Annotated in this window: 115 protein-coding genes and 1 pseudogene; 70 read left to right on the top strand and 46 right to left on the bottom strand. The window is 58.1% G+C overall.

The window, feature by feature from the left end; all coding sequences use genetic code 11:
- From gcvT to glyA, 6 genes and pseudogenes are all read right to left on the bottom strand, one after another.
- Positions 1–128 (bottom strand): annotated as a pseudogene (gene gcvT / locus AC2FLJ_RS20520) (glycine cleavage system aminomethyltransferase GcvT); the annotation flags it as partial.
- Between the two features lie 16 nt (positions 129–144).
- Positions 145–567, bottom strand: coding sequence for a universal stress protein (locus tag AC2FLJ_RS20515; RefSeq protein ID WP_282169884.1), 423 nt, complete (start codon positions 565–567; stop codon positions 145–147).
- Positions 568–645: 78 nt separating this feature from the next.
- Complete coding sequence (locus AC2FLJ_RS20510; protein WP_108860658.1) at positions 646–2,016, bottom strand: alanine/glycine:cation symporter family protein; 1,371 nt, start codon at positions 2,014–2,016, stop codon at positions 646–648.
- A gap of 25 nt (positions 2,017–2,041) precedes the next feature.
- Positions 2,042–2,986: a lipoyl synthase gene (gene lipA, locus AC2FLJ_RS20505; protein WP_496707395.1), complete on the bottom strand. Its 945-nt coding sequence runs from the start codon at positions 2,984–2,986 to the stop codon at positions 2,042–2,044.
- Positions 2,987–3,000: 14 nt separating this feature from the next.
- Positions 3,001–4,383 carry a dihydrolipoyl dehydrogenase gene (lpdA, locus tag AC2FLJ_RS20500; protein WP_496698613.1) on the bottom strand — a complete coding sequence of 461 codons (1,383 nt, stop codon included), beginning with the start codon at positions 4,381–4,383 and terminating at the stop codon, positions 3,001–3,003.
- 11 nt (positions 4,384–4,394) lie between these two features.
- The gene (gene glyA / locus AC2FLJ_RS20495) at positions 4,395–5,648 is read right to left on the bottom strand and encodes a serine hydroxymethyltransferase (RefSeq protein ID WP_496707393.1); all 1,254 of its coding nucleotides are present in this window, start codon (positions 5,646–5,648) and stop codon (positions 4,395–4,397) included.
- 147 nt (positions 5,649–5,795) lie between these two features.
- Here glyA and AC2FLJ_RS20490 point away from each other — a divergent pair, with 147 nt between their 5' ends.
- Positions 5,796–6,398, top strand: a complete 603-nt coding sequence (locus tag AC2FLJ_RS20490) for a helix-turn-helix domain-containing protein (RefSeq protein WP_058273647.1) — start codon at positions 5,796–5,798, stop codon at positions 6,396–6,398.
- Between the two features lie 71 nt (positions 6,399–6,469).
- Here AC2FLJ_RS20490 and AC2FLJ_RS20485 read toward each other — a convergent pair whose 3' ends face one another.
- The 3 genes from AC2FLJ_RS20485 to AC2FLJ_RS20475 form a co-directional block, all read right to left on the bottom strand.
- Positions 6,470–6,853 carry a carboxymuconolactone decarboxylase family protein gene (locus AC2FLJ_RS20485; RefSeq protein ID WP_282169880.1) on the bottom strand — a complete coding sequence of 128 codons (384 nt, stop codon included), beginning with the start codon at positions 6,851–6,853 and terminating at the stop codon, positions 6,470–6,472.
- Between the two features lie 120 nt (positions 6,854–6,973).
- The gene (locus AC2FLJ_RS20480; RefSeq protein ID WP_496707391.1) at positions 6,974–8,062 is read right to left on the bottom strand and encodes an aromatic ring-hydroxylating oxygenase subunit alpha; all 1,089 of its coding nucleotides are present in this window, start codon (positions 8,060–8,062) and stop codon (positions 6,974–6,976) included.
- Positions 8,059–8,946, bottom strand: a complete 888-nt coding sequence (locus AC2FLJ_RS20475; protein ID WP_496707389.1) for a MurR/RpiR family transcriptional regulator — start codon at positions 8,944–8,946, stop codon at positions 8,059–8,061. Before AC2FLJ_RS20475 ends, AC2FLJ_RS20480 begins: the two co-directional genes overlap by 4 nt.
- 68 nt (positions 8,947–9,014) lie before the next feature.
- Between AC2FLJ_RS20475 and AC2FLJ_RS20470 the strand changes: the two genes are divergently transcribed.
- The 7 genes from AC2FLJ_RS20470 (at position 9,015) to AC2FLJ_RS20440 (ending at position 16,980) form a co-directional block, all read left to right on the top strand.
- Positions 9,015–11,468, top strand: coding sequence for an FAD-dependent oxidoreductase (locus tag AC2FLJ_RS20470; protein WP_496707387.1), 2,454 nt, complete (start codon positions 9,015–9,017; stop codon positions 11,466–11,468).
- Positions 11,468–12,550, top strand: a complete 1,083-nt coding sequence (locus tag AC2FLJ_RS20465; RefSeq protein WP_496707385.1) for an alcohol dehydrogenase family protein — start codon at positions 11,468–11,470, stop codon at positions 12,548–12,550. The genes AC2FLJ_RS20470 and AC2FLJ_RS20465 overlap by 1 nt, the downstream gene beginning before the upstream one ends.
- A complete protein-coding gene (locus tag AC2FLJ_RS20460; RefSeq protein WP_496698625.1) occupies positions 12,547–13,125 on the top strand; it encodes a dimethylsulfonioproprionate lyase family protein in 579 nt (192 codons plus the stop codon). The genes AC2FLJ_RS20465 and AC2FLJ_RS20460 overlap by 4 nt, the downstream gene beginning before the upstream one ends.
- A gap of 88 nt (positions 13,126–13,213) precedes the next feature.
- Complete coding sequence (locus AC2FLJ_RS20455; protein ID WP_496698627.1) at positions 13,214–13,498, top strand: cupin domain-containing protein; 285 nt, start codon at positions 13,214–13,216, stop codon at positions 13,496–13,498.
- The gene (locus AC2FLJ_RS20450; protein WP_496707383.1) at positions 13,495–14,601 is read left to right on the top strand and encodes a mandelate racemase/muconate lactonizing enzyme family protein; all 1,107 of its coding nucleotides are present in this window, start codon (positions 13,495–13,497) and stop codon (positions 14,599–14,601) included. The genes AC2FLJ_RS20455 and AC2FLJ_RS20450 overlap by 4 nt, the downstream gene beginning before the upstream one ends.
- The gene (locus AC2FLJ_RS20445; protein WP_496698631.1) at positions 14,598–15,701 is read left to right on the top strand and encodes a mandelate racemase/muconate lactonizing enzyme family protein; all 1,104 of its coding nucleotides are present in this window, start codon (positions 14,598–14,600) and stop codon (positions 15,699–15,701) included. Before AC2FLJ_RS20450 ends, AC2FLJ_RS20445 begins: the two co-directional genes overlap by 4 nt.
- A 1-nt stretch (position 15,702) precedes the next feature.
- Positions 15,703–16,980 carry an aspartate aminotransferase family protein gene (locus AC2FLJ_RS20440; protein ID WP_496698633.1) on the top strand — a complete coding sequence of 426 codons (1,278 nt, stop codon included), beginning with the start codon at positions 15,703–15,705 and terminating at the stop codon, positions 16,978–16,980.
- Between the two features lie 229 nt (positions 16,981–17,209).
- Here AC2FLJ_RS20440 and hemC read toward each other — a convergent pair whose 3' ends face one another.
- Positions 17,210–18,169: a hydroxymethylbilane synthase gene (gene hemC, locus AC2FLJ_RS20435; RefSeq protein WP_496698635.1), complete on the bottom strand. Its 960-nt coding sequence runs from the start codon at positions 18,167–18,169 to the stop codon at positions 17,210–17,212.
- Positions 18,170–18,277: 108 nt separating this feature from the next.
- On the opposite strand from hemC, the gene hemE reads away from it, so the two are divergent.
- Complete coding sequence (gene hemE, locus AC2FLJ_RS20430) at positions 18,278–19,321, top strand: uroporphyrinogen decarboxylase (RefSeq protein WP_282169871.1); 1,044 nt, start codon at positions 18,278–18,280, stop codon at positions 19,319–19,321.
- A 47-nt stretch (positions 19,322–19,368) separates the two neighbouring features.
- Here the strand turns inward: hemE and AC2FLJ_RS20425 are convergent, their stop codons facing one another.
- Entirely contained in the window at positions 19,369–20,478 is a 1,110-nt protein-coding gene (locus AC2FLJ_RS20425) for a CaiB/BaiF CoA transferase family protein (RefSeq protein ID WP_496698638.1), read from the bottom strand.
- A gap of 123 nt (positions 20,479–20,601) precedes the next feature.
- Here AC2FLJ_RS20425 and AC2FLJ_RS20420 point away from each other — a divergent pair, with 123 nt between their 5' ends.
- From AC2FLJ_RS20420 to uvrC, 7 genes are all read left to right on the top strand, one after another.
- The gene (locus AC2FLJ_RS20420; RefSeq protein ID WP_496707379.1) at positions 20,602–21,867 is read left to right on the top strand and encodes a TAXI family TRAP transporter solute-binding subunit; all 1,266 of its coding nucleotides are present in this window, start codon (positions 20,602–20,604) and stop codon (positions 21,865–21,867) included.
- Positions 21,868–21,968: 101 nt separating this feature from the next.
- Complete coding sequence (locus tag AC2FLJ_RS20415; protein ID WP_058273632.1) at positions 21,969–22,898, top strand: ABC transporter ATP-binding protein; 930 nt, start codon at positions 21,969–21,971, stop codon at positions 22,896–22,898.
- Entirely contained in the window at positions 22,895–23,656 is a 762-nt protein-coding gene (locus AC2FLJ_RS20410) for an ABC transporter permease (protein WP_058273631.1), read from the top strand. The genes AC2FLJ_RS20415 and AC2FLJ_RS20410 overlap by 4 nt, the downstream gene beginning before the upstream one ends.
- Before the next feature lie 104 nt (positions 23,657–23,760).
- Positions 23,761–24,558 carry a S49 family peptidase gene (locus AC2FLJ_RS20405; RefSeq protein WP_472722779.1) on the top strand — a complete coding sequence of 266 codons (798 nt, stop codon included), beginning with the start codon at positions 23,761–23,763 and terminating at the stop codon, positions 24,556–24,558.
- Between the two features lie 168 nt (positions 24,559–24,726).
- Entirely contained in the window at positions 24,727–25,689 is a 963-nt protein-coding gene (locus AC2FLJ_RS20400; RefSeq protein WP_058273628.1) for a calcium/sodium antiporter, read from the top strand.
- Between the two features lie 21 nt (positions 25,690–25,710).
- A complete protein-coding gene (locus AC2FLJ_RS20395; protein ID WP_496707376.1) occupies positions 25,711–26,490 on the top strand; it encodes an SDR family oxidoreductase in 780 nt (259 codons plus the stop codon).
- Positions 26,491–26,780: 290 nt separating this feature from the next.
- A complete protein-coding gene (gene uvrC / locus AC2FLJ_RS20390; RefSeq protein ID WP_496707398.1) occupies positions 26,781–28,655 on the top strand; it encodes an excinuclease ABC subunit UvrC in 1,875 nt (624 codons plus the stop codon).
- Here the strand turns inward: uvrC and AC2FLJ_RS20385 are convergent.
- Positions 28,652–29,536, bottom strand: coding sequence for a DMT family transporter (locus AC2FLJ_RS20385; protein WP_496707374.1), 885 nt, complete (start codon positions 29,534–29,536; stop codon positions 28,652–28,654). The genes uvrC and AC2FLJ_RS20385 overlap by 4 nt on opposite strands.
- A 178-nt stretch (positions 29,537–29,714) precedes the next feature.
- Between AC2FLJ_RS20385 and pgsA the strand changes: the two genes are divergently transcribed.
- From pgsA to AC2FLJ_RS20370, 3 genes are read left to right on the top strand one after another with little or no spacing between them, the layout of a single operon-like run.
- Positions 29,715–30,383, top strand: a complete 669-nt coding sequence (pgsA, locus tag AC2FLJ_RS20380) for a CDP-diacylglycerol--glycerol-3-phosphate 3-phosphatidyltransferase (RefSeq protein WP_282152548.1) — start codon at positions 29,715–29,717, stop codon at positions 30,381–30,383.
- Between the two features lie 3 nt (positions 30,384–30,386).
- A complete protein-coding gene (moaD, locus tag AC2FLJ_RS20375; protein ID WP_058278869.1) occupies positions 30,387–30,632 on the top strand; it encodes a molybdopterin converting factor subunit 1 in 246 nt (81 codons plus the stop codon).
- A gap of 4 nt (positions 30,633–30,636) precedes the next feature.
- Positions 30,637–31,080: a molybdenum cofactor biosynthesis protein MoaE gene (locus AC2FLJ_RS20370; RefSeq protein WP_496707371.1), complete on the top strand. Its 444-nt coding sequence runs from the start codon at positions 30,637–30,639 to the stop codon at positions 31,078–31,080.
- 49 nt (positions 31,081–31,129) lie between these two features.
- Here the strand turns inward: AC2FLJ_RS20370 and AC2FLJ_RS20365 are convergent, their stop codons facing one another.
- From AC2FLJ_RS20365 to ubiA, 4 genes are all read right to left on the bottom strand, one after another.
- The gene (locus AC2FLJ_RS20365) at positions 31,130–31,660 is read right to left on the bottom strand and encodes a hypothetical protein (protein ID WP_058278867.1); all 531 of its coding nucleotides are present in this window, start codon (positions 31,658–31,660) and stop codon (positions 31,130–31,132) included.
- 172 nt (positions 31,661–31,832) lie between these two features.
- A complete protein-coding gene (locus AC2FLJ_RS20360; protein WP_058278866.1) occupies positions 31,833–32,153 on the bottom strand; it encodes a hypothetical protein in 321 nt (106 codons plus the stop codon).
- A 1-nt stretch (position 32,154) separates the two neighbouring features.
- Positions 32,155–34,089: an OmpA family protein gene (locus AC2FLJ_RS20355; RefSeq protein WP_496707369.1), complete on the bottom strand. Its 1,935-nt coding sequence runs from the start codon at positions 34,087–34,089 to the stop codon at positions 32,155–32,157.
- 65 nt (positions 34,090–34,154) lie between these two features.
- A complete protein-coding gene (gene ubiA / locus AC2FLJ_RS20350) occupies positions 34,155–35,117 on the bottom strand; it encodes a 4-hydroxybenzoate octaprenyltransferase (protein ID WP_109312973.1) in 963 nt (320 codons plus the stop codon).
- Positions 35,118–35,129: 12 nt separating this feature from the next.
- Here ubiA and AC2FLJ_RS20345 point away from each other — a divergent pair, with 12 nt between their 5' ends.
- From AC2FLJ_RS20345 to AC2FLJ_RS20290, 12 genes are all read left to right on the top strand, one after another.
- Entirely contained in the window at positions 35,130–35,855 is a 726-nt protein-coding gene (locus AC2FLJ_RS20345) for a 16S rRNA (uracil(1498)-N(3))-methyltransferase (RefSeq protein WP_109312972.1), read from the top strand.
- Positions 35,852–36,700, top strand: a complete 849-nt coding sequence (locus AC2FLJ_RS20340) for a GNAT family N-acetyltransferase (protein WP_496698654.1) — start codon at positions 35,852–35,854, stop codon at positions 36,698–36,700. The genes AC2FLJ_RS20345 and AC2FLJ_RS20340 overlap by 4 nt, the downstream gene beginning before the upstream one ends.
- Positions 36,697–37,224, top strand: a complete 528-nt coding sequence (locus AC2FLJ_RS20335; RefSeq protein WP_058273616.1) for a hypothetical protein — start codon at positions 36,697–36,699, stop codon at positions 37,222–37,224. The genes AC2FLJ_RS20340 and AC2FLJ_RS20335 overlap by 4 nt, the downstream gene beginning before the upstream one ends.
- 64 nt (positions 37,225–37,288) lie before the next feature.
- Positions 37,289–38,659: a glutamate--cysteine ligase gene (locus tag AC2FLJ_RS20330; protein ID WP_058273615.1), complete on the top strand. Its 1,371-nt coding sequence runs from the start codon at positions 37,289–37,291 to the stop codon at positions 38,657–38,659.
- A gap of 118 nt (positions 38,660–38,777) precedes the next feature.
- Positions 38,778–39,845 carry a Hint domain-containing protein gene (locus AC2FLJ_RS20325; protein WP_496707366.1) on the top strand — a complete coding sequence of 356 codons (1,068 nt, stop codon included), beginning with the start codon at positions 38,778–38,780 and terminating at the stop codon, positions 39,843–39,845.
- 65 nt (positions 39,846–39,910) lie between these two features.
- Positions 39,911–40,984 carry a phenylalanine--tRNA ligase subunit alpha gene (gene pheS, locus AC2FLJ_RS20320; RefSeq protein ID WP_058273613.1) on the top strand — a complete coding sequence of 358 codons (1,074 nt, stop codon included), beginning with the start codon at positions 39,911–39,913 and terminating at the stop codon, positions 40,982–40,984.
- Positions 40,985–40,992: 8 nt separating this feature from the next.
- Positions 40,993–41,304, top strand: a complete 312-nt coding sequence (locus AC2FLJ_RS20315) for a hypothetical protein (RefSeq protein ID WP_496698659.1) — start codon at positions 40,993–40,995, stop codon at positions 41,302–41,304.
- 370 nt (positions 41,305–41,674) lie between these two features.
- Positions 41,675–42,469, top strand: coding sequence for a CE1 family esterase (locus AC2FLJ_RS20310; protein ID WP_496698660.1), 795 nt, complete (start codon positions 41,675–41,677; stop codon positions 42,467–42,469).
- Positions 42,470–42,534: 65 nt separating this feature from the next.
- Positions 42,535–42,942: a cupin domain-containing protein gene (locus AC2FLJ_RS20305; protein WP_496707363.1), complete on the top strand. Its 408-nt coding sequence runs from the start codon at positions 42,535–42,537 to the stop codon at positions 42,940–42,942.
- An 88-nt stretch (positions 42,943–43,030) separates the two neighbouring features.
- Positions 43,031–45,427 (top strand): phenylalanine--tRNA ligase subunit beta, encoded by a 2,397-nt coding sequence (gene pheT / locus AC2FLJ_RS20300; protein WP_496707361.1) that lies wholly within the window; start codon positions 43,031–43,033, stop codon positions 45,425–45,427.
- Positions 45,428–45,508: 81 nt separating this feature from the next.
- Complete coding sequence (locus AC2FLJ_RS20295; protein ID WP_496698665.1) at positions 45,509–45,955, top strand: YtoQ family protein; 447 nt, start codon at positions 45,509–45,511, stop codon at positions 45,953–45,955.
- A 73-nt stretch (positions 45,956–46,028) separates the two neighbouring features.
- Positions 46,029–47,636 carry a GMC family oxidoreductase gene (locus AC2FLJ_RS20290; protein WP_496698667.1) on the top strand — a complete coding sequence of 536 codons (1,608 nt, stop codon included), beginning with the start codon at positions 46,029–46,031 and terminating at the stop codon, positions 47,634–47,636.
- Here AC2FLJ_RS20290 and AC2FLJ_RS20285 read toward each other — a convergent pair.
- Positions 47,617–48,315: a glutathione S-transferase family protein gene (locus AC2FLJ_RS20285; protein WP_496707358.1), complete on the bottom strand. Its 699-nt coding sequence runs from the start codon at positions 48,313–48,315 to the stop codon at positions 47,617–47,619. The two genes, AC2FLJ_RS20290 and AC2FLJ_RS20285, sit on opposite strands and share 20 nt — an antisense overlap.
- Positions 48,316–48,532: 217 nt before the next feature.
- Here AC2FLJ_RS20285 and AC2FLJ_RS20280 point away from each other — a divergent pair, with 217 nt between their 5' ends.
- Positions 48,533–49,339, top strand: a complete 807-nt coding sequence (locus AC2FLJ_RS20280) for a mechanosensitive ion channel family protein (RefSeq protein ID WP_058273694.1) — start codon at positions 48,533–48,535, stop codon at positions 49,337–49,339.
- Positions 49,340–49,532: 193 nt separating this feature from the next.
- Here the strand turns inward: AC2FLJ_RS20280 and ald are convergent, their stop codons facing one another.
- On the bottom strand, positions 49,533–50,651 hold the full coding sequence (gene ald / locus AC2FLJ_RS20275; protein ID WP_108860695.1) for an alanine dehydrogenase: 1,119 nt from the start codon (positions 50,649–50,651) through the stop codon (positions 49,533–49,535).
- 138 nt (positions 50,652–50,789) lie between these two features.
- Here ald and AC2FLJ_RS20270 point away from each other — a divergent pair, with 138 nt between their 5' ends.
- Positions 50,790–51,248 carry an Lrp/AsnC family transcriptional regulator gene (locus AC2FLJ_RS20270; protein ID WP_058278916.1) on the top strand — a complete coding sequence of 153 codons (459 nt, stop codon included), beginning with the start codon at positions 50,790–50,792 and terminating at the stop codon, positions 51,246–51,248.
- 3 nt (positions 51,249–51,251) lie between these two features.
- Here AC2FLJ_RS20270 and AC2FLJ_RS20265 read toward each other — a convergent pair whose 3' ends face one another.
- Complete coding sequence (locus AC2FLJ_RS20265; protein WP_496707355.1) at positions 51,252–52,091, bottom strand: CPBP family intramembrane glutamic endopeptidase; 840 nt, start codon at positions 52,089–52,091, stop codon at positions 51,252–51,254.
- 289 nt (positions 52,092–52,380) lie between these two features.
- Here AC2FLJ_RS20265 and ppk2 point away from each other — a divergent pair, with 289 nt between their 5' ends.
- The gene (ppk2, locus tag AC2FLJ_RS20260; protein WP_058273692.1) at positions 52,381–53,298 is read left to right on the top strand and encodes a polyphosphate kinase 2; all 918 of its coding nucleotides are present in this window, start codon (positions 52,381–52,383) and stop codon (positions 53,296–53,298) included.
- A gap of 60 nt (positions 53,299–53,358) precedes the next feature.
- Here the strand turns inward: ppk2 and AC2FLJ_RS20255 are convergent, their stop codons facing one another.
- Positions 53,359–54,450 (bottom strand): CAP domain-containing protein, encoded by a 1,092-nt coding sequence (locus AC2FLJ_RS20255; protein WP_496707353.1) that lies wholly within the window; start codon positions 54,448–54,450, stop codon positions 53,359–53,361.
- A gap of 293 nt (positions 54,451–54,743) precedes the next feature.
- Positions 54,744–54,950, bottom strand: coding sequence for a 30S ribosomal protein S21 (gene rpsU, locus AC2FLJ_RS20250; RefSeq protein ID WP_005614280.1), 207 nt, complete (start codon positions 54,948–54,950; stop codon positions 54,744–54,746).
- A 111-nt stretch (positions 54,951–55,061) separates the two neighbouring features.
- On the opposite strand from rpsU, the gene AC2FLJ_RS20245 reads away from it, so the two are divergent.
- Positions 55,062–55,754: a COQ9 family protein gene (locus AC2FLJ_RS20245; RefSeq protein WP_496707351.1), complete on the top strand. Its 693-nt coding sequence runs from the start codon at positions 55,062–55,064 to the stop codon at positions 55,752–55,754.
- A 55-nt stretch (positions 55,755–55,809) separates the two neighbouring features.
- Positions 55,810–56,796, top strand: a complete 987-nt coding sequence (locus AC2FLJ_RS20240) for an NAD(P)H-quinone oxidoreductase (protein ID WP_496707349.1) — start codon at positions 55,810–55,812, stop codon at positions 56,794–56,796.
- Between the two features lie 35 nt (positions 56,797–56,831).
- Here the strand turns inward: AC2FLJ_RS20240 and AC2FLJ_RS20235 are convergent, their stop codons facing one another.
- Positions 56,832–57,689 carry a DUF2189 domain-containing protein gene (locus AC2FLJ_RS20235; protein ID WP_496707347.1) on the bottom strand — a complete coding sequence of 286 codons (858 nt, stop codon included), beginning with the start codon at positions 57,687–57,689 and terminating at the stop codon, positions 56,832–56,834.
- 191 nt (positions 57,690–57,880) lie between these two features.
- Between AC2FLJ_RS20235 and AC2FLJ_RS20230 the strand changes: the two genes are divergently transcribed.
- Positions 57,881–58,864 carry a quinone oxidoreductase family protein gene (locus tag AC2FLJ_RS20230; protein WP_496698680.1) on the top strand — a complete coding sequence of 328 codons (984 nt, stop codon included), beginning with the start codon at positions 57,881–57,883 and terminating at the stop codon, positions 58,862–58,864.
- A gap of 82 nt (positions 58,865–58,946) precedes the next feature.
- Here the strand turns inward: AC2FLJ_RS20230 and AC2FLJ_RS20225 are convergent, their stop codons facing one another.
- The 8 genes from AC2FLJ_RS20225 to AC2FLJ_RS20190 form a co-directional block, all read right to left on the bottom strand.
- Positions 58,947–59,420: a YHS domain-containing (seleno)protein gene (locus AC2FLJ_RS20225; protein WP_058273690.1), complete on the bottom strand. Its 474-nt coding sequence runs from the start codon at positions 59,418–59,420 to the stop codon at positions 58,947–58,949.
- A 195-nt stretch (positions 59,421–59,615) separates the two neighbouring features.
- A complete protein-coding gene (locus tag AC2FLJ_RS20220) occupies positions 59,616–59,882 on the bottom strand; it encodes a hypothetical protein (RefSeq protein ID WP_282169849.1) in 267 nt (88 codons plus the stop codon).
- Positions 59,879–60,484, bottom strand: a complete 606-nt coding sequence (plsY, locus tag AC2FLJ_RS20215; protein ID WP_282169848.1) for a glycerol-3-phosphate 1-O-acyltransferase PlsY — start codon at positions 60,482–60,484, stop codon at positions 59,879–59,881. Before plsY ends, AC2FLJ_RS20220 begins: the two co-directional genes overlap by 4 nt.
- Entirely contained in the window at positions 60,484–61,764 is a 1,281-nt protein-coding gene (gene pyrC, locus AC2FLJ_RS20210; protein ID WP_496698684.1) for a dihydroorotase, read from the bottom strand. The genes plsY and pyrC overlap by 1 nt, the downstream gene beginning before the upstream one ends.
- Positions 61,761–62,228, bottom strand: coding sequence for a hypothetical protein (locus AC2FLJ_RS20205; protein WP_496698686.1), 468 nt, complete (start codon positions 62,226–62,228; stop codon positions 61,761–61,763). Before AC2FLJ_RS20205 ends, pyrC begins: the two co-directional genes overlap by 4 nt.
- Positions 62,225–62,611, bottom strand: coding sequence for a hypothetical protein (locus AC2FLJ_RS20200; RefSeq protein ID WP_496698688.1), 387 nt, complete (start codon positions 62,609–62,611; stop codon positions 62,225–62,227). Before AC2FLJ_RS20200 ends, AC2FLJ_RS20205 begins: the two co-directional genes overlap by 4 nt.
- Complete coding sequence (locus AC2FLJ_RS20195) at positions 62,596–63,114, bottom strand: hypothetical protein (RefSeq protein WP_496707344.1); 519 nt, start codon at positions 63,112–63,114, stop codon at positions 62,596–62,598. The genes AC2FLJ_RS20200 and AC2FLJ_RS20195 overlap by 16 nt, the downstream gene beginning before the upstream one ends.
- Entirely contained in the window at positions 63,111–64,046 is a 936-nt protein-coding gene (locus AC2FLJ_RS20190; protein ID WP_058273594.1) for an aspartate carbamoyltransferase catalytic subunit, read from the bottom strand. Before AC2FLJ_RS20190 ends, AC2FLJ_RS20195 begins: the two co-directional genes overlap by 4 nt.
- A 509-nt stretch (positions 64,047–64,555) precedes the next feature.
- Between AC2FLJ_RS20190 and AC2FLJ_RS20185 the strand changes: the two genes are divergently transcribed.
- The 7 genes from AC2FLJ_RS20185 (at position 64,556) to AC2FLJ_RS20155 (ending at position 72,300) form a co-directional block, all read left to right on the top strand.
- On the top strand, positions 64,556–64,795 hold the full coding sequence (locus tag AC2FLJ_RS20185) for a hypothetical protein (RefSeq protein ID WP_160116550.1): 240 nt from the start codon (positions 64,556–64,558) through the stop codon (positions 64,793–64,795).
- 10 nt (positions 64,796–64,805) lie between these two features.
- Positions 64,806–65,573 carry a uracil-DNA glycosylase gene (locus AC2FLJ_RS20180; protein WP_496707341.1) on the top strand — a complete coding sequence of 256 codons (768 nt, stop codon included), beginning with the start codon at positions 64,806–64,808 and terminating at the stop codon, positions 65,571–65,573.
- Entirely contained in the window at positions 65,570–66,169 is a 600-nt protein-coding gene (locus AC2FLJ_RS20175; protein WP_496707340.1) for a metallophosphoesterase family protein, read from the top strand. Before AC2FLJ_RS20180 ends, AC2FLJ_RS20175 begins: the two co-directional genes overlap by 4 nt.
- Positions 66,166–66,786 carry a LysE family translocator gene (locus AC2FLJ_RS20170; RefSeq protein ID WP_496707338.1) on the top strand — a complete coding sequence of 207 codons (621 nt, stop codon included), beginning with the start codon at positions 66,166–66,168 and terminating at the stop codon, positions 66,784–66,786. The genes AC2FLJ_RS20175 and AC2FLJ_RS20170 overlap by 4 nt, the downstream gene beginning before the upstream one ends.
- Positions 66,787–66,792: 6 nt before the next feature.
- Complete coding sequence (gene moaB / locus AC2FLJ_RS20165) at positions 66,793–67,335, top strand: molybdenum cofactor biosynthesis protein B (protein WP_496707337.1); 543 nt, start codon at positions 66,793–66,795, stop codon at positions 67,333–67,335.
- 106 nt (positions 67,336–67,441) lie between these two features.
- Positions 67,442–68,896: an efflux RND transporter periplasmic adaptor subunit gene (locus tag AC2FLJ_RS20160; protein ID WP_496707335.1), complete on the top strand. Its 1,455-nt coding sequence runs from the start codon at positions 67,442–67,444 to the stop codon at positions 68,894–68,896.
- A gap of 5 nt (positions 68,897–68,901) precedes the next feature.
- Positions 68,902–72,300 (top strand): efflux RND transporter permease subunit, encoded by a 3,399-nt coding sequence (locus AC2FLJ_RS20155; RefSeq protein ID WP_496707333.1) that lies wholly within the window; start codon positions 68,902–68,904, stop codon positions 72,298–72,300.
- Here AC2FLJ_RS20155 and AC2FLJ_RS20150 read toward each other — a convergent pair.
- The gene (locus AC2FLJ_RS20150; protein WP_496707332.1) at positions 72,297–72,716 is read right to left on the bottom strand and encodes an NUDIX hydrolase; all 420 of its coding nucleotides are present in this window, start codon (positions 72,714–72,716) and stop codon (positions 72,297–72,299) included. The genes AC2FLJ_RS20155 and AC2FLJ_RS20150 overlap by 4 nt on opposite strands.
- Positions 72,717–72,729: 13 nt before the next feature.
- Positions 72,730–73,536, bottom strand: a complete 807-nt coding sequence (locus AC2FLJ_RS20145; protein ID WP_058273586.1) for a protein-disulfide reductase DsbD domain-containing protein — start codon at positions 73,534–73,536, stop codon at positions 72,730–72,732.
- A 145-nt stretch (positions 73,537–73,681) separates the two neighbouring features.
- Between AC2FLJ_RS20145 and AC2FLJ_RS20140 the strand changes: the two genes are divergently transcribed.
- Positions 73,682–74,236: a YqgE/AlgH family protein gene (locus AC2FLJ_RS20140; protein WP_109312945.1), complete on the top strand. Its 555-nt coding sequence runs from the start codon at positions 73,682–73,684 to the stop codon at positions 74,234–74,236.
- Here AC2FLJ_RS20140 and AC2FLJ_RS20135 read toward each other — a convergent pair whose 3' ends face one another.
- Positions 74,237–75,187 (bottom strand): L-threonylcarbamoyladenylate synthase, encoded by a 951-nt coding sequence (locus AC2FLJ_RS20135; protein WP_496698702.1) that lies wholly within the window; start codon positions 75,185–75,187, stop codon positions 74,237–74,239.
- Between the two features lie 137 nt (positions 75,188–75,324).
- On the opposite strand from AC2FLJ_RS20135, the gene AC2FLJ_RS20130 reads away from it, so the two are divergent.
- The 7 genes from AC2FLJ_RS20130 to AC2FLJ_RS20100 all read left to right on the top strand — a co-directional run bounded on the left by AC2FLJ_RS20130 (position 75,325) and on the right by AC2FLJ_RS20100 (position 81,835).
- The gene (locus tag AC2FLJ_RS20130; RefSeq protein ID WP_496698704.1) at positions 75,325–77,028 is read left to right on the top strand and encodes an acyl-CoA dehydrogenase family protein; all 1,704 of its coding nucleotides are present in this window, start codon (positions 75,325–75,327) and stop codon (positions 77,026–77,028) included.
- Positions 77,028–78,074 carry an MBL fold metallo-hydrolase gene (locus AC2FLJ_RS20125; protein WP_496707329.1) on the top strand — a complete coding sequence of 349 codons (1,047 nt, stop codon included), beginning with the start codon at positions 77,028–77,030 and terminating at the stop codon, positions 78,072–78,074. The genes AC2FLJ_RS20130 and AC2FLJ_RS20125 overlap by 1 nt, the downstream gene beginning before the upstream one ends.
- A gap of 4 nt (positions 78,075–78,078) precedes the next feature.
- Complete coding sequence (locus AC2FLJ_RS20120) at positions 78,079–78,531, top strand: DUF6173 family protein (RefSeq protein ID WP_058273581.1); 453 nt, start codon at positions 78,079–78,081, stop codon at positions 78,529–78,531.
- Positions 78,532–78,595: 64 nt separating this feature from the next.
- Positions 78,596–80,434 (top strand): glycerophosphodiester phosphodiesterase, encoded by a 1,839-nt coding sequence (locus AC2FLJ_RS20115; protein WP_496707327.1) that lies wholly within the window; start codon positions 78,596–78,598, stop codon positions 80,432–80,434.
- Positions 80,421–80,981, top strand: a complete 561-nt coding sequence (locus AC2FLJ_RS20110; RefSeq protein WP_496698710.1) for a hypothetical protein — start codon at positions 80,421–80,423, stop codon at positions 80,979–80,981. The genes AC2FLJ_RS20115 and AC2FLJ_RS20110 overlap by 14 nt, the downstream gene beginning before the upstream one ends.
- 68 nt (positions 80,982–81,049) lie before the next feature.
- Complete coding sequence (locus AC2FLJ_RS20105; protein WP_058273578.1) at positions 81,050–81,184, top strand: aa3-type cytochrome c oxidase subunit IV; 135 nt, start codon at positions 81,050–81,052, stop codon at positions 81,182–81,184.
- 18 nt (positions 81,185–81,202) lie between these two features.
- The gene (locus AC2FLJ_RS20100; protein WP_282169832.1) at positions 81,203–81,835 is read left to right on the top strand and encodes a hypothetical protein; all 633 of its coding nucleotides are present in this window, start codon (positions 81,203–81,205) and stop codon (positions 81,833–81,835) included.
- Here the strand turns inward: AC2FLJ_RS20100 and AC2FLJ_RS20095 are convergent.
- Both AC2FLJ_RS20095 and AC2FLJ_RS20090 read right to left on the bottom strand, forming a co-directional pair.
- Complete coding sequence (locus tag AC2FLJ_RS20095; protein WP_058273577.1) at positions 81,824–82,156, bottom strand: AzlD domain-containing protein; 333 nt, start codon at positions 82,154–82,156, stop codon at positions 81,824–81,826. The genes AC2FLJ_RS20100 and AC2FLJ_RS20095 overlap by 12 nt on opposite strands.
- The gene (locus AC2FLJ_RS20090; RefSeq protein ID WP_496707324.1) at positions 82,153–82,869 is read right to left on the bottom strand and encodes an AzlC family ABC transporter permease; all 717 of its coding nucleotides are present in this window, start codon (positions 82,867–82,869) and stop codon (positions 82,153–82,155) included. Before AC2FLJ_RS20090 ends, AC2FLJ_RS20095 begins: the two co-directional genes overlap by 4 nt.
- Here AC2FLJ_RS20090 and AC2FLJ_RS20085 point away from each other — a divergent pair.
- The 5 genes from AC2FLJ_RS20085 (at position 82,868) to AC2FLJ_RS20065 (ending at position 87,328) form a co-directional block, all read left to right on the top strand.
- Complete coding sequence (locus AC2FLJ_RS20085; RefSeq protein WP_432653524.1) at positions 82,868–83,809, top strand: formate dehydrogenase accessory sulfurtransferase FdhD; 942 nt, start codon at positions 82,868–82,870, stop codon at positions 83,807–83,809. The genes AC2FLJ_RS20090 and AC2FLJ_RS20085 overlap by 2 nt on opposite strands.
- Before the next feature lie 111 nt (positions 83,810–83,920).
- On the top strand, positions 83,921–84,874 hold the full coding sequence (locus tag AC2FLJ_RS20080; RefSeq protein WP_058278827.1) for an AEC family transporter: 954 nt from the start codon (positions 83,921–83,923) through the stop codon (positions 84,872–84,874).
- A gap of 59 nt (positions 84,875–84,933) precedes the next feature.
- Positions 84,934–85,578, top strand: a complete 645-nt coding sequence (gene mobA / locus AC2FLJ_RS20075) for a molybdenum cofactor guanylyltransferase MobA (protein ID WP_496707322.1) — start codon at positions 84,934–84,936, stop codon at positions 85,576–85,578.
- Positions 85,575–86,066, top strand: a complete 492-nt coding sequence (gene mobB, locus AC2FLJ_RS20070; RefSeq protein ID WP_496707320.1) for a molybdopterin-guanine dinucleotide biosynthesis protein B — start codon at positions 85,575–85,577, stop codon at positions 86,064–86,066. Before mobA ends, mobB begins: the two co-directional genes overlap by 4 nt.
- Positions 86,063–87,328 carry a molybdopterin-binding protein gene (locus tag AC2FLJ_RS20065; RefSeq protein WP_496707318.1) on the top strand — a complete coding sequence of 422 codons (1,266 nt, stop codon included), beginning with the start codon at positions 86,063–86,065 and terminating at the stop codon, positions 87,326–87,328. Before mobB ends, AC2FLJ_RS20065 begins: the two co-directional genes overlap by 4 nt.
- On the opposite strand, the gene AC2FLJ_RS20060 is transcribed toward AC2FLJ_RS20065, so the two are convergent.
- From AC2FLJ_RS20060 to AC2FLJ_RS20050, 3 genes are all read right to left on the bottom strand, one after another.
- Positions 87,329–88,321 carry a hypothetical protein gene (locus AC2FLJ_RS20060; RefSeq protein WP_496698718.1) on the bottom strand — a complete coding sequence of 331 codons (993 nt, stop codon included), beginning with the start codon at positions 88,319–88,321 and terminating at the stop codon, positions 87,329–87,331.
- Between the two features lie 14 nt (positions 88,322–88,335).
- Positions 88,336–88,806: a transcription elongation factor GreA gene (gene greA / locus AC2FLJ_RS20055; RefSeq protein ID WP_058278909.1), complete on the bottom strand. Its 471-nt coding sequence runs from the start codon at positions 88,804–88,806 to the stop codon at positions 88,336–88,338.
- A 241-nt stretch (positions 88,807–89,047) separates the two neighbouring features.
- Positions 89,048–89,428, bottom strand: a complete 381-nt coding sequence (locus tag AC2FLJ_RS20050) for a VOC family protein (RefSeq protein WP_058273569.1) — start codon at positions 89,426–89,428, stop codon at positions 89,048–89,050.
- 88 nt (positions 89,429–89,516) lie between these two features.
- On the opposite strand from AC2FLJ_RS20050, the gene soxR reads away from it, so the two are divergent.
- From soxR to AC2FLJ_RS20030, 4 genes are all read left to right on the top strand, one after another.
- A complete protein-coding gene (gene soxR, locus AC2FLJ_RS20045) occupies positions 89,517–89,972 on the top strand; it encodes a redox-sensitive transcriptional activator SoxR (protein ID WP_058278822.1) in 456 nt (151 codons plus the stop codon).
- A gap of 135 nt (positions 89,973–90,107) precedes the next feature.
- The gene (locus AC2FLJ_RS20040) at positions 90,108–91,754 is read left to right on the top strand and encodes an electron transfer flavoprotein-ubiquinone oxidoreductase (RefSeq protein WP_496698722.1); all 1,647 of its coding nucleotides are present in this window, start codon (positions 90,108–90,110) and stop codon (positions 91,752–91,754) included.
- Positions 91,755–91,858: 104 nt separating this feature from the next.
- Complete coding sequence (locus tag AC2FLJ_RS20035) at positions 91,859–93,571, top strand: tetratricopeptide repeat protein (RefSeq protein WP_496698724.1); 1,713 nt, start codon at positions 91,859–91,861, stop codon at positions 93,569–93,571.
- Positions 93,561–94,382 (top strand): 4-(cytidine 5'-diphospho)-2-C-methyl-D-erythritol kinase, encoded by an 822-nt coding sequence (locus tag AC2FLJ_RS20030; RefSeq protein WP_496707316.1) that lies wholly within the window; start codon positions 93,561–93,563, stop codon positions 94,380–94,382. Before AC2FLJ_RS20035 ends, AC2FLJ_RS20030 begins: the two co-directional genes overlap by 11 nt.
- On the opposite strand, the gene AC2FLJ_RS20025 is transcribed toward AC2FLJ_RS20030, so the two are convergent.
- On the bottom strand, positions 94,375–95,373 hold the full coding sequence (locus AC2FLJ_RS20025) for a polyprenyl synthetase family protein (protein ID WP_496707314.1): 999 nt from the start codon (positions 95,371–95,373) through the stop codon (positions 94,375–94,377). The genes AC2FLJ_RS20030 and AC2FLJ_RS20025 overlap by 8 nt on opposite strands.
- 56 nt (positions 95,374–95,429) lie before the next feature.
- Here AC2FLJ_RS20025 and AC2FLJ_RS20020 point away from each other — a divergent pair, with 56 nt between their 5' ends.
- The 3 genes from AC2FLJ_RS20020 (at position 95,430) to AC2FLJ_RS20010 (ending at position 96,701) form a co-directional block, all read left to right on the top strand.
- Positions 95,430–95,645 (top strand): putative signal transducing protein, encoded by a 216-nt coding sequence (locus AC2FLJ_RS20020; RefSeq protein WP_037316655.1) that lies wholly within the window; start codon positions 95,430–95,432, stop codon positions 95,643–95,645.
- Complete coding sequence (locus AC2FLJ_RS20015; RefSeq protein ID WP_496707312.1) at positions 95,642–96,415, top strand: tRNA1(Val) (adenine(37)-N6)-methyltransferase; 774 nt, start codon at positions 95,642–95,644, stop codon at positions 96,413–96,415. The genes AC2FLJ_RS20020 and AC2FLJ_RS20015 overlap by 4 nt, the downstream gene beginning before the upstream one ends.
- Positions 96,416–96,536: 121 nt before the next feature.
- The gene (locus AC2FLJ_RS20010; RefSeq protein ID WP_082649277.1) at positions 96,537–96,701 is read left to right on the top strand and encodes a YdcH family protein; all 165 of its coding nucleotides are present in this window, start codon (positions 96,537–96,539) and stop codon (positions 96,699–96,701) included.
- Here AC2FLJ_RS20010 and yddG read toward each other — a convergent pair.
- The 4 genes from yddG to AC2FLJ_RS19990 all read right to left on the bottom strand — a co-directional run bounded on the left by yddG (position 96,698) and on the right by AC2FLJ_RS19990 (position 100,508).
- Positions 96,698–97,564, bottom strand: coding sequence for an aromatic amino acid exporter YddG (yddG, locus tag AC2FLJ_RS20005; protein WP_058273561.1), 867 nt, complete (start codon positions 97,562–97,564; stop codon positions 96,698–96,700). The genes AC2FLJ_RS20010 and yddG overlap by 4 nt on opposite strands.
- On the bottom strand, positions 97,561–98,508 hold the full coding sequence (locus AC2FLJ_RS20000; RefSeq protein ID WP_496707309.1) for a transcriptional regulator GcvA: 948 nt from the start codon (positions 98,506–98,508) through the stop codon (positions 97,561–97,563). Before AC2FLJ_RS20000 ends, yddG begins: the two co-directional genes overlap by 4 nt.
- A gap of 388 nt (positions 98,509–98,896) precedes the next feature.
- A complete protein-coding gene (locus AC2FLJ_RS19995; protein WP_496707307.1) occupies positions 98,897–99,976 on the bottom strand; it encodes a tyrosine-type recombinase/integrase in 1,080 nt (359 codons plus the stop codon).
- Positions 99,969–100,508 carry a hypothetical protein gene (locus tag AC2FLJ_RS19990; protein WP_496707305.1) on the bottom strand — a complete coding sequence of 180 codons (540 nt, stop codon included), beginning with the start codon at positions 100,506–100,508 and terminating at the stop codon, positions 99,969–99,971. The genes AC2FLJ_RS19995 and AC2FLJ_RS19990 overlap by 8 nt, the downstream gene beginning before the upstream one ends.
- 112 nt (positions 100,509–100,620) lie before the next feature.
- Here AC2FLJ_RS19990 and AC2FLJ_RS19985 point away from each other — a divergent pair, with 112 nt between their 5' ends.
- From AC2FLJ_RS19985 to AC2FLJ_RS19975, 3 genes are all read left to right on the top strand, one after another.
- Positions 100,621–100,830, top strand: a complete 210-nt coding sequence (locus AC2FLJ_RS19985; RefSeq protein ID WP_170469047.1) for a helix-turn-helix domain-containing protein — start codon at positions 100,621–100,623, stop codon at positions 100,828–100,830.
- Positions 100,827–101,027 (top strand): hypothetical protein, encoded by a 201-nt coding sequence (locus AC2FLJ_RS19980; RefSeq protein WP_496707304.1) that lies wholly within the window; start codon positions 100,827–100,829, stop codon positions 101,025–101,027. The genes AC2FLJ_RS19985 and AC2FLJ_RS19980 overlap by 4 nt, the downstream gene beginning before the upstream one ends.
- 1,517 nt (positions 101,028–102,544) lie before the next feature.
- Positions 102,545–103,822 carry a DUF5906 domain-containing protein gene (locus AC2FLJ_RS19975; protein ID WP_496707302.1) on the top strand — a complete coding sequence of 426 codons (1,278 nt, stop codon included), beginning with the start codon at positions 102,545–102,547 and terminating at the stop codon, positions 103,820–103,822.
- Between the two features lie 216 nt (positions 103,823–104,038).
- Here AC2FLJ_RS19975 and AC2FLJ_RS19970 read toward each other — a convergent pair whose 3' ends face one another.
- Together AC2FLJ_RS19970 and AC2FLJ_RS19965 are read right to left on the bottom strand one after the other, a co-directional pair.
- Entirely contained in the window at positions 104,039–104,236 is a 198-nt protein-coding gene (locus AC2FLJ_RS19970; RefSeq protein WP_170469038.1) for a hypothetical protein, read from the bottom strand.
- 43 nt (positions 104,237–104,279) lie between these two features.
- Positions 104,280–104,612, bottom strand: a complete 333-nt coding sequence (locus AC2FLJ_RS19965) for a DUF2441 domain-containing protein (protein ID WP_496707300.1) — start codon at positions 104,610–104,612, stop codon at positions 104,280–104,282.
- A gap of 579 nt (positions 104,613–105,191) precedes the next feature.
- Here AC2FLJ_RS19965 and AC2FLJ_RS19960 point away from each other — a divergent pair.
- The 3 genes from AC2FLJ_RS19960 (at position 105,192) to AC2FLJ_RS19950 (ending at position 107,459) form a co-directional block, all read left to right on the top strand.
- The gene (locus AC2FLJ_RS19960) at positions 105,192–106,043 is read left to right on the top strand and encodes a hypothetical protein (protein ID WP_496707299.1); all 852 of its coding nucleotides are present in this window, start codon (positions 105,192–105,194) and stop codon (positions 106,041–106,043) included.
- A 145-nt stretch (positions 106,044–106,188) separates the two neighbouring features.
- Positions 106,189–106,566 (top strand): hypothetical protein, encoded by a 378-nt coding sequence (locus AC2FLJ_RS19955; protein ID WP_496707297.1) that lies wholly within the window; start codon positions 106,189–106,191, stop codon positions 106,564–106,566.
- Between the two features lie 206 nt (positions 106,567–106,772).
- Positions 106,773–107,459, top strand: a complete 687-nt coding sequence (locus AC2FLJ_RS19950; protein ID WP_496707295.1) for a thermonuclease family protein — start codon at positions 106,773–106,775, stop codon at positions 107,457–107,459.
- Between the two features lie 335 nt (positions 107,460–107,794).
- Here AC2FLJ_RS19950 and AC2FLJ_RS19945 read toward each other — a convergent pair.
- Positions 107,795–108,229, bottom strand: a 435-nt coding sequence (locus AC2FLJ_RS19945) for a calcium-binding protein (protein ID WP_496707293.1), incomplete at its 5' end; no start/stop codon positions are given.

Here is a 108,229-nt window from a genome sequence, read left to right as displayed (position 1 = left end):
CACTGCTTATGCTCCCCCATAATCCCCAAAGGATACTGAACAGGCATCTCCCAACCAGCAAAATCAACCAACTTACCCCCCAACTCAACGTGCAAAGAATGCAATGGGGTGCGTTTTAATTCGGTCATATCTCTAGCCTTTCGATCAGCGAGACTGGTCACGAACGACCATGACGGTGCAATGCGCGTTGCGCACGACACGGGCCAGGTTTGGGCCAATCTCATAATTCGGGAAATCGCCTTTGGTTGACGCCATGACGATCAGATCAAAGCCGTCCTTGTAGGCCAGCTTCAGGATTTCGCGGTAGACGCTGCCTTCTTCGATATGCACTTGCACGTCAGAGGCGTTGCCGTGATCCAGTATGGCCTGAACCGCATTGCGCACGTGGTCTTTGGCACCAGCGCCGTAGTTGGCAGGCAGGTTCGGTAATTGGATGATCTCGGGGATGACGGCAACCGCATGCAGTTCGGCACCGTAGAACTTCGCCTGTTCCAGTGCGACCGGCAGGGCCAGTTTCCACGAGCGGTCGTCGGTATGGTCAATAGGCAGCAGGATTTTCGTGGCCATCACGTCTCTCCTCGAGATATGGAATTCTATTTCAAAGGCGGGGGGCCGGAATGGCCCCCCGTATTCTTCAGGGCCGGATTATTCGGCAGGCGTGCCGCCCGGCTCTTCGGATTTGCCGCCCGAGGCAAAGAACTCTTTCGTCAGTTTGAAGACGATCGGGCTCAGAAGGGCCAGGGCGATCAGGTTCGGAATGGCCATCATGGCGTTCAGCGTATCCGCCAGCAGCCAGACAAAGCCCAGATCCGCGGTTGCGCCGAAGTAGATCGCGACAATCCACAGAACGCGGTACGGCATCAGGGATTTAACACCCAGAAGGAACTCGACGCATTTTTCGCCGTAGAACGACCAGCCGAGGATGGTTGTGAAGGCGAAGATCGACAGAGCGATTGCGATCAGAGCACCGCCACCCGGCAGCGACGTGGCGAATGCCAGCGAGGTCAAGGCCGCACCGGATTCACCGGAGGTCCATGCACCTGTGGAGATGATCGCCAGACCGGTGATCGAGCACACGATGATTGTGTCGATGAACGTACCCAGCATCGCGATCAGGCCCTGGTTGACCGGACCTTTGGTCTCGGCTGCCGCGTGAGCAATCGGAGCCGAACCCAGACCGGCTTCGTTCGAGAACACACCACGTGCCACACCAAAACGGATGGCGGCCCAAACGGCTGCACCTGCAAAGCCACCTTCGGCGGCGGACGGCGTGAAGGCGTAGGTGAAGACCAGTGACAGCGCGTTGCCGATCTCGCCGATATTGATGATTAGAACCAAAAGGCCTGCAACAATGTATGCAATTGCCATGGCCGGAACCAGTTTACCAGCAACCGCACCGATGCGGGTGATGCCGCCCAGAATAACGGCTGCGGTCAGGACCATCAGAACAACGCCGGTGACCGAAGTGTTCACGCCGAAGTTCGATTCCAGAACCTGCGCCACGCCGTTGGCCTGCACGCCGTTTCCGATGCCAAAGGCTGCAACTGCGCCGAACAGGGCAAATGCAACGCCCAGCCAGGCCCATTTCGCGCCGAGGCCGTTTTTGATGTAGTACATCGGGCCGCCGACAAAATTGCCCAGCTCGTCTTTTTCACGGTATTTAACCGCCAGAACAGCTTCGGCATATTTGGTGGCCATGCCCACCAGGGCGGTCATCCACATCCAGAACAAAGCGCCCGGACCGCCCAGGAAGACAGCAGTGGCCACACCGGCGATGTTGCCGGTACCAATGGTTGCCGACAGCGACGTCATCAGCGCGTTGAACGGGCTGATCTGACCATCACCTTGGCCTTCGCGGCCAGCAAACAGCAGCTTGAAGCCGGTGCCGATTTTCAGGATCGGCATGAATTTCAGCCCGACCTGCAGGAAGAAGCCGACGCCAAGGATGAGGACCAGCATCAGCGGCCCCCATACGACGCCATTGATGGCTCCTACGATTGAATTTAACGCTTCCATGGTTTCCCTCCCATTTGCGTTTGGTTTATGCCCCGTTGGCGATGGCCCGCTGGCGGGCCTGCTTGAGGGCGGCAAAATCTTCGTCGGCGTGGAACGAGGAACGTGTCAGCGGCGTCGCCGACACATGCAAAAAGCCCTTGGACCTTGCGATCTGTTCCAGTTGGGCGAACTCCTCAGGTGACCAGAACCGGTCAATTGGATGGTGTTTTGGGGTCGGCTGCAGGTATTGACCCACGGTCAGAAAATCGACCTGAGCCGCGCGCAGATCGTCCATGACCTGACGCACGTCATTCAGGCTCTCGCCCAGGCCAACCATCAAGCCGGATTTCGTAAAGATTTCTGGGTTTGCGCGCTTGGCATCATCCAGAAGTCGCAGTGAAGTATAGTAGCGTGCACCGGGGCGAACGGTCGGGTACAGGTGCGGAACGGTTTCCAGATTGTGGTTGAACACGTCCGGGGCAGCATCGAACACCACATCCGCCGCATCGCCTTTGCCCAGAAAATCGGGGGTTAGCACCTCGACCGTGGTGCCGGGGTTCTGATGACGCACGGCACGGATGGTTTGCGCGATATGCTCGGCCCCGCCGTCTGCCAGATCATCGCGATCGACCGAGGTGATCACTACGTGGCGCAAGCCTAGTTTCATAACCGCTGCAGCAACACGGCCCGGCTCGAACAGGTCCAGTGAATCAGGGCGTCCTGTTGAGACGTTGCAGAAGGAACAGCCGCGGGTGCAGACCTCGCCCATGATCATCATGGTGGCGTGGCGCTTGGACCAGCATTCGCCAATGTTGGGGCATGCAGCCTCTTCACAAACCGTCGTCAGATTGTGGTCGCGCATCAGGCGGCGGGTCTCGTAATACTCGGGCCCGTCGACCTTTTTCTTGCGAATCCACTTGGGTTTTCGCGGGATGACGCTGTCAGCCTTTTTGGCTTTTTCCGGATGGCGGGTGCGAAGCTGGATGGTCATCTGGCTGTTTCCTCTCAGGCGTGAATTGCGCGGCCCATGGCGTCGAGGCAGGCTTCCTTGACGGCCTCGCCCATTGCCGGATGCGCATGACAGGTTGAGGCGACTTCGGCGACGGTTGCGCCCTTGGTCATGGCCAGAACCAGTTCGGCGATTAGGTCACCGCCATGTGCGCCGCAGATATGCGCGCCCAGGATTTTGCCATTTGGGTCGGCCAGTACTTTGACGGCTCCGTCTGTCTCGCCAGTCGAACGCGCGCGTGAGTTGGCCATGAAGGCAAACTTGCCGACAGCGTATTCGGACCCGGCTTCTTTCAGCGCTTCCTCGGTCAAACCGACCGAAGCGACCTCGGGGTCCGTATACACAACGCCAGGAACGGTATTGTAGTCCACATGCCCGGCTTCACCTGCCAGCATCTCGACACAGGCGACGCCGTCTTCTTCGGCTTTGTGGGCAAGCATCGGGCCGGGGACACAGTCGCCAATCGCATAGATGCCGGGAACCGAGGTGCGGAACGACGTGTCCACCTGAATGAAGCCGCGCGGGTCAAGGGCTATCCCCAGATCTTCCAACCCAAGCCCGCGCGATACGGGGCGGCGTCCGACGGCGATCAGAACCTTGTCGGCTTCGATCACCTCTTCCTTGTCTTTGCCGACCCGGTCCAATGTCAGCGTCAGCCCAACGTTGGTTTTGTCGATGGTTTTCAGTGCGCGCCCCAGCTGAAACTTCAAGCCACGCTTTGACAGGGCGCGCTGTGCGAGTTTTGCTATCTCGCCGTCGATTCCGGGCAGAATGCGGTCAAGATACTCAACAACCGTGACCTTCGCGCCCAATCGGGACCAGACCTGTCCAAGTTCCAGGCCGATCACGCCAGCACCGACGACCACCAGATGTTCGGGAACAGCATCCAGCGCGATCGCTCCGGTCGAGCTTAGGATATCCTGCTCGTCAATCTCGATCCCGTTTAGCGGGGTTGGCTCGGAACCGGTGGCGATCAGGATGTTTTTGGCTTCATAAACATCGTCGCCAACTTTGACCTGCCCGTCAGAGGGGATACTGGCCCAGCCCTCAACCAGATCGACGCCGTTTTTCTTGAACAGAAACGCAATGCCCTTGGTCAGATCGCCGACGATCTTGTCCTTGCGACCCATCATCGAGCTCAGGTCGATGCTGGCCCCCTCGACAGCAATGCCATGGGAGGAGAGATGTGCAAGCTCGGCATACTTAGCCGAGGAGGTCAGCAACGCTTTGGAGGGTATGCACCCCACATTCAGACAGGTTCCGCCAAGCGAACCGCGGCCTTCAACGCAGGCGACTTTCATGCCCAGTTGTGCTGCGCGGATTGCTGCAACATATCCGCCGGGTCCGCCCCCGATGACGATTAGGTCGTAGATACTCATTGAACGGTCTTTCAGTAGATCGGGCGGCTGGCGCAGAGTGCGCGGACTTTTTCGCGGGTTTCGGCTTCGATCTTCGCGTCGCCCTCGGGGGATTGGGCCAAGGCCTCGAGCACGTCGCCGATCAGGTGACCGATCTGTTTGAACTCTTCCGGTCCAAACCCGCGGCTGCAGCCTGCTGCGGTACCCAGCCGGATACCGCTGGTCACGGTAGGTTTTTGCGGATCGCCCGGCACGCTGTTCTTGTTGCAGGTGAAACCGGCACGCTCCAGCGCGGCTTCTGCGTCTTTGCCGGTCACGCCCAGCGGGCGCAGATCGACCAGCATCAGGTGGTTTTCCGTGCCGCCCGAAACGATGTCACATCCACGCGCCATCATGACATTTGCCAGCGCCGATGCGCTATCCACAACGCGTTGCATGTAGTCCTTGAATTCGGGCTTTAGCGCCTCGCCAAACGCGACAGCCTTACCGGCAATCACATGCATCAGGGGGCCACCCTGAAGGCCGGGGAATACGGCCGAATTCATCTTTTTTGCCAGCGCCTCGTCATTCGTCAGAATGATCCCGCCGCGCGGACCGCGCAGGGTTTTATGTGTGGTCGAGGTAACCACATGCGCGTGGCCGATAGGCGAGGGGTGCAGCCCGGTTGCGACCAGACCGGCGATATGTGCCATATCCGCCAGCAGCCAAGCGCCGACCTCATCCGCAATGGCGCGGAAGCGGGCGAAATCGATCTTTTGCGAATAGGCGGATGCGCCAGCGATGATCAGTTGCGGCTTTTCGGCTTTCGCCAGTTCTTCGACCTGATCATAGTCAATCAGACCGGCATCGGTCAGGCCGTACTGAACCGGGCGGAACCACTTGCCGGATTGTGCTGGTTTGGCACCGTGCGTCAGGTGGCCACCCGCATCCAGTGACATGCCCAGGATTGTGTCGCCGGGGCTGAGCAGGGCCAATTTAACAGCGCCGTTTGCCTGCGCGCCCGAATGGGGTTGAACGTTGGCGTATTCGCAGCCGAACAACTGTTTCAGACGGTCGATGGCCTCGGATTCAACTTCGTCTACAAATTCGCAGCCGCCATAGTAGCGACGGCCAGGGTACCCTTCGGCGTATTTGTTGGTCAGGACTGACCCTTGCGCGTCGATCACAGCTTGCGAGACAATATTCTCGGACGCGATCAATTCGATCTGTTCAGCCTGACGTTTGCCTTCTCGCGCAATTGACGCAGCGACAACCGGATCTGCTTCGGTAAGCGACGTTTTGAACATGGTTTCCTCCTCAGGCACCGAATCCTCAGTACGAAATTTTGTTTCCTATAGTGGAATTCGTGCAGCTAAAGCAACATATTTCTCACATTTGTGAAGTTGTGTGGTTTGAGGGAATTCTGTAACCTCCGGTAAAACAGGGAGATATTTATGGGCGACGAGACTCGCGGTGATGTTTCCTCACCGGAAGATCAGGACGAAGGTGAGGTTCTGGGGCGTTCCATCCGCGATGCACGACGTGCAAAAGGCTGGACTTTGGAGGAAGCCGGACGCGCGGCGGGAATCGGTCGGTCCACCCTGTCGAAGATCGAGAACAACCAGACGCGGCCAAGTTTCGACATCGTGCGCAGGCTGACACAGGCGCTGGATATGAGCACCCCTCAGCTGTTTCTGCAGTCCGGGCAATCGGGGATTTCGGGAAGGCGCGACTTTACCCCGAAAGGTGAAGGCGAGATAAAAAGCACACCGACCTATTTGCACGAGCTGCTGTGTCCCGAGCTGACCAGCAAGCGGATGCTGCCCTATATCGCGACAATCAAAGCCCGCGACCTGTCAGAGTTCGAAAACTGGATCCGGCATACGGGTGAAGAGTTCATGTATGTCATCAGCGGCGAGCTGATCTTTGTATCAGAGCATTATCGCCCCCTGCCGATGAAGGCTGGTGACTCGCTTTATTATGACAGCGGGATGGGGCACGGGTGCATTTCAACCAGTGAGGAAGATGCGAAAGTGCTGTGGGTGTCACTCGAATAAGCGCGACGCACAAGGCATGAATTAAAGCGGTCCCAGCGGCCGCTTTTTTGTAGGATAAGACGGTCTCTGGGTCAGGTGTGGCCCAGCACCTTGCGGGCAACGCGGAAACACTCCAGCGCTTGCGGGACGCCACAGTAGATGCCAATCACGTGGATGATGGCTCGGATTTCCTCGGGCGAGACGCCGTTGTTGATCGCGCCCTTGCAGTGAATTTCCCATTCATGCATTTTGCCCAACGCGCCGATCATGGACAGGTTCATCATCGATCGCGTCTTAGGGTCGATCACGTCATCGCCCCAACCAAACCCCCAGCACCACGCCGTCATCGCTTCTTGAAACGGGCGGGTAAAGTCATCGGCCGCCGCCAGGTTCTTTTCCACATATTCCGCACCAAGCGTGTTCTTCCGCTGCTCCAGGCCTTTCAGGAACAGGTCTTCGTCAAAAATATCTGCCATGTATGGTCTCCGGTTCTTCATCGCTTTGCGCGGTGTTCGTAAATGCGATCATAATGTGGGTTCGTCCTGAACTGTACCCGTTCGATCCGATCCTGCAGGTCACTTTTGGGCGCGCGCAGATTATTCCACCGCCTCGCGCATCCATTGTTGCAACCGGGCAATTGAGTGTTCCGACATCACCCCACAACTGGGGTCCAGCACGAGCGGACCGGGGCGATACCCGCGGGATTTCAGGCCGCGATGGACGCTTTCGACCAGATGGATGTCTTCCTCGACTGTGGTCTCCCGGTCCTGCACGGCCAGTTGTCGGATCACCGCGCTTTCGGAGCCACCCTCGGTGTACCAGCCGCGCCAGACGGTGCAGTGATCGGCATCAATGGCGCGCCAGTGATAGGTGTTCAGCACATTGCCCGGGTAACACTGGAACGAGAACATCGGCCAAAGGAACCATGACTGGTAGTCGCCCGCATGCGGCACCGACAGGTCGATCGGGTAGGTCATCTTGTCGAGACTTTGGCATTCGGTCGTATGACGCAGCACGTAACCGCCGCCTGCATCGGGCTGGATGTCATAGGTCTCGGGCTTGACCACACCCTCGGCAAAGGTCGGGTGGTTGGTCGGGCAGTGATAGCACTCCGAATAATTCTCGATACTGACTTTCCAGTTGCAGTTTTCCGGGATTTCGACCCACTCTAGCGGTTCCAGATCGTCGATATGCGGAACGAACGCGCGGATTTCCTCGCGCACGCCGGGATACCAGTCGTCCATCGGGGCTGCATCGTCGTCGAGATTGACGAAGATGAATCCGTTGAATACCTCGGTCCGAACCGAGGTCAGGCAGATGGCGCTGCGATCAAAACCCGGAACGGACTTGATGTTGGGTCCAGCGCGTAATTGGCCTGACAGCTCATAGGTCCACGCGTGATAGGGGCAGACCACGACGCGGGTGTTGCCTGCGCCTGTTACCATCTCATGTGCGCGATGCTGGCACACGTTATAGAACGTGCGAATTTCGCCGTCTCGGCCCCGAATGCAGAACAGGTTTTGCCCGGCGATTTCAAAAGCAAAGTAATCGCCCGATTCCCGGACCTGCGCCACGTGCCCGGCAAACTGCCACGTGCGGGCCAAAAGCCCCTGCATCTCCTGCTCGAAAATGGCGGGGTCGGTATAATACCGCGCATCGAGCGAATGCGTCAGAGGGGCGTTCATTCGGGTTCCTCCGCGTAGAGGCCAAGCTGGTGGCGGCGAAGATGAAACTGTTCTACCCGCTCGACGATCTCATCGCTGGACACGGCGATCACAAAGGAAAGCAGCGTTTCCAGCAAGGCGATGGTCGAAACCGAGGACGGAAAGAATTGTGGTGTGTCGGCGGCAACGACAAAACCGTGCTGTGCATTTAGGATCACTGGGCTGGCCGGGCTGTCGGAAATGCCAATGACGGTCATTCCCTGTTGCCGCGCCAGTTTGATAGCGTCGATGACTTCAGTGCGGTAGGGATGGCAGGTGATCGCGATCAGTACGTCCTGCTCATCCGCCCATGCCAGATCATCCACCGGAGTGGAACCGGGACGCGGGATAGCGTGGAACTGTTTCATGCCGGTTGAAGCCAGATAGGTGAAATTGCGTGCGTTCGAATTGTTGACGCCCACACCCAGTGTGAAAATCTGGCGACAATTCCAGATGTCCTCAGCGGCGGCCTTCAGCTTTGCGGCGTCGATCCCGGCAAAGGTTTCTTCAATATTGCGGATCGCGGCGCCGATCATATCGGCGTAGAGGCCGCCCAGTTCCCCTGACTTGCCGATGTCCTGCAACCAGCGGGCGCGGTCCGGAAATGACACACGTCCCTGCCGGATCGCATCCCGGAACGGGGCACGAAAATCTTCGTAGCCTTCGAACCCCACCTGCTGGGCCATCCGCACGAAGGTGTTCGGTTTTACTCTGGCGGCCTCGGCAATCTCGCGCACGGTTGAAACCCCAACGTCCGTTGGGTTTTCCAGCACGTAACGCGCGGCCTTCTGCGCCTCGGGCGTCAAGGCGTCCCATTCCTCGGACAGGCGATCCAGAACAGTTGATGATACACTTGTGTCATTCATGATTGACGATGGTACATTTGTGGAATTAGCCTGTCGAGCAGAAACGCGACTCGGGAAGAGGAAAAATCATGTCCGAGAAGAATCTGCCGTCACACGCCCATGTGGTGATTGTCGGTGGCGGCGTCATGGGGGTCGGTCTGGCCTATCATCTGGCGCATGAAGGTTGGGGCGGTGATACCGTCCTGCTTGAAAAAGCCGAGCTGACCAGCGGCAGCACCTGGCACGCGGCGGGGCAGATCACGCATTCGACCTCGAGTTTCGGGTTGGGTAAATGCGTCGACTACAATATCGACCTCTACTCATGCGCGCTGGAGGCTGAGACCGGCCAGCCGGTGACGTGGCATGGCTGCGGGTCGTTTCGGTTGGCCTATACCGAGGATGAGATGGACTGGCTGCGGCATACGCTCTCGGTGGGCCGGTCGTTGGGCTTCAACATCGAACTGGTCGGGCCCGAGAAGGTGGCCGAGCTGCACCCGTTCTATAATCTGGATGGAGTACTAGGCGCGCTGCACACGCCTGAGGACGGCCATGTTGACCCGACCAACGTGACCATGGCAATGGCTACAGGGGCACGCCAGAAAGGCGTGCAAATCTTTCGGAATTGCCGCGCGACCAACATCACGCAGGCAGGCAATGGCGAGTGGGTGGTTGAAACCGAGATGGGCGCCATCACCTGTGAGCATGTGGTGAACGCGGGCGGCACCTATGCCCGCCAAATGGGTGAGTGGTCTGGGTTGCAACTGCCCATGACCTCGATGACCCACCACTATTTCGTGACCGAGCCAGTGCCCGAGTTCCAGCATCTGGACAAAGAGCTGCCGGTGATCCGCGATGACCGCAAGGTTTCGGGCTATATCCGGATGGAGCAACAGCGCGGGCTGATCGGGATTTACGAGAAAGAGAACCCGAACTCGGTCTGGCATGATCATTGCCCCTGGGAATACGAGAACTGGCTGTTCGATGCCGATTACGACCGGGTGATGCCGTGGCTTGAAGAAAGCCTGAACCGCATGCCGATCTTTGCCGAGTTGGGCATTCAGCGCGATGTGCATGGGGCGATTTCGCATCCGCCCGATGGCAACCCTCTGATCGGGCCGGCGCCAGGTGTGCGGAACTATTGGTGCTGTTGTGGGACGCAGATCGGCATCGGCTGGGGGCCGGGTCTGACCCGCGAGTTGGCACGCTGGATGGTGCATGGCGCGGCCGATATCTCGATGCGTGAGTTCGATCCACGCAGGTTCGGAAGCTATGCGAACAAGGATTGGCAGGTGATCAAGGCTGAGGAAGACTACTGCCTGCGCCACGAGATCCCGTTCCCGCATTTCAACCGTTTGGAAGGGCGTCCGATCAAGCCGTCGCCTCTCTATGATCTGTTGAATTCCAAGGGTGCTGTACATGAAGAGGTTTATGGCTTTGAGCGCCCCCGTTGGTTCGCGCGGGATGAGGTCGAGCAGCGCGATCACTACTCCTTCCGCCGGACCCCTGCGGATCACATGGTCGCGGCTGAGGTCAAAGCGGTGCGCGAACGCGTGGGCATCATGGACGTGACCGCCTTCACCAAGGTCGAAGTCTCGGGCCCTGAAGCCTACGCGCTGTTGGACCGGCTGATCGCTAACCGGATGCCGCAAAAGGTTGGCTCGATCACTCTGACGCATATGCTGAACCGCCGTGGCCGGATCGAGTTGGAGACCACGATTGTCCGAATGGCTGAGGATCGGTTCTATCTGGTCTGCGCTGCCTTCTTTGAGCAGCGTCTGCTGGATCATCTGACACAACAGCGCGCGGACGAGGATGTTCAGATAACCGCGCTGTCCACCAATTGGTCCGCCCTGTCGTTGAACGGTCCGAGGGCGCGTGACGTGCTGGGACAGTGTGCAGATGCCGATCTGACCAATGCTGGCTTTCGCTGGTTGTCGGCACAAGAAATCACCGTCGCGGGTCACAAAGTATGGGCCTTCCGCATGTCCTATGCCGGTGAGTTAGGGTGGGAGCTGCACATGCCCAATGCCGCCTGCCTCGATGTCTACAATGCGCTTTGGGCTGCGGGTGAGCCGCACGGCATCACCGACTATGGCAGCTTTGCCATGAACGTGATGCGGATGGAGAAGGGCTTCAAAGGCGCGAGCGAACTGACCAACGAAGTCACGCTGGCCGAGGCTGATGTGCTGCGCTTTGCGCGCTCGGACAAAGAGTATCTGGGCAAAGACAAAACCCTGAACACTGACTTGCCGTGGGTCTGCGCGTATCTGCAGATCGAGCCGGATGGTGAAATTGACGGCCACGGTGGAGAAGCGGTGATGCTGGATGGACGTGTCGTGGGTTCAACAGCCTCGGTCGTCTATGGGCACACGGTCGGCAAGATCCTGGCCTTTGCGTACATCAAGCCCGAGGCTTCCGACCCCGGCATCGAATTGGAGGTCGTCATCCACGGCCAGCCCCGCGCGGCCCGTGTTCTGGGCGAACCTGCTTATGATCCGCAAAGCCTGCTGCCCCGCACCGACGCTATTCTGGAGACTGCATAATGAGCTTGCCTGACAAAATGAAGGCCATGGTCACGATGGGCCATGGCGGCTTGGAACAAATGGTGCTTCACAAAAACTGGCCGCGCCCGGAACCCGCGGCCGGCGAGGTGTTGATCAAAGTCGCTGCCTGCGGGCTAAACAACACGGACGTCAATACGCGGTCCGGCTGGTACTCAAAAACCGTGACCGATGCGACGACGGGCAGCGCGTTCGAGGAAATCAGTGACGAGGATCCGACATGGGGCGGCGCGCCCATCACCTTTCCCCGAATCCAAGGGGCTGATATCTGCGGGGAAATCGTCGCCGTGGGTGGCGGTGTCGATCCCGGGCTGATCGGTCAACGCGTTATCACCGATGGCTGGCTGCGCGACCCGTCTGATCCGGGTAATAAGGACAAAACCGGCTATTTCGGTTCGGAACGGGACGGTGGATTCGCCGAATACGCCACGACCTTGGCGGTTAACGCGGTGCCGATCCGGTCCGACCTGTCGGATGCCGAACTGGCCACGTTCTCGTGTTCCTATTCGACTGCCGAAGGCATGCTGACCCGCGCAAATGTTACTGACACTGACACGGTTCTGGTGCCCGGAGCCTCGGGCGGGGTTGGCGGTGCCTTGGTGCAACTTGCCAAACGCCGGGGTGCACGGGTGATCGCGATGGCGTCGGACGCAAAACACGCAGACGTTGCCGAACTGGGTGCCGACAAAATCTTGTCTCGTGCCCCGGAAAATCTGCGCGCGGCGCTTGGCGATGAAAAGGTCACCGTTGTGGCCGATGTGGTTGGTGGTCCCTACTGGCCAAACCTGATCGACGTTCTGGAGCGCGGCGGGCGGTACACCTGCTCGGGCGCGATAGCCGGGCCCATGGTCGAATTCGATCTGCGCACGTTCTACTTGCGTGACCTGACGTTCACCGGCTCTACCGTGATTGATCCGCAGGTGATGCGTAACATCGTTCAGTATATCGAGGCCGGTGAGATCAAGCCCGCCCTGGCCGCGACCTATCCCCTGGAAGAGTTGCGCGAGGCACAGGCCGCATTCATTGCCAAGCAGCACACCGGCAACATCGTGGTGATCCCATGACGATGGGCGACGTTCTCGAAGCTGCCCGACAGTTGCATCAATCACATCCTGAGCTTTCAGAATTCGGAGCCTGGCCTGATGACCTGACGCCAACGGATCAGGAGCCAAACCAAATCCCTGCCGTTGAACTGATTCAGCGGACCGGTTTCCGGACCGGGGATGCAACGCGATCCCTTTCAGACGCGATCAGGGCAACCGCACATCTGGCGCTGTGGAAACACACCTATACTGAGGAAGAGGTCGGAGCCGATTTCCTTAGTCGTTATGGCTATTACGAGCTATTCGGCCCGACCGGGCATTTCCATTCGACCCAAATGCGGGGCTATGTCGCCTACTGGGGGGCGGGCCTGAATTACGATTGGCACAGCCATCAGGCCGAAGAACTCTATCTGATCGTGGGCGGCGGGGCGATGTTCCGCGTCGAAGAAGACGAGACTTACGTCAGCCCTAACCAGACACGACATCACCGAAGCTGGCAAAGCCACGCCATGACAACAACCGACGAGCCAATTCTGGCTTTCGTTCTTTGGCGAGGACAAGGATTGAACGACTTGCCACAAATGGATGCGGCATGAAAACCAATCCGATACCTATCTGGCCATCCCAATGTGGGCATGCCTGTGTTGCGAAATGGCCCAGTGCGCCGATTGAGGAGTTCCGTCTATGAGACCGCAAGCCGAAGCCACTCAAATGATTGATGACGCCCGCGTGCGTGTGACGCGGTTTGACTTTGCACCGGGGGCCGAAACGGGATGGCATCGCCACGCAATGGACTACGTCATCACCGCCATAACCGATTGCCATATGCGGCTGGAACTGCCCGATGGTTCGGTCAAAGAAGTAACGGTTGCTGCGGGAGTAACTTATCGCCGCGACGAGGGTGTCGAACACAACGTGATCAATGCCGGGGACGCGCCGATGACCTTTGTTGAAGTGGAACTGAAATGAAAATCACTCGTCTTTCAGTCTACCATGTCGACCTACCGCTTGAGCATCCGTATTGGCTGTCTGGTGGGCGGTTGAAGTTTGAAACGCTCGACGCAACGATTGTAAAGATCGAAACCGATTCAGGTCTGACCGGTTGGGGCGAGGGTACCCCGTGGGGCCACACATATGTTCCAGCCCACGGTCCGGGTATTCGCGCCGGAATTCAGACGATGGCACCGTTCATTCTGGGCCTTGATCCGCGTCGGGTGCTGGATGTCGAACGGGCGATGGATATCGCTCTGCCAGGCCACCTCTATGCCAAAAGCCCCATTGATATGGCTTGCTGGGATATTGCGGGTCAGGCCGCCGGTCTGCCAATTGCCGATCTGATGGGCGGCGGGTCTCGCACGCCGCGCCCGATTGCCTCGTCGGTCGGTGCGAAGACCGTCGAAGAAACGCGCGAAGTGATGGAGCGCTATCGCAGCCGCGGCTACGTTGCGCATTCGGTTAAAATCGGTGGGGATGTAGAACGCGACATTGCGCGCGTCCGCGATGTCGAAAGCATCCGACGCCCCGGCGAGATCGTCCTTTATGACGTCAACCGCGGCTGGACCCGGCAGCAGGCCCTGCGGGTGATGAGCGCCTGTGAGGACCTGAACGTGATGTTTGAACAGCCCTGCAAGTCGCTGGACGATATCGCCGCGATCTCGGGCCGCCATGCCTCACCCGTTTCGGTGGATGAAAGTCTTGTGACCCTGCAAGACGCCGCCCGCATTGCCCGCGAAGGGTTGGCTGAGGTGTTCGGAATAAAGCTGAACCGTGTCGGTGGCCTGACCAAGGCGGCACGGATGCGGGACATCGCGTTGGCGCATGGAATCGACATGTTCGTGATGGCCACCGGTGGTTCGGTTCTGGCCGATACTGAGGCGCTGCATCTGGCGGCCACCATTCCGGACGATAATTGTCACGCGGTCTGGGCGTGCCAGGATATGATCACCGTCGATGTCGCTGGTGGGCGAGGCCCCCGCAATATCGACGGCCACCTGCATTTGCCGAAAACGCCGGGACTTGGTGTGCACCCTGACGAAGGTGCGTTGGGCGATCCCGTCGGAGTTTATCATTGAGGATCATCAGAATAACGCTCTGGGCCGTCGATCTGACGAGTCATGAGATCTATCACATGGCTGAGGGTAAGACCTGCGCGACCGTGACCTCTCATATCCTGTGCCTTGAGACAGATACAGGCTTGAGGGGTTGGGGCGAGGTCTGCCCGATCCCGCATTACCTGCCAGCGTTTGCAGGCGGAGTGCCGGGCGCAGTGACAGAGATGGGCCGCGAGATTCTGGGCATGTCCCCTTTCGGGGTAGATGCGCCGATGAGAAAGCTGGACGGGTTCCTGCAGGGGCATCTCTATGCCAAGTCTCTCGTCGACATCGCGCTTTGGGATTTGTTCGGGCAAGCGACGGGTCAACCGGTCTATGCGCTGCTGGGTGGGCGGACGCGGAAGGACATGCCGCTTTATCACTCGATCACCTGCGTCGCGCCGGATGATATGGCGCGGATCGCCAAGACGGCTTACCAGACCGGCATTCGCCAGTTTCAGGTCAAGCTAGGGGTCGAAGGCGACTGGCAGGCCGACGCCGAGCGTTTGACCAAAGTGCGTGAGGCCGTGGGACCGGGGCCTCTGGTTTATGGCGACTGGAACTGCGGTGCTTCACGCTTGCAAGCTACGCGAACGGGCAGGGCGGTGGCCCACTTGGATGTGATGCTGGAACAGCCCTGCAAAACACTTGAGGACTGTGCGGCGGTTCGACAGGCCACTGGCTTACCTATGAAGATCGACGAGAATGCCCATGATCTGGCATCACTACGGCGCGCGCATGAGTTGGGCTGCATGGATGCTGTTGCGCTCAAGCTTTCGAAGTTCGGCGGGTTGTCGGCCATGCGCCGGGCGCGTGATCTGACCGTGCATTTCGGGGCTGAGATTTGTGCCGAATGTACCTGGGGCTCGGATTTAGTCACCGCAGCGTCGCTGCATTTTGCGGCCTCGACCCCGCACGGGTCACTGATGAATACATGTGACCTGTCATCTTATGTGGCGCCTCGCATTTGCCCCGACGCACCAAACCGTGAAAACGGCCGGATTGCCCCGCCCGACGGGCCGGGGTTAGGTGTTGTGCCAGACCCAGAGGTTCTTGGTCCGCCAATTTTGGAGATCGTTTGAGATGCTGAAAATCAACACCCAATCCGAATGGATCGCTCGCGCGAATGAGGTACTGCCCGCCGGTGGGTTTGGTAATTTCGATCCCGGTATCATCATCGCGCGCGGTGAGGGCAGCCATGTCTGGGATGAGGATGGCAACGAATATGTGGACTACCTGATCGGTTCGGGCCCGATGTTGCTAGGCCATGGTCACCCCGAAGTCATAGAAGCCGTGCTGGAACAGCTGCCCAAGGGTATGACTTTCTTTGCCAACAACGCCCGGGGCATCGAACTGGCCGAGGCCATCGTTGACGCGGTGCCGTGTTGCGAGCAGGTCCGCTTTGTCGCTGCGGGGGGGGAGGCTGATATGTACGCCATTCGTCTGGCCCGTGCCTATACTGGCCGTAGCAAGATCCTGAAATTCGAAGGCGGTTATCACGGGATGAGCGCCGAGGCACAGATGAGTCTGGCCCCCAGCCGCCACGTCAACTTCCCCCAAGCTGTCCCGGACAGCGCGGGCATTCCGGACAGCGTGGCCGAGCAGATGCTGATCGCGCCCTTCAATGATCTTGATGCGGTGGCCAATCTACTGGCCGAGCATGATGACGTTGCCGCGATCATGGTTGAGCCGTTGCAACGAATTGTCCCTCCGGCACCCGGATACCTTCAGGGGTTGCGCGATCTTTGCGACAAGCACAATGTTCTGCTGATTTTCGATGAAATCGTCACCGGATTCCGTTTGGCATATGGCGGTGCGCAAGAGAAATATGGCGTGACGCCCGACATCTGCACCTTGGGCAAAATCATCGGCGGCGGCTTCCCTTTGGCCGCGCTGGGCGCAAGCGCTGAGATCATGCAGCATTTCGACAAAGCGAAAGTTGGCGAGGAAGGCTGGCTGATGCAGTTGGGCACGCTGTCGGGTAACCCCGTCGCTTCGGCTGCCGGGTTGAAGACAATGGAGGTTTTGCGGCGCGACGGCATGTATGACCATCTGCGTGAAATCGGCGCCGAGCTTCAGCAGATGCAGATGGATGCTCTGACCGGGGCTGGCATTCCGCATCAGATCTGCGGGGACGAAACCCTATTCGACATCTATTTCACCGATACGGACTGTCGTGATTACCGCAGCGCCAAACATGACGACCCCCGACGAAACGCTGTCTACAACGATTCGCTGCGCGCACACGGGATTTTCAAAGCCCCCGGCAAACTCTATCCGTCTCTGGCTGTGACCCAAGCAGATCTGGATCAGACGCGGATGGCCGTTGAGAAAGCGGTTCAGGCGATCAGCGCAGCCTGAGGGTCAAAAAGGTCATAAAATTAAGCGGGCCGCTGTCATTTCTGACAGCGGCCCTAACTGGTTGGATTTCAGGGTCTGGTCTCGCCCCCTCGAATACCACTTAAAAGAGAACGGACTAAAAAAACTTTCGACTATTTCGAGACCGACCCGACTTCACAACCGGTATGAATACTTTATGCACCATCGACGGTGCTGTCTCAGTGAAGTAGTTCACTTTTCATAAACTTTTTTATTTTTTCCAATCAAAAAAGCCTGGGCCTGCCTGTTTCAGCAGGGATTCTGCCATGGCGCGACCTATTTCCGGGCCATCTGCGACCGACCCAGTGGTGTCCTCGTATATGGATTCGGACCCGTCGGGGCGCAAAACCTCACCGCGCAGGCGTAGTTGATCACCTTTTATTTCTGCCAAACCCGCGATCGGCGTTTCGCAAGAGCCGTCCAAAGCGGCCAGCAACGCGCGTTCTGCTGCCAATCGCTGCGCGGTCTCAGCATGGTGGACGGCCTCGAGCATTTCGGTCGCACGGGAATCATCGCCACGGCGTTCGATGCCGATCGTGCCTTGGGCGATGGCGGGCAGCATATCTTCGACGGCGATGGCGGTTGCGGGAACCTCCTCCATATTTAGACGCCGGATGCCGGCCATGGCCAGAAACGTGCAATCGGCCACACCATCTGCCAGCTTCTTGAGGCGCGTTTGAACATTGCCCCGAAACTCGACCACGTTCAGGTCCGGGCGACGGTTCAACAATTGTGCCCGCCGCCGCAGCGATGAGGTGCCCACAACTGCACCCTGCGCGAGGTCACGGATCGAGCTCAGGCTGGGTGAGATAAAGGCGTCGCGCACATCTTCGCGCGGCAGAAACGTGTCCAGGACCAGACCTTTTGGCTGTTCAACCGGCATGTCCTTGGTTGAATGCACCGCGATGTCGATATCTCCGCGCAGCATCGCCTCTTCGATTTCCTTGGTGAACAGGCCCTTGTTGCCAATCTCTTTCAGCGGGCGGTCCGCATCAATCATGGCGCGGTTGTCACCGGTGGTCTTGATCACCACAATCTCAAACGCGCCTTCGGGCAGATCAAAGGCTTTGCCCAGTCGCTCACGGGTTTCATAAGCTTGCGCCAGCGCCAGCGGTGAGCCACGAGTGCCGATTTTGAGCGGTGATGCGGGGGTTGGCAGGGTCAGTGTCATGTGCACAGCTTTAGTCGCGTCACATTGCCCTGACAATGGGGGCAGACCTTGACAAATTGACGCCGAAGGCAGACCCGTTTGCCGCAAACCAGACGAGTGGGGACAAAGATGGCCGAGACAAAGAAACTGCTGCGGGCGCTGGCTGGCGAAGTACAGGACGTGCCACCGATCTGGATGATGCGCCAAGCCGGGCGGTATCTGCCAGAGTATCGCGCGACACGCGCGCAGGCCGGAGATTTCCTGTCCTTGTGCTACAACCCCGAGCTGGCCGCCGAGGTCACCTTGCAGCCAATCCGCCGTTATGGCTTCGACGCGGCGATCCTGTTCGCCGACATCCTGCTGGTGCCACAAGCGCTGGGCGCGGACCTGTGGTTTGTCACAGGTGAGGGGCCGCGGTTGTCGACGATCACTCAGCAATCCGATTTTGATGCGCTGAAACCGGTATCGGATATCCATGAAACCCTGTCGCCGGTGTACGAAACTGTCCGAATCCTTTCGCGAGAATTGCCATCCGAAACCACCCTTATCGGGTTCGCAGGCGCGCCATGGACGGTTGCGACCTACATGATCGCCGGTCGCGGCACGCCGGATCAGGGACCGGCTCATGCGCTGCGCGAGGAAAACACCGCCCTGTTCGAAGCGCTACTAGAGCGGATCACGCTGGCCACCATCGAATATCTCTCGGCCCAAATCGAGGCCGGTGCCGAGGTGGTGAAGATTTTCGACAGCTGGGCCGGGTCGCTGAAGGGCGATGCCTTTCAGAAATATGCGGTCGAGCCTTGCCATGTGATCACGCAGGCCATCAAGCAGCGCCATCCGGGCATCCCGGTGATCGGTTTCCCGCGCGAGGCAGGTGATGGTTACATAGGTTTTGCCAAAACCACCGGTGTAGATTGCGTTGCGCTGGACAACTCCGTGTCGCCGGATTGGGCGGTCGAGCATGTGCAGGTGGATGGTTGCGTTCAGGGCAATCTGGCCTCGTCACACATGGTGACCGGCGGACAGGCTCTGGTGGATGAGACGCGTCAGATTGTCGAGGCGTTCTCGAAAGGACCGCATATCTTTAATCTGGGCCACGGGATCACACCCGATGCCGATCCCGATAATGTTCAGCTGATGATCGACACGGTGCGGTCGTGGCGGGACGCGTAGAGGGGCCAGCCCTTCTTGGCCTTTGGCCAATTCACCCCGGGATATATTTAGCCAGGTGAAGGGTCGGGAGGCGCATTGGTGGACAGCTGATCCAGAATGTCCTGCCTGTGTTCGCCTCGGCGGGGGCTGGGATTGGGGTGCCATGTCTTGGTCGAAAAGCGGGGCGCGGCCGCAGCCTGCAGCGCGCCGTCATGGTCGATCCAGGTTTGGCGCGCGGCGTTCATGGCATGGGCCTGCGCCTCGACCGGGTCGAGTACGGGCGCGACGCAGGCGTCGGAACCCTGGAACATACCGGCCCAGTGGGCGCGGGTTTTGCTGGCGAATAAGTCGGTGAGCCGTTGCGTGAGTTTGGGCCAAAGTGCCGGAACATATTGGTCTTTGAATTCGGGATCGTCGGTGAGTCCCAGTTTTTGCAAGAATTCGACGTAGAACTTGGGCTCAAGACACTGGACGGACATGAAGCCCCCGTCCAGGCACGCGTAAGTGCGGCTCCAATGCGGGCCATCCAGCAGGCTTTGACCGCGCGCTTCTGACAGGTTTCCGGTTTGGCGCATACTCATCAACAAGTTCATCATGTGGGCCGATCCGTCATAAATGGCGGCATCAACCACGGTACCCTGTCCGGTCCGCTGCGCGTTGAGAAGCCCGGCAAGAATACCGGCAACTAAATACATGGCACCGCCGCCAATATCCCCGACCAGGGTCGCCGGGGTCTGCGGGGGCTGGCCCGCTGCTGATGCATACCACAATGCCCCGGACAATGAGATGTAGTTCAGATCGTGTCCGGCCGTTTCGGACAACGGGCTGTTCTGACCCCATCCGGTCATGCGACCATAGACCAGTTTGGGGTTCGACGCGTTGAACGTGTCGGGACCCAGTCCCAGTTTTTCCATCACGCCGGGGCGGAACCCTTCGATTAGCGCATCGGCCGAGGCGATCAGACGCCTTGCGATGTCCAGATCGGCGGCATCCTTCAGATTCAAGTCAATCGAGCGTTTGCCGCGGTCCAGGACGGATTGCTCGGGCATACCCGGTACGACAGGCTGGCCTTTGCGGTGGATCGTGATGACGTCCGCCCCCAGATCGGCCAGCAGCATGGCGGCGAACGGACCTGGCCCCAAACCTTCAATTTCAATGATCCGTATTCCGCTGAGCATGAGCCCTCTCCTTTCTGCGCAGGTTTTCGGGGATACCCGGGGATTGCAAGCCCGGATTCTGTTGGCTTGCCAGATGGTCACGCGATCCTTAGCGTTCCAAACGGGATGGAGAGCGAGGCTCGGATGCGGTTGTGGTTCCTTTTTGGTGGCGCCGTTGCGCTGGCGGTGTTGGTAGGCGTGTTTTCGCGCCTGCATCCCCCTGGCAGTATGATGTTGGCGGCGGGTCCAGAAGGCGGCGCTTATGAAACGGTTGCGCGGGACTACGCCGAAATTCTGGCGCGCGATGATATTCAACTAGAAATACTGGATACCGCTGGTTCGGTCGAAAATGCTGAACTGCTTAGCGCGGGCGATGTCGACGCTGCATTTCTACAAGGCGGTATCCGGGTTGATCCAAAAAAGGCTGAGGCCGTCGGGGCAGCGTTTTTTGAACCCATCATCTTTTTGGTCAACGAAGGCGCAACTATCCCCAAAAACCCCGCCTTGTGGACCGGTTTGAGGATCAACAGCGGCGCACCAGGCTCAGGTACGGCTGCGGCTTTTCGGGATTTCGAAAAGGCGGTCGGCTTGAATGAGGGGGACAATACACATTTCTCAATCCCCTATGCAAAAGCCGCGGCCGCTTTGTTGGACGGAGATTTGGATATCGCCGTCTATGTTGCGCCCATCGAAGCTCCCTATCTGAAGGCCGCATATGCAGAGCCGGGGCTTCGCGTGCTGGCGCTGGATCATGTTCAGGCGATCTCGCGGCGGTTGGAATACGCGACGGTGGTGACAGTTCCGGCGGGAGGAATGTCGTTGGACCCAGTTCTTCCGCCGCGACCGGTAGAGTTGATAGCGATCGAAGCCCGTCTGGTCGTGCGACCGGATTTGCACCCTGCGCTGATCAACCGTCTGACGATGGCGGCGATTGAATTGCACAGTGCCCGCGGAATTATCGCCGATCCGGGGGCATTCCCCAACCTCGAAGGTGCAGGGATGACGATCAACAATACGGCTCGGCAGCTAATTGTTGATGGTCCTTCGACATGGCATAATTGGCTGCCCTATTGGATCGCGGCACAGATTAACCGGGTTCTTTTGCTGTTGCTGCCGTTCTTTTTCATTGTCGTGCCTCTGATCCGGCTTGTGCCTATGGCCTATGCCTACGCGATGCGGTGGCGGGTTTGGCAGCACTACCCCGAAATCCGGGAAATTGAGGAGGAACTGGCCAACAATCCCGGTGTCAACGAGCTGCGCGAGATGCAGGCGCATCTGAACGCCCTAGATGAACGCCTCGCAACGTTGCGGCTGCCCGCGGCCTATCGGCAAGGACTGTACGATGCGCGGTTGCATGTCGAACTTGTACAAAAACGGGTGGCCGAATTGCAGCAGCATAGTCAGACCTGACCAAGCCGCGCGCCCACAAAAAAGCGCAGAACAATGTGCGGAATTGACCTGTTCTGTGACGGGCCATCGGGGTAGTGTCCCCGCCAGAACAGGGAATGTGCATGACAACTATTCTGTCCATTAGGGATTTGCGTAAGTCCTATGCCGACGGATTCGAGGCGCTCAAAGGAGTGTCCTTGGATATCGAGCAGGGCGAAATTCTGGCGTTGCTGGGCCCAAACGGGGCTGGCAAGACAACGCTGATTTCCACCGTGTGTGGCATTACCACGCCGACTTCGGGCACCGTTACCGTAGGTGGGCATGACATCCAGACCGAATTTCGTGCCGCGCGCCGGATGATCGGGCTGGTGCCGCAGGAAATCGCGCTTGAGCCGTTTGAGAAAGTTTGGAACACGGTCCGGTTCTCTCGCGGCCTGTTCGGATATGGCAGCGACAATGCCCGGATCGAAGAGATCCTGCGCAAGCTGTCTCTGTGGGACAAGCGTAAAAACGCGATCAAGGAACTGTCCGGTGGCATGAAGCGCCGCGTGCTGATTGCCAAGGCCCTGGCACATGAGCCGCGCGTGCTGTTCCTGGATGAGCCGACCGCCGGCGTAGATGTCGAACTGCGCAAGGACATGTGGGAGATCGTGGCCGAGCTGAAAAAGGCCGGGGTCACCATCATCCTGACGACACATTACATCGAAGAGGCCGAAGCCATTGCCGACAGGGTAGGTGTGATCGACAAGGGTGAGCTGCGGCTGGTGCAGGACAAGAACACCCTGATGGCCCAAATGGGCAAGAAACAGATCGAAGTTATGCTGGCCGATCCTATCCAGGCCATTCCCGACAGTCTGGCTGTGCATAACCTAACGTTGAACGGCAATGGCGATGCGCTGGTCTATACCTATGACACCCACGCGGACCGCACTGGGATCACCACCTTGCTGAACGACGTGGCGCAGGCGGGGCTTGTTCTGCGCGACGTTCAGACCCGGCAGTCGAGCCTGGAAGAGATTTTCGTGAACCTGGTATCCGGAGAACCCGCATGAACTGGTCTGCCATCGCTGCAATCTACCGGTTCGAAATGGCCCGGTTCTTCCGCACTCTGGCACAGAGCTTTCTGTCGCCGGTCCTGTCGACCTCATTGTATTTTGTGGTCTTCGGCACCGCGATCGGCAGCCGCATCCAAGAGGTCGAGGGTGTATCTTATGGCGCGTTTATCGTGCCGGGGCTTATCATGTTGTCCGTTGTGATGCTGGCAATCTCGAACGCGTCATTCGGGATCTACTTCCCGAAATTCCTTGGTACGATCTACGAACTGTTGTCGGCGCCAGTAAATTTCATAGAGATCGTAATAGGTTACGTCGGAGCTGCCGCTACTAAGTCGCTATTTGTCGGGTTGGTAATCCTTGTGACAGCCACATTCTTCGTGGACATACGCATCGAACATCCCTTTGCGATGGCAGCGTTCTTGATCCTGTCCTGCCTCAGTTTTTCGCTGTTGGGCTTTATCGTCGGGATATGGGCCAGCAACTTTGAGCAGATATCTTTGGTGCCCCAACTGGTTGTCACGCCACTGATCTTTCTGGGCGGCACGTTCTATTCGATCTCGATGCTGCCGCCAGTTTGGCAGACGATCACCCTGTTCAACCCGGTTGTTTACCTGATTTCCGGGTTCCGCTGGTCGTTTTACGGGTTGGCCGATGTCCCGATCGGATTCAGCCTGTTGGCGATTCTGGTCTTCACGGGGACTTGTCTGGCTGTGATCGGCTGGATCTTCAAAACCGGTTGGCGCATTCGCAGCTAGGGCGTTGCATTTTTGCCCGCCATGTGTGTGAATTTGGTTCACGTCACGTCTAAGGCCCGAACGGTCCCTTGTTTAGGGCCCGGCTGCACTCTACATCGGCACCCATGAAGCTCAGCCTGCCATTTGTCAAAAAGCAGCCCCTCGTGGCCGTGATACGCCTGTCCGGCGCCATCGGAATGGCGGGGCGTGGATCGTTGAACGACACCGCGCTGGCCCCCGTTCTGGAAAAGGCGTTTCGCAAAGGTAAACCTGCGGCCGTGGCGCTTGAGATCAATTCGCCCGGTGGATCGCCGGTACAAAGCTCTCTGATCGGGTCGCGAATCCGGCGGCTGTCGGAAGAGCTTGAGATCCCCGTTATCGCCTTTGTCGAAGACGTTGCAGCGTCTGGCGGCTACTGGCTGGCCGCTGCCGCCGACGAAATCTGGGCGGATGACAGCTCGGTCCTGGGTTCGATCGGTGTGATTTCGGCTGGGTTTGGCGCGCATGTCCTTCTGGCGCGGCAAGGCATCGAGCGGCGCGTACATACGGCGGGCAAATCAAAATCAATGCTCGACCCGTTTTCGCCGGAGAAAGAAGAAGATGTCGCGCGGCTGCAAGGGTTGCTGGGTGATATCCACGCGAACTTCATTGACCATGTCAAAGCCCGTCGCGGTGACAAGCTGGATCAAAGTGCGGATCTGTTCACCGGCGAGGTCTGGCTTGCCAGGCGTGCGCAGGAACTGGGCCTGATTGACGGCGTCGCGCACCTGAGGCCGAAAATGCAGGAGCGGTTCGGCGACAAGGTGAAGTTCCGCCGCTATGGCCTGCGCAAACCGTTCTGGTCGCGGTTCGGTGCCACACTTGCGCAAGACGCCATAACCGGAATTGAGGAGCGGGCGGCTTACGCGCGCTTTGGTTTGTGACGTGATTGTCAAGATTGTCACCCTTTTCCTGATTGCCATGGGTGTCTTGGCGATGTTCGGCAAGCTGCGCTTTCCGGGGCAGAAGAAGTTGCAATCTGCAAGATGTCCGCGCTGTGGACGGTTCAGTATCGGTAAGGGGCCTTGCTCCTGCGAAAAAGGAGGCCGTACATGACGGCATGGCTGTTATCCGGCCTCGGCTTGCTGATCTTGCTTCTCGCAGGTGATGCTCTGGTCCGCGGCGCAGTGAACCTGAGCCTGCGCCTGGGTGTACCAGCCCTGATCGTCAGCCTGACCATTGTGGCCTTTGGCACCTCGGCCCCCGAGCTGTTAATCGCGATCAGTGCGATCAAGGAAAACGCGCCGGGGATTGCGCTGGGTAACGTGGTCGGGTCGAACACGGCAAACATCTTGCTGGTTCTGGGTTTGCCAGCCTTGCTTGCCACGCTGCACACCAGCGAATGCAACACCAGAAGAAACTATGTTTTCATGCTGCTGGCCACGGTGCTGTTCATCGGCCTGGCATTTTGCGGCGTGTTCAACATTGCCAGTGGTGCGATCTTGCTGGCTGCTTTGGGATTGGTCCTGCTTAACGCGTTCCGCGATGCGCGCGCGCATCGCAAAGCCTGCGGTGAAGCCTGCGCGGAAGAGGATGAGCTGGAAGGTCTGGAAGAGGCCGATCCGGACATGCCCTATTGGAAACTATCGATCTATCTGGTCCTGGGCCTGATAGGCCTGCCGATGGGTGCGCATCTATTGGTCGACAACGCCACGATCATTGCCCGCACATACGGCGTCAGCGAAACGATTATCGGACTGACGCTGATCGCAGTTGGGACATCCCTGCCGGAACTGGCAACGACTGTGATGGCGGCCTTACGTAGGCAAGCGGATGTCGCCTTGGGTAACGTGATCGGGTCGAACATGTTCAACCTTTTGGCCATCGTCGGTATCGCCACTTTGTTTGGACGTATCCCGGTGGACCCGGAATTCCTGCGTTTCGATCTGTGGGTCATGCTGGGCGCATCGCTTCTGTTGATCCCGTTCGTGTTCTTGAAACAAGATATCACACGCGGCTGGGGTCTGGTGTTGACGCTGCTGTATGCCGTCTACATCGTCTCGCTGTTGGCGTGACCTGAAGATAGGGGGAAATCCATGGCCCGAGCGTTGGTGACCGGTGCAGGTATTCGTCTTGGTCGGGCAATGGCCCTGTATCTGGCAAACCGGGGATATGACGTCGCAGTGCACTATGCGACGTCTGAACAACCTGCCGCCGAAACCGTAGCCGAGGTGCACGCGCTTGGGCGCAAGGCGGTCGCCTTGCACGCCGATCTGCTGGATGAGGCGCAGGTCCTGACCTTGCTGTCCCGTGCGGCAGAGGCGCTGGGCGGACCGATCACCTGTCTGGTGAACAACGCATCGATCTTTGAATACGACAACCTTCAATCCGCCACGCGGCAAAGCTGGGACCGACACCTCGACAGCAACCTGCGCGCGCCTTTCGTACTGACGCAGGCCATGGCCGAGCAGGGGCTGAAGCCGGGCACGGACAAGGCGGGTGAGCCTGTTGCCACCGGGCTGATCGTGAATATGGTGGATATGCGGGTGCGCAAGCTCACGCCAGAGTTCATGACCTATACGATTGCCAAGATGGGTCTGTGGGCCTTGACGCGCACCTCGGCGCAGGCGCTTTCGCCAGCGATCCGGGTTAACGCGATCGGGCCTGGTCCAACGATGCAAGGTCATCGGCAAAGCCAAAAACACTTCAATGCGCAGCGCGCGAACACGGTGCTGGAGCGCGGGTCAAACCCATCCGATATCACCGCGGCTTTGGGTTATTTCCTGGATGCGCATGCGGTCACAGGCCAACTATTGTGCGTCGACGGAGGTCAGCATCTGGGGTGGAAAACACCGGATGTTCTGGGGCTTGAATAAGTAAAACTGCTGCAAGTTTTGCACCGCTCTCGGTTCTGTTACCTTCGCGTTACAAAAATGTCTTTTTTTTCATACACTTGCCTTGTGAATGAAATTAAATACAATGAAAACAATGAGTTAAATATTTGCTTATTTTTTGTGCAAATCAAGGATTCCTTAATGAATCAAGGGAATTTCGCCACGCTCAGAAACTTATCTTCACACTTATCCACAGAAACCGTGGATTTGTTTTCTCTTGATCTGGGGGCCACAAGATTGCAGCCATGGTCAGAGAATCATATCTCAGGCAAATGACAACAGACAGCGACTCGACCCCTGACACTCAATTGACCGGCTATGCCTGCATTTTGCGGTATGTGAAGACGCTGGACAGCTCACCCGGTGTGTATCGGATGTTGGATGCGGACAGCCGGGTGCTGTACGTCGGCAAGGCGCGCAACCTTAAAGCGCGGGTGTCGAACTATGCGCGGCCGGGACATTCGGGGCGGATTGAGCGGATGATCGCGGCGACAGCCTCGATGATGTTCCTGACAACGCGGACCGAGACCGAGGCGCTGCTGCTTGAGCAGAACCTGATCAAGCAGCTCAAGCCCAAGTACAACGTGCTGCTGCGGGACGATAAAAGTTTTCCCAATATTCTGGTCGCCAAGGACCATGCCTTTCCGCAGATCAAAAAACACCGTGGCGCGAAGAAAGAGAAGGGGACCTATTTTGGCCCCTTCGCCAGTGCTGGCGCGGTCAATCGAACGTTGAACCAGCTGCAAAAGGCGTTTCTGCTGCGCAACTGCTCGGATTCCATGTTTGACGGCCGCACGCGGCCCTGTCTGCTTTATCAGATCAAGCGGTGCTCGGGGCCATGCGTTGGCCTGATCTCGGAAGATGAATACGGCGAAAGCGTCAAAGATGCCGAGCGGTTCCTGTCGGGGCGGTCGACCAAAGTGCAAGAGGAGCTGGCCGAACAGATGATGGTCGCGTCCGAGGCGATGGAGTTCGAACGCGCCGCCGGGCTACGAGATCGCATCCGGGCGCTGACGCAGGTGCAGACGTCCCAGGGTATCAATCCGCGCGGCGTGGCTGAGGCGGATGTGATTGGCCTTTATATGGACAGTGGGCAGGCTTGTGTTCAGGTGTTCTTTATCCGCGCCAATCAGAACTGGGGGAACAAGGATTTTTATCCTCGTGTCGGTGCGGATGTGTCCGCAGCAGAGGTGATGGAGGCGTTTCTTGGTCAGTTCTACGACAACAAGGAACCGCCCCGGCAACTGATCCTGTCGGATGCCGTTGAAAACGCCGATCTGATGCACGAGGCGCTGAGTGAGAAGGCGGGGCGCAAGGTCGAAATCCTAGTGCCTCAGCGCGGCGAGAAACAAGAACTGATTGCAGGGGCTTTGCGCAACGCGCGGGAATCCCTGGCCCGTCGGATGTCGGAAAGTGCCACGCAGGCCAAGCTGCTGCGTGGTGTGGCCGAAGCGTTTGATCTGGACAGCCCGCCGAACCGGATTGAGGTTTACGATAACTCTCATATTCAGGGCACCAACGCCGTTGGTGGGATGATCGTGGCAGGCCCCGAAGGGTACATGAAAAACGCCTATCGAAAGTTCAACATTCGGGGGGATGATCTGACCCCCGGTGACGACTTTGGTATGATGAAAGAGGTTCTGACCCGCCGCTTTACTCGCCTGCAAAAAGAGGATCCGGATCGTGACAAGGGGTTGTGGCCCGACCTGTTACTGATCGACGGCGGCGCGGGGCAGGTGAGTGCTGTGCGCGAGATCATGGTTGAACATGGGGTCGAAGACATCCCTATGGTCGGCGTTGCAAAGGGCGTTGATCGCGATCACGGCAAGGAAGAGTTCCACCGTACCGGTCAGCGCCCCTTTGCGCTCAAGCGCAACGACCCGGTGCTGTACTTCATTCAGCGCCTGCGGGACGAGGCCCACCGTTTTGCAATCGGCACCCACCGCGCGAAACGGGCCAAGGCCGTCGGCGCGACACCACTGGACGAAATCCCTGGCGTTGGTGCTGCGCGCAAACGGGCATTGCTGGCGCATTTCGGCAGTGCCAAGGCCGTTAGCCGGGCCAATCTGGCGGATTTGAAAGCGGTCGAGGGGATCTCAGCCGGGTTGGCGCAGAAGGTCTATGACTTCTTCCACGACAAGGGCTAGGCCTTTCGCCCGCGCCATAGGATGTAGAGGCCGGAGGCCACGATCAGACCACTACCGATCCACATTGTCTGGTCCAGATCCTCGCCAAAAAAGATCACGCCCAAGGCAACACCGAACAGCAGGCGGGAATAGCGGAAGGGCGTGACGGCAGACACCTCTCCGGTTCGCATGGCTTTCATCAGGGATGTGTATGCGATTGCGCCAAGGCCCACCGCTCCGGCGATATGCAGGCTTGTGAGCAACGGCACAGGCGCGATGGGGACCTGTTCCCAAAAGCTGTAGGCAAACCCGGCGACAATCACGCTGACAAAGCCGTAGAACCCTAAAACTTCGGTTCCAAGGCTGGCGGGTGCGACCCGACTGGCCAGATCGCGACCAGCAAATCCCAACATCCCCAGCACGGCCAGCAGGGACAAGATGGAGAAACTGTCTCCGGTCGGTTGGATGATAACGACAACGCCGATCAGGCCAACGAGAATGGCGCTCCACCGCCGCCAACCAACGGTCTCTCCGAATAGAAGCGCGGCACAGGCGACGACCACAAGCGGGGTGGCCTGCAGGATAACGGTTGCTGATGACAAGGGCGTCAATGTGATGGCCAGAACGTAGAACAGCCGCCCAAGAATTTCGAAAACCGCGCGGATCTTCATTGCAGGCGACAGCACATCCGGTTGCAGCAGCCGCGTGCCACGTGCCATTGCGACACAGGCAAAGATGAGCGCGCCACCCAATCCGAACAGGACAAGAATTTGCCAGACGGGCAATGCAACCGCCGCTGCTTTCAGCAGCGCGTCTTCCAGTGCAAAACATGCCATCGCGCCGATCATCCATGCGCTACCGATCAGGTTGGCGCGCGCGTCGGTCTCAATATTTGGGGTCATCGGGTCGTCTTTGCCATTGGGCTTGGTCGGCTGCACTCTGACGACAATCCGGCCCGGGGCCAAGGTCAATAACCGGTGCCGCGCCGGACTGCGGCGCTTTGACCAAGTCTCTGTGATCGGTACAGTTTTTTTCCGCCCCGTCTTTCCTGTCCCCGGTCAGCGATGTAGGGTCTGCTTCATGAAGTGGAACCTGCCGAATATCCTGACCGTCCTGCGCCTGCTGGCCGCGCCCGGTCTGGCCGTAATGTTTCTGTATTTCACCAGACCCTATGCAGACTGGTTTGCGCTGATCCTGTTTCTGACAGCAGCCATTACCGACTGGTTTGACGGATATTTGGCGCGAGCGTGGAAACAGGAAACCAAGATCGGCGCCATGCTGGACCCGATTGCGGACAAGGCGATGGTGGTGATCGCGCTGATGATCCTTGTGGGTTACTCCGCTGAGCACTGGACGCCCTGGTTGGTGCTGCCAGCGACGGTCATCCTGTTCCGCGAGGTGTTTGTCTCGGGCCTGCGTGAATATCTCGGCGATACAGCCGGAACGCTGAAAGTCACGAAGCTGGCGAAATGGAAAACGACTGCTCAGATGGTGGCGATCGCGGTTCTGTTTTCGCAGGGGATTTTCGAGCACTATTTTGTGATGGCTACATTCGGCATGGATGCCGCAACGATGGATCAGGTTCTAACGGGTCAATTGGAAGACCTGAATCATATGCGCTGGCACCTTGAGGCGATGTTCTGGTCCGGTCGCATTGGGCTGTGGCTGTTGTGGATCGCGGCAGCGCTGACATTGATCACCGGCTATGACTACCTACGTAAAGCCATGCCCCATCTGAAGGAGAGCTAAGGGATGGACGTGCTGTATTTTGCATGGGTACGCGAACGGATCGGCCTGCCGAAAGAGCGGATCGAAACCGAGGCCGCAACCGTATCCGATCTGGTCGCCGAGCTGAGCGCGCGTGAAGACCGCTATGCTGCCGCATTTGCGGACCTGTCCGCATTGCGCGTGGCACTGGATCAGGAACTGTCCGATTTTGACGCATCGCTTTCTGGCGTGCGCGAAGTGGCTTTTTTCCCGCCGATGACCGGCGGCTAAATCCATGCGCATCGCGGTTCAGGAAGAAGAATTTGATCTTGGGGCCGAAGCCAATACCTTCGCCGCCGGAGACGAGGCCAACGGCGCCATTGTGACCTTTACCGGCGTGGTGCGCGATCTGGCATCCGGCGATCTGGATGTGATGGAGATCGAGCATTACCCCGGTATGACCGAACGGGCGCTAACCAAAATCGCCGAAGAGGCACAGCAGCGCTGGTCGTTGGGCGATGTGCTGGTGATCCACCGCCACGGGCGCCTTGCCCCGGGGGATCGGATCATGATGGTGGCCACTGCCGCGCGGCACCGCAAGGATGCGTTTGAGGCGGCAGAATACCTGATGGATTACCTGAAATCCCGCGCTCCCTTTTGGAAAAAGGAAATCACCACATCCGGCGCGGAATGGGTCGCAGCCAAGGATGAGGATGAAGATGCGCTGACGCGGTGGTAGGTTCTGTGCCCGGCACCGGATTATCTGGTGCCGGGTCTATCATAGCGAGTTAGGTGCTTTGTTCGGTGTTACACTGCCGTGCCGCTTCGATGGCTTTTTTAGTACCATCCAGACTAACGGTGAATGCGAACTCTTTCTTCGGAAACACGGTCATTTCGTATTTGTTCATGACGTCATCCACAAACTGGGCGTTGTTCGCAAGGATGTATCCGCCTGTATATCCGTCGGCGAGATGCTTAGTCTTCTTGTGCGCCTCAGCTTCGTAGACGTTGCCGTCGAGTGACAGGAAGATCTTTTCCTTCTTACCCTTCAGGCCAATGTCGTTCTTCGTGAACACACCAAGATAGCCCATCTCGTGGTCCTTGGTCAGACCCATCTGAACGACGTTCTGGTTTTCGTCCATACGTTCGATCAGGCAGGACCCGCGGGAGTCATCCACAAAGATAGTCCAACCGGATTCTTCGCCCCAGTTGGTGAAGGTATCGTTCTCTGACGGTATGACGTCACTGGAAGCCCAAGCGGCTACAGCAGAGAAGATGCTTAGAGTCGCAGCGGTTGTTAATGATGATTTGAAATTCATAGTACACTCCAATTTTCTGGATAGTGAACAGTGATGTGCATGTGTAAAAATGCACCAATTCCTAATATTGAATTTGTTGTAAGAATTGAAGGCGATTGCCTCGGATCGGCTGATTTGTGCCGAATGTGCAGTCGGCCCCAACCGGGGTCAGCTATTAAGCCCGGGGCTGGGATCAATCCGCGTTGTTGATACGCCCGCGTAGTTCTTCCGCCTCTTGCCGGGCGGCGCGCAGGCCGTCCATGGCGGCGGCCAATTCGGCCTCGGTCTGGGTCAGCTGGTTGGTCAGTTCGGCCTCGCGCTGCTGCAGATAGGTGATGGCCTGGTCGCGGGTTTCTTCTGCCTCATGCAGCTCCTGGCTCATACGGTCCAGATCGGCGACGTCGCTTTGGCGGACGCGCGACAGGCGATGGGCCAGCCAGTTGGCGAACCATCCCATGCTAAAGGCGGCAAACAATATGACGGCGGTCGCGATAATGAATTCGATTCTGTTCAATTTACTGGTCCCCTGCGCCCGAGTCGGTTTCCGCATCCGTTTCCGCGGCTTCAGCCTCTGGCTCTGCGTCTTGTGACGTCTCTGTTTCGTCTTCCATCGCTTCCAGCGCGGTTTGAGATTCGGCGGTGGATTCGGGCCGGATCAGGCGGAATTCGATGCGTCTGTTTTCTTCCCGCCCTATTTCGGTGTCATTGTCGGCGATTGGCTGGGTTTCACCATAGCCCAAGGCAGTAAAGCTGGCTGTGGGCACGCGCCGCGCGCGCAGCTCATTTAAGATGGATTGTGCACGCGACTGGCTGAGCTGCTGGTTCATCTCTTCGCGGCCCTGGCTGTCAGTGTGGCCCTGAATCTCCAGCCGGATGGGTCCGCATTCCCGCAGGATGTCGGCGATCTGATTGACCGTATCGCGCGATTCGGCGGCGACCGTGGCAGAACCTGGTTCAAAGGCGATTTTGGAACCCGCCTGAACCTCGGCGATGCGCTCTTCGCAAACATCCGGGTCGGGCAGCTTGTCTGCGGGCTCGGGTGGCTTTTGATAGGTGATCGACAGGCTGAAATCTTGTGCCTCGCCCAGTTTTTCCGACAAAAGCCCCGAAACATAGGCCCGGGTTTTGGGATCGTGGCTGATGCCGTTCAGAACCACTTCGTCCGGTGTCACGGTCAGCGCGCCATTGTGCAGTTGCGACAACGCCTCAAGCCCGCTGAGAACGCGAATGGGCCAATCAGCGGGCAGGTCAGAGGCCACGCGGGTTGCGGTATGGACGTGTTCATAACCAAAGGCTGCACGGGCATAGCTGTCGACCATGTCGCGCTGGGTTTCATCCCCTAGCCGGCCGCGCATTTGCACCAGGCCTTCGGGACTTCGTGTTGCTGAGAATTCGGGCGGGCCGGATTGGTTTTCCGTTTCGGGTTCCGGCAGAACCGCGTGCAGGGCAAAGACCTCGGGCAGCGCGTTTTCCAGTTCACCGATCACCTGATCAAACAGCGCGGCGCCAGTGCCTTCGGCCGCGACCAGAGTGATATCTGCATCTGACAAAGTCACCGTACCCTGGCCGATTTCTGACAGCGCCCGAATGCTTAACACGGCGGCGTCGGGCCAGCGAGGCGAGGGTTCACCCAGACCGATGGTGCAGGAATAAGGCCCGGTCAGACCAGCATCCTGGGCGGCTGCGACGATCCGGTCCCGCGCCTTTTCATCCTGGGCCGAACAGGCGTCGAATTGCCCGCCATTTTCGTCGATCAGATAGCGCAGGGTGAAGGGTGTAATGACCGGGCGCGGCGCGGAAATGGACAGGCCAATGCGCAGGCTGGGCGGTGCCGCGCGCGTCAGCTCTTGCTCCAGCCGTTCTTTTTCCTGCTGGCTGTCGGCAATTGCTGTCACCTTTACAAGCCCGGGGCTGGCCGAGATTTTGGCCCGCGGCAGTCGGGTCAGCGCCTCAACAGCAAAAGCGATCGCATCGTCCCAGCCTTTGGGCTTTGGATAGTCGGCGGTTTCCAGCAAATCAGATATCGGCCCGTCATTCAGCGTGCGCAATCTTTTCGTCAGTGCGTCGCGGTCTTCGCTGGCCGGGATCAGGCCAATAACCGAGATACCGCTGTCATTGCGAAGAATTTCGGCTGAAAAGCGCGGGGAGGCCAACTGCGTCGAGGGCGCGACTTCCATTTCATCAATCACGCGCGAGGTGTCGACCTCGGTCCCCGCCGCCGTCAGAGCGTTGAATCGTGTGGCCTCATCCGTGGCGGTGCCGGTCAGAACCACCCGCAGCCCGTCTGACTGGACCTCGGCCCAGTTATGGCCTTTCAGGTCCAGCGCACGCCGAACGGCGAATTCCGAGGCTTCTTCGACCTTTGTAACGGCAAAGCTTGCCGCCAGCAGAGACAGCCCGACGGACGCAAGGAAGACAAAGGCAACGACGAAGAAATAAGGCAGACGCATGTGCGAACTATCGACTCCTCGGGTGAGTGTTCAGAACTCTTACAGAGGCCTAGGCCCGGGTGCAATCAGAGCAGCAAGGCGACGCAAAGGAAGATCAGCGGAATAAGGCCGGTGTCGCGGTTGGCGCGGAACAATTGCAGCAGTTTGGCGTTGTCCTCGATATCAAGTCCCCGCAATTGCCATGCCATGTGCCACCCCATCGCCCAAGGCCCGCCAAGGGCCACTACCAGGGCAATGATTGACGCCTGGGTCGTCGCGGCGTCAATGATTGCCAGTCCCATAAGCGCCACTGTTGCCATCAGGAAATACTTCAACCACCGCGCAGTATCAGTGCCAAACAGCCGGGCCGTGGACTTGATCCCGATCAGCTCGTCGTCTTCGGCGTCCTGATGGGCATAGATCGTGTCGTAAAACAGCGTCCACGCGATTCCGGCCAGATATAGCGTGATTGCGGGTATGCTTATGGTTCCCGTGTGCGCAGCCCAGGCCAGCAGGATGCCCCAGTTGAAGGCAAGCCCCAGAAACACCTGCGGCCACCATGTAAATCGCTTGGCAAATGGATAGATCGTCACTGGCAACAGTGACAACACACCCATCGCAATTGCGGCTTGGTTGAATGTGAGCAGAATCATCAGCGCCAGCAGGCATTGCAGTCCCATCCAGATCACGGCCTGGCGCACGCTGACCTGACCGGACGGGATTGGGCGGGACCGTGTGCGTTCGACCTGACCATCGAATTCGCGGTCGGTGATGTCATTCCATGTGCAACCCGCACCGCGCATCAGAAAGGCTCCGAAGGCGCAGCCGATGGCGATCCACAGATCCTCCCACCGCGGGGTGCCGTCGCTGAGGATGGCCAGTGCCAATCCCCACCAGCAGGGAATCAACAGCAACCACGTGCCGATGGGCCGGTCAGCGCGGCTCAGGCGCAGGTAGGGGCGGGTGAAAGCGGGCGCATATGTATCGACCCAGTTGCCGCTGACAGCGTCGGCAACCTGACCGTCTGGTGTTGGGGCATTGCCTTGCATATGTAAGGTCTCATGAGTGCAAAGATCAGACTGTATGTAGAGCACCCTCTGGGTCAGGGGCAATCGGTTCCTTTGACGCGCGAGCAGGCCCATTACCTGTTTGGCGTCATGCGCCTGTCCGTCGGTGGACAGGTCGCGCTGTTCAATGGGCAGGACGGAGAGTGGCTGGCCGAGGTAATAGAGGCAGGCAAGCGGGGCGGCGTCTTGTCCTGCGTTGAGCAATCCAAACCGCTGCAACTGCCTCCAGACCTGTGGTTCCTGTTCGCGCCGATCAAAAAGGCGCGCACTGACTTTATCGTTGAAAAGGCAGCGGAAATGGGTGCGGCGCGGATCATGCCGGTGCAGACGGAATTTACCAATTCGGAACGCATTCGTCAGGACCGCTTGCAGGCGCACGCCGTTGAGGCGACCGAGCAATGCGGTGGAACATTTGTGCCCGAGGTGGCTGATCTGCAGCGATTGGATCGCGTTTTGGAAAGCTGGCCCGAGGGGCGGCAACTGATGTTCTGCGATGAGGCCGAGGTAGGCTCGGCCCTGCGGTTGGCTGGCAATGAAACGGACCAACCCTGGGCTATTCTCATCGGCCCCGAAGGTGGGTTTTCCGAGCGTGAACGCGCGAGGCTGGCCGCGTTGCCTTATTCACATGTGGTCAGCCTTGGCCCGCGCATCCTGCGCGCCGATACGGCTGCCGTGGCGGCGCTGACCATGTGGCAGCAGGCGCTGGGAGACTGGGTGTGAACTGGCAAGAAGCGCAAGGCGCAGACGTTTCAAAGATCGACAGGTTCCTGTTCGAACACATCCAGACGTCCATGTTCCCTCTGGCGAACCTGCGGGATTTCGGCTTGCGCGGCTCAGACCCGCGCGCCGTGAACTTGTGGACATTGGGTGATGGTCCGCGCGCAGTTTTTGGGATCACAAATGAAGGTATGGTCCTGCCGCAATGCCCTAAGTGCTCGGACGAAAACCTGGGCCATGCGATTCGCCTGATCCGGGGGCGCAGGTTGTTCGGTCTGGCGGCTGAGGCCACTCAAGCACATCGGATCATGCAGCTTGCGGGATGGGAAGACCGGCCTGCAACCCTAAACAGTGACGAGCCGGGATTCTCGCTGGATCTGAATCGACTTGTCATGCCGGACGCCACCGGCGCGAAACTGGTGCCGCTGGATGAACTGCACCGATCCTTAACAGTGGGATGGCGGCAAGACTATCTGATCGAAGCAATGGGCTTTGACCCCGAACGCGCGCAACCTCAGGCACAAAAAGATATCGCTGCCTATATCGAACGCGATTCTCATCGGGCCTTGTTGATGGATAACCAGCCGGTAGGAATGACCGGGTTCAACTCGCGTTTGCCAGAGGTTGTCCAGATTGGGGGCGTGTACACGCCGCCTGATCTTCGGGGGCATGGATACGCGCGACTAGCAGTGGCGCTGCATCTACGCGAGGCGCACAGCAACGGCGCAACCCGCGCTGTTCTGTTTGCCGCTAGCGATGCTGCCGCGCGTGCCTATATAGCAATTGGGTTCCGGCCAGCAGGCCACTATTCCCTGATTCTGTTCAAAAACCCCGAGGACACGGCATGAGTTTCATCCGACCCGAAGCCAAACTGGCCCTGTGGCGCTGGCGCGAAGTGCTGGTGGCAGGGGTCGTCTTGTTGGTCGGCCTCAGCTGGATCGGCGGACCCGGTGGATTGCTGGGTTGGCTGGGCTGGGTTCTGATCGCAGTCTCGGTGGCGCTGGCCGTTATTGGCATTCAACGTGCCCGGTTCCGAACCGGTGCAGGTGGCCCCGGTCTGGTGACCATCGATGAAGGTCAGATCACTTATCTAGGACCGCTGACAGGCGGCATCGTTGCGACACGTGAAATCGAGCGCCTTGCGCTGGACCCGACATCGTCCCCGGCGCATTGGATTTTGGATCAACAGGGGCAGCCGACGCTTCACATTCCTGTGAATGCGGAAGGTGCCGAAGCGCTGTTCGATGTGTTCTCGGCCCTTCCGGGCTTGAAAACCGAACAAATGCTGTCGGAACTAAACGGTGGCGCGACGCATCCTGTGGTTATTTGGGAACGTACTCCTCTACGTCCGGCCCATTTGAGGCTGCATTGACACTGGCGCGGTTTAAGACCACGACTGACCAAACGACAGACACATCAGGATCGGAGCACGGTTCATGTCCATTCCCCAGTCCGGCGGCGGACCGATCGAACGCCATGAGCAACTGGCCGAATATCTGGAATCGGGCTGCAAGCCCAAACAGGATTGGCGCATCGGAACCGAACATGAGAAGTTCGGCTATTGCAAAGATACGCTGAAACCGCTGCCCTTTGAGGGTGAGCGTTCCATTCTTGCGGTGCTGCAGGGGCTGCGCGATCTGCACGGCTGGGCCCCGGTGGAAGAGGCCGGCAAGCTGATCGGGCTGGAAAAGGACGGCGCCAATGTCTCGCTGGAACCCGGTGGGCAGTTGGAATTGTCAGGCGCGCCGCTTGAGACCATTCATGAAACCTGTGACGAGGTGAACGCGCATCTGCGTGATGTGAAGGATATCGCGGACAAGATCGGTGTCGGCTTCATCGGCCTTGGGGCCGCCCCGATCTGGACCCACGAGGAAATGCCGCTGATGCCCAAGGGGCGTTACCGGCTGATGAATGACTACATGGAAAAGGTCGGCACCATGGGCCGGTCGATGATGCGCCGGACGTGTACGGTTCAGGTCAATATCGACTTTGGATCCGAGGCCGACATGGTGCAGAAACTGCGCGTCGCGCTGGCGTTGCAGCCTGTGGCAACCGCACTGTTTGCCAATTCGCCGTTCTTTGAGGGAAAGCCAAACGGCCAGAAGAGCTGGCGTAGCTATATCTGGCGTCATCTGGATGATGCGCGCACCGGTATGCTGCCCTTTGTGTTCGAAGACGGGTTCGGGTTCGAGGCTTGGGTCGAGTACGCCTTGGATGTGCCTATGTATTTCGTCTATCGCGACGGCAAGTATATCGACGCGCTGGGCCAGTCCTTCCGTGACTTTCTGCAAGGCAAACTGCCTGCATTGCCGGGCGAAACGCCGACTTTGTCAGACTGGGCGGATCACCTGACCACAGCCTTCCCCGAGGCGCGGATCAAGAAGTTCATGGAGATGCGCGGGGCCGATGGTGGCCCATGGCGGCGCCTGTGTGCCTTGCCCGCATTCTGGGTGGGTTTGACCTATGATCAGGGTGCGTTGGATGCGGCCTGGGATCTGGTCAAAGGCTGGGACGCCGAAACGCGCGAAGAGCTGCGGGTTGCCGCGGCCCGGGACGGTTTGCAGGCGCAGGTCGGCGATATCAACATGCACGATCTGGCTGGTGAGGTGGTTTCGATCGCCCAAGCCGGCCTGAAATCCCGCGCCTTTCCCGGTGCAGGTGGGTTGGTACCGGATGAGACGCATTTCCTGAATGCGCTCAAGGACAGTATCGAAACAGGCAAGGTTCCGGCGGATGAATTGCTGGATCACTATAACGGCGACTGGAACGGCGATCTGACCCGGATTTATCCCGATTTCAGTTACTGACTGTCTCTTAGGTCTGTTGCCTTTAGGAGAGTATTTGCCAATTAACGCGAAGTGACCTTGCCATGCGGCAGGGTCCTGCGAGTATGATTGGCGGGATATTCCCGAGCGTGATGGCGTCATGGCCCGTATCAGCGAACTGCATTATTCCAATGCCTATGCCGCCCAAAGCGGTGTGTCCGAGTTCCTAGAGGTTGCGCTGAGATCCGATGAGGATCCGGCCAATTTCACTGTGTCCTTCTATCAGGCGAATGGTCAGGTTGGGATCGAAATTCCGCTGGATCACCCGTCGGTTCAGGTTTCGACAGACCCTGACAACAACGAACAAGTCTTTGTGATTTCAGCGGACTTCTTTCCGATCTTGCTGACCGATCCCAATGGCGGTGGCTCTACCAACTATGAAGCCTATGCGCTGACCAATACGTCGACGGGCGAGGTCATTGATTTCTACGATATCGGTGGCGGAACCACAGATATCGTCGCTCAAAACGGGTTGGCCGCCGGGGAAGCTTCGGAAAATCTGCCGGTTCTTGTCGGGCCGAACCAAACCACAACGACCCTGCAATTCAATCAGCCCAACCCGGACACACTGGTACATGCGCCGCTCTCACCCGGCGATTCAGGCGCGCCGTGTTTCGCGGCTGGCACGTTGGTCGACACGCCAGACGGCCCGCGCAGGGTTGAAACTCTGGGGCCGGGTGACCTGGTGCTAACGCAGGACGATGGTGCTTGCATCATTCGCTGGACCGGTGGCTGCACTGTTTCAGGACGGGGTCGTTTTGCGCCCGTTCGCATCCGTTCCGGCGCGTTGGGGGCGGAAAGGGACATTTACGTCTCGCCGCAACACCGCCTGCTGGTCTCAGGTTGGCAGGCGCAGCTGCTGTTCGGAGAAGATGAGGTTCTTGTGGCGGCCAAATCAATGGTCAATGACACGACCATCACATCCGCGCCTTGCGACCTTGTCCACTATGTCCACCTGTTCTTTGACCGGCATCAACTGGTGTCGACCTCTGGCCTGATCTCGGAAAGCTTCTTTCCCGGCGCGCAGGGCTTGTCGAGTCTTGACCGCGAAGCCGCAGACGAGCTGTTCGCCTTGTTCCCCGAGCTTTTGGATCAGCCGCAAAATTATGGCCCGACTGTTCGCCCGGTCCGGTGCGGCCCACAAGTGGCAATGCTGCGGGCGATCTGATCCGCCCCTCTTGCTTTCGCAGACTGCTGTGATAGCAGAGCTTCAACAGCATTCAGGGAACCGTCATGGACGATCTTAAGGCAAAATATCTGGGTCAGATCGCCGATGCAGGCGACGAAAACGCGCTCGAAGCGATCCGTGTCGCGGCTGTCGGCAAAAAAGGCGAAGTCGCGCTGAAGATGCGCGAGTTGGGCAAGATGACGCCCGAGGAACGACAGGTCGCTGGCCCCGCGCTGAATGCCCTGAAGGATGAGATCAACTCGGCCCTGTCCGCCAAGAAAGCCGCTTTGGCCGATGCCGCGCTGGACGAACGCCTGCGCACAGAATGGCTGGATGTGACTCTGCCGACCCGCGCGCGCCGTCAGGGCTCGATCCACCCAGTTAGCCAAGCGACTGAGGAGCTGACCGCGATCTTTGCCGAACTGGGTTTCTCGGTGGCCGAAGGGCCGCGGATTGAGACCGACTGGCATAATTTCGACGCTCTGAACATCCCCGGCCACCACCCCGCGCGGGCCGAGATGGATACGTTTTATATGCACCGTGCCGAGGGCGATAATCGCCCGCCGCACGTGTTGCGCACTCATACGTCGCCGGTCCAGATCCGCTCGATGGAGAAACAGGGCGCGCCGATCCGCATCATTTGTCCGGGCGGCGTATACCGCGCCGACTATGACCAGACCCACACCCCGATGTTCCATCAGGTCGAAGGTCTGGCCATCGACAAGGACATCTCGATGGCGAACCTGAAATGGGTTCTGGAAGAGTTCGTGAAGGCGTTCTTCGAGGTCGACGATGTCGAACTGCGCTTCCGCGCTTCGCACTTCCCCTTCACCGAGCCGTCGGCTGAGGTCGATATCCGCTGTTCCTGGGATAACGGTCAGCTGAAGATCGGCGAGGGCGACGACTGGATGGAGATTCTGGGTTCCGGCATGGTCCACCCCAAGGTGATCGCCGCCGGTGGTATAGACCCGGACGTCTATCAGGGCTTTGCCTTTGGCATCGGCATCGACCGTCTGGCGATGCTGAAATACGGCATTCCTGACCTGCGCGCGTTCTTTGATTCCGACCTGCGCTGGCTGCGCCATTATGGGTTTGCGGCGCTGGATATGCCGAACCTGCATGGTGGTTTGAGCCGTTAGGGGGATCATTGGACGACTGGCTAACAGCGTATCGCGATTGGTGGAAACGTAGGGTTTCCAACTACCCGTTGCTTTGGCTGTTATGCTTGATTCTTGCGCTGTTTGTGTTGCCAACGCTCGCATCGTGGGTTTGGGAAAGCAACTCTGCCGCCGTCCTGATCGCATTTTTTGCGTCCGCGTTTCTGTTTCTGCCAGGCATTCTTATTGCTGGGCTTGAATTCGTGCGGATAGGAAGTTTCCTCCTGCGCGACAGATTCCAAAGAGAGAAAACCCACGACCTGATCAATAGACGGAACAGCGGTTTTTGGAAGTGGTGGTAGATAGTGTATCTACTAGGGCTTTATTTTTCGAAATTCTATGATTGGAGTTTCGCGCTCTCTTCCCGAAATAGTCGCTGGGTGGGAAATGTGATTCTCTTTGGATGGTTCGTTCTCTTTTGTGTGCTTGCGAGTTTTCTGCCAGGATGGTTGAGCGCTCTAATTTTATTTGCGTCTTCGCCATTTTCACTCCTTTTCATGATGGCAAATCAGAAGGTTTGGGAAAAACGAGATCAAGCGGCGCGAGACAGAGATGCACAGTTGTGGAAAACTAAGAAGCTAATTGATCGTTCAAAAAAATAGGCGCGGCTTGTCACAATCTCCCACGGGGTTGTGACGTGACAGCGGGCGCAGGCTCGCTAGGGTTCGGCAGATGATTTACCGACTGCTCTTCCTCTTTCTGCTGATCGCCACCCACGCCGCTGCCGTGGATACCTGCCACGGTGATACCGCCTGTCAGGTCGGCGACCGTTCCTATCATGTGCTGGAGCCCGACGGCTGGGATGGCGAAACGCCTTTGCCGGTGTTGCTGCATTTTCACGGCTGGGCGCGGCAGGGAACGGTGGTGGTGAACCACGAACGCATCGCCGGGGCCACGAAACTGCGCGGCGTGTTGTTGGTGGCCCCGAACGGGTTGGGCAAAAGCTGGGATTTCTGGACCTCGGACACGCGCGATGTCCCCTTTGCCGACCGGGTGCTTGAGGATGTGGCCAAACGCTATCCAATTGACCCGGACCGCATCTATGTATCGGGCTATTCCTTTGGTGGTGCGATGGCGTGGCGCTATGTGTGCCAGTCAGGCAATGACACGGCTGCCTTGCTGGCGGTCGCGGGGTCGATCCGTCAGACCGAGCACTGCCCGCAAGCCCCGGCCGAGGTGCGCCATGTGCACGGGACCAGCGACACCGTAATGGATTTCCCCTTTGGGCCGGGCGGGGACACGACTTATCCAGTGGCGCTGTGGCGGCAGAAATTCGGGTGTGAAACAGCGACGCCGCGCGGGGATTGGAGTGTTGTGCCGATCCTGACACTCAGCCGGGTGGAATGGACCGATTGTGCGCAGGGGCAGGTATCACTGGATACGCATCCCGGCGGGCATTTCATCCCGCATGGCTGGATTGGGCGGCAGTTGGATGAACTGTTGGGGCGTGAACCGACATACCCCTGATCATTTGACTTGGACGGGTATTTCCAGCCTGGTTGCCCGGAATGATCCGAAAATGGAACTGCCCGATGCGAACCTTGCTGCTAAGCGCCCTGATCCTTGCAACCACACCTGTTCTGGCGCGCGATACGTATCCGCCGGTTGAGGTTCTGTTGCAGACCGGTAAGTCCGTGATTGGTGAACCGCTGGAATACCCCGAAGGCAAGGCGAAGATAACCATGGCCATCGTTACCATGCAGCCCGGCCAAAAAACCGGCTGGCACCGGCATGAGGCCCCATTGGCGGCTTACATGCTAGAGGGTGAAATCACCGTGGATTACGGGGATGCCGGGACCAAAACCTACAAAACCGGTGATGCGCTGGTTGAGGCATTCCGCTCCCCTCATGCAGGGGTGAATTCAGGTGAAGATATCGCACGGATCCTAGCCGTGTTTGCCGGTGCAGAGGGCGTTTCCAACACGGTCGCGGAAGAGTAGGCGCCCAAGCCCCCCGCACCCTCTTTCCCCTGTCCGCAATATCCGTTAAACGCGGTCTGACCCTAGATTTACTGGCGGATACCGACCGATGAAATTCACTCTTTCCTGGCTGAAAGACCACCTCGACACCGATGCGTCGGTGGATGAGATTGCAGAGACGCTGACCGATCTTGGACTGGAAGTCGAAGAGATCGTGAACCCGGCGGACCGTCTGGCAGGCTTTACGCTGGGCTATGTGAAACACGCGGAAAAGCACCCGGATGCGGATAAGCTGCGCGTTTGCACGGTCGCGACTGACGAAGGCGATCTGCAGATCATCTGCGGCGCGCCCAACGCACGCGAAGGTATCACGGTCGTGGTCTGTAAGCCGGGCATGTATATCCCCGGTCTGGATCTGACGATCAGCGTGGGCAAGATCCGCGGCGTCGAAAGCTTTGGCATGATGGCCTCGGAGCGGGAGCTGGAGCTGTCAGAAGAACATGACGGCATCATCGAGCTGCCCTCGGGCGAAGTCGGTGACAAATTCGTCGACTGGCTGGCCGAGAACGAGCCGGCGAAAGTCGATACGATGATCGAGATCGCGATCACGCCGAACCGCCCCGACGCGCTGGGCGTGGCCGGGATCGCTCGCGATTTGGCTGCACGTGGCGTCGGTACGCTGAAAGAACGCGGCTATACACCGGTGCCGGGTGAGTTCGAAAGCCAGATCAACGTAACGATCGACGAGGATACGCTGGACGGTGCGCCGCATTTCACCGGCCGCTTGATCAAAGGGGTCAAGAATGGCCCCAGCCCGCAATGGCTGCAGGATCAGTTGAAGGCAATCGGCCTGCGTCCGATCTCGGCATTGGTGGATATCACCAACTATATGACGTTCGACCAGAACCGCCCGCTGCACGTTTTCGATGCGGACAAGGTGCAGGGCAACCTGCGCGTTCACCGTGCCAAAGGCGTTGAAAAGCTGGTTGCCCTGGACGAGAAAGAATACACTCTGCAGCCCGGTATGATGGTGATTTCGGACGATAAGGGCCCGGAGTCGATTGCCGGGATCATGGGCGGTGAGGAAACCGGCTGTACCGAGGACACCGTGAATGTGTTCCTTGAAAGCGCGTTTTGGAATCATGTGCAGATCGCGTTGACCGGCCGTGCGCTCAAGATCAACTCGGACGCGCGTTATCGGTTCGAACGTGGCGTGGACCCTGAATACACGCTGGAAGGGTTAGAACATGCGACGCAGATGATCCTGGATATCTGCGGTGGCGAAGCCTCGAAAGTGGTCGAAGCTGGCAAGGCACCGGATCACTCGCGCGCCTACAAGCTGGATGCTGAACGTGTGCAGTCGTTGGTGGGCATGGACATTCCGGAAAGCGAGCAACGCCAGACCCTAACCCGCCTAGGTTTCCGTCTGGAAGGCGAGATGGCGCATGTCCCCAGCTGGCGCCCCGATATCATGGGCGAAGCTGATTTGGTGGAAGAGGTCGCGCGTATCGCATCCCTGACCAAACTGCAGGGCAAGCCGCTGCCGCGTGTGACGGATGGTATTCCCAAGGCGGTGATGACCCCGACGCAGCGGCGGCAGTCGATGGCGCGTCGCACTTGTGCGGCGCTGGGGTACAATGAATGCGTCAGCTATACGTTCATCGATCAGGCTTCGGCTGCCTTGTTCGGTGGCGGGGATGAAGCGACGCAGTTGGAAAATCCGATCTCGTCCGAGATGAGCCATATGCGCCCGGATCTGCTGCCCGGTCTGCTGCAGGCCGCCGCCCGTAATCAGGCGCGAGGGTATGCAGATGTCGCGCTGTTCGAGGTTGGCCCGGTTTTCCATGACGGCGAACCTGGCGATCAGAAAACCCAGATTACCGGGCTGCTTGTCGGTCGCAACGGCCCCAAGGACGTGCACGGTGCCTCGCGCCCAGTTGACGTGTTCGATGCCAAAGCAGATGCCGAGGCCGTGCTGACGGCCATTGGTGCACCCGCCAAGGTGCAGGTCCTGCGCGACGGTGACGCCTGGTGGCATCCGGGACGTCACGGCAAAATTTGTCTGGGTCCCAAAAAGGTGTTGGGTGTCTTTGGCGAACTGCATCCACGGGTGTTGCAGGCGATGGACATCAAAGGCCCGGCGATGGCCTTCACCATCTGGCCAGAAGAGGTGCCTCTGCCGCGTAAATCCGGCGCTACCCGCGCCGCGCTTGAACTGCGTGATTTGCAGGCGGTCGAGCGTGACTTTGCATTCGTCGTCGACGAGAGTGTCGAGGCGCTGACACTGGTGAACGCCGCAGCCGGCGCCGACAAAGCTTTGGTCGAGGACGTCCGCGTCTTTGACGAATTCATTGGCGGCAGCCTGGGTGAAGGCAAGAAATCACTGGCCATTACCGTGCGCCTGCAGCCGACGGATGCGACGCTGAAGGAAAAAGACATCGAAGCGGTGGCTGAGAAAATCATCGCGAAGGTCACCAAGGCGACTGGCGGCGTTCTGCGCGGGTGATGCCTGGCCGCCGCTGGCGGGAGTGTTTTTGAAAAGATGAAGGGGCGGTCGCGCCCTTTCTGTTTTTGCGGAGGACAAAAGATGCTGAACGTTTACCTATCTGGCGAAATCCACACCGACTGGCGGGAACAGATCATTGAGGGTGCTCAGGGTTTGGATGTCACTTTCAACAGTCCGGTCACCGGTCACGCGGCCAGCGACGATTGCGGTGTAGCCATTCTGGGGGCCGAGCCGAACAAGTATTGGCATGACCACAAGGGCGCGATGGTCAACGCGATCCGCACCCGCAAGGGTATTGCGGATGCCGATGTGGTCGTGGTCCGGTTCGGCGAGAAGTACAAACAGTGGAATGCAGCCTTCGATGCGGGTTATGCTGCGGCTTTGGGAAAGTCCTTGATCGTTCTGCACGGCCCTGATCACCAACACGCGCTGAAAGAAGTGGACGCTGCGGCGCTGGCCGTGGCCGAGCACCCGGGCCAAGTGGTTGATGTGCTGCGCTATGTTCTGACGGGCGCCCTGCCAAAATAACTCACGCTACGTTTCGCTTGCCGGATTTCAGGGCGCTTTCTACCGTCTGATAGGGCAGTAGGGGAGAGCAGCCATGGAATTCGATTACGTCATCGTGGGCGGCGGGTCCGCTGGTTGTGTGATGGCCGCGCGGCTGAGTGAACAACCAGACACAAGCGTTTGCCTGATCGAAGCGGGCGGGGCGGGTGAGGACCTGGTGATCCGGGCTCCGGCCCTGGTGGCAGCAATGGTGTCGGGGCGACCCAAGCTGAATAATTGGGCCTTTCAAACGGTGCGCCAGCCCGGGTTGAATGGGCGGAAAGGGTTTCAGCCACGCGGCAAAGCGCTGGGGGGCTCATCGGCGATCAACGCCATGCTTTACGTGCGTGGTCATCCCAGCGACTATGATGAATGGGCGGATTTGGGGTGCGAAGGTTGGGATTGGAAGAATGTCCTGCCTTACTTCCGCAAGACCGAGGGCAACGCGCGCGGTGCGGATGATCTCCATGGCGGTGATGGTCCCTTGCAGGTGTCGGACCAGTCTGAGCCGCGTGCCATCTCTCATGCGTTTGTCGAGGCCTGCGGCCAGCAACAAATTCGCAAGACAAAGGATTTCAACGGGCCGACACAGGAAGGCGCGGGTCTGTATCAGGTCACGCAGTTCCACGACGGGGCGCATAAGGGTGAACGCTGCTCGGCGGCTGCGGCCTATTTGCGGGGCGTCAAATCGCGGCCGAACCTGACAATCATGACAGGGGCAGAAGCCCAGAAGATCCTTTTTGACAAAAAGCGCGCAACCGGGGTTTTGCTGCGTCAGAAAGGTAAGGCCGTCGAGGTTCGCGCCCGCCGTGAAGTCATCCTTTCGGGGGGTGCTTTTGGTTCGCCACAATTGCTGATGTTGTCCGGCATCGGGCCCGAGGCCGAGTTGAAACAGCACGGTATTCCTGTTCTGCACGACTTGCCCGGCGTTGGTCAGAATCTGCAGGACCATCTGGACTATGTCCTCAGCTATCATTCGAAACGTAAGGATGTCATCGGGCTGACCCCGGGCGGGCTATGGAACCTGGCTAAGGCGGGGTTGGCCTGGCGCCGCACTGGAGAGGGGCTGTTTGCGACTCCCTTTGCCGAAGGCGGCGCGTTCTTCAAATCTGATCCATCCGTTTCCAAACCGGATCTTCAACTGCACTTTGTTGTCGGAATCGTTGACGACCACATGCGCAAGATTCACTTGCCGCACGGGTATTCGTGCCATGTCTGTGTGTTGCGCCCGTTCAGCAGGGGCAGCGTTGGGCTAACCTCGGACCGGGCAGGAGAGCCGCCGCGTATTGATCCGGCTTATCTCAGTGATGACCGCGATCTGGATCTGTTGAAGCGTGGGGCTCGTATCATGGAGTCAATTCTCGAATCCGAGCCGCTGGAACCCTGGCGCAAAAAGCGGCTCTATGCCCATGACGGCAGTGATCAGGCCTTGGAAGCTGATATCCGCAGCCGTGCCGACACGATCTATCACCCGGTGGGCACCTGCAAGATGGGGATCGACGATATGGCCGTTGTCGATACCGAAGGTCGGGTTCATGGGGTCGAGGGGCTGCGGGTGGTGGACGCTTCAGTCATGCCGACTTTGGTCGGCGGCAATACCAATGCGCCCACTATCATGATTGCCGAAAAGATCGCCGAAGCAATCAGTCCCGGGGCGGCGTAACCAGGCCTTTTTGCACCGCGGGTCGCTTCAGGAACCGGTCGAGATACGCCACCAGATTGGCGTGGTCTTCCCAACCAACAAGGTCGTGCGCATTGTAGAATTCGAGCCCGCGCAGCCAAGGCGCGATTGCGATATCGGCAATCGAATAGTCTCCGGCAATCCAATCCTGGCCTTCAAGCTGTTGGTTCAGGACATTCAGCAATCGCTTGGCCTCGTTCACGTAGCGTTCACGGGGGCGCGGGTCTTCGATCTCGCTGCCTGCGAATTTGTGAAAATAGCCCAGTTGCCCGAACATCGGACCGATGCCGCCCATCTGGAACATCACCCATTGGATCACGCGATATTTGTCGGCTTTGGTTTGACCCAGAAACTTGCCGCTTTTCTCGGCGAGATATATCAGGATCGCTCCGCTTTCGAACAGGCCAATGGATTCTCCGTCCGGACCATTCGGGTCGATGATCGCCGGGATTTTGTTGTTGGGGTTCAATGACAGGAATTCGGGGCTTTTGACATCCGAGTCCGAAAGTGTAACCCGATGGGCTTCATAGGGCAGGCCGGTTTCTTCCAGCATGATCGACGCTTTGACGCCGTTCGGCGTGGGGAAAGAATAGAGCTGAATCCTGTCGGGAAACTGCGCAGGCCAGCGTGCCGTTATCGGGTGAGAGGCGGTATCCAGCATGGGGGGCTCCTGTCATGGGTTGCCAGCAATAGGTAGGTACACCTGCCCAGTCTTGCCAGTATCCGAGCTGTGCATACAAGGTCAGGGGCTGTGTGCGTGAGAACAACGGGGAAAACCTGCGTATCTCACACCTAGACCGAAGCGCGCTTATGGATCACTATTCCGCCAATCCCGCGCTGAGAGACGCGGGTTTGCCGTGAATCGAAAGGAGATGCGCGTGGATGATGTCGTAACACAGGTGGGTGCCTTTGCCCCGCTGATCATAAGCGCAGTCAAAGCGCTGGTAGTACTGATCCTTGGATGGATCATTGCTGGCGCCATTGCCGGTGTAGTCCGGCGCAGGATCAATGCGACACCGCATATTGATCAGACGCTTGGGAATTTCGTCGCCAGTCTGGTGAAATGGGTCATATTGGCCATGGTACTGGTTGCAGTGCTGGGCATCTTTGGCATTCAGGCGACAAGCATCGTCGCCATTTTGGGTGCTGCTTCTCTGGCCATTGGTTTAGCCCTTCAAGGAACGCTGAGCGATCTTGCTGCGGGCGTTATGCTGGTTGTCTTCCGCCCTTACAAGCTGGGTCAGTATGTTGATATCGGCGGCACCGCAGGCACTGTTAAGGATCTGAACCTGTTCACGACCGAGCTGGTGACGCCGGATAACGTGCAGATCATCGTTCCCAACGGACAATCCTGGGGATCGATCATCACAAACTACTCGGCGCATGACACGCGGCGTGTCGATCTGGTGTTCGGCATTGACTACGGTGACAGCGCTGATGAGGCGATGAAGATCATTCTGGATGTCGCGAAGGCCGATGACCGAATTCACTCAGATCCAGAGCCGTGGGTGCGCGTGACCAACTTGGGCGACAGCTCGGTCGATCTGACCGCACGCCTGTGGTGCAATGCCGCCGATTATTGGGACCTGAAGTTTGAGATCACTAAGGCCGTGAAAGAGGCGTTTGACGCCAAGGGTGTGTCGATTCCGTACCCACATACCGTGGAAATTCGGAAAGAGGGCTAAACCCTCCCGCCCGTCGAGCGGGCATTGGAAATGCCCTCCTCCGTTTGGGCCCGGCGCCGCGCTTTTAGCGCGGCGTTTTTTTTTGGTGCAAAAGTCGTTCGATCAAAAGAAAAGCGGCGCGCCAAAGGCGCGCCGCCATGCCCAACGCTGCAAAGCAGCCGCTTCAGCGGCTCCTTACAGGGGCGGGAGTGCTTCAGGCGTTGACGATTGCCTCGGGCGAGACAACGTCCAGACCCAGCGCCGTACCAACAGCTTCGTAAGTCAGCTGACCGGCATGGACGTTCAGACCTGCCAGCAAATGCGGGTCGTCCTGACATGCTTTCTTCCAGCCTTTACCCGCCAGTGCCAGCAGGAACGGCATGGTCGCGTTACCCAATGCGATGGTCGAAGTCCGCGCAACCGCGCCCGGCATGTTGGCTACGCAGTAGTGCATGACTCCGTCCACTTCATAGATCGGGTCAGCATGGGTGGTCGCTTTGGAGGTTTCAAAGCAGCCGCCCTGGTCGATCGCAACATCAACCAGAACCGCACCGGGTTTCATGGTGGACAGCTGCGCGCGCGAGATCAGCTTGGGTGCCGCAGCGCCGGGGATCAGAACCGCACCGATGACCATGTCGGCTTCCTGGATCAGCTCGGCCGTTGCGCCGGCTGTCGAGTACTGGCTTTTGAACGTGCCGCCAAAGACGTCGTCGAGGTAACGCAGGCGTGGCAGAGACCGGTCCAGAACGGTGACGTCAGCGCCCATGCCGGCCGCGATCTTGGCTGCGTGGGTACCAACAACACCGCCGCCGATCACGATGACTTTGGCTGGGCCAACACCGGGAACGCCACCCATCAGAACACCGCGGCCGCCATTGGCCTTTTGCAGGGTCCACGAACCGACCTGAGGTGCCAGACGACCTGCAACTTCGGACATCGGGGCCAGCAGCGGCAGGCCGCCTTTGGAATCTGTTACGGTTTCATAGGCAATCGCCGTGCAACCCGACGCCAACAGGTCGTGGGTCTGGTCTGGATCAGGTGCCAGGTGCAGGTAGGTGAACAGCAGCTGGCCTTCACGCAGCATCTTGCGCTCGACCGCCTGGGGTTCTTTGACCTTTACGATCATGTCCGCGGTCGCAAAAACTTCTTCTGCGGTGTCGACGATGCGCGCACCTGCGGCAACATACGAGTCGTTGTCAAAGCCGGAACCCATGCCGGCATTGGTTTCAATGATGACCTCGTGGCCGCGCGCAACAGCTTCTTGCGCAGCGTTGGGGGTCATCCCAACACGGAATTCCTGGGGTTTGATTTCCTTGGGGCAACCGATTTTCATTTCTCGCTCCTCCATTCATAAACTGCCCAAATTATGTGCAATTCGGGATGCAATTTCTGTGAAACTCTGCCCGTCATTCGGGTTTTCTTTGCGAGAATCTTCGGTATTATTGGAATTTCTTGCAAAGGACTTGCGCGTATGAGCCTCGATACGACCGATAGAAAGATTCTGGCCGCCCTGCAGAGAAACGGCAGGATGTCGAATGCCGAGCTGTCAGATCAGGTGAATCTGTCGCCGTCGGCGTGTCACCGGCGTGTCCAACGGCTTGAGGCCGAAGGGTATATCCGAAACTATGTTGCGCTGCTGGATGCACGCAAGATGAACGTCCCGACCACCGTGTTTGTTGAGATTACCTTGCAGGGTCAGGCGGAGGAGCTGCTGGATGCGTTTGAAAAGGCGGTGGCGCGTATTCCCGACGTTCTGGAGTGTCATCTTATGGCTGGGACGGCGGACTATATTCTGAAGGTTGTCGCCGAGAACACCGAGGATTTCGCCCGAATTCACCGTCAGTACCTGTCGCGTTTGCCCGGCGTGGCGCAAATGCAAAGCTCATTTGCTTTGCGCACTGTGTTTAAGACGACGGCCTTACCGGTGTGACCGTCAGGCTGGGGCCGGGTAGGTGAACAGGAACAGATGCACGGCATTGAAGCCGAATTGCATCAGAACGGGTACCCACAACCGACCGGTCGCATACAATCCCAAACCACAGGCCGCGCCAAGAATCGCGGCATAGGTGACCAAGGCCGGACCCCCTGCAAAATGCGCCAGACCAAACAGAAAGCTGGCCAGAGTCACACCAAGTGCTGCACCAAGTTTGGAAGCAATAAGCGACTGCAGGTATCCGCGGAAAAAAGCCTCTTCCGTCAAGCAGGTCAGAAACAGGTTCGACAATGCAAAAATCAGCCACCAAGGCGGCAGGCTGAGCTCTGGCCGGATGGCCTGCGCGGCCAGCCCAACGGTGAAGAGGGCGGGCAAGGTCGCAAGGCCCACCAGCAACGGTGTTCTCCGGACAGGTCTCGCTAAATCGGTCATTCCCGCGCAGGCCAGCAGGACCGCGAACAGCACCATTGGCTTGTCCAGATTCAAGTACATTGAAAACGCCGAACTGTCCGGCCCGGCGTAGACCCGGTCCAGTACCAGCAGGTTTTGAAAACCGGGCACCAGATGCGCGCCCAATGCAAAACACCAGCCGATCAACATGACGTGGCCAACCGCCGCGCCGGTGCCTGTAAGATGGTTCAGGGCCGCAGCCCCCAACAATCCGGCAGCAACAACTCCAACAGCCAAAGGCGTGACCAGCCCCATGGCGAGGGCGGCAAGACCAAACACCAACAGCAGCGTCAGGCCAAGTTGCCGCCGGCCCGAGGCCGCACTGACCATGCCGGCGATCAGTATGGACCAGGGCCATATCAATGGCAGAAGGGATACAAAATGCGCCACGGCTCTCTCATGTATTCAGGTGCGTATTGATGCCGTCGGACACCCCCAAATGGCAAGGCCGTGCAAGGATCAGCCTGTGCCTTACTGCCAGCGTTGCGTCAAATCAGACGCTTGTATCTAGGCGCAGGTCGGTTCAATTATAGGAATGACCGAACGTCTGCCTGTTTTACGGCCCCGCACCAACTTGAAATTGAACCGGCGCGGAGCGTTCATCAATTATTTCTGATGACATCAGGCGGTCACACTCTCTGGGTATGGTCGGAACCCGTTGACTGATAAGGAGCAGATCTTGGCTTACCAACACAATGACGCCCCAAAAGACTGGCTGGAAGCCGAGCTCGAAGACACGCTGGACGAAGATTTCGAAATCGAATTCAGCGAGCCGATGCTGTCGATGGAAGTTCGCAAGATCTATAAGGAACAGCATCCGGACATGCTGGACCGCAAGGTCTATTTCCAGAACTTGCTGCGATTGCAGGCCGAACTGATCAGGGTTCAGGATTGGGTTCAACACACCGGTGCCAAAGTGTGCATCCTGTTCGAAGGTCGCGACAGTGCCGGTAAAGGGGGGGTAATCAAGCGGATTACCCAGCGCCTGAACCCACGTGTTGCGCGCGTGGTTGCGTTGCCCGCACCCAGTCGCAGGGAACAAAGCCAGTGGTATTTCCAACGCTACGTGCCGCATCTGCCAGCAGCTGGCGAAATCGTTCTGTTCGACCGGTCCTGGTACAACCGTGCGGGCGTCGAACGGGTCATGGGTTTTGCCAGTGAAGATCAGGTCGAACAGTTCTTTCAGGACGTTCCTGAATTCGAACGGATGCTGGTGCGGTCGGGGATCATCCTGCTGAAATATTGGTTCTCGATCACCGACGAAGAACAGCAGTTGCGATTCCTGATGCGCATTCACGATCCGATGAAGCAGTGGAAGCTGTCGCCGATGGATCTGGAATCGCGCATTCGGTGGGAATCCTACACCAAGGCCAAGGAGGACATGTTGTTTCGCACGAACATACCCGAAGCGCCCTGGTACATCGTCGAAGGCAATGACAAAAAGCGCGAGCGCCTGAATTGCATTGAACACCTGCTGACCAAGATCCCGTATTCGGATGTGCCGCAGGAAAAGGTCGATCTGCCGGATCGAAAGTACAACCCGGAATATGAACGCCGGATTTTGCCTGACGATCTGTATGTTCCAAAGGTCTATTGAACTATTGAAGTTGAAATTGGTGCGAGGCAGGGTCGCCCCCGTCCCGCACCGTGGTATTCGTTAAGCGGCGTCCATCATGCAGTCGAAATCATAATAGTTGAACACAAAGACATCACCTGAATTGTCCCCGGTCATGTCAGAGCAAGTCTCAACATCGTCCACAGGATTGTCACCGCCGGTCATCACCATATCGAAATCGTCGGTTTCGGGTTCCGCATCGGCATAGTCCGTGTCGTTCCAATCAAACTGGTCAAACTGCGCCTGAATCGATTGGACGAATGCCCGGATCTCGGCAAGAAACTCCTGAACGTCAAAACAGGCAAACTCTTCGGGTTCTTCCGTTCCGGGCGTTTCGGCCACCGGTTCCTCGGGCTCGGTAACTTCTGGGTCAGGTACTTCGGCCACCGGTTCCTCGGGCTCGGTAACTTCAGGGTCAGGTACTTCGGCCACAGGTTCCTCAGGCTCGGTAACTTCTGGGTCAGGTACTTCGGCCACCGGTTCCTCGGGCTCGGTAACTTCAGGGTCAGGCGTTTCGGCCACCGGTTCCTCGGGCTCGGTAACTTCAGGGTTAGGCACTTCGGCTACCGGTTCCTCAGGCTCTGTAACCTCGGGTTCTGGCACTTCGGCAACCGGCTCTTCGGGCTGCGGGGTTTCTTCAACCGGTGGCGTCGGCGCTGGCGGAGTGGTGGAGCCGTTGTCCAGCATGACCTCACCCTGGGTGGCAGCAAAATTCTGCGTCACCATCACAGCGTCAAAACCCTGCATGTCGCCGGTTTCAATGCCGATCCCGATGTATTTGAAATCGGGGTTCAGAATATTGGCGCGGTGACCGGGGCTGTTCATCAGGTTCTGATGAAGCTGGGCGACGTCATCGCTGATGCCTGGCGCGCCGCGCTCGGATTGCCAGGCGATGTTTTCACCTGACCGCCAGTTGCCCGAGAAGTCGAACCCGGCCATTTCCATCCGCTGCGTGGCGCTGGAACCACCCGAGCCGGTGTGGCTGAAGACATCCGATTCCAGCATCCATTCACTGTGATCCTCGGACGAGTCGTTCAGGCGCGTTTCAAGCTGTAGGGGGTCCAGCCCGCGGGATGTGCGCTCTTGGTTAATCAGCGCCAGCATTTCTTGTTCGATACTACTTGCAGTCGACATTTTTGCCTCCGATTGGTTTTTTGTCGTGGTAGACGGCGCCAGTTACAAAGGCTCGATACTGCGTTGATAGGGATGGCGTGTTTAGAGGCGAGTTTTGGCGGGGCAGTGCTGCCGCAACGGGATTCGCTGCGCTGCAAAATGCCGGGCAAAATGTTGCTGAGGGGAAAATGGCAGCTTGTCGCGCGTAGGCGGCCCGAGTCGGCATAAATCATCCGACCCTGAAAACGACAAACCCCCGGGCGATGCCTCGGGGGTCGTCAAATAGTGTCATCCAAAGCTGGACGAGCGAGGTTTTAGAGCAAACCTTCGCGCTGTGCTTTCTTACGTGCCAGTTTACGGGCACGGCGGATCGCTTCAGCTTTCTCGCGCGCTTTTTTCTCGGACGGTTTCTCGAAATGTTGCTTGAGCTTCATTTCGCGGAACACGCCTTCGCGCTGCAGCTTTTTCTTCAGGGCACGAAGCGCCTGATCGACGTTATTGTCGCGAACACTAACCTGCATGTGGTTGTCACCACCTTTCTAGATAGAGTTGCAAGGAAATTGCAGGAATTGGCCGTATAGCAAAGCCGTTCTATCTTGTCTAGTACTGGTCCCCAGAACCGGAGAACCGCCATGACCACCACATATGAAGACGCCAAGCAGCAGTTGTTGGACGCGATTTTGATCCATGTGCCGTTTGACGGCTGGTCCGAAGCCAGCTTTCGTGCAGCTATCTTAGATTGCGATATGGATGACACGCTGGCGCGCGCGATCTGTCCCCGTGGCGCGGTTGATCTGGCACTGGCCTTTCACGCGCGCGGCGACGCGGCGATGGAGGATCGGCTGAAGTCCTCGGACCTGAGCGAGTTGAAGTTCCGCGAGCGAATCGCCGCTGCAGTTCGGTTCCGGCTTGAGGCGGTTCCGGACAAAGAGCTTGTTCGCCGGGGTATGACGTTGTTTTCGCTGCCCACCCACGCGGCCGATGGGGCAAAAGCCTTGTGGCAGACCTGCGATCTGATCTGGGACACGCTGGGCGATTCCTCGGAAGACGTGAACTGGTACACGAAACGGGCGACGTTGTCGGGCGTCTATTCCTCGACTCTGCTGTTTTGGCTGGGTGACGATTCCCCCGATCACCAGAAAACATGGGAGTTTCTGGATCGGCGGATAGACAACGTCATGCAGTTCGAAAAGATCAAGGCGCAGGTGAATGACAACCCGTTGTTCAAACCGTTTCTGGCGGTGCCGAACTGGTTGGCCGGTCAGGTAAAAGCGCCGACGAAGATGCGGGCTGATTTGCCGGGTATGTTGAACCCGCGCAAGTAAGCGTCTGGGCCTTCCAGAAATTGCCTGCTAGGCATTGGGCAAAGGAGATTTGCCCATGACCCAGATGATGCGCGCTGTCGAAATCACCAAACCCGGTGGCCCGGATGTTCTGCAACTGACGGAACGCCCGGTGCCGGAACCGCAAGCCGGACAGGTGATCCTGAAAGTGGCCTATGCGGGTGTGAACCGCCCGGACGCGCTGCAGCGTGCCGGGGCCTATGATCCGCCGCAGGGTGCCAGTGATTTGCCGGGGCTTGAGGCATCGGGCGAGGTTGTTGCCGTTGGTGCCGGGGTCGAGGGTCTGGCCATCGGCGATCAGGTCTGTGCCTTGCTGCCCGGTGGCGGTTATGCGGAATATGTGGCCACACCCGCCGCGCATTGTCTGCCAGTTCCTTCGGAAATGGGGATGAAAGAGGCCGCGTGCCTGCCCGAAACCTTCTTTACTGTGTGGTCCAACGTCTTCACGCGCGGCGGTCTGAAGGCAGGTGAGCGGTTTCTGGTGCATGGTGGGTCCAGCGGCATTGGCACAACAGCGATCCAGCTGGCGAACGCGTTTGGTGCGCGGGTGTTTGCAACCGCCGGATCTGCTGAGAAATGCGAGGCCTGTGTGAACCTCGGGGCCGAGAGGGCGATCAATTACCGGGATGAGGACTTCGTGGGCGTCATGCGGGCTGAGGGTGGGGCGAACCTGATCCTCGACATGGTTGGTGGCGACTATATCCCGCGCAACGTCAAAGCTCTGGCCGAGGATGGGCGTCTGGTTCAGATCGCCTTCCTGCAAGGGCCGAAGGTCGAGTTGAACTTTGCGATGATGATGGTCAAACGCCTGACCCTGACGGGCAGTACTTTGCGCCCGCAAAGCGATCTGGCAAAGGCGAAGATTGCGCAGGATCTGCGCGAGGCTGTCTGGCCATTGCTGGAGGCTGGGAAGGTGGCCCCCGTCATGGACAGTGAGTTCGATCTGGCCGAGGCGGCGGCCGCCCATGCGCGGATGGAAAGCTCGGGCCACATCGGCAAGATTGTCCTCAAGGTCGCTGGTTAAAACTCTGGCGCGGGTATATCCCGCGCTTTTTTCGATCAGACCACTGCACGGCGGTAAAGATGCCAGGTTGCATGGCCCAGGACTGGCATGACAACGATCAGCCCCAATAGCATCGGGATGGCTCCGATGATCAACAGGGCCGCTACGATGAACCCCCATGCCAAAATGACACCGGGGTTATGCCGCAACACCCGGACGGACGTCACGACCGCCACCGGCAGCCCGACAGGACGGTCCAACAGCAATGGAAAGCTGACGACGCTCATGGCCAATGCGACCAGCGCGAATAGAAACCCGATCGCATTGCCGAAAATGATCATGGACCAGCCTGCGCCGGTAGTGAATACCTGAGTCATGAAAGCCCCGAGTGAGGTGGGCAGATCAGGCCCAAGCGTATGCACATAGATGCTCTGCGCGACCATCAGCCAAATCAGCAGCAGCATGACCAGATAGAACCCCAAGGCCAGAATTGCACCGAAGGACGGGGACCGGAAGACGCCCAAGGCGTCCAGCCAATGGACCTCGCCGCCTTGCTCGCGTTTGCGGCTGATTTCGTAAAGGCCCACGGCTGCTATCGGACCGACTAGTGCGAAACCCATGATCAGCGGTGCCAGAAGGGGAACCATGTTGCGATTAAGGCCGAACCCGAACATCAGCAGACCTGCGATCGGGTAAACCAGTATGATGAAAATCGCATCCGCCCGTGTTTCCAGAAAATCATTGTACCCGGCCTGCAAACAGGCCTTCAGGCCCTGCATCGTCAGTGTTTGCACCTGCGGCAGATGCCGGGTGTCCGCGCTGCCGATGTGGTGCACGCTTTCGGTAATATGATCGCCGGTCGCGCCGATGTTTCGGGCGGCCCAACTGATCGGATTTCCTATTGTTTTGGCCATCTTGATCCCCTCCCTTTGCCAGTGCGCAACGGGTTGAATCCGGCGGTGGTTGCCTTTGGCCGGACCAGCCGGCAACGCTCAGGCCCCAGTATAGCACAGTTTTTCCCGTTGTGGTTGCGCGGCAGGAAAAACCTACCAATTGCCCTGTTTCACAGGCGTGTTAGCTTGGCGTCAGGCAACAGGAGGTCAGCATGCAGCAAACGGCAAGAACCGTCGTCATTCATGAACACGGCGGTCCCGAAGTTCTAAAGATCGAAGACCGGCCCTTGGGCGACCCCGGACCCGGCGAGGTTCGCATCCGCCACCGGGCCTGTGGGCTGAACTTCATTGATGTTTATCAGCGCACCGGGTTGTACCCGATGGATTTACCGCACGCGCTGGGCATGGAAGCGGCAGGTGTGATTGAGGCTGTTGGCGAAGGTGTTACCCATCTGAAACCGGGCCAGCGCGCAGCTTATGCCTCAGCTCCCGCCGGGGCCTATTGTGAGGCGCGCGTGATGCCAGCGGCGCAGGTGTGTCCGTTGTCCGAAGGGATTTCTTTTGACGCGGCTGCGGCGATGATGCTCAAGGGGATGACGGTCGAGTATCTGTTTCACCGGACAACGCCTTTGAAACGGGGTGACACGGTTCTGTTTCACGCGGCCGCCGGTGGCGTTGGTCTGATTGCCTGCCAATGGGCCAAGTCCGAGGGCATCACCCTGATCGGAACAGCCGGAACAGACGAAAAATGCAGCCTCGCGCAGTTCAACGGGGCTGCGCATTGCATCAACTACCGGACCGAGAACTTTGCCGAACGTGTGGCCGAAATCACCGGCGGCAAAGGTGTGGATGTGGTCATGGATTCCATCGGCGCGGATACGTTCAATGGCTCGCTGGACTGCCTGAAGCCTTTGGGAATGATGATCTCATTCGGCAATGCCTCGGGGCCGGTTCCTTTGATGGACATCGGGATTCTGGGCAAGAAAGGATCCTTGAAAATCACTCGACCGACCCTGTTTACCCATATCGCCGACCCTTCCGTCTGTCAGGCAATGGCACGGCGGCTGTTCGGCAAGGTTGAGGGCGGCGAGGTCAAAATCCACATCGATCAGCGGTTCCCGTTGGATCAGGTGGCCGAGGCGCATCGGGTGCTTGAAGCGCGTCAGACCACAGGCAGCACCGTTCTTGAACCGTAAGACCGACTCGTTGATGTTTGATCTTGAAACGAAAAGCGGCGGCAGAATACTCTGCCGCCGCCTGTTTGGGGGATGTCAGAAATTATTGCTGCAGTTCCGCAGGTGTTTTATCCGCGATGGTTTCCCAATTGGCGCTGGCTTGTTCGACAAAACCAGGGATGTCACCTTCCCAGCGCTGCTGGATGTCTTGCGACAGGTTCAGGTACAGCTTGTTGTCAACGATCTTCCAATAGGTCGGGTCACCGTCAAACTTGAAGCCCATCGCAGCGCCGAATGCGCAGTAGCCGCCATATGCAGGCAGGTACGCCTCGGGGTTTTCTTCGAACGCGGCTTTGTTTTCTTCATTGGCAAAGCGATACATCGCGTCGTTGTGCAGTGTGGTGATGCGGTAGTCACCTTTGGTCGGCTCGCCAGCGGTGAAGTAGGCAACCGGATCATAGCCCTGCATGGCCAGACCGGTCGAGCTTGCGTTCAGTTCAACACCAGCGGCCAGAGCCGAGCTTGCAATGGCAACAGACAGCGCGACGCCGCCGATAAGAGATTTGAACTTGTTCATTGTTTTCACCTTTCGTGAAGGGGCTGCCACGTGACGCAGAAAATTGCGCCCAGACAACCCAAGAGTTTTTTTGTCCGTGAGACCCGCAATTGGTCGTCACGGAACCCAAGTGGGCAGGCGGCCCATCACGTTCAAAGCAATCAATTGTGAATGTGCAGGGGCGAAGAGGCACTGTTCACAAATGCAGGGTAGGCCTTAGGTATCGGGCGTCAGATCCAAAACGAATTCGGTGACTTTTTCCGCGGGCATTTCGCAGGGGCGAAGAAGAGATCCGCGTTTGGTCAGATAAAGGTTCAGGCTGATGTAGTCGCTGCCGTCCAGTGCGCGTGCGACAAGTTTCTGCGACTTGCCGTCTGAAAATTCCGTTCGACTGACGATATACCGCCTGCCGTGGGCACGCCCGGTCGACGACCCCTTGGGGATGGCAAAAAAAGCGGTCAGGAAGGCGTTCGGGGCGCTCAAGACTGCCCGATTTTTGGTTCAGTGCCGGATTTGATGCGGGCAATATTCGCGCTGTGGCGCCAATAGACCAACAGGGTCAGGACGCCAGCCAGTAGCAGCGTTTGCGAACCTGTCAGCAGAAGGGCCCAGATAGTGGACGTTGCCGCCGCTGCAAGTGCCGCAAGGGATGAGATGCGCCAGATTGCAGCAGCAACCAACCAAGTCAAACAACAGGCCACACCGACGCGCCAGTCCAACGCCAGCCAGATCCCCAGAAACGTGGCGACCCCTTTTCCGCCCTTAAATCCCAGCCAAACCGGAAAGCAATGGCCCAAAAGTGCTGCCAGCGCCGCGATCTGCGCAGCATCCTCGCCCGCCAGTGCACGCGCCGACAGTACGGCAACTCCGCCTTTTGCGGCGTCGAAGATCAGGGTCAGGGCAGCGGCGGTCTTGTTGCCTGTCCGCAAAACATTGGTTGCGCCGATATTGCCCGATCCGATGTTGCGCAAGTTGCCCAACCCCATCACCTTGGCCAGGACCATGCCAAACGGGATCGACCCCATCAGGTATCCAAGTGCCGCCCACAGGATCAGCTGGGTCATTGTGCTGTCGATGATCGGCATCAGGATCTCCGGTAAACTTCTTGTCCTGCAACGAAAGTTGCGGTGACCTTACCCTGCATCCGCTGGCCGTCAAACGGTGTGTTCTGAGATTTGGATTTGAGCGAGAACCGGTCCAGCACAAAGGGCACATCCGGGTCAAACAGCACCAGATCCGCAGGCGCGCCTTCGGACAGACGGCCACTTTCCAGCCCTAATCTTTTCGCCGGGTTTAGGGCCATTGCGCGGAACAGTGTCGGCAGGTCCAACTGCCCGGCATGATACAGACGCAAGGCGGCGGGCAGCAGGGTTTCCAGCGCTACCGCGCCGGAGGCTGCCTCTTCAAACGGCAGGCGTTTGCTTTCCTCATCCTGAGGCGTGTGCATGGAACTGATCGTATCAATCAGGCCGGTCCGCACCGCTTCGATCACTGCTTGCCGGTCATCCTCGGATCGCAGCGGCGGCTTGACCTTGAAGAAGGTGCGATAGTCGGCGACGTCCAACTCATTTAAGGTCAGGTGGTGGATTGACGTACCTGCCGTGATGTCCAGCCCATTCCGCTTGGCCCGCTCCAGCGCAGGCAGGGCGCGGGCGGTGGTGATCTGGTCGGCGTGATAGGTGGCCCCGGTCATCTCTAGCAAAGCGATGTCACGGTCCAGTCCCATCCGCTCGGCCATTGGTGAGACGGCGGGCAGGCCACGCAGCACGGCGAACTTACCACTGGTGGCTGCGGCACCATTGCTGAGGATGGGTTCTTGCGGGTGGGCGATGACCAGCGCGCCACAGGCCCGGGCATAGGTCAAGGCGCGGGAAAACACCTTGGTGTTGGCGATCACGTGATCGCAGTCAGTAAAGGCGACGGCACCGGCATCCTGCAGGAATCCGATCTCAGTCATTTCGCGGCCTTCGCGACCTTTGGTCAACGCGGCCATTGGCAGGACGTTGACCGGAGTGTCGGCCTGCGCTCGGCGTGTGACGAACTCCAGACTTTCGGGCGTGTCGATCGCGGGGCTGGTATCGGGGCGGGTCACGATGGTGGTCACGCCTCCGGCCGCAGCGGCCAGACCGGCAGATTTATAGCTTTCCTTGTGTCGCTCACCCGGTTCACAGACCTTGACGCCGATATCGACGATGCCGGGGGCAAGGCACTGCCCGCCACAATCGACGACCTGCGCCTCCGGCGTCGGAGCGGCCCCTTCGCCGCGCGCAGCAATCCGGCCATCGGATACATGCAGCCAGCCTAGGCTGTCGGTGCCGGTTTCCGGGTCGATCAGGCGGGCGTTGGTGAAAAGTACAGCAGTCATTTCGAGGCCTCTTGGGCTTGGTGCAATGCCGCCAAAGCGGCTTCTTTGTCTTCTAGGCTATCAAAGAAAAAGAACGGCTTTAGTTCGATCCCAAATGGCGCGGGCCTGATATTAAGAGATGGAATGATTTCAACGCGCTTAATACGCGGTTGCTTTGAAATCAAAAGCTTCCTGATGATCCATGCAGAGTTTCTTGTAACCGCATAGATGCAATGCGTGCGATTGTAATAATCGATGAACAAAATAGCGGTTGTGCTTATCGGAAGCATGTAGAGCGGCAGATATTCCCACGACACCTTCAGTAAGAAAAGTACTGGAATCAAAACCACTAAAGAAATAACAGCTAGCCAACTTCCAAAAAAAGACGAGTGCTTTGGGATCACGCGTTGATCGGGTCGACCGACCCACAAAACCTCTTCGTTTAGAGGTATCTTTGAACGCACCCAATCTTCTGCGGCTGTCATCTAATCGCCCTTTCGATGGCGGCTTTGGTGGCTGCGGGGTCAGCCTGATACTTGATCAGATGCTTGTCGCCACCCTTGGTGACGATCTGGACAAAACTGCCCATGAGGTTGACTGCCTCTATCTGGTTCAGCGCCACATTGCGCGGGCCGGGGCCGGTTAGGGTGGTGTCCGTCATCTGCCATGTCGTGGTCAGTTCTTCTGAGGCCAGGTACCATGCGCGAAAGGCGACGGCCGCAAGACCCGCGGGTGCCCCGGTCCAGACGTAGGGGTTGCCGACCAGCCACAGCACGATCATCGCGACAGCCATGGCCCCGGCGGCCAGCCATGTATTCGTGCGGATATACGCGCCTTTGTCGGGGGTGAAGGTCACAGGATCAGCCACAGGATGCCTCCGATCACCACCAGCGCCACCACTGCCAGCATGGCCGACCCAATACGGCCGGGTTTATCGTCCTGTGGCGGGGTTTGCGGGGCCGAGAACGGTTTCGCGCTTTCGGTTTTAATTGCTCCACCGGTCCAGTTTGTCGCCTCTTCTGTGTAAAGGCCGATCAGTCGCACTTTGGCGTCCGGTCGCAAAGTGGCGGCACGTCCCTGAAACGCGGCACTGCGCACAACCATGACCCAGCCTTCAACGCTATCCAGTGCAGCTCGGTCCAGTTGATCTTTGGGAACGCCGCACCCTTCGTTGAGATAGCCGAAAAGACCCAGTTCCTCGAGATCAGATACGGGAAAGATGTCGATCTGAACAGAATTCATACCCTCGACACCCAGAACCTGGTCGGCGGCGCCCGGTTCGCGCAGGAACTTGGCCGCCTCGGGCCGCATGTCCAGCTGAAACAGGCGCAGGACGCCGTATTCGTGGGGGGCGACGATCAGATCACTCATGCTGCCTCGCGCAGGTTGCGGGCCAACAGTTCCATTGCGGCCATGCGAACGGCGACGCCCATTTCGACCTGTTCCTGAATAACGGACCGGTTGATGTCGTCCGCCAGCGTTCCGTCAATCTCAACACCGCGATTCATCGGGCCGGGATGCATGACGATGGCGTCAGGCTTGGCCTGCGACAGCTTAGCGGCGTCCAGACCATAGCGGTGATAGTATTCCCGTTCCGACGGGATGAACCCGCCATCCATCCGCTCTTTCTGAAGGCGCAGCATCATCACGACGTCGACGTCCTTGAGGCCTTCGTTCATGTCGTCGTAAATTTCGGCGCCAAACTCGGCAAACTGGTTGGGGACCAGGGTCGGTGGTCCGATCAGACGAATACGGTTTTCCATTTTGCCCAGCAGGATCAGGTTTGACCGCGCCACGCGGGAATGGGCGACATCGCCGCAGATCGCGATGTTCAGACGGTGCAGGCGACCTTTGGCGCGGCGAATGGTCAGCGCGTCCAGCAGAGCCTGCGTCGGGTGTTCATGTTTGCCATCACCAGCGTTCAGCACCGCGCAATTCACCTTCTGCGCCAGCAGGTCGACCGCGCCGGAATGCGGATGGCGCACCACCAGCAGATCGGGGTGCATCGCATTCAGCGTCATCGCTGTGTCGATCAGCGTCTCGCCTTTTTTGATCGAGCTGGCCTGCATCGCCATGTTCATCACATCCGCGCCCAGCCGCTTGCCTGCGATTTCGAAACTGGCCTGCGTGCGGGTTGAGTTCTCGAAGAACATGTTGATTTGCGTCAGCCCTGACAGCACGTCGGAATGCTTGGTCGACTGGCGGTTCATGTCGACGTATTTCTCGGCCAGATCGAGAATGGCAGTAATATCGGATTGCGACAGATGCTCGATGCCAAGAAGGTGACGATGGGCGAAACGCATTGGCGGGCTCCTGTCTGACAATCGCGCCGCTTATAAGAAGCCGCGCTGCTCAAGGCAACCTAAGGATCAGATCCTTCGGGCAGTTTCTCGCATCCGCCTTCGGGCAGGCATTGTTCGCCGGGCTTGCACCACTTGCCGTATCCGCAGTCGACGGCCTTGACGGGAACACAGCCCTGATTTTTGGAACACTTGAACCCCTGACGGCACTGCGATCCGGTTTTTTCGCAAAGATACCAGCCAGGGCGTGAACATCCGCCACCCGGCAGGCAAGACGACCCGGATCCGCAAATGCGACCGTCGTCGCATGTCAGTGAAGGCAGTTCCAGAATGTCAGGTGTGTTACGCTCGCATTCGCCACGGGCATTGCAGATGCTGCCGCCGGGGCAATCCAGACGCGACCTGCATTTGTTTTGCCCCGCTGGGGCACATCGGGTCCCGCCCGCCACACAGCGCTCGAACGGCCCGCAGGTTCTACCGCCACCGCAATAGGTGCCGCCCAGAGGAATGCAGTGGCCATCAAAGCTGCATCTTTGGCCACCCGAACAGCATGTGCTGCCACATTTGAATTGGCCCGCGCGGCACTGGCCATATCTGTCTTTGAACTGCGCAGAAGTAGGACTGCTGAGAATGATCAGCAGCAAACCAAGAAACAAGAATCGCAATACAGACAACATGAATATGGCAATCGTCGGCGCGATGGACTGACCAATCAAGGTCTATCTGCTTTCCCTCGTTCAAAAGGTGGTTAGATTGAGGGGTATGGAATCGGCTTTGGACTATCATACTGCCCGTGCTCTGCTGGAATGGCAGATCGAGCTGGGCGCAACGGATGCGATCGGTGATGCACCGGTGGATCGCTATGCGTTGCCGGATACTGCGCCCAAAGCCAAGAAACCCGCAAAGGCCCAGACCGCACGAGAAAAACCCAAGCAAGTTGATCCGGTTGCGGTTGCGAAATCTGCGGCACAGTCTGCAGGGTCGCTGGATCAGTTGCAGGCGGCCATGGACGCGTTTGACCATTGCGAGTTGAAGCGCGGTGCGCGGCAGTTGGTCTTTGCCGACGGCACCCCGGGTGCGCGGGTGATGATTATCGGAGAAGCTCCGGGCCGGGATGAAGACCGCGAGGGCAAGCCCTTTGTCGGACGCGCCGGTCAGTTGTTGGACCGGATGCTGGCCGCGATTGATCTGAAGCGGACTGAAAACGTCTATATCACCAACGTCCTGCCGTGGCGCCCACCGCAGAACCGGGATCCCAAGCCCGAAGAGATTGGCATGTTGAAGCCGTTTCTCGAACGGCACGTGGCCTTGGCCAAACCCGAGGTTTTGGTGGTGATGGGCAATATCAGCTGTCAGGCTGTTCTGGGTAAACGGGGGATCACACGGCTTCGCGGTCAGTGGGATCAGGCGATGGACTTGCCGGTTATCCCGATGTTCCATCCTGCATATCTGCTGCGACAGCCACAGATGAAGCGGCAGGCATGGGCTGATTTGCTGGAACTCAAAGCAAGGCTGGAGGGCAAGGCATGAAAATCCTCGCATTCTCGGACCTGCATATGGCGCGAAACCGTGCCGAAGACGTTGTTGCAGCCAGCGATGAGGCCGATCTGGTTATCGGAGCCGGAGACTATTGCAACATGCGGCAAGGTCTGGATGACGCGATGGCGATGCTCTCTGGTATCAATGCGCCGCTGGTTCTGGTGCCGGGCAATGCCGAAAGCTCCGGTGAGCTGGCCGAGGCTGCGCCCGAAGGTGTGCACGTTCTACACGGGACAGGCATGACTGTGGATGGTCTGCGTCTGTTTGGCCTTGGTTACGGCGTGCCGATGACGCCATTCGGTGAGTGGTCCTGTGATCTGACGGATCCTGAAGCGGCTGAGTTGCTGGATCGTTGCGAAGGGGCTGACATCTTGATTGCCCATTCTCCGCCCAAGGGTCACGGCGATCTTACGTCGACGGGTGATGCGGTAGGATCGGTGGCGGTCCGTGACGCAATCGAGCGGTTGCAGCCGCAATTTGCCCTTTGTGGCCATATCCATGACAGCTGGGGTTACCGAGGCGCAATCGGCGTGACGCAGATCGCCAATCTTGGCCCCACAGTAAATTGGTTCGAGGTCACCACGTGATTGAAACAGTTACGCTGCTGGCGTTTATCCCGGCGGCAATTGCCCTGAATCTGACCCCCGGGGCGGATATGATGTTCTGCTTTGGGCAGGGGCTGCGGTCCGGGGCGCGGCCTGCAATCGCCGCTAGCGCAGGTATCTCCGTCGGATCGATGGTTCACGTTCTGGTGGCGGGTCTCGGTCTAGGAGCGGCTGTGGCCGCGATGCCCTGGCTGTTCGATGTGATCCGCTGGATGGGCGTTGCTTATCTGCTGTATCTCGCCTGGGGGGCGTTTCGGTATGGGGCGGTCTCTGCGGATGCGCCGTCCGGTCCCACCCAATTGGCATTCCGGGACGGGCTGGTGGTGAACCTGACCAACCCTAAGGTAATTCTGTTCGTACTGGCCTTCATTCCGCAATTCGTAGACCCGGCGGCGGGGCCGATCTTACTGCAGTTTCTGATCTTTGGCGCCATTATCTCGCTGGGCGGATTTGTGGTGAATGGGCTAGTGGGAATTTTTGCCGGTGGTGCGGGGCGGGTGCTGATCGCGAACCCGCGCGCTTCGCGCATCATGGGCTGGGTGACCGGAGGGATTTTCACAGCCCTCGCCATCCGGCTTGCCATCTTGGAAAGGGCCTGACCAAACATGTCGCGCATTGATGAGACCAAAGACTTCATTCCGGTCCGTATCGCCGTGCTTACCGTTTCGGACACGCGGTCGATGGATGAGGACAAATCCGGCCAGACACTTGTTGATCGCATCGAAGGGGTAGGGCACAGGGTCGCTGATCGCAGCATCATCCGCGATGAGCGCAGCGAGATCGCCGATCAGCTACGTGTCTGGATTGCGGATCCTGAGATAGACGTGGTGATTTCGACCGGAGGTACGGGCCTGACGGGCCGCGACGTAACGGTTGAAGCGCATCGCGATGTTTATGAGAAGGAAATCGAGGCTTTCGGCACGGTGTTCACAATCATTTCAATGGAAAAGATCGGCACCTCTGCCGTGCAATCACGTGCGACCGGTGGGGTCGCGGGTGGCACCTACCTGTTTGCATTGCCCGGCAGTCCCGGTGCCTGCAAGGACGCCTGGGACGGCATTTTGGAAAAACAGTTCGACTACCGCCACCGTCCCTGCAATTTCGTCGAAATAATGCCCAGATTGGACGAACATTTGCGACGGAAGTAGACTGGTCGCACGTTAAACCGTTCATAACCGCTTTGTGGCTTGGCATTTTTTGCTGCCCAGCTACCTTTTGCTAATGGCAGCCTGATGCAACCGGGGTGAATTTTATATGCGATTTCTGAGGCAAAGCCTTGTTGGAGTCTTTTTGACGTCGTTGACAGTGGCCCTGTTGTTTGTGGCGGCGCAGATGATTTCGGGCGCCGTGCAAGACGTTCTGACACGGGAGGAGTCGGCTCCGCAGGCGCGCGAGCGTGTCTTTGCCGTTTCTGTTCGGTCTGCGGAATTGGAGACCGTCACCCCATATCTTGAAGCCTTCGGCGAGGTTCAAAGCCGTCGCAGGTTAGAGTTGCGCGCCGCACTGGGCGGGCGCGTTGTCGGGCTGGCCGAAGATTTTGAAGATGGCGGTGTGGTAACAACAGGCGAAGTTTTGGTCGAACTTGATCCCGCAGACGCCCAGTCCGCGCTGGACCGGGCAAAATCCGATTTGCTGGACGCGCAGTTTGAAGAGCGTGACGCGGAGCGGTCGCTGCTGCTGGCGCAGGATGAATTGAATTCGGCCGAGGCACAGGCAGAACTGCGCGGGCGCGCCTTGCAGCGCCAACAGGATTTGCAGACCCGCGGGGTCGGGGCCGCAGCATCTGTGGAAGAGGCCGAGTTGGCCAAGGCTGCCGCGCAGCAGGCGGTGTTGGCGCGGCGGATTGCGCTGGCCCAGGCAGAATCCCGCGTCGATCAGGCGACCACCCTGTTGTCACGAGCCCGCATTTCGCTTGAGGCCGCTGAACGCGATCTGGATGATATGACAATCCGCGCCCGGTTCGGGGGCACATTGACGGATGTAACACTGGTCGAAGGACGGCTGGTGTCCGCGAACGAAAAGCTGGCGGAACTTGTCGACCCCAATGCGTTGGAGGTGGCATTCCGGGTCTCAACCGCGCAATACGTCCGATTGCTGGATGCAGCCGGTGATCTGATCGACGCACCGGTGACTATCTCGCTTGAGGTCACGGGCACCGACCTGACCGCACAAGGCCGCATTAGCCGCGACAGCGGATCGGCGGGCGAAGGGCAGACCGGGCGTTTGATCTATGCCCGACTGGATGAGGCGTCGGGGTTCAAACCGGGCGATTTTGTTACCGTCACAGTGCAGGAACAACCGCTGGACAACGTAGTACTGCTGCCGTCTTCGGTTCTGGATGCTGTGGGCACAGTGTTGGTGCTGGATGAGAATGACAGGCTCGAAGCGCTGCCAGTCCAGTTGATCCGCCGTCAGGGCGATGAGGTCTTGCTGCGGGGCGAAGGTTTGGTTGGGCGTGAGGTCGTGATAGGCCGCACGCCGCTGCTGGGATCGGGCGTGCGTGTCCGGCCCCTGCGGATAGATGATAGCGCCGGGGCCGCACCGGATATGGTTGAGCTGTCTGTGGAACAGCGCGCTAAGTTGGTCGCTCAGGTTGAGGCCAGCACCCGCATGCCAAAGGACGTCAAAGAACGGGTTCTGGGTCAGTTGAGCGAGGCCAAGGTGCCCGCCTCGCTTGTCCAGCGGCTTGAAAACAGGGCGGGGGGCTAAGCGCCATGATGCGCGAGATCCCCGGCGCGGCAGGCGGCATACTTAGTTACTTCACGCGTCACAAAACAGTGGCAAACCTGCTGCTGCTGGTGATGCTGGTCCTGGGCGCAGCGGCAATCCCGAACATGCGGGCACAGTTCTTTCCGGATGTGATCCTGGAACGCGTCGACGTGAGTGTGGACTGGGATGGGGCCGGTCCCGAAGATGTGGACAACGGTATCGTTCAGGTGCTTGAGCCCGCCTTGCTGGCGGTCGAGGGTGTCGCCAGCACCGAGTCCACGTCACGCGAGGGGCGCGCCAGCATTCGGCTCGAGTTCGAGCCAAACTGGGACATGTCCCGCGCTGTCGAAGAAGTACGGACGGCTGTCGACAGTGTCACCAGCCTTCCCGACGATGCCGAAGAACCAACAATCCGGCGGGGTGCCTGGCGGGACCGGGTTACAGATGTGGTTGTCACCGGGCCTGTCGATCCTGATCAACTGGCCAAATTCACGGACGAATTAATCAACCGTCTTTTCGCGGTCGGGGTTACTCGTACCACGATTCGGGGGCTTGCTGCGCCGCGTATCGTGGTCGAGATACCGACCGCCCAACTGATTGCCAACGACATTACTCTGTCCGAGGTCGCGTCGGCTGTCGCGGCCGAGGTCAACGCAAACCCAGCGGGTGATGTGACTGGCGCGAATGCCCGTATTCGCACGGGTACGGAAAAGCGCACACCCGAAGAAATCGAAGGTATCGCCCTGCGCAATTTTGCGGACGGATCTAAGTTGCTGGTGGGCGATGTGGCGCAGATCCGGGTCGAAGGGGTCAACCGCAATCGCAGCTACTTTGTGGGCGAAAATCCGGCAATGTCGGTGCGGGTAGATCGCTCAAACCTGGGTGACGCGATCGAAATCCAGCACGCGGTCGAAGACGTTGTGACGGAAATGCAGGCCAGCGTTCCCGAAGGTGTGACGATCGAGCTGATCAGAACCCGCGCTCAGGCGATCACCGACCGTCTGGATATTCTGGTCGACAACGGCCTTGTTGGCTTGGGCCTGGTGGTCTGTCTGCTTTTTCTGTTTCTGAATGCGCGGATCGCCTTTTGGGTCGCTGCCGGCATTCCGGTTGCCATGTCTGCCGCGATTGCCTTTATGTATATCGGCGGGCTGTCGATCAACATGGTGTCCCTGTTCGGCCTGATCATCACATTGGGCATTGTTGTGGATGACGCCATCGTCGTGGGTGAGCATGCAGACTTTCGCGCGCGCCGGCTGGGTGAGGCACCGATGGTGGCTGCCGAACGGGCGGCACGGCGCATGGCGATGCCGGTCTTTGCGGCCACCCTGACGACGGTGATTGCCTTTTTTGGCCTGACCCTCGTTGGTGGTCGGTTCGGAGAGTTGATCCGCGACATCCCCTTTACCGTTATCGCGGTTTTGATTGCGTCGCTGATCGAATGCTTCCTGATCCTGCCGAACCATATGGCGCATGCCATCGCGCATTCCACCAAAGAGCACTGGTATGATCTGCCCAACCGCGTGGTCAATCGCGGGTTCCGCTGGGTACGGGATCATCTGTTCCGACCGCTGATCGCCTGGGTTGTCTGGGCACGCTATGTGGTGGTTGCCATGATGGTGGTGATCCTGGCCAGCCAAGTTGCCCTGTTCATTCGAGGTGATGTGAACTGGCGGTTCTTTAACGCGCCCGAGCGCGGCTCGGTCACGGGCAACTTCATAATGGTCGAAGGTGCCACCCGCGCCGAGACTGTGGCCATGATGCATGAACTGCAGCGCGCGACCGAAGAGCTGGGCCAAATTTATGAAGACCGCCACGGTCGTAACCCGATCGACTATGTGCTGGCCGAGGTGGGCGGGTCCGCAGGTTGGGGGCTGGCTGCTGCCGATGGTAAAGATGCTGATTTGCTGGGTGGTATTTCTATCGAGCTGATTGATGCGGATCTGCGCCCCTATTCCAGCTTTGAGTTTGTGGGTGAGTTGCAGGATTTTGTTCCTCGCCACCCGAAGGTCGAACTGCTCAGCTTCCGGGGATGGCGCTCGGGTCCCGGTGGTGATGCCATTGATGTCCAGTTCTATGGCGCGGATGTGAACACGCTCAAATCTGCTTCCGAGGATTTGCAGAACGAGCTGTCAAAATATCCCGAGGTTTCGGCGCTGGAAGACAACCTTGCCTATGACAAGGAAGAGTACATTCTGGACCTGACGGCACAGGGTCAGGCGCTGGGGTTCCGGATTGAAACGCTGGGTCGTGTGTTACGGGATCGTCTGAACGGGATCGAGGCGGCGACCTTCCCGGATGGCCCGCGCAGTGCCGAGATCAGGGTAGAGTTGCCTGAGGGAGAGCTGACCGCCGATTTCTTGGAGCGCACTCTGATGCGTACACCCGATGGAGTGTATGTGCCGTTGGCCGATATCGTTTCGGTCGAGCGAAAGTCCGGATTCTCGACCGTCCGGCGCGAAAATGGCCTGCGTGTAATCTCGGTAAACGGTGACATATCGGAAGACGATCCGACGCGCGCGGCAGAGATTGCACGTGCCATGGGCGAGGAAATCCTGCCTAAAATTGCCTCGGAACGACAGGTCGAATGGCGCATGGCCGGTTTGAGCGAACAGGAAGATGAGTTCCTGTCCGAGGCCCGTACTGGTCTGATCCTGTGTCTGACAGGGATCTATCTTGTACTGGCCTGGGTCTTTGCCAGCTGGACGCGGCCACTGGTGGTGATGGCGATTATCCCATTTGGGTTGGTCGGCGCGATCTGGGGGCACTACCTGTGGGAAGTTCCGCTAAGCATGTTCACGGTCGTCGGTCTGCTGGGGATGACGGGGATCATCATCAACGATTCGATTGTTTTGGTGACGACCATCGACGATTACCAGAAAGAGCGCGGGCTTGTGCCTTCGATAGTTGAAGGCACCGCAGACCGGTTGCGGCCTGTGATGCTGACGACGCTGACCACGGTTCTGGGGCTGACCCCGTTACTGTATGAAGGGTCGCAGCAGGCGCAGTTTCTCAAACCCACAGTCATTACTTTGGTCTATGGGCTGGGCTTTGGAATGTTGCTGGTCCTGCTGCTAGTCCCGGCGTTGCTTGCCATTCTGAACGATCTGTCTCGCCCAATGACCGCGATGCGTCGGGCGGCACGAGCCCCGGACCGTGTGGTGCAGGGGACGTTGGCGTGTTCGGGCCTCGCCTTGCTTTCATGGTTTACGGTCACGATGGTGTGGCCCGCAATTTACGGCGCGCCCATCGGGTTCTTGTCCGGGCTTTATGCGGGCGAGGATGGCATGGCTATTCTTCGGATGGGCTTGGGCGCGTTCGTTACAGGTGCTGCGCTGATACTGTTCCTCAGCGTGGCAGTCTCAGGCTTGCTTTATACCCGGCTCAAAAGGCCCGCGACCTAAGTCCGGCGCAGGGCGGTTTCCAGCAGATCGATGACGCGGTTGCTCATCTCCAGTTCGCCGCGGCGGATCTGGTCCACAGGGAACCAACGCGCATCGAGCGCGTCGTCACCTGCAATGGGGTCGCCGGTTTGATACTGACAGGTCACGCCTACCAGCAGGTAGTGTGTCTGGACGTCGCCGTTTTCGTTCCAGCGCAGCAAATCAAGATTGTCTAAGTAGTGCTGTGGGTCTGCAATGACCGAGGTTTCTTCGCGCAGCTCTCTTTGCGCGGCTTGCAAAACAGTCTCGCCCCATTCCACGTGACCCCCAGGAAACCCCCATAGCCCAGCATCAGGTTGCTTGCTGCGTTGAACCAGCAGCACTTGGTCCTGATGCAGGACTACTGCCAAAGCGCCGATTTTTGGAGTTTGTGTCATGAAATCACCGGGCTCAGCTTGCGCTGCATCCCCGAATGTCGACTGCGTGATTTGCCCCCAACACGGTGATCCGAATTTCCGACCGATCCAGCGCAAACGGTCCACCGGATGCATTAATCACCTCAGAGGTTGCGATCAGAGTGTTGCCGGTTCGCGTCGTCTCGGTCTGCGAAGCCCAGAGCGCCGGGTTCCCCGGCTCGATCACGGCCACCTCGCGACCGCCTGCCGAGGGCATGGTCACCCGGGCCTCGATCTTCATCCCGTCTGATGTGGGTGAGAGGTGACAGGTGGTATGGGCCACTCTGGCCTCGTGTTCGGAAAAGGGCCTTTGTGCCAGTGCAGCGGCGATGGTGGGGTTGCGCCCGGCGTCTGCGTTCAGCGTGTGGTCGAAATCCAGCTGTTCCGGGATGCAAACATCCTTGCAGACGCCCAGATCCATCGTTCCCTGCAGGCGTACGGGCTTGGCCGGGTTTTTCGGCGTGATCTCGACTGGCAAAACCAGTTGGTTTTCGTAGCCGATCGATTGCAATCCGTTCTGGTCAAAAACATTGGGTGCGGGCCATGTAATCGACACATCCCCGACGTTGTTCGAACGGTTCCAGTCGAATTGCGGCGGAATGCCAGCATCCCCCGGCGCACGCCAATAGGTTTTCCAACCGTCCTGCAGCGTCACACGCACGGCGCTGAGGTACGTTCCTTTAGCGGTGCGTCCGCCATCCAGAATATCCAACTCGGCAACGGGGCCGTTGACCTGCGCTGTTACAGGTAAGGCCAGACCAAAGGTTATGGCGATTGCCGGTAATACATTTTTTACGCTCATGGTTCATAAATGCGCGGTTGCGGCACAGAATCCAAGTCACGTTCCAGTAACCGGGATGAAATCTGCTGAAATGTGCGCTGATCCCTTGCCATTCCGGGTGACCAAGGGTCATTGTTGAAGCATACCTGATAAGAGATGTCGGCTCATGGATCTTACCGGAAAACTGTTGATTGCGATGCCTGGCATGGGCGATCCGCGTTTTGATCATTCGGTGGTGTACCTGTGCAGCCATGGCGAAGATGGTGCTATGGGTTTGATTATCAACAAACCTTCGGATCTGCGGCTGAAAACTCTGTTGAGTCAGCTCAACATCCCCTGCCGGATTCCGGTTGTGGGTGAACGTTTGGTCCATTTCGGCGGCCCGGTCGAGATGTCGCGTGGTTTTGTCCTGCACAGCTCGGATTACGAGGCGAACCTGCATTCCATGCACATCACGGATGAGTTCAGCATGACGGCAACGCTGGATATCCTCGAGGATCTTGCCTCGGGCCGCGGGCCTTTGAACTCCACTTTGGTGCTGGGCTATTCGGGTTGGGGACCTGGTCAGCTTGAGGATGAGATCGCGATGAACGGCTGGCTCACAACCGAGGCGTCGTCCAAGCTGGTCTTCGATGTAGCCGATGATGAGAAATGGGGAGGTGCGCTTGCGACTTTAGGCGTTGACCCCTTGATCCTGTCTGCCGAGTCCGGACGCGCCTGATCAGCCGTTACGCGGGGCCGCAGCGCGGCGCAGGCGGTCGTTAATGGCCGCACCCAAACCATGTTCCGGAATTTGGGTCACCGCAATTGATCTGCCGGTGTCATTCAGGCTGTGCAGTGCGGCGAACAGGTTGGCAGCGGCCTCGGCAAGATCACCTTTCGCTGACAGGTTCAGATCGCAGTCCACCGGGCCAAACCCCAGCAGAACTTCATCGCCTTGGGCGGTGCTGGCGTTCAGACGAACGGGCGCATCCGGAGCATAATGCGATTGCAGCTGGCCGGGCGCGTTCAGCGCATCACCCGGCTGGTGGTGGTGCAGCTGAGTATCCAGAACCGCCTCGATCTGTTCCAGCGAAACGCCGCCTGGGCGCAAAAGGGCAGGCTCGCCCGCAACGCCCACGATGGTGCTTTCCAACCCGACCCCGCAAGGCCCATCATCCAGCACCGCGGCGATGCGCCCATTCAGGCCGGACAGGACGTGCGCGGCTGTGGTCGGGCTGATTTGCCCGGACGGATTGGCAGATGGCGCGGCGACCGGGCCGTCGAATTCGGACAGTAGCGCACGGGCCGCAGGGTGGGCTGGCACTCGCACGGCGAGGGTGTCCAGCCCGGCTGTCACCAGCGATGAAATCCCGTGATCCGGTCGCAGTGGCAGAACCAGAGTCAGCGGTCCGGGCCAGAACGCGGCCGCTAAGGCCTCGGCCTGATCGGACCATGTCACGAACCGCTGGGCGGCTTCGATCGAGGCCACATGCGCAATCAACGGGTTGAAGCTGGGTCGTCCCTTGGCGGTATAGATGCTTGCCACCGCTTCTCCGTTACGGGCATCCCCACCCAGGCCGTAGACCGTCTCGGTCGGGAAAGCCACCAGAAGACCCTGACGCAGCAGGTCTGCCGCCTGCGTAATTCCGGCAGGATCGGCGTTTAATGTCAGAGTGCCGTTGGGGATCATTGGTGGTGACGCCGCGTTTTGATTGCGTATAGCATTTGGACCGATACCTAATCGGTGGAACCCAGATGCATAAAGGTGGGCGGTGGAAATTCCAAGCCCGTCGGCGTAAACGCAATCAGACAGCCTAGAGGGAAGACATGCCATATCGCGCCCCAATCTCTGATTATGAATTCTTGTTCCGCCACGCGGTCAATTTTGACAAGATCGCTGCTACCGAGAAATTCTCGGAAGCCAGCGACGATGTGGTCAGTGCCATTCTGACCGAAGCCGGAAAACTTTGCGAAGAGGTGATGGCCCCTCTGCAACGCCCCGGTGATCTTGAGCCTGCGCGCTTGGAAAACGGCGTGCTGCGTACCTCGACCGGGTATGCCCATGGCTGGAAAGCCATAGCCGAAGGCGGCTGGGTCGGGATGAGCGGTGATCCGGAATATGGCGGCATGGGTCTGCCGATGACGCTGACCACCGCCGTGAACGAGATGATGTCGGCCGCCTGCCTGTCGCTGCAACTTGCGCCGCTGATGACACAGGGCCAGATCGAAGCGCTGGAACATCACGCCAGCGATGAGCTCAAGGCGCTGTATTTGCCTAAGATGATGGCAGGTGAATGGTCTGGTACCATGAACCTGACCGAACCACAGGCCGGGTCGGATGTGGGTGCGTTGACTTCGAAAGCCGAAGCCAATGGGGATGGCACCTTTTCTGTGACAGGGCAGAAAATCTTTATCTCATGGGGTGACAACGATTTTGCTGAGAATGTTTGCCATTTGGTACTGGCACGCCTGCCCGATGGCGTTCCCGGAACCAAGGGCATTTCGCTGTTCCTGGTGCCCAAGCTGCTGCCGGATGAGAACGGCAATCCCGGTGTGGCCAATGATCTGAAGGTCGTATCGGTCGAGCACAAGATGGGCCTGCACGGCTCACCAACCTGCGTGATGCAGTTTGACGGTGCCAAAGGCTGGCTTGTAGGCAAGGAACATGGCGGCATGGCCGCGATGTTCACCATGATGAACAACGCGCGCCTAGGTGTTGGCGGTCAGGGTGTGGGCGCAGCCGAAGGTGCCTATCAGCACGCGCTGGCCTATGCGTTGGAGCGGAAGCAGGGCAAAACCCCCTCGGGCACCATTATCGACCACGCGGATGTCCGTCGGATGTTAATGAGCATGCGTGCTGACACTTTCGCTGCGCGTGCGATTATGCTGGCCAACGCCGCGGCCATTGATATGGCCAACGCAACGGGCGACGCCGATTGGATGTCTCGTGCCGCACTTTTGACGCCGATTGGCAAGGTTTTTGGCACCGAGACGGGAATGCGCGTATCTGAGACCGGTGTTCAGGTCCACGGCGGTATGGGCTTCATCGAAGAATCCGGTGCGGCTCAGTATTATCGCGACGTCCGTGTGACTGCGATTTATGAGGGAACGAATGGCATTCAGGCCATGGACCTTGTCGCGCGCAAGATGATGGATGGCGGCGAAGCAGCCTCGCGCCTACTGGACGAGATCGAAGATCATGCCGAACAGGCGCGGGCGACCATGCCCGAACTGGCTGGCCCTGTTTGGGAAGCGACCGAAAGCTTGCGCGAGGCGACCGAGTGGATGGTGGCGCAGTCTGATATGAACAACCGGTTTGCCGGGGCGTTGCCCTATCTGCATGCCTTTGCTCGCGTTTTGGGTGCACATTACCACCTGAAGTCGGCTCTGGCTGAACCGGGTGGCCCGCGCTTTAAGCTGGCCCGGTATTACATCAACGCGCTGTTGCCTGAATATGCTGGGCTGCTTGTTCAAGCACAGAACGGGGCAGATGATGTATTCGGGCTCAGCGCCGAGGAGTTTGTATCCTGATGGACGGAGATACCCCTTTGGCGATCAGATATCCCTGGTCAGAGCCTCCGGCCGAGGGCGAGGCGACCGAGATTGCCGAAGGTGTTCTGTGGATGCGATTGCCGCTGCCCATGGCGCTGGATCACGTTAACATTTATGCGCTGGACGATGGCGACGGCTGGACCGTGATCGACACAGGAATGTCGTCGAACAAAACACGGCGCATCTGGGAAAAGCTGATGGCAGGCCCATTGGCGGGCAAGCCGATCACGCGGGTGGTTGTGACTCATCATCACCCCGATCACGTGGGCAATGCGGGTTGGTTCCAATCCGAACATGGCGTGGAACTGGTGGCGTCGCGAACGGCCTGGCTGTTTTCGCGGATGCTACAGCTGGATGTTCAGGAAAGCTGGCCCCAAGAGACGCTGGACTATTACCGCAGTGCAGGAATGGCGCCCGACGTTCTTGCCAAGCGGATGGCCGAGCGCCCGTTCAATTATTGCGACACAGTTTATCCGATGCCGCTGGGTTTCACCCGGATCAAGCAAGGCAGTGTGATCCGCATGGGTGGGCGCGACTGGGATGTTCATATGGGCAATGGCCATGCCCCCGAACACGCGACATTCTGGAGCAGCGACGACAATCTGGTGATCACCGGCGATCAGATCCTCAGTTCGATCAGTCCCAACCTGGGTGTCTATGTCACCGAACCTTTGGCGGATCCGGTTGCTGAATGGCTTGAGGCCTGCGAACGGCTTCAGGGGCTGGCGCGACCCGATCATCTGGCGCTGGGCGGGCACAAGCTGCCATTCACCGGGCTGCCCATCCGGATGAGGCAACTGATCGACAACCACCACAGTGCATTGGATCGATTGGAAAAGTATTTGGACCAGCCCAAGACCGCTGCCGAATGTTTCATGCCCTTGTTCAAACGGCAGATCAGCGGTGGCGAGTATGGGCTTGCGCTGGTCGAAGCGGTTGCACATCTGAACCATCTTTACCACATTGGAGCTGTCACCCGGACGCGCCGCGCGGACGGGGCCTGGGAGTTTCAGCGCAAAGGGTAAAGCCATGCAGGATCAGATCGAAACCTCGGCCGAGGCCGCCGAAGCCGCAGCTTTGCCGCGCTGCTACGAAGTGCATTCCGACCCCGAAGCAAAGTCAGGCGCAAAAGACCTGCCCGGCCCGTTGCAAAAGCCGGTCGAAACGAAAAGCCCCGCACAGTGGGCTTATGAGCGGCTGATCCTCTATATCCAGAATTTCGAAAAGACGCTGACCGGCGACCAAGAGGTTGCGATGGGATTCACCGGCGGCGACGCAGGCGTCATGCGGATCGAGGGGATGGGGTATTTCGATCCCGATATCATCACCTTTTATGGGTCCGATGCGACCGGCGCGCGCACTCAGCTTGTACAACATGTCAGCCAGTTGAACGTGATGCTGCGGGCCCTGCCCAAATCGGTTGAGGATAAACCAGCCAACCGGATCGGGTTCCGTCTGGCGGCGGATCTGGAAGAAAGCTGATCACCTGACTTGCAATTCACGTCTGCGCAGCCTTGAATGAGTTTACCATTCAAGGGGGCCTCACGTGACCACTTTCTCTGCCGTTACAAGTGCCTACAAAGGTGCGTGGGCCCGTCGCCGTGTCTTTGTGCCGATCTATCTCGTTGTGCGCCTGCTTTTGGTTGCGCTGATTGCGCCCGGCGTGGCGATCACGGTGAATCTTGCCGTATCGCTATCCAACCAGACGGCGCTGACTGATCAGGCGATCGCTGCATTCATTCTCTCACCTGCCGGGTTTATTGCGGCCGTTGTGGTGCTCAGCCTGTTTCTACTGGCCGAAGTGTTTGTCTTCTCGGTCATGGCCGGGTCGCTGCGGATGGCAGAGCCGGACCCATGGCGCGCCGGCAGTTCTTCGATTAGGCTGATCTTGTCGCGGCTTCCATCCCTGTTCGGATTTGCGGTGCGCTTTGTTGTGCGTGTTTTGCTGTTGGTTCTGCCCTTTGCGATCGTTTCTGCCGTGATCGCGTGGTGGACGCTGACTGAGTATGACATCAACTATTATCTGACATTCCACCCGCCCTCATTCTGGGTGGCTGTGGTGCTGATCGGGGCGGTTGCGCTGGCTATGGCTCGGGTGTTGATCCGACGCCTGTCAGCCTGGGCTTTGTCGCTGCATTTGGTTTTGTTCGAGGGCGTTCACCCCGGACATGCGTTTGGCATCAGTGCCAGTCGGATGGAAGGTATGCGCGGACGCCTCAAGATAGAACTGGCCATCTGGTTGGCTGTGCGCTTTGTCATCGCTGCCGTGATCGCCTGGGTGGCCGGGCTTTTGTTCGCACTGGTGCCGCTGCAAGGCGCAGCCAACCTGAGATTGGCCCTGATTTACAGCCTGGCCGTCGCCGGTATCTGGTCACTGGCCGGACTGGTATTGGCAGCCACGGCTCTGGGCGCACTGGCAGTGCTGCTCGATGGGTTCTTTGATATCCAGACATCGGAACCAACCCCTCCAAAGCCGCGCAACCTGCGCAGAACAATGGTCACGGCTGTTGGGGCCGCCATCGTTGCTGTTCTTGTTGGGATATGGTTCGGGCAGCACCTTCTGGAAAGGGTGCAGGCATCGGACCGTGCAGAGGTTATCGGTCATCGCGGCGCTGCCGCGCTGAAGCCCGAAAACACTATGGCCTCGGTTCTCAAGGCGATCGAGGACGGGGCCGACTGGGTTGAGATCGACGTGCAGGAAACAGCGGATGATGTAGTCATCGTCGCCCATGACAGTGATTTTATGAAACTGGCCGGTGTTAACCTCAAGGTGTGGGATGCCACGATGGAGGATATCGATCAGATCGACATCGGCAGCTGGTTTGGCCCTGAATACGCAGATGAGCGGACGCCGACGCTGCGCGACGTGCTGGAGGCGGCGAAGGGCAAGGCCAAGGTCATTATCGAACTGAAATACTACGGCCACGACGTAGACCTTGAGAATCGGGTTGTCGCCCTCGTCGAAGAACTGGGCATGCAGGACGACATTGCAACGATGTCCCTGAAATACCCGGCAGTGCAAAAGATGAAGACGATTCGCCCCGACTGGCGCGCCGGTGTTCTGGCCGCGACTGCTGTGGGTGATCTGTCGGGTCTCGAAGGTGATTTTGTTGCGGTGAACGCCGCGATGGCGACGCCGGGTTTGGTCAATTCGGTCCATGCGGCGGGTAAGGACATCTATGTCTGGACAGTGAATGATCCGCTGCAAATGTCGGCGATGGCGTCGATGGGGGTGGATGGGCTGATCACGGACCGACCAGCGATGGCAAATGAAGTTCTGCGTGTGCGCGCCGAATTGGGGCCGGCAGAGCGGTTGTTGTTATGGCTGGCGACGACCTTTGGCATGTCCTTTGATACTGAGGCGATGCGCGATGAAAGCCCTTAATCTGGCAGCGATCCTTTTGTTGAGTGCCTCGCCAGCCTTCGCGCAAGACGTCATGCGCAGTTTTGAGTTGCCCGCGCATCGCTCCCTGATGGCGGAGCGCAGCAGCGCAGAGTTGACTCCGTTTGAAACGGATGGCTGTTCGGGTGGTCTTTCGGCCAGTTGGCGCTTTGTGGCGGATACGTTCCCCAGCTTTCGGGGACTGTATGAGGCGCACCCACCGTGGGAATACTGCTGTGTGACCCATGATCGCGCCTATCACCATGCCGGCGGGGCTTTGCGGGCCGAAGACAGTTATGACGCGCGCCTGTCCGCGGACGACACCCTGCGTGCCTGCGTCAAAAAGCATGGGACAGACCATGCCGAGGAATATGCCGAACGCTATGACATGACGGCCGAACAGGTTCGCACCGCCCATTCCGTCACGGCCGAGGCGATGTACGCGGCGGTCCGATTCGGCGGCGGCCCCTGTTCGGGCCTGCCCTGGCGTTGGGGTTTTGGGTATCCGGGGTGCTCGGTGTTTCCACCTTTGGCCCCTGCGCGCGAATGACGTGGTGACAGGCCCCGGATTTTCCATTATCCAACATTTCAAACACGCGAATTAGGATTCTGAGACTCATGGCTGAACACAAGCACGGCGAAATGGATATCACTGTTCAAACCAAAACCTTTGATGGGTTCGTCAAAGCCACCACATGGTGTGTGGTTGCCATCGCCCTCCTTTGCCTGTTCCTGGCGGTCTTCGCCGCATAATCCAAAACGGGGTTGACCTTGATCCGGATTTTGATTGCCTGCCTGCTGGCAGCAACTGTTGCTGGCTGCACGGGATCGCAGCGCCCGCAAGCCGACCGGGCCGAGGTCGTTGCCCGATCCTATCGTGATCCGGGGCCTTCGACCCTGACGCTGTATACGATGATCAGCACGCGCACCGGGTCTGGTGCCCATACTTCGTTGATGATCAGCGGCAGCGAGCGGGTGATCTTTGATCCTGCGGGGTCTTTCCGCGCAGATGTGGTTCCGATCAAGGACGACGTGCTGTACGGTATCACCCCGAATGTCGAGCGCGCCTATCGCAGCTCACACGCGCGCGAGACACATTATGCGCGTATCCAGACGATTCAGGTGAGCCCGCAACAGGCCGAGATTGCCTTGCAGCTGGCCAAACAATCCGGTCCGGTCGCTGGCGCCTATTGTGCGAATTCCACCGCGTCGCTGCTGAAGCAGGTTCCGGGGTTCGAACAGATCGACGTGACCTTTTTTCCGGTCAAGCTGTCAGATCAGTTCGGTCAGATTCCGGGTGTTGTGACAACGGAGTATCGTGAGAACGACGATGCCGACCTGCAAAAAGGTCTGGCCGCCAACAATGCGGCACTGAACCAACTGGAAACGGTCTCAACCCAATAAGTACAGCAACCCGTACAGAGTTGCGGCACCGCTGAAGATTGCTGCCAGCACATTCTTTGTGATCACTCCAACGCTCAGCGCAACCGCGGCGGCCGCCATCCGTGGAATGTCGGGCTGCCCTTCGGTTGCGGTTGGCCAAACAACCAGCGGTGCAATCAGGGCGGGCAGGATGGCGACAGCGGTATAGCGCAAGTGGCGCAACAGCCAGGGAGGCATCGGGCGATCCCCGACGAGGCCGATAAAGACAAACCGCAAACTATAACTGCCAATGGCAAGTCCAATGATGATGGACCAGATCGTGACCGGATCAACAGGGGTCATGATGCGGCCTTTCTGCGTTCGGCGAACAATTCGGCCTGAGCACCGGCCATCATGCCGGCACATCCGGCAATCAGCAGGCCCAGATTGTATGGGATGCCAGCGGTCATCAAAGAAACGACAATGGCGACCAGCGCAGCCACCACATGGGGCAGGGTGCGCATCATTGGCCCGATCATTGCCAGAAATGTAATCGGCAAGGCAAAGTCCAGCGCCCAGCTTTCGGGAATGCGCGTGCCAAGAACCGCGCCCAGATAAGTCGCAAATATCCATAGCGGCGTGATGGGGGTGACCGAGCCCACGAAATAAGCCATGCGCTGGGGCACTGTCATCCTGGGTTCTTTTTCAAACTGCACAATCGAACAGGCATAAGACTGATCGACAGTCAGGTAGGCGGCACAGGCCCGCTGCCACATCGGCGCAGCGCCCAGATAGGGCGTCAGTGACGCTGAATACATCGCCATCCGCAGGTTCACCGCCAGGGCAGAGACAAGAATAATGGCCGTCGGCGTCTGATCCTGCAGCAATTGCAGCGCGGCAAACTGCGCAGCACCCGCAAAGACAGTGGACGTGAAGGCCATGGTTTGCACGATACTCAACCCGGCCTCGGTCGCGAAGACGCCGAACAGGGTGCCAAACGGGATCGCCACAAAAATGAACGGGGTCCCGTCGCGAAAACCCTTCCAGAAGTATGACTTGGATGTGGTGTCTGCCATGGCTAAATCCTATGGTGATCCCCGCAGCAGTAGCGGTCTTGGGAAAGGGTTGCAATTGGCCACGGAACAGAACCAGTCAGACTACATCATCGCCCCAGATCCCGGTGCGCCCCGCCTGACCCGCGCCGTTGAAGGCGTGGACCAGAATGGTGAGGTCAGTCGGATCTCGGTGGTCGAGGAGCGCCCGCTGACGATTTTCCTCAATTCACAGGAAATCGTGACCGCAATGACCATTGGCGATTACCCGGAATACCTGGCGCTGGGTTTCCTGCGCAATCAGGGGATGCTGTTGGCAGATGATGAGATCACGCGCGTTGAATACGATGATGATCTGGAAACCGTGATCGTGCGCACTGCGCGCGAGACCTCGTATGAGGACAAACTGAAGAAAAAGACCCGCACCAGTGGCTGTGCGGTCGGCACGGTGTTCGGTGACATGATGGAAGGATTGGAGAACGTGCGCCTGCCGCAGGTCTCGGTCCGCACGTCGTGGCTCTATGATCTGGCGGCCAAGATCAACCGTACCCCGTCGCTGTATCTTGAGGCTGGGGCGATCCACGGTACAGTGTTGTGTCACGAGAACCGCCCGTTGGTTTATATGGAAGACGTGGGCCGCCACAACGCTGTCGACAAGATCGCCGGCTGGATGCTGTCCGAAGGTGAGGGGGCTGAAGACAAAATCCTCTACACCACCGGACGTCTGACCTCGGAAATGGTGATCAAGACCGCGATGATGGGCATCCCGGTTCTGGCGTCGCGATCGGGCTTCACCGCATGGGGCGTAGAGATTGCCCGCGAAGTCGGACTGACACTGATCGGTCGGATGCGCGGGCAGCGCTTTGTATGTCTTTCAGGTCAGGACCGACTGATGCGTGATGTGGATCCGGCGACTGTGGCGGTCGAGGATAAGAAACACAAAAGGAAAAGCTCCCAGTCCTGAAATCCGTTGGGTAACCAGTCGTTCTGAGAAAACTCTGCAAGTTCCAGAAGATATACACTAAGGTGGAACAACTCAGAGTGGAATTTTGGATGGTTGCCACGTAGGGAAGCTATGGAATTAATCAGTTTAATTGCACCGGTCTTCGCGGTGATCTTGACGGGGTACGTGTTTTCTTGGACGAATCTTCTGGGTGAAGACACGTCAGAAGCTCTGGTGCAGTTTGCGGTTTACGTCCTGATCCCTGCCATCATGTTTTACCTGATTGGTCAGGAGGAGTTTGAGAACCTTCTAAACTACGGTTTCTACGTGTCGTATGGCGGTACGATACTGGCTCTTTTTGCCGTCCTGTTCATCGGTTTGAAGGCGCTGACGAGTTTTCAGGTCGGATCAGCAACCGTTTTGGCCTTTGCTGGCGTTGCCTCGAACACAGCGTTGGTTGCGCTGCCCATCCTCCATGCGATTTTTGGATCAAAGGGGGCGCTGCCGGCCGTATTGGCAAATCTGGTGGTCGCCATTCTGCTGTTGATCATGACCACCATTCTAGAGACCTCGGCCGGGCACAAGGCAAGCGCCAAGACACCCATTTACAAGATCCTTCTGAATGTTTTGAAAAACCCGATAATCGCTGCAACGTTGTTGGGCGTTCTTTACTCTTTCACAGGTATTGGGTTTTCTGACGCCGTTTCGGATTATTTAGAGCTTATGAGTCAGGCGCTTGCAGCTGTTGCGCTGTTTGCGATCGGGTTTACCACAAGTGTTCGCACGATTGTTCAGACTGGACCGATGATCCTGTTCTTGACAGTAATAAAACTTCTCGTTGTTCCGGGGGTGGTGCTGCTTGCGGGGCATTTGATCGGGCTGGATCCGCTTTGGATCATTGCGGCGACGGTCTCTGCAGCAGCGCCCACGGCAAAGAGCATCTTTTTGCTGGCCAAACATTATGATCAGGAGCCGCAACTCGCCGCTCACATCGTGTCGGCGACCTCGTTCCTGGCGGTCGGGACTTTGATCCTGTGGCTGTTTGTCCTGCATCATCTGCATCCTACCGCGTTCCAATTGAATTGAGTTCGCTCTACAAAGTTGCGATCTATTGATCACTTGGACGCAAGCAACAAGGTGCAGCAATGAACACCCCTTTGGGCGTAATCCTCGCAGGCGGCCTCGCCACCCGTATGGGCGGCGGCGACAAGGGTCTGTTGCAGATCGGGGGGCAAAGCCTGCTGTCTCATGTCATTGACCGGTTCGGCCCGCAGGTAGACGGTCTGGCGCTGAACGCCAATGGCGACCCCGAACGGTTCGCCGATCTGAACCTGCCGGTTCTGCCCGATACCATCGAAGGGTTCGCCGGGCCTTTGGCGGGTGTGCTGGCGGGGCTCGACTGGGCTGCTAAGCAAGGCGCCGACAGCATAGTCACAGCCGCTGCCGATACGCCGTTTTTTCCACGCGATCTTGTGGCGCGGCTGACCGACGCTGCCCAAGGGCAAACACATCCTCTGGTGCTGGCCACCACGCCGCGCACCGGGGATGAAGCTCTAAAGTCCGGCGGCGGCAAGCGGGTCAACAGGCATCCGACATTTGGACTCTGGCCTGTCGCGCTGCGCGATGATCTGCGGGTTGCCTTGAATGACGGGCTGCGCAAGGTTGTGCTGTGGACCGACAAACATGACGGTCGTGAAGCTTTGTTTCCCGCGGAACCTTTCGATCCCTTCTTCAACGTCAACACGCCCGACGATTTGGCGCGGGCGCAAAAGCTGCTGGAACAGGCATGAGGGTCTACGGCGTTACCGGCTGGAAAAACGCAGGCAAGACCGGCCTAGTGGAGCGGTTAGTGACCGAGATTACCGGGCGCGGCTTCACGGTTTCGACGGTCAAACATGCCCATCACGCGGTCGATGTCGACCAGACCGGAACCGACAGCTTCCGCCATCGAGAAGCCGGTGCGTCCGAGGTGCTATTGGCATCCGGCAAGCGTATTGCCGTGATGCAAGAACTGCGCGGGGCACCTGAGCCGCCTTTGGCTGATCTTCTGGCTCGGCTGCTCCCGGTCGATCTCGTACTGATCGAAGGGTTCAAACGAGAAAGCCACCCCAAGGTCGAAGCGTTTCGTGCCAAGGCCGGCAATGCGTTGATGGCCCCGGAAAACAGTACGATCCGCGCTGTCGCCAGCGATACGCCCCTGCAGGTACAGGTTCCGGTGTTTGATCTGGACAACACCGCCGCAGTCGCGGATTTCATCTTGAAAGAGGTCGGATTATGACGCCGCCAAACATCACGCCTCCGCCCCTGCGAAATGATTGTTTTGCCTTGCCTGCCGGGGTCAACTGGACACCTGTGGACGACGCGCTGGCCTTGTTGCGATCTCGGTTGACGGTGGTGACTACGGTCGAAACGGCTCTGATCGGGCGGGCTGTGGGGCGGATACTGGCAGAAGACGTTTTTGCGAAACGTTCAAACCCGCCGCAACCGAACACGGCTGTGGATGGTTATGGGTTTTCCGGGGCTGCCCCCGAGGGCCCCCAAGTGATGCCGCTGCAGGATGGGCGCGCTGCGGCTGGTATTCCGTTTGATGGCACAGTGCCACACGGCAAGGCACTGCGCGTGTTGACCGGCGCAGCGCTGCCTACCGGTGTGGATACAGTCATACTGGAAGAAGACGTGACCGTTCAGGATGGTCACATCGCCTTTCATGGCCCGCTGAAACAGGGCGCAAATACCCGCAAAGCTGGCGAAGACGTGGCCGAGGGCGATTTGGTTCTGCCTGCCGGGCGCAGATTGACCCCTGCTGACATGGCCCTTTTGTCGGCCACCGGGATATCCGAGGTCGCGGTACGCAAGACGCTGCGCGTTGCGGTGCTTTCAACCGGGGATGAGCTGGTCGAACCCGGAACACCCGCCGGACCCGGCCAAATATTTGACGCCAACCGTCCGATGCTGTTGTCGATGATCGCGCGGCTGGGCTATGAGCCGGTGGATATGGGGCGCGTGTCCGACGACCGGGAAGATCTGCGTGACAGGCTGGACAAGGCGTCAGAACAGGCCGACGTCATTCTGACCAGCGGCGGCGCGTCCGCCGGGGATGAGGATCACGTCTCGGCCCTGCTGCGAGAGGCCGGGGCAATGCAGGAGTGGCGGATCGCACTGAAACCGGGCCGCCCCTTGGCGTTGGGTATGTGGAACGAAACGCCCGTGTTTGGTCTGCCGGGAAACCCTGTTGCCGCCAAGGTCTGCACTTTGATCTTTGCCCGCCCCGCGTTGGGTCTGATGGCGGGCGAAGGTTGGTCCGAACCGCAGGGGTTCGACCTGCCTGCCAATTTCGAGAAACGCAAGAAACCGGGGCGGCGCGAGTATCTTCGCGCCCGCGTCCGTGATGGCCGGGTCGAGGTCTTTGCCTCGGAAGGCTCAGGTCGCATCAGTGGACTTAGCTGGGCTGAGGGATTGGTCGAGATTCAGGATGGCGCTTGTCACATCGTGCCAGGTGATCCGGTGCGATTCATTCCTTATGGCAGCTTTGGGCTGTGATCAATCGAAGGTACCTGCGACACGCCCCAGCAGCATGAACGCACGGGCAGTTCGCGTGTCGCCCAAAGCGGTCAAGTCCGCGTCGCTGGCAACCGGTTCGAATTCAACGATCATGTGATCAAAACGTCGTAGGAAATGATGCACGGCGTCCCGGAATATCGGGTCCTGCTTCATCCGCGCTGCCGTCAGTGCCAGCGAAGACCGGTCCCTGATTCCGCCCAACGCGGCAACCGCGCGGCCGCGCGCGCCCTGTGCGAACTGCCGCCAGATTTCGGGACGCGCCATATCCGGACGCAGATCGTCCATATAGATGCCTTCCTGACTTAGCAGGGTAAGCACGTCCTGCGAAGCCTGCACCAGTTGAGCGGTCTTGCGATCTCGTAGCGCCAGCCTAAGGGCGTCGAACCCTTCAGCATCATCCTGCGTTTCCGGGAAATTCAGCGCTCGAATGAAGGTATCGGTCGTCAATGGTGGCGCGATTTCTTCGGCCGGGGTGCCCAGTTCCAAAGACGTCTGGTCGCCTGTGGCAACAGATGCTTCGCCGCGAACCGGCTCGGTCCGTTTCGACGAAAACGTCGCCAGCGCGGTTTCTGCTTTTTTGGTGGCCTCGGCGATTTCGTTCAGCTTTTTGCTGACACCGGGTTCTTGCAAGCTGGCGGCGCGCTGTTGCTGAATCACGTAAGCCTGACGGATCGCATCTATCGCTGTCTGCAGCCGAGCGCTTTCCTCGCGCATGACGCGACTGGCACGCATCGCCATAGCGGCGACCCAAATCATCGCCACCGGCATGAAAACAGCCAGCAGAGTCACGACGAATCCGCCGCCATCGACCTCGTCGGGAAGCACCAGAAACACAATCGACACAATCAGCCAAACCACGCTAAGCGCGACGGCAACGATCTCGATCTCGGTTACCGAAGGATGTGAAGGCTTATCATATATACCCAAAGGGGTCGGCCGTTCGGGATCTTGTTCGGGATTGGGCTCTGACATGGTCAAGGCTCCGGTCAGGCATACTCGATACTTAGAACTTCATAGGACCGCACACCGCCGGGGGTGCGTACTTCGACACTGTCGCCTTCTTCCTTGCCGATCAACGCCCGCGCGATGGGTGATTTGATATTCAGTAGGCCGTTTTCGATGTTGGCTTCGTATTCGCCAACAATCTGCCAGGTCTTTTCCTCGTCAGTGTCTTCATCCACCAGGGTGACCTTTGCGCCAAATTTGATCGCGCCGTTCAGCTTGGCGGGGTCGATCACATCAGCCAGCGACAGAATGCCTTCCAGCTCTTTGATGCGCCCTTCGATGAAGCCCTGCTTTTCGCGGGCCGAATGATACTCGGCGTTTTCCTTCAGGTCGCCCAGCTCGCGCGCTGTGGCAATAGCTTCGATGATCGCCGGGCGCTCGACGGACTTGAGGTTTTTGAGCTCCGCCCCAAGCGCGGCATTACCCGCAGGCGTCATTGGAATTTTTTCCATGTTCTTGTCGTCCACGCATAAATTGGTTCGCCCCGCCGCATGAGACACGCGTCGGGGCGATTTGATGGGTCGTCAATTAACTGACCCAAATGAGGCGTGAATTGCAAGGGGGCTCGGTCGCACAACGCGCGGATTACGGCCTATGGTGTTCGGGAAAAGTCTGAATCGCCAATACCCTGCCACGCTCGTGGCTCTCGGGGCATTGGCGATGAAGAATCTATCGGGTGTTTCCCAGAACGCCTTAATCGTAGCTAATCACTTCGAATTCGATGTCATTGTCGTCATTGAAATAGAACCGCCGACCCGGTTCATAATCAGCATGGGACTTGGGCGTAAAACCGGCGTCGATCACCTTCTGCTCGGTCGTGTCGATGTCTTCGACCAGAACGCCCACGTGGTTCAGCCCACCGACGATGTCATAGCTGCTTTCCCCGGACGGTTGTGGATCGCTGGGCGCGTAAAGCGCCAGATAGGTGTGCTTGGAGCCCACGTGAACCGTGTAACCGCCTGCAATTGCCGGGCCTTCCCAGCGTGTTTTCCAACCGAACACCTTGTGCATCCACGCAGCCGAGGCCTGCGGGTCGCGAACGGTGAAGTTGGTGTGTTCAAGTGTCGCCATCATAGGATCTCCTTCGTGTTTTGAGGCTTGTCCCGACTCACCATAATTCCTAAACCTAACTTTAGATCAAGGGATTTTTCAGGAGGATGTGATGGCGGCTTCGGAAGGGTTGGCAATTGGCGCATTGGCCCGGCGCACAGGCTTGGCCGTTTCGGCGATCCGGTACTATGAGGCGCAAGGTCTGATATCGCCCTGGCGCAATGCGGGCGGGCAGCGGCGGTATCAGCGCGCAGATATCAGACGCCTGAGTTTTGTGATGATTGCGCAGCAGTTCGGCCTGACCTTGCCCGAGATCCGCGAGGTCCTGTCTGGCCTGCCTGGAAACCGCACGCCAACACCGCAGGATTGGCAGGACATCAGCAAGGGGCTAAGGGCCCATCTGGACCAGCGAATCGATACCCTGACGCGCTTGCGCGACAATTTGGATGGCTGCATTGGTTGCGGATGTCTAAGCCTGCCGAAATGCGCCCTCTACAACCCGGATGACCGCGCAAAATCCAATGGTAGCGGTCCCAGGTACCTGATGGGGGACTCACCAGAGGCATAACTGCCGCATTGCAGCAAAGTTACGCCGTGTTTTGATTGACCAAGGTGTTTGCGACCATGTAATCAGCCGTGAAACAAAATTGCGCAGAGCATGCAGTGAAAGCGCCAATTCGGAAAGTTAGCTAGGGAGCCCGCGATGGCCGAGATTGAACGCGAAGCGATGGAATACGACGTGGTGATCGTGGGTGCAGGCCCCGCGGGCCTGTCGGCGGCCATCCGTCTGAAACAGCTGGATGCCGACCTGAACGTCGTGGTTCTGGAAAAGGGCTCGGAAGTGGGCGCGCATATCCTGTCGGGCGCGGTTCTGGACCCTTGTGGGCTGGACGCACTGATCCCGGACTGGAAAGAAAAAGGCGCGCCACTGAACGTGCCGGTGCATGAAGACAACTTCTACATGCTGGGCGAGGCGGGCAAGATCCGCATTCCCAATTTCCCGATGCCGCCGCTGATGAACAACCACGGAAATTATATCGTGTCGATGGGCAATGTCTGCCGCTGGATGGCCGAACAGGCGGAAGAACTGGGCGTGGAAATCTTCCCCGGCATGGCGTGTTCCGAACTGGTCTACGGCGACAAAGGCGAAGTCAAAGGCGTCGTCGCCGGTGTCTTCGGTCTGGAGCCTGATGGATCATATGGGCCGCAGACCGAGCCCGGTATGGAGCTGCATGGCAAATACGTCTTCCTGTCGGAAGGTGTGCGCGGTTCGCTGTCCAAGGAAGTGATCGCCAAGTATGACCTCTCTGCTGGTAAAGAGGTGCAGAAATACGGCGTCGGCATGAAAGAGATCTGGGAGATCGACCCGGCCAAGCACAAGGAAGGCTCGGTCACGCACACGATGGGTTGGCCGCTGGGCAGCAACGCGGGCGGCGGGTCGTTCATCTATCACCTTGAAAACAATCAGGTCTATGTCGGTTTCGTGGTTCACCTGAACTACAAGAACCCGCATCTGTATCCGTACATGGAGTTCCAGCGTTTCAAGCATCACCCGATGGTGGCCGAGCTGCTGAAAGGCGGCAAGCGCGTCGCTTACGGTGCCCGTGCAATTACCGAGGGTGGCTATCAGTCGATGCCCAAGCTTGTCGCGCCGGGCGTGGCTCTGTTGGGCTGTTCCGCAGGCATGGTCAACGTGCCGCGCATTAAGGGCAACCACAACGCGATGTTGTCGGGCAAAGCGGCGGCTGAAGCGGCGTTTGATGCCATCAAGACCGAGCGTTCGGGTGATGAACTGACCGCCTATGAAACCGACGTGCGCGAAGGTGCAATCGGCGCAGACCTGAAGAAGGTGCGCAACGTCAAGCCGCTGTGGTCGAAATACGGCCTGACCGCCAGCCTGATGCTGGGCGGCATGGATATGTGGACTAACACGCTGGGCTTTTCGCTGCTGGGCACGCTGGGTCACGGCAAGAACGATGCTGAATCGACCGAAGAGGCCAGCAAGCACAAGCCCATCGATTATCCAAAGCCCGATGGCAAGCTGTCCTTTGACCGTCTGACCAACGTTTCCTTTGCGATGACCAACCACGAGGAAAGCCAGCCTTGCCACCTGAAGCTGGCCGATCCGGAAATCCCGGTCAAAGTAAACTTGCCCAAGTTCGACGAACCGGCGCAGCGCTATTGCCCGGCTGGTGTGTACGAGATGGTCGAGGATGAAGATGGCGCGCGATTCGTCATCAACTTCCAGAACTGCGTCCACTGCAAAACCTGCGACATCAAGGATCCCAGTCAGAACATCACCTGGACCACGCCGCAGGGCGGGGATGGACCGAACTATCCCAACATGTAAGCGAAAACATGGGCAATGGCGGGGTCGTGAAGGCTCTGCCATTGCCTCTTTCCGGTCAAAGCCCTAGCTTGTTGTCCAGTCAACGATAGCAAGGCAGGATTTTGGTGGCTTCCCTCGTTCGTCGCGCGGCATTTGCCGCGCTGTTAACCTCGGCATTTGCATTCCCGGCGCTGTCGGATTCTGGCTCTGGGTCGTATCTGGCCGGACGTCAGGCGATTTATCAAAGCGACTATATTTCTGCCGAGAAATATTATACGCGGGCCCTGCGCGCCGATCCCGAAAATGGCAAACTTCTGGAAAACGTCGTCGTAGCGCGTCTTGCATTGGGCGAGATTGAGCGCGCGCTGCCGGTTGCGCAGTCAATTGAGGCGCTCGAACTACCAAGTCAGGCGGCAAAGATGGTCATTATGGCCAACCTGATCGACGACGGAAAGCTCGATGAGTTGCTTGCACGTGATCCTGAAACCCAAGGCGTTGGGCCATTAGTAGATGGCTTGGTTCTGGGTTGGGTCTATGTGGCGCAAGGTGCCATGACCAAAGCGATGGAAAAGTTCGACGAAGTTGGCACCCAAGAGGGGCTTCTGGAATTCGCGCTTTACCACAAGGCGTTGGCGCTGGCGTCCATTGGTGACTTCGAAGGGGCCGAAGAGATTTTTGCGGCAAACAACGGAGCGGTGTCGCGGTTCTCGCGCCGGGCGGCCTTGGCCCGGACCGAAGTATTGTCGCAGCTGGACCGCAACGAAGACGCCCTGCAATATCTGAAAGACGTTTTCGCGGCGGGCAGCGACCCATCCATCGAAGGTTACGTGGCGCGTTTGAAGGCGGGTGAAACGTTGCCATTTACACACATACAGTCGGCGCAGGACGGTATGGCTGAAGTGTTCTTTTCTGTCGGTGCCGCGCTCAGCAGCGAGGCGTCACAGGACTATGTACTTCTCTATGCCCGGATTGCCGCGTTTCTGAGCCCGGACCACGTGGACGCAATCCTACTAAGCGCCGAGTTGCTGGATGCACTGGAACAATATGACCTGGCCGTCGAAGCCTATCGTATGGTGCCGTCCACCAGCAGCGATTACCACGCGGCCGAGTTGGGCCGGGCCGAGGTTCTGAGCCGATCGGGAAAAACGGATGCAGCCGCCGAAGTTCTGCAGAACCTCGCGGCGCAAAGCCCCAGCCTGCCCAGTGTGCATGTAGCCCTGGCTGATCTGCAACGGCGGCAAGAAAACTATGTCGATGCCGTTGGGACCTATGACACTGCTATCGAACTGACCGAGCAGGGTGTCAGCGGCAACTGGTTTTTGTATTACGCCCGCGGTATCTCGCATGAGCGTCTCAAGCACTGGGAAGCGGCTGAGGCCGATTTCCGTCGCGCGCTGGAACTGAACCCTGATCAACCACAAGTTCTGAACTATTTGGGCTACTCGCTGGTCGAACGGCAGGAAAAGCTGGACGAAGCACTGAACATGATCGAACGCGCTGTCGCGGCGCGCCCTGACAGCGGCTATATTGTCGACAGTCTTGGCTGGGTTCTGTTCCGACTGGGCCGCTATGACGAAGCCGTCGCGCATATGGAGCGCGCGGTCGAACTGATGCCGGTTGATCCTGTGGTAAATGACCACCTTGGCGATGTCTATTGGGCCGTGGGCCGCGCGCGCGAAGCTGAATTTCAGTGGAAGCGTGCTCTGTCCTTTGTTGATCCCGACGACACGGATGGTGAGGCCGACCCCGAGCGCATTCGTCGTAAGATTGAGGTGGGCCTGGACGCGGTCTTGGCCGAAGAAGGCGCCGATCCATTGAAAGTCGCCAATGGCAATTGAGGGTTTCGCGCCCGCCAAGATCAACCTGACCCTGCATGTGACCGGCCGACGCGATGATGGATATCATCTGCTGGACTCTCTCGTAGTGTTTGCAGATGTCGGGGATAAGCTGGAATTCACGCTGGGGTCAGAGCTGTCGATGTCAGTGGCCGGTGAACACGCCAAGGGCGTTCCGGCGGACGACCGAAATCTAGTCTGGAAAGCCGCCGCCGCCGCTGGATGGACCGGGCATATCAACCTGAACAAAGCGCTGCCCCACGGTGGTGGCATTGGCGGCGGATCATCCGACGCCGCGGCGACATTGCGCATGATTGCAGATCAGGGTGTGGCTATCCCTAGCGAAACTGCCCTGACCCTTGGTGCGGATGTGCCGGTTTGCATGATGGCAAGGGCCACCCGGATGCGGGGCATCGGCGAGCGGTTGCAGCCGGTCTCATTGCCGCAATTGCCCGCGCTTTTGGTCAATCCTGGTGTCGAAGTCCCAACTGGCGCCGTATTCTCTGCCTTGCAGAGCCGCGACAACCCGCCAATGCCTGATGATATCCCGGTCTTTGAAACGCCCAAGGCATGCGCGGATTGGGTGCAGGAACAACGCAATGACTTGGAGCCACCGACAAAGGGCATCGCACCCGAGGTTGCCCGGGTGCTGGATGATCTGTCGGATACGAAAGATGTTCTGCTGGCTCGGATGTCAGGTTCGGGTTCGACCTGTTTTGCGCTCTACCCAACCATGAAAGCCGCCCATTTCGCAGCTTACGAGATTGGCGCGGCGCACCCCGATTGGTGGTGCCGCGCCACGCAGCTTAATTGAGGCGCGAAACCACGTAGTCAGCCAGATCGCGCAGCAACGACCGGATCTCGTGATCCGGCAGCGCATCCAGCGCGGTCTTGGCTTTGGTGGCCCACCCAAACGCATCCGACCGTGTGGCGTCCAGCGTGCCGTATTTGTTCATCAGGCTCAGCGCATGGTCCAGATCGCCGTCTTCCTGACGGCCTCGACCAATTGTACGCTCCCAAAAGGCGTGCTCTTCCGGGGTGGCCTGTGCGATAGCCTTGATGACGGGCAAGGTCAGTTTGCGCTCGCGGAAGTCGTCGCCGACATTCTTTCCGGTCGCCTTGCTGTCCCCCTGATAATCCAGCAGGTCATCGGCAATTTGGAACGCAATCCCCAGCGCATCGCCGTATTCGTATAGCGCTTTAACCTGATCCTCAGTCGCGCCAGCAATCACGCCGCCCACCTCGGTTGCGGCGGAAAACAGCGCGGCGGTCTTGCCGCGAACGACCTGCAAATAGATTGCCTCGGTAGTGCCCAGATCGGTGGCAGCGGTCATCTGCAACACTTCGCCCTCGGCGATGGTGGCAGAGGCATTGGCCAGAATGTCCAGCACCCGCAGCGATCCGGTCTCAACCATCAGTTGGAAACTGCGGGAAAACAGGTAGTCGCCGACAAGAACGCTGGATTTATTGTCCCACAACAAGTTCGCCGTGGGGCGGCCACGCCGCTGTGCGCTTTCATCAACGACATCGTCGTGCAACAGGGTTGCGGTGTGGATGAATTCAACCGTCGCGGCCAGTCGCACGTGATGATCACCCGAATAGTCAAACATCCGGGCCGCCGCCAGCGTCAGCATTGGGCGCAGACGCTTGCCGCCTGCTTCAACCAGATGCGCAGTTACTTCCGGGATGCGCGGTGCGTGTTCCGAGGCCATGCGCGTGCGGATCAACTGGTTTACGGCATCCATTTCGCCGTCCAGAATCTCGGCCAGTCGCTCATGCGGTTTCGAGATCGTGTCGATGTTCATCACTCTCCTGATACAAGGCTCGACTTCCGCCTTGCCTTGCCCTTACATCCATCCCCATGAAAGAACTTTTGCGCAGCACCGATCCGACGATTCTGGCCTTTGCTTCCGCCCTTCTTGAGGGCGAGGATATAGACTGCTTTCAGATGGACGTAAATATGAGCATCCTCGAAGGAGGCATAGGAATCTTTCCGCGCCGCCTGATGGTGCGGGCCGATGACCTGACCCGCGCAGAACGGGTCATGCGTGACAACGAAATCCCGCTTGGCAGATGAGCCTGTTTTCCGACAGTGAATTGACCCAAAACGACTTTTTGGGCGGACGTATGCGTCTGTTGCAGCCGCGCGCAGGATATCGCGCGGGGGTTGACCCGGTTTTGCTGGCAGCGGTCGTCCCGGCGACACGTGGTCACACCGTGTTGGAACTGGGCTGTGGCGCGGGTGCCGCGATCCTGTGCCTGCTGGCCCGCGTGCCGGGTCTGCAGGCCGTTGGGGTCGAGTTACAGGCAAGCTATGCAGAATTGGCACGCCGAAACGCCGCGAAAAATGACGCGCCGCTGGAGGTAGTCGAGGCCGATATCAGTGCATTGCCGGCTACGCTCAAACAGCGGCAATTCGATCATGTACTCGCAAACCCGCCTTATTACCGTTCTGGCGCGCATAGCCCGGCCGATGACACGGGGCGTAGTATTGCGTTGGGCGAGCAAACGCCTTTGGAGACATGGATTGACTGCGCGGCCAAGCGCCTCGCGCCTCGCGGGTACTTGCATATGATCCAGAAAGCCAACCGTCTTCCCGACATATTGATGGCATGCGAAGGGCGGTTGGGATCGGTTGAAGTCCTGCCACTGGCCGCCAGAGCCGGTCGCAAGGCAGAATTGGTAATTTTACGAGCCAGAAAGGGCGGCCGCGCCGATTTTCAGCTGCGTGCGCCAGTCGTTTTACACGACGGGGATCGGCACGAACATGATGGGGAAAGCTATACGCCAAAGGTCTCAGACGTGTTGCGCAAAGGGGCCTCGCTGCCGGGGTTTTCTGATCAATAGGCATTAACCAGCCGAATTTGTCGGATTTATTACAGATTCTGTGCGTCTGCGGCGTGACAGGCTGGAAACGATGTGGTCAACTTCTTACGTGAACCTGAGACACCAACGAAGGAGTATCGCCATGAGCGTGAGCGCACATCTGACCGAACTGAAGAAAAAGCACGAAACTCTCGGTCTTGAAGTTGAACAAGCCCAACGCGCGCCAGGTATCGATGATCTCCATATCGCTCAACTCAAAAAACAAAAACTAAGGCTAAAAGAAGAGATCGAACGCCTGTCAGCCTAGGTTTTCATACTCGCCCGCGCGGCAATGGCCGCGCCGCCAGTAATCAATAGGGCCGCGATCGCCAGACCCCAGGACGGGGCGGCGATCCCGGCCACAACCAAAGCTAGCGTAGACAACAAGGGTGCCGCGTACGACGCCGTCCCCAAGAGCTGTATGTCGCCTTGCTTGACCCCGATATCCCAGACATAGAACGCCAACCCCACCGGCCCCAGGCCCAGTGCGATCACGGACGTCCAGCTAAAGGCACTGTCAGGCCAGACGGTATCTTCGACAGCAAGGTGCAGCAAACTGGATGCTATGGCGGTCGCAATACAGAAAACGGCGACAGAGCTAGTTGGCGTATCGCCCAGCCGACGCGACAGGACCGAGTATCCAGACCACGTCAACGCGCATAACAAGGCCAAGGCGTAGCCGGGCAGGTGGTCGGTCTGAAACCCTGTGCTGCCGCCTCCGGCGATGATCACGGCAGCCCCTGCAAACCCCAGACATGCGCCGAACAAATGTCCGATGCGCAGGTGTTCGCCCGGCAAAAGCCCGGAAAACAACACGATGAGCAACGGCCAGAGATATGCGATCAGACCAGCCTCGGCCGCCGGGGCCATGCGAAGGGCCGAGAAATATAGCGCGTGATAGCCGAACAACCCGATTGTGCCGAACAGATAGGTAGTCCACGGCACGTCCCGCAATTGCCGCAACCCACCGCTGCGCCAAGTCCAGATCAGGCCAAGTGTTCCACCAATCGAAAAGCAGATTGCATTCAGCAACAGTGGCGGCGTGGGGGATGACCCGACGGTGAACAAGGCCAGCAGCGACCACAGCAAGACGGCGGCAAACCCGATGGCTGTAGCGCGCGATTTGGTCATAGGCTTTGAACCTCTTGGACCGGGATGATGTTGAATTCGTCCGAGATATGCGCGGTCTTTTCGATCTCGGCCATGAACCAGTCGCGGAAGGCGGCGATTTGGGGCCTATTTTCTGCACCTGGCAAGCACAGAAACCGAAACCGGCCTTGTGTTTCGATAGCCGTTTTGAACGGAGCAACAAGACGTCCCTCGGTAAGGTCCTTCAAGATCATAGCCCGGCGACCCAGTACCACGCCAACGCCCGCAACCGCTGCATCAATTGCGTGGTCTGCGTTCGAAAAATGCGCGCCATGCGTTGGGGCATATTCCACTCCGACCGCGCGGAACCAGGTCGGCCAATCGCTGGGCGGTTGTAGGAACGCAATCGAATCGTCAAAGATCAATGGTGCGTCCCGCAGGCTGTCGGGGGTGGGGAATTGCTCGGCCAGATCTGGTGTCATCACCGGTGTCAGCCATTCCTTGCGAACTTGCAGGGAATACAATCCTTCATCCCCCCCGTAACCAAATCGAATGGCCACATCCACGTCATCACGTTCAAGATCCATAATCCGCAACGTTGCCGAGAATTTCAGGTCAATCTCGGGATGCGCCCGTGCAAATTCATACAGGCGCGGTGCCAGCCATTTGGCTGTCAGCGCCGGGCCTGCTGTCACGGTCAGCGAGGTATCGTTGCCCTGTCGGCGCGCAGCTTGCCATGCCGTCTGCAGTGCGGCGAATCCTTCGGCCGCGCCGGGGGCAAGGGCGCGTCCGGCCTCGGTCAACTCAACCGCGCGGTTCAAGCGGTGAAACAAGGGCCGGCCCAGATGTTCCTCCAGTGACTTGATCTGGAAAGACAGGGCTGCCGGGGTCACGCGCAACTCCTCTGCGGCTTTGGCAAAGGACATGTGGCGTGCTGCTGCGTCGAAGGCACGCAGGGCAGTTAGCGGGGGAAGGTAATCGCTCATCAATACGCAAGAATATCTTAACTGAAACCCAAAGAAAGCTCGTTTGTCGCCTTTCTTGATAAGGCGCATATTGGGTTCAAGTCAAACATAGCTGAACTGAAAGGATGACTGCCATGATCGAAATGACGACCAACCCCGCAGCTGCCCGCGCCTTTCAGCGGGCCCATGCTGAACGTGGCAAGATGATCAAACACGCCCTTATGTGGCTATTCGGTTCCCGCTGAGCGCAGCGCGCGCGTTCTTACGGGATAATTTTAGGCTCTGGCGTTGTCTAACAACGCCGGGGCCTAATTGCTTTTTTAACCAATACTCTTAAATTCGCTAAGTGTTGTTGTTTAAAGTAAAGGCGGGTTAAAATCTTCGGTTTCCCCGGCCTTTCCCCGGCGTTTCAGAGCAAACCATCAATCGCGTTCATCGCCTGAGCGCGGTCATCGTCGTCCGGCTTTTGGTAGCTCATCGTTTGTTCCGGCGATGCGTGACCCATAATGCCTTGAAGCACACGAATTTCGGTTCCGTTGCGCAGCATCATTGTGGCGAAGAAATTGCGCATCCCGTGCGCCGGACTAAAAGCTTGTGGTAACCCCAAGTTCCGCTTAACCCGGCGACCCGCATCTGAAACCGCACCCATTGACCGTGGACCACCGTTCTTGCCGGGGAACACGAAGTCACTGCTCCCGGCTTTCAGTTTCGCCCTGCGCAGCACCTGGACAGCGTCAGAGACAAGCGGAACGGTACGTTCGCTTGTACGCGTCTTGGGCGGTCCTAACACCCACTCTCCGGCCTTGTCCCGCGTTAGGTTCCGGCGCACATGTAGTTGCTTGCCTTCAAGGTCAACACAGTCCCAGAGCAGACCACCCGCTTCACCCCGGCGCAACCCAGTCAAGGCGCACAACCGATACAGCAACCCGTGTTCAGTGAGGTCGAGGGCGTCCAGAAACCGGCGCACATCCACCAGCGGTGGCACCACTCGTTCGCCGTGTCGTGAGGTCTTTGGCAACCGAGCAGCAGAACAGGGGTTGTAGATGATCTTACGCGCCTTCACAGCGTCATTCAGGGCCGAACTGATGATGGCCTTATAGTTGACAAGCGAACCGGCACTGACACCGCGTTCCCGCATTGCGGCCAACCAGTATTCAATTTCGTCCACCGAAAGCTTGGCAAGTGGGACCGCACCAATATGTGCGTTCGCGTCGTCAATAACCGACTGATATCCGACTGCTGTGCTCGGCCGGACCAAGTTCATGCGTTCCCGGTAATCGACCCAGGAGCTAAGATATGCGGCCAGCGATCCCTTGCCGAAGGTTCCGCCAACCAATTCCCGTTTGGCAGCTTCGGCCTTTGCCTCGGCGTAGGTCTTGAACGTGGCTGAAGGCGCGTGAATCCGTTCGCCGTTCGGGGTCGTGCGTTCAGATTTTACCCGCCAGCGCGGTTCGCCTTTCTTGGTGTAGACCTTATTGATGCTAGCCATCTCGGTTCCTCCTGTACTGGGCGCCAGACTTACAACTGGGGCCGCACCAAGCAGCCGAAGACCGCTTGGGGACGATGCGCCGTTCGCAGTACCCGCAGCGAATGATGCTCTTGCCTTCAATGATTGTGTGAACCCCCGACACCGCGACCGCCGTTAGTGGGTCGCGCGCATTGGGGAAGAAGTTGTGCTTGGCCGTGAAGTCCCAGATCAGGTGTGGGCCGAGTATTTCAGCCACTTTCCCCATCCTGGCTGCGTTTGGGACCGGGCGTAGAGGCGCGTTAGAGGCGTTCTCGTTGCCCTCGCCGGTTACATAGGCCAGCTTTAGTAACTTACACGCCTCTACAACGCTCTCCAGCGGCCCGAGGTCCGTTGCCCCGGTCAATTCGGCCAGTGCTGCGGCCAACGCACCCATCTGCGCTTCGGTCCGGGGCACGTATTCCGCAATCAGGTAATGCACAGCCCTGAACCGCAGTTCGTTGTCCTGTGCGTCCGCCATCTCGCGGAGCAAGGCCTGTTGTCGTTTTTCGATCATCTGTAATCCTGCCTGTACGCTAAGTTACGTCTTTTTAGTATAAGGGTTTACCGAAGAAGTAAAGTTATATATCCTCAATATACTCTAAACTACGTTTTCAATGGAATACAATATGTCTGATATTGAACCAAACAAGCAGTATACACTGCCCGAGGTGGCTGAGATATTGCAGATCAACATACAAACCATTCAAGCGAAGGTTCGGCACAAAGCCATCCCTCACCAGCAATACGGTCCACGAACCCGGCGCATCCTGGGGTCTGACCTGATTGACTACATCAACCAGTCGAAGGTTGAGGTGGTCGGGAAGGGTGCCGCATGAAGCCAATGACACTGCGAGACGAAGAACTGATCGGTGCGATCAAACACGCTGCGGAGAACGGCTATGGCGTGAAGGTTGAAAACGCGGCGGAACTGCGCACAGCCAGGAACATCGTGAAAGCCTTAAACGCCGATGTGCGGCTGTTGATCTACAATCCGGCCACCGAAGCTTATGACAACGCCGAACCCAAAACCTAGCCCAGCAAGGTATATCGCGTTAAGGTTGTGATGTCAGAAACTGATTGATCCCCGGATCTGTGACGACCGGGGATCAATGCAACAAGAGGCAACAAGAAACAGAAAATGCCCCAAGCTTACACGAAATATACCCCTGATAAGCGTCTGTTAAAAGGCGAATATTTGGCGTGTGTTTTGCGCACGAACACAGCTTACTACAGAGCTACAGGATTAAAGAAAAGAACCCACGACCGGATGAGCAGTCGTGGGCCAAATTTTTCCGTAGTTCTGTGGCGGCGTAAAGCCGACCGCAACGGTACCAACCACGGCTTTACAACCCTGAGTTTAGCTGCGAGGACCCAGCGAGTAAAGCCCCTAGCCAAAATAGATAGGGGACAAAATGCCTACATTTACGCAAGCCTTGGCACTCGCAGACCAAGGAAAAGAAACCACAATCCGGTGTATTGGTCCTGGCCACACAGACCACAATCCGTCGCTGCTGGTTCGTCCCGGCGACCAACCCGGCACCTACCACCTGTGCTGTCTGGCTCTACGCTGTAGCAAGTCCGACCTAGAGACCGCCGCAAACGAGCTTGTAGAAAACGTTGCTTGGGCTGACAAACCAAGCCAGCGCGACAAACCAAAGCGAATACCAGAAGTCCCCGTGTCGTTCGGCCTACCTAAACAAGCAGATAAAGCAGACAAAATCCACGAAATACGCAACGGCGAAAACGCCCTGCTGGCTGTTGTTCTGCGTTGGGGGTCTGGGCAAGACAAAGTGGTTAAGCCCTATTATTTCGGCAAGGACGAAAACGGCCAGCGGTGGGTGCCCGGTTGGCCTAGCGGCGAACAACGACCGCTGTATGGCCTAGACAGAATAGAGAAACGCACCCCAGACATACCCGTGGCGCTGCACGAAGGCGAAGACGCGGCTGACGCCGGCAATATCGCAACGCAAGACGAAACCCACCCTTGGCACAAACAACTGCGGCGTATGGCCCACGCTTCGGTTATGGCTGGCGCAGGACCACAGCAAACGGACCTTCGGCCTTTGCGCGGTCGCACCGTTTACATATTCCGCGACAAGGACAAGCCTGGATTAGAGAAAGCTGTGCGGCTGGCCGACGCTTTAGAAGGAATTGCTGCTGCGGTTTACATATCGGACCCGTCCTACTTCGACCAGTTACGTAACCCGAAGAAACACGACGGGTCTGGGTGGGATTTAGCAGACGGGACGTTTGGTGTGCGGGGTGTGGACTTTATGTCGAAGTTTCGGCTGCGCACGTTTCCGTATGATCGGATTGTAACCACTGGGCCGCAAGGAGGAGAACGAGTGTCGTATTTCTTCCGTCCACACTACGCAGAACTGTTCGTCCACTTTAAGAACCGCAAAACCGTGTGCGAACTGCGCAAGCTCGACCCTGACGAAGAAGTAACTTCTGGCACGTTTACCAGCTACTACCACCACCCGTTTGCCCCAAGTAAGAACGCATACGAACAGGTGGTCGCGTCGCCTCACACAGAAATCGTGTACGACTATGGCACCGACCCCAAGTCTACCGTTTGGCGCGCTGTTCTACGATGGTGGCCGCAGATACGCCAACCTGTTCCGTGGCCCAGACTTCGACCCGGTAGAAGGCGACATTGCTCCCTTCCTGGCCTTCGCCGAACACCTATTCCCAGACCCACGCGAACGGAATATCGCTCTTGCTTGGTTCGCTGTGGTCGCTGGAAACCGGACGCGAGACCGAGGGTTCCTGTGGGCTATCTGCGCGATATCGCATGAGACCGGGACAGGCAAAACTACCTTCGGCGAACTGCTGTCGGAACTGGTTGGTCGGGACAACGCGGACGAGATAACACCCCAGTTGTTTAGCAGCGACAGGTTTAACGAATGGTACCGAGGCAAGCGAATAATTGTAGTGGAAGAAGCCCGAGAGAGCGGCAAAAGTCCGTGGGGGTTTACCGAAGCCCTGAAGCCGTACATTACCAACGAGTTTGTGTCGATCGCGGAACGTTACCGGGGCAAGGCCACAACCCGCAATATCGGCTATTGGTATCTGTCCTCTAACCACGATAGCGCCATTAACATCGACGACACCGACCGCCGTTACTTTGTGCCGCGCGTTACCGAAACCAAAATGTCCGCGGACCAGATATCGGGGTTGCGCAACTGGTTCTATAAGAAAGGCGGCAAGCAAGCCGTGCTACATTGGGCGCTGGCCGAAGCACCCCGGATAATGTCCCTGATTGGGACGCCAGAAGGCATTGAAAAAGGCTACACGGTCGAAGCACCGATTACCGACCGCAAACTTGACCTACAGGAAGACAACCTTTCAGAAGCTGCGCAATACGTACAAGAACACCTCGGCACCTTCGCCAAAACCCTTGTGCTGTCGTCGCAGGACGTGCGCGAATTTATCAAGACTGCGGTAAAGGACCGGCAAATAGACAAGCCGAAAGGCCGCCCGGACCTCGTCGCCAAACACGTGCTGACTGCTCTTGGTTTCCGAAAGGTGTGGGACCGCCGACGGTCGCTGTTCCAAGGCTCCGGCGTTCAGACGAAATTGGGATTTTATTCCCAACACGATTTCGGCAAGGAACCAAATTCCGAGTTGGTGCGTAAGAACTTCTTGCCGCTGTCCGCGCACTGGTCGTCTTTACTTGGTATCGCACCCTTCGACCCACGCGGAAGCACAATGGGTATCGCTGCTGATAATGCGGGTCGTATCTACCGGGTCGTATCCGACCTGCAGGATGACGAACCAGTGGACCGCAAGCACCTGCGTGTCGTACAGAAACCAACCGGACAATAGAAAACTCCCTTGCGGGTCGTATCCCGGGTCGTAGATACGACCTTAGCAATTCCACGTAGTAACAGCGGGTTACACAGCATCGGGTCGTACGGGTCGTATCTTTTCTCTTATTGCGAAGAAATTAAGAATAAGGAGGGAAGAATGGAGAATAGGGAAAAACCAAAACAATTGCACTCCGTACGACCTGACGACCCGCACCAAACTCCGTTGTGCGGCCTAAACCGTGTTCGGTGCGTCGCCCAGAGCGTACAGAAGCAGGATGGCCAGAAGGGGTGATCCGACGATGCTGATGCCGACCCAGATCCACGGGTTGCGATTTCGGTTCTTGGCCATATTCCACGGCACGACGAAATACAGCCACAGCAGCGCGACCATCGCCAGAACGTACAGCACGAGTATGAATATGTCTTCCATGCGCACAGCGTAACATTGCAGGTATGTTGCTGGCTACTTTCTCTTAAGGTGTAACCGGGCCGACAAAACTAACAATTCTAATCGCTCCACCGCAGATAACTTCGATGTTTTCAGTGTGCCCATCAGACCAATAACTGCGAGCAAGTTCATCCCATTTCGTCGGCCCTGCCTCAAAATCTATCAGTTCATAATTGGTTTTGTGAACCAAAGCACTTTGATCGACTAATTCTACTTCATAGATCAAATTCGTCGCACGACCGTGGATTTCGGCAAACCTGCGAGCATCTGCTTCGCTTTCGCAGCAAAATACACAGTCTTGTCTGCTCGGTTTGCCACTAAACTCTTTTGCCCTCACAGTTTCATAGGCCAATTCCATATCAGCCTTTCTCCGATCTATTTCCAAATTGGACCGAATGCGCCAAAAGTTCCCGGGTAGTATCACGCTCCCTACGCCTAAAGGTATTGGCGCGATGTGATAGAATGTTGAATGCATTGTATTATTCATCTCGGTATTTGAACTGTTCATTTTGGGAAGTGCAGACAAACACGACTGACAGCAGGTAGCAACGAGATTTGTTGCTGGCTAGGCCTTGCACGACTCCAAGAACAAAACTAGAACATCTGTATGAGACGCTGGCCAATGACTATTCCTTATGACTTGAGGTGTAAGCTTGAATCTGCGCGCCAGATGCGTTGTACGCGCGGTCCACAGGACGATTGGTTGGTCGTCCTGGAGTGGTTGGACGCCCACGGTGTTGCCCCACCAGACCATCCGTTGCCGACTGAGCCGGAGCAAGTTGGAAATATCGGACAATAGCGCGAAAATTTCTTTAGTCACACAACCAAAGATTTTGTTTCAGGTTCTTGCTCGAGCTATTCAGAGGAATTAATGCATCATGTTGAGCGGCTTAGCTGCGCCCTTGGACAACACAGGCAGAACCAAAGGAACACTGTATTGGAAGACCCCGTCAAAAAACTGGAAGAAAAAGTCGAGGCATTGGCCGCGAAAATCCAGACATACGAAATTTATAGCAAAATCATTGGTGTAGTTGCCATTATCTTCGGCCTGAGTGGTGCATGGGGTTACAAGGTTCTGGACACTACCAAGAAAGAACTGGAAAGGGCTGAGAAGGACCTGGGGGTCGTCATAAGTCAAACAAATGTTTTGAAAAAAACGATCGAAAACGCGGGTGCAGCCTTTGGTGAAGCCCTCATTGCAGCCAAAGCAAGCGTAAGAAACGAAGTGGCCCTGGCGGTAGAAAATGTGTCAACTGACTTCGTTACAACCGTTGTGAAATCAACAATAGGCAACGGTGTGGAGATCGTCCGAACGTCCGCCTTGGAAATTGTGGACTCGAACAACGAAAGTGTTGGCGGGTTTGCCGCCGGCAAAGACCCCGCGTTGTCGACCATTTGGCTTGGACCTAGCAGCGGAGAATTTGGGACGTGGATTTATGCAAATCGCGACGGAACTTCATCCATTCAAGCCAATTCCGATAAAATCCCTTTCTATAGGATCGGGTCAGACATAAACGGCAATGGATTTGCCCTCTTTTCCGGCAAGCGAGGCGCATCATCTCTATTTGTCGGTCACAATATCGCTGAAAACGTCGAAGTTTCAGCGAAAGTGAACGACGTTTTTCAGTTCTCTTTAACTTCGGATCGCTTCAACGGTGGGAAATTCCATCTTAGATCCCAAGACAATGATGTCATTGTCGAAGCCGGAAGGTTTACGGACACAAAGAATGGTTTTGTCTCGGTTTATGGACCACCAGAACTGCGTGGTTTGTTAGTGCCAAACCGATGAGACTGACCAACTATTAAAAAACAGAGGTGTGGCGCGGTGCGCCCACCTACTACGAAGTTGAATTTCGCCTTATTTATAGTGCCCTATACATCCAGAAGTTGTAACCACTATCCTTTAGCTCCACCCAAAGCATAAAGGACTTGATATGACCGAGTATCTCCCGGCTCCTGCCGACTCGCCCGAACGCGAAGCAACGAAATGGGCTGCGGTGGTGCACAGTCGTCCTATTGGGTATTTTACGGTGCTGCACGTCGACCTGATACGCATATACGTCAGCGCCGTGTGCACCCTGCTCGACCTTCGGAAACTGGAGCAACGGAAGATTGATGAACAGGGAGACGACTGGTTCCTAACTGAAGAGGCGGACCTTGTGGGTTTGCGTCGGATTTCCTTGGCCGGGGTGATCGAACAATACACCCATCTGCTTGGCCTAAGCCCTGCGTTGGGTACAAGCCTGCTTGATTACAATAAGCTGAGGCGTGACTTCACCTCAGAGCATACCAGTCCTGAACCTATCAACTAACTGCAGGACGGGAGCCGCAGCAACTGCCCGCAGGGGGCAGACCAAGATTTAAACGAGCCGGAGTTTTTAGCCCACTAGGATGCCTCCGGTAAAACTGTCATTACGCAGCTTTTTCACAACAGTGGTTTAGCTAAGGGAACCTGTGGGTTGCCCTTTTGCCAAATAAGCCAATTTTCGGGGGTAAGCTGAGTGGAAATTGAAGCAAAATGCCATTTACACCCGAAAAATTGGACGAGATACAACGCCGTATTAACTTGGCGCTCGCATCAACCTTGTTGAATGAGTGGGAGCGAGACTTTCTTAGGGGCATCAAGAGTAAGCTTGATCGCCACGGCACTGGAACAAACCTAACCAAGAAGCAATACAGTCAACTTCTGAAAATTACGACAAAGCAAACGCGTATGAAATCACGCAGCGTCCGTCAGCCAAATTCCCCAGCCAGGCTCAAAACAAGCCGAAGAGCCTTCGCCAAGAACCGCAAACGTCACAAAGCAAAGGGTAACAAACTGCTATCTTTGATCATTGCTTTGGGTGTTGCCATATTTTTGGTTTTCCAGGCTGTTGAACGGTTTCCGGAATATCTGGGTACTGTTGTTGCCTTGACTAGTACCCAAGAGCTCAGGGGTCGCGTGACCCGCGTCCGAGATGGTGACACTATAGAGGTTGCAGGTGTTCCTATTCGCTTCGGCTCGCTTGACTGCGCAGAGCGGGGAACGACGAAGGGCCGTCAGGCAACTGGGCGGATGCAAACCCTAGTCACGGACCAGAATCTGACCTGTTACCTTAATGGGCGAACTAGCTATGACCGTAAGATCGGCAGTTGCCGTTTGGAAGACGGCCGGGACCTGGGCGGGATAATGATAAGCGAAGGCGTTTGCCGAAGGTTTTGGTGACAACCATCAAACGAGCTTTACCAGTTCGTACTGATAGGGAGCACTTCCAACCTTCCGTAATGGGGTCAAAATCAAGATATAATTTCCATCTCAGATTTAGCCGACGCTCGCTGAACAGTTTCTGGTTTGGAAAGATGCGCAACAAAGCCGTTGAACATGGAAACGCCAAAGGCAGAAGGCGCGAAAACCTCCAAATATCGTAGCGCTTTCTGCCTCTGGCCACGGTGTTGTTTTAGACAACCTCGCCCCGTGATGTCCGTCCGGTTAAGCGGGCGACAACAATCCGCTCCGCAGATAGCCGAAGTGGCTTTGTCAAACCACTTCGGCGTTTAGCTTTAGACAAACGTGAATTGATCCTCGCTTAGTGAAGAGACTAAGATACCGTCAAGTTCAACAGACCCGTTGTCCCACTCGATCCGAGAACCGGATCCGGTATCAACAAAGTCCAGGTCAAAATAGGTGTTCCCTGCAAACTCGATTTTGTCCGCACCCAGTTCTAAATCCGTAATACGATCGTTTCCTTCGGCGACAAGTGAGTTGAAGACGAACACGTCATCTCCGCCTCCACCAGTCAGAACATCGTTTCCGGTCCCACCGGAAATGACATCGTTTGAAGCAAACCCGATGATCGCGTCGTCCCCTGCGCCACCTTGTAGCGCTTTTCCACGGATATCATTCAGGCCGAGCACCGTACCATCGGCAAACTCGATCTCTTCCATATCATAGGTGCTGCTTCGGAAGTGATCCGTGACCGTCACGGTTTCGCCGTT

The organism is Ruegeria sp. CDSA034, assembly GCF_059612275.1.
The sequence above is the reverse complement of the archived record's forward strand: the minus strand, read 5'-3'. Positions and strand labels throughout refer to the sequence as shown.

Excerpts from the sequence above, each read along its gene's own strand:
- AC2FLJ_RS20515 (WP_282169884.1), bottom strand. The coding sequence starts at position 567 with ATGGCCACGAAAATCCTGCTGCCTATTGACCATACCGACGACCGCTCG.
- AC2FLJ_RS20510 (WP_108860658.1), bottom strand. The coding sequence starts at position 2,016 with ATGGAAGCGTTAAATTCAATCGTAGGAGCCATCAATGGCGTCGTATGG.
- lipA (WP_496707395.1), bottom strand. The coding sequence starts at position 2,986 with ATGACCATCCAGCTTCGCACCCGCCATCCGGAAAAAGCCAAAAAGGCT.
- lpdA (WP_496698613.1), bottom strand. The coding sequence starts at position 4,383 with ATGAGTATCTACGACCTAATCGTCATCGGGGGCGGACCCGGCGGATAT.
- glyA (WP_496707393.1), bottom strand. The coding sequence starts at position 5,648 with ATGTTCAAAACGTCGCTTACCGAAGCAGATCCGGTTGTCGCTGCGTCA.
- AC2FLJ_RS20490 (WP_058273647.1), top strand. The coding sequence starts at position 5,796 with ATGGGCGACGAGACTCGCGGTGATGTTTCCTCACCGGAAGATCAGGAC.
- AC2FLJ_RS20485 (WP_282169880.1), bottom strand. The coding sequence starts at position 6,853 with ATGGCAGATATTTTTGACGAAGACCTGTTCCTGAAAGGCCTGGAGCAG.
- AC2FLJ_RS20480 (WP_496707391.1), bottom strand. The coding sequence starts at position 8,062 with ATGAACGCCCCTCTGACGCATTCGCTCGATGCGCGGTATTATACCGAC.
- AC2FLJ_RS20475 (WP_496707389.1), bottom strand. The coding sequence starts at position 8,946 with ATGAATGACACAAGTGTATCATCAACTGTTCTGGATCGCCTGTCCGAG.
- AC2FLJ_RS20470 (WP_496707387.1), top strand. The coding sequence starts at position 9,015 with ATGTCCGAGAAGAATCTGCCGTCACACGCCCATGTGGTGATTGTCGGT.
- AC2FLJ_RS20465 (WP_496707385.1), top strand. The coding sequence starts at position 11,468 with ATGAGCTTGCCTGACAAAATGAAGGCCATGGTCACGATGGGCCATGGC.
- AC2FLJ_RS20460 (WP_496698625.1), top strand. The coding sequence starts at position 12,547 with ATGACGATGGGCGACGTTCTCGAAGCTGCCCGACAGTTGCATCAATCA.
- AC2FLJ_RS20455 (WP_496698627.1), top strand. The coding sequence starts at position 13,214 with ATGAGACCGCAAGCCGAAGCCACTCAAATGATTGATGACGCCCGCGTG.
- AC2FLJ_RS20450 (WP_496707383.1), top strand. The coding sequence starts at position 13,495 with ATGAAAATCACTCGTCTTTCAGTCTACCATGTCGACCTACCGCTTGAG.
- AC2FLJ_RS20440 (WP_496698633.1), top strand. The coding sequence starts at position 15,703 with ATGCTGAAAATCAACACCCAATCCGAATGGATCGCTCGCGCGAATGAG.
- hemC (WP_496698635.1), bottom strand. The coding sequence starts at position 18,169 with ATGACACTGACCCTGCCAACCCCCGCATCACCGCTCAAAATCGGCACT.
- hemE (WP_282169871.1), top strand. The coding sequence starts at position 18,278 with ATGGCCGAGACAAAGAAACTGCTGCGGGCGCTGGCTGGCGAAGTACAG.
- AC2FLJ_RS20425 (WP_496698638.1), bottom strand. The coding sequence starts at position 20,478 with ATGCTCAGCGGAATACGGATCATTGAAATTGAAGGTTTGGGGCCAGGT.
- AC2FLJ_RS20420 (WP_496707379.1), top strand. The coding sequence starts at position 20,602 with ATGCGGTTGTGGTTCCTTTTTGGTGGCGCCGTTGCGCTGGCGGTGTTG.
- AC2FLJ_RS20415 (WP_058273632.1), top strand. The coding sequence starts at position 21,969 with ATGACAACTATTCTGTCCATTAGGGATTTGCGTAAGTCCTATGCCGAC.
- AC2FLJ_RS20410 (WP_058273631.1), top strand. The coding sequence starts at position 22,895 with ATGAACTGGTCTGCCATCGCTGCAATCTACCGGTTCGAAATGGCCCGG.
- AC2FLJ_RS20405 (WP_472722779.1), top strand. The coding sequence starts at position 23,761 with ATGAAGCTCAGCCTGCCATTTGTCAAAAAGCAGCCCCTCGTGGCCGTG.
- AC2FLJ_RS20400 (WP_058273628.1), top strand. The coding sequence starts at position 24,727 with ATGACGGCATGGCTGTTATCCGGCCTCGGCTTGCTGATCTTGCTTCTC.
- AC2FLJ_RS20395 (WP_496707376.1), top strand. The coding sequence starts at position 25,711 with ATGGCCCGAGCGTTGGTGACCGGTGCAGGTATTCGTCTTGGTCGGGCA.
- uvrC (WP_496707398.1), top strand. The coding sequence starts at position 26,781 with ATGACAACAGACAGCGACTCGACCCCTGACACTCAATTGACCGGCTAT.
- AC2FLJ_RS20385 (WP_496707374.1), bottom strand. The coding sequence starts at position 29,536 with ATGACCCCAAATATTGAGACCGACGCGCGCGCCAACCTGATCGGTAGC.
- pgsA (WP_282152548.1), top strand. The coding sequence starts at position 29,715 with ATGAAGTGGAACCTGCCGAATATCCTGACCGTCCTGCGCCTGCTGGCC.
- moaD (WP_058278869.1), top strand. The coding sequence starts at position 30,387 with ATGGACGTGCTGTATTTTGCATGGGTACGCGAACGGATCGGCCTGCCG.
- AC2FLJ_RS20370 (WP_496707371.1), top strand. The coding sequence starts at position 30,637 with ATGCGCATCGCGGTTCAGGAAGAAGAATTTGATCTTGGGGCCGAAGCC.
- AC2FLJ_RS20365 (WP_058278867.1), bottom strand. The coding sequence starts at position 31,660 with ATGAATTTCAAATCATCATTAACAACCGCTGCGACTCTAAGCATCTTC.
- AC2FLJ_RS20355 (WP_496707369.1), bottom strand. The coding sequence starts at position 34,089 with ATGCGTCTGCCTTATTTCTTCGTCGTTGCCTTTGTCTTCCTTGCGTCC.
- ubiA (WP_109312973.1), bottom strand. The coding sequence starts at position 35,117 with ATGCAAGGCAATGCCCCAACACCAGACGGTCAGGTTGCCGACGCTGTC.
- AC2FLJ_RS20345 (WP_109312972.1), top strand. The coding sequence starts at position 35,130 with ATGAGTGCAAAGATCAGACTGTATGTAGAGCACCCTCTGGGTCAGGGG.
- AC2FLJ_RS20335 (WP_058273616.1), top strand. The coding sequence starts at position 36,697 with ATGAGTTTCATCCGACCCGAAGCCAAACTGGCCCTGTGGCGCTGGCGC.
- AC2FLJ_RS20330 (WP_058273615.1), top strand. The coding sequence starts at position 37,289 with ATGTCCATTCCCCAGTCCGGCGGCGGACCGATCGAACGCCATGAGCAA.
- AC2FLJ_RS20325 (WP_496707366.1), top strand. The coding sequence starts at position 38,778 with ATGGCCCGTATCAGCGAACTGCATTATTCCAATGCCTATGCCGCCCAA.
- pheS (WP_058273613.1), top strand. The coding sequence starts at position 39,911 with ATGGACGATCTTAAGGCAAAATATCTGGGTCAGATCGCCGATGCAGGC.
- AC2FLJ_RS20310 (WP_496698660.1), top strand. The coding sequence starts at position 41,675 with ATGATTTACCGACTGCTCTTCCTCTTTCTGCTGATCGCCACCCACGCC.
- AC2FLJ_RS20305 (WP_496707363.1), top strand. The coding sequence starts at position 42,535 with ATGCGAACCTTGCTGCTAAGCGCCCTGATCCTTGCAACCACACCTGTT.
- pheT (WP_496707361.1), top strand. The coding sequence starts at position 43,031 with ATGAAATTCACTCTTTCCTGGCTGAAAGACCACCTCGACACCGATGCG.
- AC2FLJ_RS20295 (WP_496698665.1), top strand. The coding sequence starts at position 45,509 with ATGCTGAACGTTTACCTATCTGGCGAAATCCACACCGACTGGCGGGAA.
- AC2FLJ_RS20290 (WP_496698667.1), top strand. The coding sequence starts at position 46,029 with ATGGAATTCGATTACGTCATCGTGGGCGGCGGGTCCGCTGGTTGTGTG.
- AC2FLJ_RS20285 (WP_496707358.1), bottom strand. The coding sequence starts at position 48,315 with ATGCTGGATACCGCCTCTCACCCGATAACGGCACGCTGGCCTGCGCAG.
- ald (WP_108860695.1), bottom strand. The coding sequence starts at position 50,651 with ATGAAAATCGGTTGCCCCAAGGAAATCAAACCCCAGGAATTCCGTGTT.
- AC2FLJ_RS20270 (WP_058278916.1), top strand. The coding sequence starts at position 50,790 with ATGAGCCTCGATACGACCGATAGAAAGATTCTGGCCGCCCTGCAGAGA.
- AC2FLJ_RS20255 (WP_496707353.1), bottom strand. The coding sequence starts at position 54,450 with ATGTCGACTGCAAGTAGTATCGAACAAGAAATGCTGGCGCTGATTAAC.
- rpsU (WP_005614280.1), bottom strand. The coding sequence starts at position 54,950 with ATGCAGGTTAGTGTTCGCGACAATAACGTCGATCAGGCGCTTCGTGCC.
- AC2FLJ_RS20245 (WP_496707351.1), top strand. The coding sequence starts at position 55,062 with ATGACCACCACATATGAAGACGCCAAGCAGCAGTTGTTGGACGCGATT.
- AC2FLJ_RS20240 (WP_496707349.1), top strand. The coding sequence starts at position 55,810 with ATGACCCAGATGATGCGCGCTGTCGAAATCACCAAACCCGGTGGCCCG.
- AC2FLJ_RS20235 (WP_496707347.1), bottom strand. The coding sequence starts at position 57,689 with ATGGCCAAAACAATAGGAAATCCGATCAGTTGGGCCGCCCGAAACATC.
- AC2FLJ_RS20230 (WP_496698680.1), top strand. The coding sequence starts at position 57,881 with ATGCAGCAAACGGCAAGAACCGTCGTCATTCATGAACACGGCGGTCCC.
- AC2FLJ_RS20225 (WP_058273690.1), bottom strand. The coding sequence starts at position 59,420 with ATGAACAAGTTCAAATCTCTTATCGGCGGCGTCGCGCTGTCTGTTGCC.
- plsY (WP_282169848.1), bottom strand. The coding sequence starts at position 60,484 with ATGCCGATCATCGACAGCACAATGACCCAGCTGATCCTGTGGGCGGCA.
- pyrC (WP_496698684.1), bottom strand. The coding sequence starts at position 61,764 with ATGACTGCTGTACTTTTCACCAACGCCCGCCTGATCGACCCGGAAACC.
- AC2FLJ_RS20205 (WP_496698686.1), bottom strand. The coding sequence starts at position 62,228 with ATGACAGCCGCAGAAGATTGGGTGCGTTCAAAGATACCTCTAAACGAA.
- AC2FLJ_RS20195 (WP_496707344.1), bottom strand. The coding sequence starts at position 63,114 with ATGAGTGATCTGATCGTCGCCCCCCACGAATACGGCGTCCTGCGCCTG.
- AC2FLJ_RS20190 (WP_058273594.1), bottom strand. The coding sequence starts at position 64,046 with ATGCGTTTCGCCCATCGTCACCTTCTTGGCATCGAGCATCTGTCGCAA.
- AC2FLJ_RS20180 (WP_496707341.1), top strand. The coding sequence starts at position 64,806 with ATGGAATCGGCTTTGGACTATCATACTGCCCGTGCTCTGCTGGAATGG.
- AC2FLJ_RS20175 (WP_496707340.1), top strand. The coding sequence starts at position 65,570 with ATGAAAATCCTCGCATTCTCGGACCTGCATATGGCGCGAAACCGTGCC.
- moaB (WP_496707337.1), top strand. The coding sequence starts at position 66,793 with ATGTCGCGCATTGATGAGACCAAAGACTTCATTCCGGTCCGTATCGCC.
- AC2FLJ_RS20160 (WP_496707335.1), top strand. The coding sequence starts at position 67,442 with ATGCGATTTCTGAGGCAAAGCCTTGTTGGAGTCTTTTTGACGTCGTTG.
- AC2FLJ_RS20155 (WP_496707333.1), top strand. The coding sequence starts at position 68,902 with ATGATGCGCGAGATCCCCGGCGCGGCAGGCGGCATACTTAGTTACTTC.
- AC2FLJ_RS20150 (WP_496707332.1), bottom strand. The coding sequence starts at position 72,716 with ATGACACAAACTCCAAAAATCGGCGCTTTGGCAGTAGTCCTGCATCAG.
- AC2FLJ_RS20145 (WP_058273586.1), bottom strand. The coding sequence starts at position 73,536 with ATGAGCGTAAAAAATGTATTACCGGCAATCGCCATAACCTTTGGTCTG.
- AC2FLJ_RS20140 (WP_109312945.1), top strand. The coding sequence starts at position 73,682 with ATGGATCTTACCGGAAAACTGTTGATTGCGATGCCTGGCATGGGCGAT.
- AC2FLJ_RS20135 (WP_496698702.1), bottom strand. The coding sequence starts at position 75,187 with ATGATCCCCAACGGCACTCTGACATTAAACGCCGATCCTGCCGGAATT.
- AC2FLJ_RS20130 (WP_496698704.1), top strand. The coding sequence starts at position 75,325 with ATGCCATATCGCGCCCCAATCTCTGATTATGAATTCTTGTTCCGCCAC.
- AC2FLJ_RS20125 (WP_496707329.1), top strand. The coding sequence starts at position 77,028 with ATGGACGGAGATACCCCTTTGGCGATCAGATATCCCTGGTCAGAGCCT.
- AC2FLJ_RS20120 (WP_058273581.1), top strand. The coding sequence starts at position 78,079 with ATGCAGGATCAGATCGAAACCTCGGCCGAGGCCGCCGAAGCCGCAGCT.
- AC2FLJ_RS20110 (WP_496698710.1), top strand. The coding sequence starts at position 80,421 with ATGAAAGCCCTTAATCTGGCAGCGATCCTTTTGTTGAGTGCCTCGCCA.
- AC2FLJ_RS20105 (WP_058273578.1), top strand. The coding sequence starts at position 81,050 with ATGGCTGAACACAAGCACGGCGAAATGGATATCACTGTTCAAACCAAA.
- AC2FLJ_RS20095 (WP_058273577.1), bottom strand. The coding sequence starts at position 82,156 with ATGACCCCTGTTGATCCGGTCACGATCTGGTCCATCATCATTGGACTT.
- AC2FLJ_RS20085 (WP_432653524.1), top strand. The coding sequence starts at position 82,868 with ATGGCTAAATCCTATGGTGATCCCCGCAGCAGTAGCGGTCTTGGGAAA.
- AC2FLJ_RS20090 (WP_496707324.1), bottom strand. The coding sequence starts at position 82,869 with ATGGCAGACACCACATCCAAGTCATACTTCTGGAAGGGTTTTCGCGAC.
- AC2FLJ_RS20080 (WP_058278827.1), top strand. The coding sequence starts at position 83,921 with ATGGAATTAATCAGTTTAATTGCACCGGTCTTCGCGGTGATCTTGACG.
- mobA (WP_496707322.1), top strand. The coding sequence starts at position 84,934 with ATGAACACCCCTTTGGGCGTAATCCTCGCAGGCGGCCTCGCCACCCGT.
- mobB (WP_496707320.1), top strand. The coding sequence starts at position 85,575 with ATGAGGGTCTACGGCGTTACCGGCTGGAAAAACGCAGGCAAGACCGGC.
- AC2FLJ_RS20065 (WP_496707318.1), top strand. The coding sequence starts at position 86,063 with ATGACGCCGCCAAACATCACGCCTCCGCCCCTGCGAAATGATTGTTTT.
- AC2FLJ_RS20060 (WP_496698718.1), bottom strand. The coding sequence starts at position 88,321 with ATGTCAGAGCCCAATCCCGAACAAGATCCCGAACGGCCGACCCCTTTG.
- greA (WP_058278909.1), bottom strand. The coding sequence starts at position 88,806 with ATGGAAAAAATTCCAATGACGCCTGCGGGTAATGCCGCGCTTGGGGCG.
- AC2FLJ_RS20050 (WP_058273569.1), bottom strand. The coding sequence starts at position 89,428 with ATGATGGCGACACTTGAACACACCAACTTCACCGTTCGCGACCCGCAG.
- soxR (WP_058278822.1), top strand. The coding sequence starts at position 89,517 with ATGGCGGCTTCGGAAGGGTTGGCAATTGGCGCATTGGCCCGGCGCACA.
- AC2FLJ_RS20040 (WP_496698722.1), top strand. The coding sequence starts at position 90,108 with ATGGCCGAGATTGAACGCGAAGCGATGGAATACGACGTGGTGATCGTG.
- AC2FLJ_RS20030 (WP_496707316.1), top strand. The coding sequence starts at position 93,561 with ATGGCAATTGAGGGTTTCGCGCCCGCCAAGATCAACCTGACCCTGCAT.
- AC2FLJ_RS20025 (WP_496707314.1), bottom strand. The coding sequence starts at position 95,373 with ATGAACATCGACACGATCTCGAAACCGCATGAGCGACTGGCCGAGATT.
- AC2FLJ_RS20020 (WP_037316655.1), top strand. The coding sequence starts at position 95,430 with ATGAAAGAACTTTTGCGCAGCACCGATCCGACGATTCTGGCCTTTGCT.
- AC2FLJ_RS20015 (WP_496707312.1), top strand. The coding sequence starts at position 95,642 with ATGAGCCTGTTTTCCGACAGTGAATTGACCCAAAACGACTTTTTGGGC.
- AC2FLJ_RS20010 (WP_082649277.1), top strand. The coding sequence starts at position 96,537 with ATGAGCGTGAGCGCACATCTGACCGAACTGAAGAAAAAGCACGAAACT.
- yddG (WP_058273561.1), bottom strand. The coding sequence starts at position 97,564 with ATGACCAAATCGCGCGCTACAGCCATCGGGTTTGCCGCCGTCTTGCTG.
- AC2FLJ_RS20000 (WP_496707309.1), bottom strand. The coding sequence starts at position 98,508 with ATGAGCGATTACCTTCCCCCGCTAACTGCCCTGCGTGCCTTCGACGCA.
- AC2FLJ_RS19995 (WP_496707307.1), bottom strand. The coding sequence starts at position 99,976 with ATGGCTAGCATCAATAAGGTCTACACCAAGAAAGGCGAACCGCGCTGG.
- AC2FLJ_RS19990 (WP_496707305.1), bottom strand. The coding sequence starts at position 100,508 with ATGATCGAAAAACGACAACAGGCCTTGCTCCGCGAGATGGCGGACGCA.
- AC2FLJ_RS19985 (WP_170469047.1), top strand. The coding sequence starts at position 100,621 with ATGTCTGATATTGAACCAAACAAGCAGTATACACTGCCCGAGGTGGCT.
- AC2FLJ_RS19980 (WP_496707304.1), top strand. The coding sequence starts at position 100,827 with ATGAAGCCAATGACACTGCGAGACGAAGAACTGATCGGTGCGATCAAA.
- AC2FLJ_RS19975 (WP_496707302.1), top strand. The coding sequence starts at position 102,545 with ATGGCACCGACCCCAAGTCTACCGTTTGGCGCGCTGTTCTACGATGGT.
- AC2FLJ_RS19970 (WP_170469038.1), bottom strand. The coding sequence starts at position 104,236 with ATGGAAGACATATTCATACTCGTGCTGTACGTTCTGGCGATGGTCGCG.
- AC2FLJ_RS19965 (WP_496707300.1), bottom strand. The coding sequence starts at position 104,612 with ATGGAATTGGCCTATGAAACTGTGAGGGCAAAAGAGTTTAGTGGCAAA.
- AC2FLJ_RS19955 (WP_496707297.1), top strand. The coding sequence starts at position 106,189 with ATGACCGAGTATCTCCCGGCTCCTGCCGACTCGCCCGAACGCGAAGCA.
- AC2FLJ_RS19950 (WP_496707295.1), top strand. The coding sequence starts at position 106,773 with ATGCCATTTACACCCGAAAAATTGGACGAGATACAACGCCGTATTAAC.